Annotated in this window: 98 protein-coding genes, 1 tRNA gene and 3 pseudogenes (1 of these 102 running past the window's edge); 51 read left to right on the top strand and 51 right to left on the bottom strand. The window is 64.1% G+C overall.

The features are described 5' to 3' along the window. Window positions 1-259: hypothetical protein (locus BW994_RS19875; RefSeq protein WP_217696432.1), on the top strand; the 259-nt coding region annotated here is incomplete at its 5' end. A 40-nt stretch (window positions 260-299) separates the two neighbouring features. On the opposite strand, the gene BW994_RS04030 is transcribed toward BW994_RS19875, so the two are convergent. From BW994_RS04030 to BW994_RS04040, 3 genes are all read right to left on the bottom strand, one after another. After that, on the bottom strand, window positions 300-4,196 hold the full coding sequence (locus BW994_RS04030) for an ATP-binding protein (RefSeq protein WP_051657101.1): 3,897 nt from the start codon (window positions 4,194-4,196) through the stop codon (window positions 300-302). Between the two features lie 73 nt (window positions 4,197-4,269). Further along, complete coding sequence (locus tag BW994_RS04035; RefSeq protein WP_139333974.1) at window positions 4,270-4,722, bottom strand: response regulator; 453 nt, start codon at window positions 4,720-4,722, stop codon at window positions 4,270-4,272. A 78-nt stretch (window positions 4,723-4,800) separates the two neighbouring features. Further along, a complete protein-coding gene (locus tag BW994_RS04040) occupies window positions 4,801-5,196 on the bottom strand; it encodes a sigma factor-like helix-turn-helix DNA-binding protein (RefSeq protein WP_139333975.1) in 396 nt (131 codons plus the stop codon). A gap of 353 nt (window positions 5,197-5,549) precedes the next feature. Here BW994_RS04040 and BW994_RS19880 point away from each other — a divergent pair, with 353 nt between their 5' ends. Next, window positions 5,550-5,696, top strand: coding sequence for a hypothetical protein (locus BW994_RS19880; RefSeq protein WP_217696433.1), 147 nt, complete (start codon window positions 5,550-5,552; stop codon window positions 5,694-5,696). Window positions 5,697-5,890: 194 nt separating this feature from the next. Next, a complete protein-coding gene (locus tag BW994_RS04045; RefSeq protein WP_051657103.1) occupies window positions 5,891-6,373 on the top strand; it encodes a class I SAM-dependent methyltransferase in 483 nt (160 codons plus the stop codon). Between the two features lie 25 nt (window positions 6,374-6,398). Here the strand turns inward: BW994_RS04045 and BW994_RS04050 are convergent, their stop codons facing one another. Continuing rightward, window positions 6,399-7,712, bottom strand: coding sequence for a cytochrome P450 (locus tag BW994_RS04050; protein ID WP_051657104.1), 1,314 nt, complete (start codon window positions 7,710-7,712; stop codon window positions 6,399-6,401). A gap of 273 nt (window positions 7,713-7,985) precedes the next feature. On the opposite strand from BW994_RS04050, the gene BW994_RS04055 reads away from it, so the two are divergent. After that, window positions 7,986-11,243, top strand: coding sequence for an ATP-binding protein (locus tag BW994_RS04055; protein ID WP_029310403.1), 3,258 nt, complete (start codon window positions 7,986-7,988; stop codon window positions 11,241-11,243). Between the two features lie 9 nt (window positions 11,244-11,252). Here the strand turns inward: BW994_RS04055 and BW994_RS04060 are convergent, their stop codons facing one another. Genes BW994_RS04060 through BW994_RS04080 form a run of 5 tightly spaced genes read right to left on the bottom strand, consistent with a single transcriptional unit; the run spans window position 11,253 to window position 16,573 of the window. Further along, window positions 11,253-12,101, bottom strand: coding sequence for a sugar phosphate isomerase/epimerase family protein (locus BW994_RS04060; RefSeq protein ID WP_029310404.1), 849 nt, complete (start codon window positions 12,099-12,101; stop codon window positions 11,253-11,255). Between the two features lie 13 nt (window positions 12,102-12,114). Beyond that, window positions 12,115-13,083, bottom strand: a complete 969-nt coding sequence (locus BW994_RS04065; protein WP_029310405.1) for an ABC transporter permease — start codon at window positions 13,081-13,083, stop codon at window positions 12,115-12,117. Between the two features lie 2 nt (window positions 13,084-13,085). Further along, window positions 13,086-14,063: an ABC transporter permease gene (locus tag BW994_RS04070; protein WP_081848966.1), complete on the bottom strand. Its 978-nt coding sequence runs from the start codon at window positions 14,061-14,063 to the stop codon at window positions 13,086-13,088. Then, a complete protein-coding gene (locus tag BW994_RS04075) occupies window positions 14,060-15,574 on the bottom strand; it encodes a sugar ABC transporter ATP-binding protein (protein WP_029310407.1) in 1,515 nt (504 codons plus the stop codon). The genes BW994_RS04070 and BW994_RS04075 overlap by 4 nt, the downstream gene beginning before the upstream one ends. A gap of 12 nt (window positions 15,575-15,586) precedes the next feature. After that, complete coding sequence (locus BW994_RS04080) at window positions 15,587-16,573, bottom strand: autoinducer 2 ABC transporter substrate-binding protein (RefSeq protein WP_029310408.1); 987 nt, start codon at window positions 16,571-16,573, stop codon at window positions 15,587-15,589. Window positions 16,574-16,953: 380 nt separating this feature from the next. On the opposite strand from BW994_RS04080, the gene BW994_RS04085 reads away from it, so the two are divergent. From BW994_RS04085 to BW994_RS04120, 8 genes are all read left to right on the top strand, one after another. Then, a complete protein-coding gene (locus BW994_RS04085; RefSeq protein WP_029310409.1) occupies window positions 16,954-17,739 on the top strand; it encodes a DeoR/GlpR family DNA-binding transcription regulator in 786 nt (261 codons plus the stop codon). Continuing rightward, complete coding sequence (gene rhaI / locus BW994_RS04090) at window positions 17,739-18,917, top strand: L-rhamnose isomerase (RefSeq protein WP_029310410.1); 1,179 nt, start codon at window positions 17,739-17,741, stop codon at window positions 18,915-18,917. Before BW994_RS04085 ends, rhaI begins: the two co-directional genes overlap by 1 nt. 18 nt (window positions 18,918-18,935) lie before the next feature. After that, window positions 18,936-21,011 (top strand): bifunctional rhamnulose-1-phosphate aldolase/short-chain dehydrogenase, encoded by a 2,076-nt coding sequence (locus BW994_RS04095; RefSeq protein WP_029310411.1) that lies wholly within the window; start codon window positions 18,936-18,938, stop codon window positions 21,009-21,011. Continuing rightward, complete coding sequence (locus BW994_RS04100; RefSeq protein WP_029310412.1) at window positions 21,001-22,419, top strand: rhamnulokinase; 1,419 nt, start codon at window positions 21,001-21,003, stop codon at window positions 22,417-22,419. Before BW994_RS04095 ends, BW994_RS04100 begins: the two co-directional genes overlap by 11 nt. A gap of 107 nt (window positions 22,420-22,526) precedes the next feature. Further along, window positions 22,527-23,525 (top strand): sugar-binding transcriptional regulator, encoded by a 999-nt coding sequence (locus BW994_RS04105; RefSeq protein WP_051657105.1) that lies wholly within the window; start codon window positions 22,527-22,529, stop codon window positions 23,523-23,525. A gap of 219 nt (window positions 23,526-23,744) precedes the next feature. Further along, entirely contained in the window at window positions 23,745-25,307 is a 1,563-nt protein-coding gene (locus BW994_RS04110; protein ID WP_029310414.1) for an FGGY-family carbohydrate kinase, read from the top strand. After that, on the top strand, window positions 25,300-26,349 hold the full coding sequence (locus tag BW994_RS04115) for a 2-hydroxyacid dehydrogenase (RefSeq protein ID WP_029310415.1): 1,050 nt from the start codon (window positions 25,300-25,302) through the stop codon (window positions 26,347-26,349). Before BW994_RS04110 ends, BW994_RS04115 begins: the two co-directional genes overlap by 8 nt. Window positions 26,350-26,380: 31 nt before the next feature. After that, window positions 26,381-27,049, top strand: a complete 669-nt coding sequence (locus BW994_RS04120; protein WP_029310416.1) for a class II aldolase/adducin family protein — start codon at window positions 26,381-26,383, stop codon at window positions 27,047-27,049. Window positions 27,050-27,074: 25 nt separating this feature from the next. Here the strand turns inward: BW994_RS04120 and BW994_RS04125 are convergent, their stop codons facing one another. Both BW994_RS04125 and BW994_RS04130 read right to left on the bottom strand, forming a co-directional pair. Continuing rightward, window positions 27,075-28,202, bottom strand: coding sequence for a hypothetical protein (locus tag BW994_RS04125; RefSeq protein ID WP_139333976.1), 1,128 nt, complete (start codon window positions 28,200-28,202; stop codon window positions 27,075-27,077). Window positions 28,203-28,278: 76 nt separating this feature from the next. Continuing rightward, entirely contained in the window at window positions 28,279-31,605 is a 3,327-nt protein-coding gene (locus BW994_RS04130) for a bifunctional diguanylate cyclase/phosphodiesterase (protein WP_035227828.1), read from the bottom strand. A gap of 184 nt (window positions 31,606-31,789) precedes the next feature. Here BW994_RS04130 and ffh point away from each other — a divergent pair, with 184 nt between their 5' ends. The 8 genes from ffh (at window position 31,790) to leuB (ending at window position 38,613) form a co-directional block, all read left to right on the top strand. Then, window positions 31,790-33,163, top strand: a complete 1,374-nt coding sequence (gene ffh, locus BW994_RS04135) for a signal recognition particle protein (protein WP_029310419.1) — start codon at window positions 31,790-31,792, stop codon at window positions 33,161-33,163. 54 nt (window positions 33,164-33,217) lie between these two features. Continuing rightward, the gene (rpsP, locus tag BW994_RS04140) at window positions 33,218-33,562 is read left to right on the top strand and encodes a 30S ribosomal protein S16 (protein WP_029310420.1); all 345 of its coding nucleotides are present in this window, start codon (window positions 33,218-33,220) and stop codon (window positions 33,560-33,562) included. 3 nt (window positions 33,563-33,565) lie between these two features. Next, window positions 33,566-34,084, top strand: coding sequence for a ribosome maturation factor RimM (gene rimM / locus BW994_RS04145; protein ID WP_029310421.1), 519 nt, complete (start codon window positions 33,566-33,568; stop codon window positions 34,082-34,084). Beyond that, on the top strand, window positions 34,081-34,782 hold the full coding sequence (trmD, locus tag BW994_RS04150; protein WP_029310422.1) for a tRNA (guanosine(37)-N1)-methyltransferase TrmD: 702 nt from the start codon (window positions 34,081-34,083) through the stop codon (window positions 34,780-34,782). Before rimM ends, trmD begins: the two co-directional genes overlap by 4 nt. A 23-nt stretch (window positions 34,783-34,805) precedes the next feature. Continuing rightward, window positions 34,806-35,180, top strand: coding sequence for a 50S ribosomal protein L19 (rplS, locus tag BW994_RS04155; protein ID WP_029310423.1), 375 nt, complete (start codon window positions 34,806-34,808; stop codon window positions 35,178-35,180). Between the two features lie 234 nt (window positions 35,181-35,414). Continuing rightward, complete coding sequence (leuC, locus tag BW994_RS04160; protein WP_029310424.1) at window positions 35,415-36,815, top strand: 3-isopropylmalate dehydratase large subunit; 1,401 nt, start codon at window positions 35,415-35,417, stop codon at window positions 36,813-36,815. Continuing rightward, window positions 36,815-37,438, top strand: a complete 624-nt coding sequence (leuD, locus tag BW994_RS04165) for a 3-isopropylmalate dehydratase small subunit (protein WP_029310425.1) — start codon at window positions 36,815-36,817, stop codon at window positions 37,436-37,438. The genes leuC and leuD overlap by 1 nt, the downstream gene beginning before the upstream one ends. Window positions 37,439-37,500: 62 nt before the next feature. After that, a complete protein-coding gene (gene leuB / locus BW994_RS04170; RefSeq protein ID WP_029310426.1) occupies window positions 37,501-38,613 on the top strand; it encodes a 3-isopropylmalate dehydrogenase in 1,113 nt (370 codons plus the stop codon). 234 nt (window positions 38,614-38,847) lie between these two features. Here leuB and BW994_RS04175 read toward each other — a convergent pair whose 3' ends face one another. From BW994_RS04175 to BW994_RS04185, 3 genes are all read right to left on the bottom strand, one after another. Continuing rightward, complete coding sequence (locus BW994_RS04175) at window positions 38,848-39,192, bottom strand: helix-turn-helix domain-containing protein (protein ID WP_245594030.1); 345 nt, start codon at window positions 39,190-39,192, stop codon at window positions 38,848-38,850. A 539-nt stretch (window positions 39,193-39,731) separates the two neighbouring features. Further along, window positions 39,732-40,994 carry a transcription antitermination factor NusB gene (locus BW994_RS04180; protein ID WP_035227772.1) on the bottom strand — a complete coding sequence of 421 codons (1,263 nt, stop codon included), beginning with the start codon at window positions 40,992-40,994 and terminating at the stop codon, window positions 39,732-39,734. 25 nt (window positions 40,995-41,019) lie between these two features. Further along, window positions 41,020-41,095: transfer RNA gene (locus tag BW994_RS04185), tRNA-Ala, on the bottom strand. Window positions 41,096-41,211: 116 nt separating this feature from the next. Here BW994_RS04185 and BW994_RS04190 point away from each other — a divergent pair. Both BW994_RS04190 and folD read left to right on the top strand, forming a co-directional pair. Next, a complete protein-coding gene (locus BW994_RS04190; RefSeq protein ID WP_029310429.1) occupies window positions 41,212-41,517 on the top strand; it encodes a YggT family protein in 306 nt (101 codons plus the stop codon). A gap of 7 nt (window positions 41,518-41,524) precedes the next feature. After that, a pseudogene (folD, locus tag BW994_RS04195) lies at window positions 41,525-42,361 on the top strand (bifunctional methylenetetrahydrofolate dehydrogenase/methenyltetrahydrofolate cyclohydrolase FolD); the annotation flags it as partial. A 231-nt stretch (window positions 42,362-42,592) separates the two neighbouring features. Here the strand turns inward: folD and BW994_RS04200 are convergent. Continuing rightward, a complete protein-coding gene (locus BW994_RS04200; RefSeq protein WP_035227835.1) occupies window positions 42,593-43,876 on the bottom strand; it encodes a lytic transglycosylase domain-containing protein in 1,284 nt (427 codons plus the stop codon). Window positions 43,877-44,335: 459 nt separating this feature from the next. On the opposite strand from BW994_RS04200, the gene BW994_RS04205 reads away from it, so the two are divergent. The 4 genes from BW994_RS04205 (at window position 44,336) to BW994_RS04220 (ending at window position 47,733) form a co-directional block, all read left to right on the top strand. Beyond that, complete coding sequence (locus BW994_RS04205; RefSeq protein ID WP_051657107.1) at window positions 44,336-44,731, top strand: hypothetical protein; 396 nt, start codon at window positions 44,336-44,338, stop codon at window positions 44,729-44,731. A 73-nt stretch (window positions 44,732-44,804) separates the two neighbouring features. Continuing rightward, window positions 44,805-45,767, top strand: a complete 963-nt coding sequence (locus BW994_RS04210) for an ABC transporter permease (RefSeq protein ID WP_051657108.1) — start codon at window positions 44,805-44,807, stop codon at window positions 45,765-45,767. Between the two features lie 4 nt (window positions 45,768-45,771). Then, entirely contained in the window at window positions 45,772-46,629 is an 858-nt protein-coding gene (locus tag BW994_RS04215; RefSeq protein ID WP_076454379.1) for an ABC transporter ATP-binding protein, read from the top strand. 120 nt (window positions 46,630-46,749) lie between these two features. Then, entirely contained in the window at window positions 46,750-47,733 is a 984-nt protein-coding gene (locus tag BW994_RS04220; RefSeq protein WP_029310435.1) for an aldo/keto reductase, read from the top strand. Window positions 47,734-47,747: 14 nt separating this feature from the next. Here the strand turns inward: BW994_RS04220 and BW994_RS04225 are convergent, their stop codons facing one another. From BW994_RS04225 to BW994_RS04235, 4 genes are all read right to left on the bottom strand, one after another. After that, window positions 47,748-48,173 carry an energy transducer TonB family protein gene (locus BW994_RS04225; protein ID WP_139333977.1) on the bottom strand — a complete coding sequence of 142 codons (426 nt, stop codon included), beginning with the start codon at window positions 48,171-48,173 and terminating at the stop codon, window positions 47,748-47,750. 13 nt (window positions 48,174-48,186) lie between these two features. Further along, window positions 48,187-48,966 carry a heme-dependent oxidative N-demethylase family protein gene (locus BW994_RS04230; RefSeq protein WP_342667826.1) on the bottom strand — a complete coding sequence of 260 codons (780 nt, stop codon included), beginning with the start codon at window positions 48,964-48,966 and terminating at the stop codon, window positions 48,187-48,189. After that, complete coding sequence (locus BW994_RS20110; RefSeq protein WP_029310438.1) at window positions 48,967-49,200, bottom strand: hypothetical protein; 234 nt, start codon at window positions 49,198-49,200, stop codon at window positions 48,967-48,969. A gap of 62 nt (window positions 49,201-49,262) precedes the next feature. Further along, window positions 49,263-50,933 (bottom strand): formate--tetrahydrofolate ligase, encoded by a 1,671-nt coding sequence (locus BW994_RS04235; RefSeq protein ID WP_029310439.1) that lies wholly within the window; start codon window positions 50,931-50,933, stop codon window positions 49,263-49,265. 92 nt (window positions 50,934-51,025) lie between these two features. Between BW994_RS04235 and BW994_RS04240 the strand changes: the two genes are divergently transcribed. Beyond that, on the top strand, window positions 51,026-51,421 hold the full coding sequence (locus BW994_RS04240) for a hypothetical protein (RefSeq protein WP_029310440.1): 396 nt from the start codon (window positions 51,026-51,028) through the stop codon (window positions 51,419-51,421). Between the two features lie 128 nt (window positions 51,422-51,549). Here BW994_RS04240 and BW994_RS04245 read toward each other — a convergent pair whose 3' ends face one another. Then, window positions 51,550-52,167 (bottom strand): hypothetical protein, encoded by a 618-nt coding sequence (locus tag BW994_RS04245; protein WP_029310441.1) that lies wholly within the window; start codon window positions 52,165-52,167, stop codon window positions 51,550-51,552. A 227-nt stretch (window positions 52,168-52,394) separates the two neighbouring features. After that, complete coding sequence (locus BW994_RS04250; protein ID WP_029310442.1) at window positions 52,395-53,852, bottom strand: MDR family MFS transporter; 1,458 nt, start codon at window positions 53,850-53,852, stop codon at window positions 52,395-52,397. Window positions 53,853-54,022: 170 nt separating this feature from the next. Here BW994_RS04250 and BW994_RS04255 point away from each other — a divergent pair, with 170 nt between their 5' ends. After that, window positions 54,023-54,601, top strand: coding sequence for a DUF2889 domain-containing protein (locus BW994_RS04255; protein WP_029310443.1), 579 nt, complete (start codon window positions 54,023-54,025; stop codon window positions 54,599-54,601). A 244-nt stretch (window positions 54,602-54,845) separates the two neighbouring features. Here the strand turns inward: BW994_RS04255 and otnC are convergent, their stop codons facing one another. The 7 genes from otnC to BW994_RS04290 form a co-directional block, all read right to left on the bottom strand. Beyond that, the gene (gene otnC, locus BW994_RS04260) at window positions 54,846-55,484 is read right to left on the bottom strand and encodes a 3-oxo-tetronate 4-phosphate decarboxylase (protein WP_029310444.1); all 639 of its coding nucleotides are present in this window, start codon (window positions 55,482-55,484) and stop codon (window positions 54,846-54,848) included. Further along, window positions 55,481-56,377: an NAD(P)-dependent oxidoreductase gene (locus tag BW994_RS04265; RefSeq protein WP_029310445.1), complete on the bottom strand. Its 897-nt coding sequence runs from the start codon at window positions 56,375-56,377 to the stop codon at window positions 55,481-55,483. The genes otnC and BW994_RS04265 overlap by 4 nt, the downstream gene beginning before the upstream one ends. Window positions 56,378-56,444: 67 nt before the next feature. After that, a complete protein-coding gene (locus BW994_RS04270) occupies window positions 56,445-57,332 on the bottom strand; it encodes an NAD-dependent epimerase/dehydratase family protein (protein WP_029310446.1) in 888 nt (295 codons plus the stop codon). Between the two features lie 56 nt (window positions 57,333-57,388). Continuing rightward, the gene (locus BW994_RS04275) at window positions 57,389-58,375 is read right to left on the bottom strand and encodes a substrate-binding domain-containing protein (protein WP_029310447.1); all 987 of its coding nucleotides are present in this window, start codon (window positions 58,373-58,375) and stop codon (window positions 57,389-57,391) included. Between the two features lie 46 nt (window positions 58,376-58,421). Further along, complete coding sequence (locus BW994_RS04280; RefSeq protein ID WP_051657109.1) at window positions 58,422-59,438, bottom strand: ABC transporter permease; 1,017 nt, start codon at window positions 59,436-59,438, stop codon at window positions 58,422-58,424. Next, on the bottom strand, window positions 59,435-60,421 hold the full coding sequence (locus BW994_RS04285) for an ABC transporter permease (RefSeq protein WP_051657110.1): 987 nt from the start codon (window positions 60,419-60,421) through the stop codon (window positions 59,435-59,437). Before BW994_RS04285 ends, BW994_RS04280 begins: the two co-directional genes overlap by 4 nt. Next, window positions 60,418-61,995 carry a sugar ABC transporter ATP-binding protein gene (locus BW994_RS04290; protein ID WP_051657111.1) on the bottom strand — a complete coding sequence of 526 codons (1,578 nt, stop codon included), beginning with the start codon at window positions 61,993-61,995 and terminating at the stop codon, window positions 60,418-60,420. Before BW994_RS04290 ends, BW994_RS04285 begins: the two co-directional genes overlap by 4 nt. 193 nt (window positions 61,996-62,188) lie before the next feature. Between BW994_RS04290 and BW994_RS04295 the strand changes: the two genes are divergently transcribed. The 4 genes from BW994_RS04295 (at window position 62,189) to otnK (ending at window position 66,314) form a co-directional block, all read left to right on the top strand. After that, on the top strand, window positions 62,189-63,238 hold the full coding sequence (locus BW994_RS04295) for a LacI family DNA-binding transcriptional regulator (protein ID WP_029310451.1): 1,050 nt from the start codon (window positions 62,189-62,191) through the stop codon (window positions 63,236-63,238). Between the two features lie 79 nt (window positions 63,239-63,317). Continuing rightward, complete coding sequence (ltnD, locus tag BW994_RS04300) at window positions 63,318-64,220, top strand: L-threonate dehydrogenase (protein WP_029310452.1); 903 nt, start codon at window positions 63,318-63,320, stop codon at window positions 64,218-64,220. 58 nt (window positions 64,221-64,278) lie between these two features. Beyond that, the gene (otnI, locus tag BW994_RS04305) at window positions 64,279-65,052 is read left to right on the top strand and encodes a 2-oxo-tetronate isomerase (RefSeq protein ID WP_029310453.1); all 774 of its coding nucleotides are present in this window, start codon (window positions 64,279-64,281) and stop codon (window positions 65,050-65,052) included. Next, window positions 65,049-66,314, top strand: a complete 1,266-nt coding sequence (gene otnK, locus BW994_RS04310; RefSeq protein ID WP_029310454.1) for a 3-oxo-tetronate kinase — start codon at window positions 65,049-65,051, stop codon at window positions 66,312-66,314. The genes otnI and otnK overlap by 4 nt, the downstream gene beginning before the upstream one ends. A 145-nt stretch (window positions 66,315-66,459) precedes the next feature. On the opposite strand, the gene BW994_RS04315 is transcribed toward otnK, so the two are convergent. The 3 genes from BW994_RS04315 to BW994_RS04325 all read right to left on the bottom strand — a co-directional run bounded on the left by BW994_RS04315 (window position 66,460) and on the right by BW994_RS04325 (window position 69,166). Beyond that, window positions 66,460-66,954: a DsrE family protein gene (locus BW994_RS04315; protein ID WP_029310455.1), complete on the bottom strand. Its 495-nt coding sequence runs from the start codon at window positions 66,952-66,954 to the stop codon at window positions 66,460-66,462. A gap of 85 nt (window positions 66,955-67,039) precedes the next feature. Beyond that, on the bottom strand, window positions 67,040-67,879 hold the full coding sequence (locus BW994_RS04320; protein WP_029310456.1) for an SDR family NAD(P)-dependent oxidoreductase: 840 nt from the start codon (window positions 67,877-67,879) through the stop codon (window positions 67,040-67,042). A gap of 39 nt (window positions 67,880-67,918) precedes the next feature. Then, window positions 67,919-69,166 (bottom strand): Zn-dependent hydrolase, encoded by a 1,248-nt coding sequence (locus BW994_RS04325; RefSeq protein WP_029310457.1) that lies wholly within the window; start codon window positions 69,164-69,166, stop codon window positions 67,919-67,921. Window positions 69,167-69,297: 131 nt separating this feature from the next. Between BW994_RS04325 and BW994_RS04330 the strand changes: the two genes are divergently transcribed. The 3 genes from BW994_RS04330 to BW994_RS04340 are packed head-to-tail and all read left to right on the top strand — an operon-like array spanning window position 69,298 to window position 73,034. Beyond that, window positions 69,298-70,791, top strand: coding sequence for a CoA-acylating methylmalonate-semialdehyde dehydrogenase (locus BW994_RS04330; protein WP_029310458.1), 1,494 nt, complete (start codon window positions 69,298-69,300; stop codon window positions 70,789-70,791). 11 nt (window positions 70,792-70,802) lie between these two features. Then, window positions 70,803-71,558 (top strand): HpcH/HpaI aldolase family protein, encoded by a 756-nt coding sequence (locus BW994_RS04335; protein WP_029310459.1) that lies wholly within the window; start codon window positions 70,803-70,805, stop codon window positions 71,556-71,558. Window positions 71,559-71,564: 6 nt separating this feature from the next. Further along, window positions 71,565-73,034 (top strand): flavin-containing monooxygenase, encoded by a 1,470-nt coding sequence (locus BW994_RS04340; protein ID WP_029310460.1) that lies wholly within the window; start codon window positions 71,565-71,567, stop codon window positions 73,032-73,034. 117 nt (window positions 73,035-73,151) lie between these two features. On the opposite strand, the pseudogene BW994_RS20115 reads toward BW994_RS04340, so the two are convergent. After that, a pseudogene (locus BW994_RS20115) lies at window positions 73,152-73,370 on the bottom strand (transposase); the annotation flags it as partial. A 251-nt stretch (window positions 73,371-73,621) separates the two neighbouring features. Between BW994_RS20115 and BW994_RS04350 the strand changes: the two are divergent. Beyond that, window positions 73,622-74,302 (top strand): annotated as a pseudogene (locus BW994_RS04350) (IS256 family transposase); the annotation flags it as partial. Window positions 74,303-74,579: 277 nt separating this feature from the next. On the opposite strand, the gene BW994_RS04355 reads toward BW994_RS04350, so the two are convergent. The 6 genes from BW994_RS04355 to BW994_RS04380 all read right to left on the bottom strand — a co-directional run bounded on the left by BW994_RS04355 (window position 74,580) and on the right by BW994_RS04380 (window position 79,464). Then, the gene (locus BW994_RS04355) at window positions 74,580-75,293 is read right to left on the bottom strand and encodes a pyridoxine 5'-phosphate synthase (protein ID WP_029310462.1); all 714 of its coding nucleotides are present in this window, start codon (window positions 75,291-75,293) and stop codon (window positions 74,580-74,582) included. After that, window positions 75,290-76,273: a 4-hydroxythreonine-4-phosphate dehydrogenase PdxA gene (gene pdxA, locus BW994_RS04360; protein ID WP_281174419.1), complete on the bottom strand. Its 984-nt coding sequence runs from the start codon at window positions 76,271-76,273 to the stop codon at window positions 75,290-75,292. The genes BW994_RS04355 and pdxA overlap by 4 nt, the downstream gene beginning before the upstream one ends. After that, complete coding sequence (locus BW994_RS04365; protein ID WP_051657112.1) at window positions 76,270-78,162, bottom strand: DUF3857 domain-containing transglutaminase family protein; 1,893 nt, start codon at window positions 78,160-78,162, stop codon at window positions 76,270-76,272. Before BW994_RS04365 ends, pdxA begins: the two co-directional genes overlap by 4 nt. Window positions 78,163-78,229: 67 nt before the next feature. After that, window positions 78,230-78,424 (bottom strand): hypothetical protein, encoded by a 195-nt coding sequence (locus BW994_RS04370; RefSeq protein WP_175612084.1) that lies wholly within the window; start codon window positions 78,422-78,424, stop codon window positions 78,230-78,232. A 60-nt stretch (window positions 78,425-78,484) separates the two neighbouring features. Continuing rightward, window positions 78,485-78,709 carry a hypothetical protein gene (locus BW994_RS04375; protein ID WP_217696434.1) on the bottom strand — a complete coding sequence of 75 codons (225 nt, stop codon included), beginning with the start codon at window positions 78,707-78,709 and terminating at the stop codon, window positions 78,485-78,487. A 125-nt stretch (window positions 78,710-78,834) separates the two neighbouring features. Further along, entirely contained in the window at window positions 78,835-79,464 is a 630-nt protein-coding gene (locus tag BW994_RS04380) for a flavin reductase family protein (RefSeq protein ID WP_029310467.1), read from the bottom strand. Between the two features lie 132 nt (window positions 79,465-79,596). Between BW994_RS04380 and BW994_RS04385 the strand changes: the two genes are divergently transcribed. Beyond that, window positions 79,597-81,156 (top strand): tetratricopeptide repeat protein, encoded by a 1,560-nt coding sequence (locus tag BW994_RS04385; protein ID WP_245594033.1) that lies wholly within the window; start codon window positions 79,597-79,599, stop codon window positions 81,154-81,156. Here BW994_RS04385 and BW994_RS04390 read toward each other — a convergent pair. From BW994_RS04390 to BW994_RS04405, 4 genes are all read right to left on the bottom strand, one after another. After that, entirely contained in the window at window positions 81,146-81,703 is a 558-nt protein-coding gene (locus BW994_RS04390; RefSeq protein WP_029310469.1) for a PqiC family protein, read from the bottom strand. The genes BW994_RS04385 and BW994_RS04390 overlap by 11 nt on opposite strands. Before the next feature lie 3 nt (window positions 81,704-81,706). Further along, entirely contained in the window at window positions 81,707-83,359 is a 1,653-nt protein-coding gene (locus BW994_RS04395; protein WP_029310470.1) for a PqiB family protein, read from the bottom strand. After that, entirely contained in the window at window positions 83,349-84,623 is a 1,275-nt protein-coding gene (locus tag BW994_RS04400; RefSeq protein ID WP_029310471.1) for a paraquat-inducible protein A, read from the bottom strand. The genes BW994_RS04395 and BW994_RS04400 overlap by 11 nt, the downstream gene beginning before the upstream one ends. 95 nt (window positions 84,624-84,718) lie before the next feature. Further along, window positions 84,719-85,336, bottom strand: a complete 618-nt coding sequence (locus BW994_RS04405; protein ID WP_029310472.1) for a LysE family translocator — start codon at window positions 85,334-85,336, stop codon at window positions 84,719-84,721. 195 nt (window positions 85,337-85,531) lie between these two features. Here BW994_RS04405 and BW994_RS04410 point away from each other — a divergent pair, with 195 nt between their 5' ends. The 4 genes from BW994_RS04410 to BW994_RS04425 are packed head-to-tail and all read left to right on the top strand — an operon-like array spanning window position 85,532 to window position 90,414. Then, window positions 85,532-86,767 carry a branched-chain amino acid ABC transporter substrate-binding protein gene (locus BW994_RS04410; RefSeq protein WP_245594034.1) on the top strand — a complete coding sequence of 412 codons (1,236 nt, stop codon included), beginning with the start codon at window positions 85,532-85,534 and terminating at the stop codon, window positions 86,765-86,767. An 8-nt stretch (window positions 86,768-86,775) separates the two neighbouring features. Beyond that, window positions 86,776-87,705, top strand: a complete 930-nt coding sequence (locus tag BW994_RS04415) for a branched-chain amino acid ABC transporter permease (RefSeq protein ID WP_029310474.1) — start codon at window positions 86,776-86,778, stop codon at window positions 87,703-87,705. Continuing rightward, window positions 87,702-89,684: a branched-chain amino acid ABC transporter ATP-binding protein/permease gene (locus tag BW994_RS04420; protein WP_029310475.1), complete on the top strand. Its 1,983-nt coding sequence runs from the start codon at window positions 87,702-87,704 to the stop codon at window positions 89,682-89,684. Before BW994_RS04415 ends, BW994_RS04420 begins: the two co-directional genes overlap by 4 nt. Beyond that, complete coding sequence (locus BW994_RS04425) at window positions 89,677-90,414, top strand: ABC transporter ATP-binding protein (protein WP_029310476.1); 738 nt, start codon at window positions 89,677-89,679, stop codon at window positions 90,412-90,414. The genes BW994_RS04420 and BW994_RS04425 overlap by 8 nt, the downstream gene beginning before the upstream one ends. A gap of 10 nt (window positions 90,415-90,424) precedes the next feature. Here the strand turns inward: BW994_RS04425 and BW994_RS04430 are convergent, their stop codons facing one another. The 3 genes from BW994_RS04430 to BW994_RS04440 form a co-directional block, all read right to left on the bottom strand. Continuing rightward, entirely contained in the window at window positions 90,425-90,757 is a 333-nt protein-coding gene (locus tag BW994_RS04430) for a chaperone modulator CbpM (protein WP_029310477.1), read from the bottom strand. Then, entirely contained in the window at window positions 90,754-91,689 is a 936-nt protein-coding gene (locus BW994_RS04435) for a DnaJ C-terminal domain-containing protein (RefSeq protein WP_029310478.1), read from the bottom strand. Before BW994_RS04435 ends, BW994_RS04430 begins: the two co-directional genes overlap by 4 nt. A gap of 94 nt (window positions 91,690-91,783) precedes the next feature. Continuing rightward, window positions 91,784-93,688: a sigma-54-dependent Fis family transcriptional regulator gene (locus BW994_RS04440; RefSeq protein ID WP_029310479.1), complete on the bottom strand. Its 1,905-nt coding sequence runs from the start codon at window positions 93,686-93,688 to the stop codon at window positions 91,784-91,786. 260 nt (window positions 93,689-93,948) lie between these two features. Here BW994_RS04440 and BW994_RS04445 point away from each other — a divergent pair, with 260 nt between their 5' ends. The 9 genes from BW994_RS04445 (at window position 93,949) to BW994_RS04485 (ending at window position 104,583) form a co-directional block, all read left to right on the top strand. Further along, window positions 93,949-95,046, top strand: a complete 1,098-nt coding sequence (locus tag BW994_RS04445) for a WD40 repeat domain-containing protein (protein ID WP_035227779.1) — start codon at window positions 93,949-93,951, stop codon at window positions 95,044-95,046. Beyond that, window positions 95,043-95,240 (top strand): hypothetical protein, encoded by a 198-nt coding sequence (locus tag BW994_RS04450; protein ID WP_035227782.1) that lies wholly within the window; start codon window positions 95,043-95,045, stop codon window positions 95,238-95,240. Before BW994_RS04445 ends, BW994_RS04450 begins: the two co-directional genes overlap by 4 nt. A 239-nt stretch (window positions 95,241-95,479) precedes the next feature. Next, entirely contained in the window at window positions 95,480-97,150 is a 1,671-nt protein-coding gene (locus BW994_RS04455) for an aromatic/alkene/methane monooxygenase hydroxylase/oxygenase subunit alpha (protein WP_029310481.1), read from the top strand. A gap of 76 nt (window positions 97,151-97,226) precedes the next feature. Further along, window positions 97,227-98,264, top strand: coding sequence for an NADH:ubiquinone reductase (Na(+)-transporting) subunit F (locus BW994_RS04460; RefSeq protein ID WP_029310482.1), 1,038 nt, complete (start codon window positions 97,227-97,229; stop codon window positions 98,262-98,264). A gap of 26 nt (window positions 98,265-98,290) precedes the next feature. After that, complete coding sequence (locus tag BW994_RS04465) at window positions 98,291-99,373, top strand: aromatic/alkene monooxygenase hydroxylase subunit beta (RefSeq protein WP_029310483.1); 1,083 nt, start codon at window positions 98,291-98,293, stop codon at window positions 99,371-99,373. A gap of 24 nt (window positions 99,374-99,397) precedes the next feature. Further along, window positions 99,398-99,763: an MmoB/DmpM family protein gene (locus BW994_RS04470; RefSeq protein ID WP_029310484.1), complete on the top strand. Its 366-nt coding sequence runs from the start codon at window positions 99,398-99,400 to the stop codon at window positions 99,761-99,763. Between the two features lie 109 nt (window positions 99,764-99,872). Next, window positions 99,873-101,504 carry a molecular chaperone GroEL gene (groEL, locus tag BW994_RS04475; protein WP_029310485.1) on the top strand — a complete coding sequence of 544 codons (1,632 nt, stop codon included), beginning with the start codon at window positions 99,873-99,875 and terminating at the stop codon, window positions 101,502-101,504. A 12-nt stretch (window positions 101,505-101,516) separates the two neighbouring features. Continuing rightward, on the top strand, window positions 101,517-103,481 hold the full coding sequence (locus BW994_RS04480; RefSeq protein ID WP_211252742.1) for a sigma-54-dependent Fis family transcriptional regulator: 1,965 nt from the start codon (window positions 101,517-101,519) through the stop codon (window positions 103,479-103,481). 124 nt (window positions 103,482-103,605) lie between these two features. Next, the gene (locus BW994_RS04485) at window positions 103,606-104,583 is read left to right on the top strand and encodes a fatty acid desaturase (RefSeq protein WP_029310487.1); all 978 of its coding nucleotides are present in this window, start codon (window positions 103,606-103,608) and stop codon (window positions 104,581-104,583) included. Between the two features lie 26 nt (window positions 104,584-104,609). Here the strand turns inward: BW994_RS04485 and BW994_RS04490 are convergent, their stop codons facing one another. From BW994_RS04490 to BW994_RS19545, 6 genes are read right to left on the bottom strand one after another with little or no spacing between them, the layout of a single operon-like run. Further along, a complete protein-coding gene (locus BW994_RS04490; RefSeq protein ID WP_029310488.1) occupies window positions 104,610-107,210 on the bottom strand; it encodes a DUF4118 domain-containing protein in 2,601 nt (866 codons plus the stop codon). A gap of 9 nt (window positions 107,211-107,219) precedes the next feature. Continuing rightward, entirely contained in the window at window positions 107,220-107,819 is a 600-nt protein-coding gene (gene kdpC / locus BW994_RS04495) for a potassium-transporting ATPase subunit KdpC (RefSeq protein ID WP_029310489.1), read from the bottom strand. Window positions 107,820-107,832: 13 nt separating this feature from the next. After that, entirely contained in the window at window positions 107,833-109,869 is a 2,037-nt protein-coding gene (kdpB, locus tag BW994_RS04500; RefSeq protein ID WP_029310490.1) for a potassium-transporting ATPase subunit KdpB, read from the bottom strand. Between the two features lie 16 nt (window positions 109,870-109,885). After that, window positions 109,886-111,583 (bottom strand): potassium-transporting ATPase subunit KdpA, encoded by a 1,698-nt coding sequence (gene kdpA, locus BW994_RS04505; RefSeq protein WP_029310491.1) that lies wholly within the window; start codon window positions 111,581-111,583, stop codon window positions 109,886-109,888. A 1-nt stretch (window position 111,584) separates the two neighbouring features. Then, entirely contained in the window at window positions 111,585-111,689 is a 105-nt protein-coding gene (kdpF, locus tag BW994_RS04510; protein ID WP_211252743.1) for a K(+)-transporting ATPase subunit F, read from the bottom strand. After that, window positions 111,676-111,828 carry a hypothetical protein gene (locus BW994_RS19545; protein WP_156038069.1) on the bottom strand — a complete coding sequence of 51 codons (153 nt, stop codon included), beginning with the start codon at window positions 111,826-111,828 and terminating at the stop codon, window positions 111,676-111,678. Before BW994_RS19545 ends, kdpF begins: the two co-directional genes overlap by 14 nt. 397 nt (window positions 111,829-112,225) lie before the next feature. On the opposite strand from BW994_RS19545, the gene BW994_RS04515 reads away from it, so the two are divergent. Next, window positions 112,226-115,343, top strand: the 5' portion of a protein-coding gene (locus BW994_RS04515) for a glycosyltransferase (protein WP_051657113.1). The gene runs 905 nt beyond the window's last position; the window shows 3,118 of its 4,023 coding nt (coding positions 1-3,118); the start codon lies at window positions 112,226-112,228; its stop codon lies off the right edge, out of view.

Here is a 115,343-nt window from a genome sequence, read left to right on the forward strand (position 1 = left end):
CCACCCTGGCACCAGCCGTTCATCCCCTCCTTCAACGTCAAAAAAATGTGGCGGAAGGGGCCATGATTTCGCACGTCTATTTCGTTACGATATCGTAACTAAAAGCACAAAAAGGCAAGGGAAGTCCTTCTTTTTTGTGAACAAAAAAGAAGCAAAAAAAACTTTGTTAATTTGGGTCCGCGCCTTTGAAAACGCCCGTGCCCCAGGGTCAGAAAGTTTTTTGCTTCTTTTTTACAAAAAAGAAGCCTTCCTTCCCTAAACTCCCTCAGCCACCCAATCCCCAATCAACCGCCGCGCCATCAGCCGCAGGGTGCCGGCATATCCAGCACGTCACGAACCCGCTGCGCCAGTTGATCATACGTGAACGGCTTGGTCAGCAACTGCACCCCGGCGTCGAGCCGGCCATGATGGATAATGGCGTTGCGCGAGTAGCCGGTGGTGAACAGCACGCGCAAACCAGGCCGCAACGCCTGCGCCTCGGTCGCCAGTTCCCGCCCGGTCCGGCCCGGCAGAACAACATCAGTGAACAGCAGATCGATCCGGCCCGGGCGTTGCAAATGAACCATCGCCGCGTCGGCATCGGCGGCCTCGATCACGCTGTAGCCCAACTCGTTCAGCGTCATCACGCTATACGAACGCACGTCGTCATTGTCTTCGACGACCAGAATGATTTCATCCTTCAAACCGCCCGGCGCTGCAGCGTGATCAGCGGTATCGGTCGCCGGCAGGTCGCCGCGGTAGCGCGGAAAATACAGCCGCACCGTCGTCCCCTGGCCAGGCTCGCTGTAGATCGTGATATGACCGGCCGATTGCTTGACGAACCCATACACCATGCTCAAGCCGAGCCCGGTGCCCTTGCCGACGTCCTTGGTCGTATAAAACGGCTCGAACACCCGGCTCAGCGTTTCAGCACTCATGCCGCTGCCGGTGTCACTGATCGAGACGACGGCATATTGCCCCGGCACCACCTCGGAATCCATCGCCGCATAGGACTCATCGAGCATCGTGTTGCCGGTCTCGATCGTCAACTTGCCATTGCCGGCCATCGCGTCGCGCGCATTGACCGCCAGGTTCAAAATCGCACTTTCGAGCTGATTCTGATCGATCTCGACCGGCCAGAGCCGCGCACCCAGCACGGTCTCGAGTTCGATGGTCTCACCCAGCGTCCGGTGCAGCAATTCGGTGCTGTCGCGCACGACCAGATTAAGATCGAGCGGTTTGGGATCGAGCGGCTGGCGGCGCGAAAACGCCAGCAACCGCGCGGTCAGCGTCGCCGCCCGCTGCGCCCCCTGGGTCGCGAGGTCGAGGGCCCGCGTCACCCGCGGATTATCCTGCGGACCCCGCCGCCTGATCGTATCGAGCCCGCCCAGAATCACGGTCAGCAGATTGTTGAAATCATGCGCCACCCCGCCGGTCAACTGGCCGACCGCCTCCATTTTCTGCGCCTGACGCAGCGCCTCCTCCACCTGCAACCGTTCCGCCACGGCGGCCGCGATCCGATCCTCCAGCGTCAGGTTGAGCGCTTCGAGCGCGACGGATTGTTCGAGCAAGGCATCCTGCGCGATCTTTTCATCCGATATATCAATAATCGCCCCCACCAGCCGCCGGCCGCCGGATCGGTCGATCTGGATGGTTCCGCGCGCCGTAACCCATTTCGGCGCATCCCCGCCGGTGATCCGGTACTCGGCCTCGAACGCGCTGTTCGCCGCAATGGCGGCGGCCAGAGCATCCGTCACCCGCGCCCGATCGCCGGGGTCGATCGCCGCCAGAAACGCAGCGATCGGCAGGCCAGCGGCGGCCGCCGCTTCGGCCACGCCGAAAAACGTCACCAACGCACCGAACACCATCATGGCGCCGGTCTCGACATCCAGATCGAAAATCGCCACCCGCCCGGTCGACAGCGCGATATCCAGCCGCTCGCGCGTCATGACCAGGCGCTGCTCGCTGCGCATCACCTCACGTGCCGCCTCGCGCCGGATGCGCGCCATCTGAATATTGGTGGCCACCCGGGCCAGCAACTCGCGCGCGGCGAACGGCTTGGTCAGGTAATCATCGGCGCCGGCGTCCAGCCCTTCGATCTTGGCTTCCTCACCGGCCCGCGCCGAGAGCAACACCACCGGCGTGCCGGCCAGCGCCTTGTCGCCGCGCACCGCGCGTAGCAGGCCGAAGCCGTCCAGATGCGGCATCATCACGTCCGACAGGATCAGGTCCGGCGGGGCGGCACGCGCCGCCTCAAGCGCCGCGGCTCCATCGCCCGCCACGGTCACCGCATATCCCTGCGCCGTCAGCAGCCGACGCAGATAGTCGCGCATATCGGCATTGTCATCGGCGAGAATGATGCGCTGCCCGGCGGTGGCGCGCACGCTGGGGTCGGCCTCGATCGTGCCGGCCGCGGTCGCATCAGCCGCCGGCAGCCACCGCGTCGCCTCCTCGATGAACATCCCGGCATTGGTCAAGCCGGTGAGCGCCTCGCCAGGCATCACCCGATCGGGCGGCAAATGGGCAGACCCGAATCGCAACTGCACGGTAAAACACGTCCCCACACCGGGCGTGCTGGTCGCGCCGATGTCACCGCCGTGCTGGCGCACCAGTTCCTGCACGAGCGCGAGACCGATCCCGCTCCCCTCGATACTGCGGCCGTGTGCCCCCTCGATCCGATGAAACCGCTCGAACAGCCGAGGCACTTCGCCAGGCTCGACCCCGATGCCGGTATCGCACACGCTCACCAGCGCCCCGGTCCGATCCGCCGTCGTCATCACGCGCAGGATCACGCCGCCCTCATGGGTGAATTTGAACGCGTTGGAGAGCAGGTTGAACAGGATTTTCTCCCACATATCCCGGTCGAGATACACGGGCTCCGGCAGGGGCGCGGTTTCGGTGGTCAGCGTCAGACCGGCCCGCTCCATCGCCGCGCGAAAGCTCGAGGCAATCTCTGTACTGAACGCAGAAAGGTCGGTCGGCACGAAGCGGGCCTGCGCGCGCCCCGCCTCGATCCGCGAAAAATCCAGCAGGTTATTGACCAACCGCAACAGCCGGACACCGTTGCGGTGCGCCAGCAGCAACTGCTCATGCAGCGCCCCTTCGGTCGTCGCCAGGGCGTCTTCCAATGGTGCGAGCATCAGCGTCAGCGGCGTGCGAAACTCATGGCTCACATTGGAGAAGAACATCGTCTTCGCCCGATCCAGCGCCGCAAGAGCCGCCGCCTGCCGCCGCTCCGCCTCGAAGGCCCGGGCCGAAGCCAATCCGGCAGCGATCTGCCCGGCCAGCAGATTGATGAAACCCCGATACGCCGCGTCGAGCGCACGATACGGATTGAGCCCGATCACCATGAACCCGGCCGCGACCTGGCCCTGCGCCTGCTGCAAAATCGGCACCAGCAAGGCGCGCGCCGGCGGCCGGTCCCACGCGCCATGCGGCAAGCCGGTCAGCCGCACCGCCAGATCATCGACAACGACCGTCTCGGCCTCCGCCAGAAGGCCGGCCAGCGGCCATATCTCGCCGCTCAGCACCGCAGGATCATCGCTGACCAGGCCCGATTGCGCGACCATATGCGCGCCGGACCTGTCGTCCTCGAACAAATACGTCAAGGCAAACGGCAGATCCGCCAGGTTGCGCGATAATTCGCGATCGACCACCGCAAACAGTTCAGCCTCGGTCTTGGCCCCCGCCCCCGCGGCCAGATGCCTGAGCGTGTCGAGCCGGCGATCGTTGATGACCCGATCGGTTTCCTCGACCACCACACAGAACAGACCGCCGATCGCGCCATCATCCTCGAACAACGGGCTGTAGGAAAAGGTATGATACGTCTCTTCCGGAAACCCGCTGCGCTCGAGCAGAAGCAGCATGGCCTCCGAATAGGTCGCCTCGCCGGTGCGCATCACATGGTCGATCAAGGGGCCGACATCCGGCCAGATCTCGGCCCAGACCACACGGGCCGGTTTGCCCAGAGCCCAGTCCTGCTTGACGCCGAGCGTCGGCCGATAGGCGTCGTTGAACAAAAAGATCAGTTCGGGGCCCCAGCCCATCCACATCTGGTAGCGCGAGGTCACCATCATCCGCACGATCGCCGTGAGGCTTGCCGACCATTGGGCGCGCGGCCCCAGCGGCGTGCCGGCCCAGTCGTGCCCAAAGACGAACCGGCCGCGCTCGCTGTCTTCGGCGGCGTTCGGTGCGGACGGGCGCGACTGATTTGCCATCAGCGTCGCCTGACGCTGAAAAAAAACTGAAAACCGCCGATATCAGAAACAGCGAGCCTCGACAGCCCAGCGATCAGCACGCAACACCGAGGGCAGTGCAAATCCGCTCGATCATCGGCTCGATCGAAAACGGCTTGCCCGCCATGGGCCAATGCTCATGTCCGGCCGGCACATCGCCATCGCCGAAGCCCGACAACAACAGGAACGGAATACCGCGGCTTTCCAGAACTTGCGCGATTGGATAAATTTTCCCATCCGCGACGTTCACATCGAGCAACGCAAAATCCAGCGATTCACCGTGTGCCGCCTCGGTCGCGCTCCCGACGCCATCGAACGGACCAATAATGATACAATCTTCGTCCGACAGTGCGCTTTCCAGCAGCATCGCCACCATCGGTTCGTCATCGACAATCATAACCCGCTTACCGGGCAACCGGGGATTCATGAAACCTGTCCGGCCTCCCGCCGCGCGCAATCTGACAACAACGTCATCTGCGGCGACATGGCGCGGCCAGCGATTGGACACAAGGGGTTTTCTCAGTCCGGCGCAAATAAAACCCGCCGGAATATTCCGCCATCCAATCAACAGTCCAAAGTTCGGCTGTCAGTTCGCCGCCATACTCAAATATTCGTCAACCGTAATCCGATCGTGCCGGCCGGCGTTGCGCCGTTCCGCAATCGTCAGGCGCATCCAATCCTGCACCGCGGCAAACGCAAGTTCGTCGATCTGACGCACCTGATCCGATGCAAGTCCGTGCAGGGTGGCCAGAGCCGCCAGCGACAAAGGGTCGTCCAGCAAATGCAGCGACGTCACAATGTGGCGGGTGCGTGCGTCCAACCGGGCGAGCGCGGCGCCCATCAGCCCGCTGACCACAAGCACGGTATCGTCACTTGGCTCGGTCGGTGAACAGGGCGTCCGGCCGAGCCCCGCCACGTCTCCGCGCTCGTCCGCGCAAGCAATGTCAAGCCAGCGGAGATCAGACAGACTCGAAATCGTCATCGGCGCTGTCGCCGCCGCCGCAATCCACCTCAAGGCATGCCGGGCGATCGGTGCGCTCCGCACCGGCACTGCCGGCGCATGACCATGGCGATTCAGCCGCTTTGTGAATGGATCCGCGTGCCCGGTCTGGCGGCGCGCGAACGGCGGTGATCCGAAAGTCCGCGCCTGATTATCCATCGTGCAGCCCCCACCCTCACCGTAAATGTCCGATCGCGGAAATAGAACGGAATGCTGTCGTTTTGTCTTCACAAAACTTCGTAACGTTTCAGCAAGATCGCGCAGCCGACAGGGCAGTCTCAAAAAGGCGAAGCTTGCGGTCTGATCCTATCGTGGGGCTGGTAGCGCCGTCCAAAATGGCAAGCCAGGACGATACCGATGAACAAGCGATCCGTGAAAGCGGAATTATCCTGGCAGCCGGCCACCAAAAGCGCGAAAAAATAGACATTTATCGAATAATATCTGGATGCGATGTTATTCGATTTTGGCAATACCTCGCTTGAGTTCAACGAATTGTTATCCAGATGATATCCCCAATGAAACACGTATCGACCACAACAAATGGTAGTCCGACTGGTGTCGTTGGCAGCCACCGTGCGGCGTCGCGGCGCATCCGGTGATCCCTGATCGCCATAGCCGTGTGGCTCCCCCGATCCCCGCGGATGACCCCAATTCCGGCTCGAACACTGAGCGGACAATGCATGCCGCCAGCCTGCGCGTTCTCGATGCGCGGCACTTTCGCTCCGGGCTCGAAATAGGGTGTGGCAGCGGTCGGTTCACGCACGCACTTGCCGGTCGGTGCGATGCTCTGCTTGCGACCGAGGGCGATGCTGCGCGACTGATGGCCGCGCAGATCCATTGCGCGGCGCTCCATAACGTCCAGTTCGCTCCCGACCCGATGCCGCACCTCGCCCTTGCCGGGTCGTTCGATCTGATCGCGCTGCTGCACCGACTTAACGACCGCAGCGATCGCGAGATCCTCGCCCTCGCGCGCACGGTGCTCCGTGTCGCTGCACCGATCACCACGGTCTTGTTGGTCAATCACACCGGACGCCTCGATCGATCGAGCGGCAACGACCGCGCTGTCGGCCTGTTTATTGAAGCCACTGCCGACCGCCTGCGCCGCAGCCTGCACCGCCGTGCATCGCATTACCGAATCGACGTATTGCAATCCCGCTGACCGCTACCGCACCTTGCGCGCCGCGTCACCGCGATGTCAGCCGAAACAGCGGTGCGCGGTTCGGGTGAGTCGTCAGGACCACGACTGCGTGTACCGGATCGGAATCAACCCGGCTGATCGCAAAGCGCTGCATCAGCGTCGCCAACGCCAGCGTACTTTCGGCCAGGGCAAACTGCGCACCAACGCACACCCGTGGTCCCGCGCCGAACGGCAGATACGCGAACCGGTCGTAGGGGGCGGCACCGGGCAAAAACCGCCCGGGGTCGAAGCGTTCCGGCGCGTGCCATAACGACCGGTGCCGATGCAGCACCCAGGGCGCCACCATCACCGTGGCGCCTTTCGGTACATCGACGCCGGCGCAATCGTCGGCGATCGTCGCCCGCCGCGTGATCATCGCCGCCGGCGGATAGAGCCGCAGCGCCTCCTGCACCACGGCGCGGGTGAACACCAACCGCTCCAGCGCCGCCGCCAGCACGGCGCCGTCGCCGGCAAGATCGAGCGTTGCCGCCTCCGCCGCCAGCCTCGCCTGCGTTTGCGGATGATCGGCGACCAGCACACAGGCCCAGAACAGCGTCAGCGCCGTCGTCTCATGCCCGGCGATGATCATGGTCGCCACCTCGTCGCGCAATTGCCGTCTCCCGCCGGCGCCATCCGCAGCGCTGGCGGTGCGCAGCAGATCGAACAGATCGCGCGGCGCCCCGGTGGCCGGCGCGGCTTCGCGCGCTGCGATCATCCGGCTGATCAAGCCCATCCAGCGCCGCTGAAACCACCAGCGCCGGAGATCGCGCGGTGCCGGCACCCGTACCGGCAACACCATGTCGAGATAATCCGGTTTTGACAGGCCGATGATGGTGGCGCTGCCGATCAGCGCGCGCACGCTCTGTGCAAACGGCACCGCCGAGATCGAGAACATCGATCGCGCGGCAATCTCCAGTGCCAGGCCCTGCAACGATCGCAGCAGATCGATCGGTCCCGGCAGAGCGGCCTGCGCATCGCACCACGCATCGATCGCGGCGGCGGCGGGGACCATCAGCGTCGGGATCGCACGCGGCGCCAGGGTGGGCGCGATCACCCGCCGCTGGCGTTGCCAGAGCGCACTCTCACTCAACAGCAACCCGCGCCCGATCAGCGGCCGCAGCAAGCGAATCGCGGTCGACGTGCGGCGGTAGATGTCATTGCGGGTGATCAGCACGTGGCGGATCATCTCCGGCGCGTTCACCAGAATCAGGCTGCGCCCCAGGAATTCGCGCCGGGCCACCATCGCGTCATAGGCGGAGTCCGGCCAGAGGCCCAGCGGATTGGTGCGCATGACCCGCAGGGTCTCGTCCTGGTCCGTCATCGGTCCCAAAGCCAGGGCAAAGGGCAGAGACCGCCGCGGCCATCGGTGCTCCGGCGCGCGGAGGTGGTACATTTCTGCCACATTTGTCCAGAATATCGCAATTCGAACGCCGCATATGTGACCCAGATCACAGACAAATCGTCCGAGAATCAGTCATGAAGCGCGAGTATGGTGATAGATGGCGCGATTTGCGCACGCGCCGTTCCGCCACCGCATTATTGTAACAACCTTGCCGGCATCGTATGCACGCTCTGCGGGTAGGGCATTGACTGCATGCAGATCGACGACATTACCAACTGGCTCGAGGGCCTGGGCCTCGGTGCGTTCGCACCGGCTTTTCTTGAACAGGGGATCGATGGCGATACGCTCGCCGACCTGAGCGAGGCCGATCTCGCGGCCCTCGGACTGCCGATGGGGCCGCGCAAAAAACTCCTCCGGGCCATCAATGCACTGCATGGTGCCGCCAAGCTGCCGGGCGTCACCGCCGAGCGACGCAACCTGACCCTCTTGTTCTGCGACATGGTCGGTTCGACAACCCTTGCCACCAGGCTCGATCCCGAGGAACTGCGGCTGATCCTGCATCGCTACATGGACGCCTGCACCGAAGCGATCGACCAGCTGGGCGGCTACATCGCAAGCTACCACGGCGACGGGCTGATGGCGTTTTTTGGCTACCCCGAGGCCCGCGAAGATGCCGCGGAACGCGCCGTCAGGGCCGGGCTGCGCCTCGTCGAGGCGGTCGGGCAGGTGGCAGGTTTGCCGGGGTTTCCGCTTCAGGCCCGCATCGGCATCGCCACCGGTCTCGCCGTTGTCAGCAACGCGGCCGATCGTGAAAACGGCGTGGTCGGTCAACTCCCGGCCCTGGCCGTACGGCTGCAATCGGCCGCGCCACCGGGCGGCATTGTCATCAGCCAGACCACCGGCGATCTGCTGGGCGGGCTGTTCACGCTTGAACCGCTCGGCGCACTCGAACTCAAGGGGTTCGATCAACCGCAGCCGGCGTGGCGCGTCATCGCCGCCGCCGCATCGGAAAGCCGGTTTGCCGCCGCACACCGCAGCCGCCGCGCGCCCATGCTCGGCCGCACCGCCGAGCTTGCCACCCTGCTCGACCGATGGGATCGCGCATCCGCCGGCAACGGTCAGGTCGTGCTGCTCTCGGGCGAACCTGGCCTTGGCAAATCACGCATCATTGCCGCCTTGCGCGAAGCCCTGGCTGCAGCACCGTACGAGCTGGAACCGCATGATCTGATCATTCTGCAATGCGCGTCCTACAGCCAATCCAGCGCGCTGCGCCCGGTGATCGACTGGGTCGAACGCCGCGCCGGCTTCACGGCCGAGGCAACCCAGGCCAGCCGGCAGGCCAGGCTCGATGAATTTTTGTGCCTCAGCGGGGTTGCGCGCAGCGTGATCGCCGATCTGCTCGGTCTCGCCGATGGCGCCGATGTCATCACCGACCAGACCGCCCGGCGTGAACGCACCCTCGCGGCGCTGGTCGATCTGCTCGTCACCGGAGCACCACGCCCCCGCCTGCTGGTATTCGAAGACGCGCATTGGAGCGACACGCTCACGCTCGAACTGCTGGCCCGCATTGTCGCCCGCGTGCCGGGGCTGCCCGTGCTGGTCCTGGTCAGCGCGCGGCCCGAACTGGCGCTGCCCTGGGCGGCGGCGGGCCATCCGGCCGTCGCGACCCTGGCGCTCGACCGTCTCGAGCCCAGCGCTGCCGCCGCCATCATCGAGCGTCTCGGCGCCGGCACCCTGCCGCCCGAAATCCGCGATCGCATCGCCGAGCGCGCCGGCGGTGTGCCGCTGTTCGTCGAAGAGCTGACCCGCTCGGTGCTGGAAGGCGATACCGCGACGATGACCGTGCCGGCCACCCTGCAGGATACGCTGATGGCCAGGCTCGACCGGTTGGGTGCTGCCAAGGCGATCGCCCAGACCGGCGCCGTGCTCGGCCGCAAGTTTCCTTACAACTGGCTGGCCGCCTGCGCCGGCGTCGCCGATACCCAATTGACCCGCGGTCTCGACGAATTGATCCGATCGGGCCTGGTCACCGGGCGCGGCGCGCCGCCCGATGCCGTGTTCAGCTTCCGCCACGCGCTGATCCAGGATGCCGCCTACCATTCGATCCTGCGCACCGAACGGATGCGCCTCCACGGCAATATTGCGGCCGTGCTCGAACAGAAATTTCCCCGCATCGCGGAAGACCAGCCGGAGCTGGTGGCGCATCACTATACCGAGGCCAGCGCCGTCGAACCCGCGCTGCGCTGGTGGCAGCGCGCGACCATCCGCGCGATCGGACAGGCCGCCTGGGTCGAGGCAGTGCAGCATTTGCGCGCGGCCCTCCGCCTGCTGCTCACCTTGCCGCCGGGCCGCGCGCGCGACGACCGTGAGATTGCATTGCGTAAACTAATGATGAAACCATTGGTCAGCATCGGCGGTTATACCACTGAGGAGGCGGGCGCGAATCTTGAGCACCTCAGCCAGTTGCTTGAGCACGCGGCTCCCGGCCGCGATGGTGTCGTGCTGCTTTACAGCGAGTCGGCGCGGCTGCTGATGAGCGCCGAACTTGACCGCGCGGAGGCGCTGGCACGCCGCGCGCTGCAGATGGCACAGCGCACCGACATTCCCAATCTACAGTTCTTGCCACAGCGGGTCATTGGCTACTGCGCTTTACTGCAAGGTCATCTGCCGCAGGCCGATTATTGGTTTACGACTTCCGCGAGGGAATACGACGCCACGATCAACCGGGATATACGCCCTGACTCGCCCCTCGATCCCTACGCCAGCATGATGGCGCAGGACGTGCTCTTGCTGATCCAGCAAGGCCGGCTCGATGCCGCCACGGCCCGTGGTGACGCCGCGGTCGCGGAGGCGGCCGCACTGCAACTACCGACGACTCAGGCCTATGTGCTTTCGCATCTCGCCATCGCGTCGCTGCTGCTCGACGATATTGCGGCAGCCAGGCGGGTTGCCACGGCTCTGAACGCGGCGGTGGAACGAGGCTTGTGGCTGAAGCCGCACGCCGACTATCTGAACGCGTGGCTCGCGGCCAAATCGGGCGACCTTTCAGGCGCCATAGCGCAGATGGCGGTGGGATCTGCACTGGCCGAAAAAATCCAAAGTAAAATCTGGTCCCCGTTCTACCGGGTCGTCGAGGCTGCCATAATGTTCGACCATGGCAAAACCGACATCGCGCTTGCGAAACTCGACGAATGCAACACTGTGATCGCCCGGTCGGGTCAAGCCTATGCGCTCGCCGGAGTCCATCATCTGCGCGGCCGCATCCTGCGCGCGACCGGCGATGCTGGGGCAAAAGCCGAGTTGCAGGCGGCATTACGCATCGCCCGCCAGCAAACCGCCCGGTTCTATGAACTCCGCGCCGCGCTCAGCCTCGCCGCCGGCGCCGATCCGGACACGATCACATCCCTGCTGCTGCCCGTCGTTACCGCGTTCACCCCGGGGTCCGACCACGCGGACCTGCGCCGCGCCCGGGCGCTGCTGGAACAAGCGACCGCGCAAAAGCCGCACTGAACGCTGCGATCAGATCAACCCGTACTGCCGCGCCTTGTTGCGCAGAAACGGCAATCCCTCATCGATGATCGCCGCCCGGCTGGGTGCCACCGGCCGCCAGACCGACAGCGCCGCGGCCAGGCGCGGCGGCATATGGATGAAACTTTCAAGCGCCATGCCGCCGGTGAACCCCAGCCCGGCCAACCCGGCGAACACCTCGTCCCACGCGATCGTGCCGGTACCCGGCACCCCGCGATGACTCTCCGACAGATGGATATACGCAAGGTGTGCCCCCGCCGCGCGGATCGCGTTGGCCTGTCCGGTCGCCTCGATATTCATGTGATAGGTATCGAGATGCAGCACGATATTCGGCGCGCCGACCCGCTCGATCAGCGCGACCGCCTGTTCCGTGGTGTTGAACAGATGCGACTCGTAGCGATTAACCACCTCGATCCCGAAAATGATGCCAAAGCCGCGCGCGACCGCTGCCGCCTTGTCGAGAAACCGCGCCACCGCATCGAGCTCCGCCGCGGTCGGCGGCTGGCCGGTGCGCTCGCCGATCGAGCCATAGGTCACGCCGGTGAACAGCGAGGCGCCGATCGCGGCGGTTTTTTCCAGCGCGAGCGTTACGAACTCCAAGGCCTTGTCCGGGTTGGTGGTCGGCCGCGCTTCCTCGGGCAGACCGAGCGAGCAGCACGCGGCGAGCCCGTGCTGCTCCAGCAAGCCCCGCGTTACCTCGGTTTCGGCCCGGTCCGGCTCGATCAGCGCGATCTCGACAAAGGCGAGCCCGTGTTTCGCCGCCTCGGGAATGGCGAGCCGTGCGGCCTGCTCGGTCCAATCATGCGCCCACAGGCTGGTGTGGATGCCAAATCCCTTCATGTGCCGCCTCTCCTTATTTGAACCGCCGGGCACGCCACGCGAGCACCGGATTTTCGACCAGGATCACCCCGATCAAAATCACCCCGATCACGCCGGCCTGATAGATCGGGTTGAAATCATTATAGCTCAGCCCGTAATCGACGATCGCGATCACCACCGTCGCCAGCGCCGTGCCCACCACCGACCCTGTCCCGCCGAAAATCCCGGTGCCGCCCAGCACCACGATGGCGATGCTGATCAGATTGTCGTTCATCCCCGCATCCGGCCGCGCCGTGCCGAGCCGCGCGGCGCCGACGATGCCGGCAATCGTCGCGGTCAATCCGCACAGCACATAGGCCGCACCGCGCAGCCGGCCGACCCGCAACCCGGCCAGCGCCGCCGCCCGGTCGTTGGTGCCGGTCAGATACAGCGCCCGGCCATACCCAGTGCCGTGCTGCAAAAACGCGAACATTGCGAGCAGCGGCAGGTACAGTGCGATCAACTGAAACGGCAGGCCGAGCACACGCCCCTGGCCCAACGCCAGAAACCATGAGGATTGCTGCGTCAGATCGATATTGGTCCCGCCGCTCAGTACCAGCGCGAGGCCGGCGTACCCGAACAATGTCGCCAGCGTCGCAATGATCGGCGCAATCCGCAGCCAGGTCACCGCCAGCGCGTTGATTGCACCCAGCCCGAGCCCGGCACCCAGCGTCACCGCCACGGCGAGCGGCCATGCCACATCGGCATGCAGCAGCCGCCCCAGCACCACCTGCGCCAGACCGGCGATTGCGCCCACCGACAGATCGATCCCGGAATCGCCTCCACTGATCACCAGCGTCTGCCCCAGCGCGATCATCCCGATCTCGACGCCGAACACCGCCATGCTGTCGAAATTCGCACCGCTCAGAATATCGGGATGCCCGATGGCGAACCCGGCCAGCGCCAGCACCGCCATCGCCGCCAGCAGCAACGGCCGTGTGCGGTCGAACCCCGATGCATGCATCCTCACATCCCTCCGGCGTCACGGCGGGAACTGAGCCCGATCGCCGCGAGAATGATCACCCCCAGCGCCACGCCGTTCCAGAACGGCTGGATGTGCAGCAGCACGATCCCGTCATCGACCACCTGCACCACCAGCGTGCCCAGCAGCGTGCCCGCCATGGTGCCCCGCCCGCCGGACAGCGATGTGCCGCCCAGCACCACCGCCGCGATCACCTGCAAGACAAACCCGCTGCCGGTCGAGGTCTGCACCATCGGGCTCTGCCCCAGTGTGAGCAATGCCGCAAACCCGGTCAGCAGGCCGAGCATGACATAGGCCGCGAGCTTGATCCGCTCCGGCCGGATGCCGGCGAGCCGCGCCGCCTCCTCGTTGTTGCCGAGCGCATAAACATGCCGCCCCCAGCGGAAATACCGCAGGTACAGCGACGCCACGATCACGAAGCCCAGCGCAATCAGCGCCACCACCGGCAGCCACAGCACATGGTCGACCACGAAAACACGGGTCAGCACCGGCGGGATCTGCGTGATCCAGTTGCTGCCCAGCACGATGAACACGATCATCCGATAAATACTCAGCGTTCCCAGCGTCGCGATCACCGGCGGAATTTTCCCTTTGATGATCAGCACCGCATTCACCAGCCCCAGGCCCGCGCCGGCGAGCAGAAATACCGGCACCGTCGCGGCCAGGCTCCACCCCGCCGCGAAACAGGACCCCCCGATCGCCGCGGTCAGCCCCAGCATCGAGCCGGTCGAAACATCGATGCCACCGGTCAGGATCACCACCGTCATGCCGATCGCCGGAATCAGTGTGATCGCGCTGGACACGAACAGATTGTCGAGGTTGATCCGGCTCCAGAACGCGCCGTGCGAAAACATGCCGATGCCCGCGACCAGCACCGCCAGCGTGATCAGCAGCAGCGCCTCGCGCCCCTGCGGCAGGCGCAAGCGCGGCACCTTTGGCGCGCCCATCACCGCCGCACTCATGCGGCCCTCGCATCCGCGCCGACCGCGCTGGCGAGAATCGCCTCGGCATTCATCGCCGCGCCCTCGGCAACGCCGACCACGCTGCCGCGCCGCATCACAATGATCCGGTCGCTCACCGCCAGAACCTCCGGCAGGTCCGATGAAATCACCACCACCGCCAGTCCGCCGGCCGCCAGATCGCGGATGAAATCGTGGATCTCCGCCTTGGTGCCGATATCGATGCCGCGAGTCGGTTCATCCAGGATCAGCACTTTCAAACTCTGCCCCGCCCAGCGCGCGAACAACGCCTTTTGTTGATTGCCGCCCGAAAGCGTGCCGATGCCGATTGTTTCATCGCGCGCCTTGATCCGGTAGTACCCGATCAGCCGCAGCGCCTCGCCCCGCAAGCCCGCGAAATCGAGCCGCCCGCCGCGGGCGCGAAACCGCCCGATGGTGCCCGCCGTCAAATTCGCCTCGAGCGGCTTGGTCGCAAAAATGCCCTGTAATTTCCGGTCTTCCGGCAGATACCCGATGCCGAGCCTCATCGCCTCGGCCGGATCGCGCGGCGCGATCGGCCGGCCCTGCAGCGCGATCGTGCCGCGCTCGGGCCGCAACGCGCCGAACGCCGCCAGCGCGACCTCGCTGCGCCCCGATCCCACCAGCCCGTACACCCCGGTCACCTGGCCCGCCGGCACGTCCCAATCGACATTCTGATAGGCGCCTGCCCGGGTGAGCCCGGCCATCCGCAGCGCCGGCGTGCCGTGGGCCGGCGCGGCGCGGTCGCGCAGCGGCTTGCCGTAATCCCGGCTCGCCTTGCCCGCCATCAGCGTCAGCAACTTTGCCTCATCCAGATCACTCGTCAGCGCGGTGCCGCTCACCCGCCCATCGGTCAGCACGGTCACCCGGCTGGCGATCCGGCGAATTTCGTCCAACCGATGCGTGATGTACACGATCGCCCGGCCGTCGCGACGCAAGCGCTCGATGATCACGAACAGCCGATCGGTCTCCGCCTGCGATAAAATCGAGGTCGGCTCATCGAAAATGATCACCTGCGCATTCAGCATCAGCGCCTTGGTGATCAACACCATCTGCTGAAACCCGATGCTGAGGCTGCTCATCCGGCGTACGAGCAGGCTCGCAGGCAGATCGAGCTGTTCCAGCAGCGGCCGCACCACCGCAGCCATCGCGCCACGCCGCACGATGCCGAACCGTCCGGTCATTTCGGCGCCCGCGAATATATTCTCGAGCACCGAAAGATGCGGATAGATCATCGGCTCCTGATAGACCGCCGCAATCCCCGCCGCGCTCGCCTGCGCCGGATGGGTGAACCGGCACGGCGTGCCGCCCACCGTGATGCTGCCCTCATCCGGCACGACCGCGCCGGTCATCACCCGGATCAGGGTCGATTTGCCGGCGCCGTTCTCGCCGAGCAACGCATGGGTTTCGCCCGGCACCAAAGTCAGATCGACGCCATCGAGCGCGACCACGCCGCCGAAGCGCTTGACGATCCCTTTCAGCTCGACCAGCGCCATCCTGCGAACCGCTCAGAAATTCAGGCTGACATTGGCCTTGTCGATCACCAGTGGCTTGCCCAGCAGCAGCGTGTGCGTTGCGGCATCGTAATGCACCTTGCCCTTGAGGCCCGGCACTGCGTTCTCGGTTGCGAACGGTTTATGCGCCAACTCCTGCATGATGCCCCAGGCGGTCAGATAACCCAGCGCAATCGGGTTCCACAGCACCACGCTCTTCACCGTGCCGTTCATGATGAACGGGCGGATCGAATTCGGATCGGTAATGCCGGTCACGGCCACCTTGCCGGAGAGCCCGGCCCGCAACACCGCCTGCGCCGCGCCGGGCACCGCCGTCGAATTGACGCCGACCACGCCCTTCAGATGCGGATACGCCGAGAGCAGCTGCCCGGTCACCTGCGTCGCGTTGTTGATGTCCTCCCCGGCGTACTGGATCGAAACCACCTTGATCGCCGGATATTTCGCCGCGATCCGCTGCTTCATCAGCGCAATCCATTCGTTCAGATTGGTCGCGGTCGGACCACCGGAGACGAACGCAACGTCGCCCTTGCCGCCGATCGCCGTCGCTAATTGATCGATCACGGTATAGGCCAATGCCTTGTTGCTGGTCTGCTGCACCCGCAAATCCACGTCCGGACCATCGACCTGTGAATCCGTCGAATAGAACAGGATGCCATGGTCCTTCGCCTGCTTGGCCAGCGCCTCGAGCGCCGTTGGGCTGTTCGCGGAAACACCGACCGCGGTGACATGCTTGTTGATCAGGCTCTGCACCATCTCAGCCTGCCCAGAAACCGAAGCCGTGGTCGGTCCCTGATAAATGATGTGGGCGCCGAATTTTTTGCCCGCCTGCTCGAAACCCTGTTTCATCGCCGAAAAATACGGAATCCCGACCAGTTTCGGCACGAACGCGATGCTCGGCTCAGCGGCCAGCGCCGTGCCGCCACCAGCAACCAGCAAGGTAAGGCCGACCAGGATCGATGATGACCGAAAATGATGCTTCATGGCGCGTTTCCCTCCGATAGATTGATTATTTCGACTCTTTAGGTCCAGTTTATCCGACAAACTTAACATGAGTGAACATTGGTCTGTCAAGTGAGGCGGGCAGGGCAGGGGGGGGAGGACTTCTTTTTTTGTAAAAAAAGAAGCAAAAAAACTTTTATTCGCTGGGTTCATGCGGCTGAAATCGCTTTAGCCCAGATTAAAAAAAGTTTTTTGCTTCTTTTTTTCAAAAAAGAAGCGCTTTCTTGCTTACTTAAATACGCCGCGTAAATTCGTAATTGTGCAGCGCAATATAACGCAAATCAAAAACTCATCAGATCAGCGCTTGTGAGGCCGCGCATTGTGGCGTAAGCGACGATCGTGATGTGGAAACGCACATATAGATGTTCAAAACCGGCGTGCGGGCCATGAGCGACACGCTGCGCCAGGCGGAAATCCTCCGCCGTGCCGTCAACGCGCCGGTCTTGCGCGTCCGCGATCTCGCCGCCGAGTTCGGCGTCCATGACATGACGATCAGGCGCGATTTCGATGCGCTGGCGGAGCAGGGATTGATGGAGCGGGTGCGCGGCGGTGCCCGGCTGCGCGAGCGCATGAGCGAGGAACTCAGCCACCAGCTGCGCGCCAGCCGCCACACCGCGGCGAAATCCGCAATCGCCAGGGCCGCCCTCGGTCTGATCGCGCCAGGCGACACGATCGCTTTCGATGCCTCGACCACGGCGTTGCATCTGGTGCGCATGCTCGCGGGGCACGACGTGTCGGCCATCGTCTCCAGCCTGGATGCCGCGAATACGCTCGCCGCCGCCGGGGTCGATTTCGTGCTGGTCGGCGGTGCGTTTCACGCCCCGGCGCGCTCCTTCACCGGCGTTCTGTTCGAAGATGTCATGGCCCGCCTGCACCCCGACAAGGTGTTCTTTTCCACCAGGGGATTTCACGCCGGACTCGGCCTGACCGATTCCCATCTGCCCGAGGTCGGTGCCAAACGCGCCATGCTGCGCTCGGGCGCCACCGCGATCGCGCTAATCGACTCTTCGAAATTCGGCAGGCGGGCGCTGGCAACCATCGCGACGTTGACCGAACTCGACATCGTCATCACCGATACGATGCCGGCCGAGGCCGATCTCGCAGCCTTGGAAGCAGCCGATATCCGGCTGATCGTCGCGGAGGATTGATGGACGACGCAATTTTCATCGCGCGGCTCGATGCGCAGATCATCGAAACGCCAAGCTGGGCGTTCGGCAACACGGGCACCCGCTTCAAAACCTTCGCCGCCCCCGGTGCCGCGCGCAGCGTGTGGGAAAAGATCGAGGACGCGGCAGAGGTTCACCGCATGACCGGCATCGCCCCGCGCGTTGCTCTGCATATCCCGTGGGACAAGGTGGACGATGCCGCAACCCTCGGCCGCTTCGCTGCCGAATGCGGCATCGCGATCGGTGCCATCAACCCCAATCTGTTCCAGGACGAGGATTATCGCCTCGGCTCGCTCACCCACCCCGATGCCCGAATTCGCGACAAGGCCTTGGCCCATCTGCATGATTGCGTTGCGATCATGCAGCAAACCGGCGCCCGCGATCTCAGCCTGTGGTTCGCGGACGGCACCAATTACGCTGGTCAGGACGACATCCGCGCCCGGCGTCGGCGCCTGCGCGCCGGGCTGCAAGCCTGCGCCGACATCCTGCCGGATGATGCGCGTATGCTGATCGAATACAAATTCTTCGAGCCCGCCTTCTATTATACCGATCTGGCCGATTGGGGTGCCGCATTGCTGCATGCGCAGGCGCTCGGCCCGCAGGCGCAGGTGCTGGTCGATCTCGGTCACCACGCGCAGGGCGCCAATATCGAATCCATCGTCGCCATCCTGCTCGATGAAGGCAAGCTCGGCGGCTTTCACTTCAACGCCCGGCGCTACGCCGACGACGATCTGATTGTCGGGTCCACCAACCCGCTCGAACTCTTCCTGATCTACGCCGAACTGGTCGCGGCCGCCGACGATCCGGCAACCGAAGCCTGCGCCCGCGGTGTCAGCTACATGATCGATCAGAGCTTCAACATCGAAGCGAAAATCGAAGGCATGATCATGAGTATTCTGAATTGCCAGGAAGCCTATGCGAAGGCTCTGCTGATCGATCGCGCCGGCCTCGCCGCCGCGCAGGCAGAGGGCGATGCGTTGGGCGCGCACCGCATTTTGCTCGATGCCTTCCGCACCGATGTCCGCCCGCGTCTCGCCGCCTGGCGGCGCGGCCACAACCTGCCCGAAGACCCGTTGCGCGCCCATCGCGAGGGCGATTATCTGCGGGCGATCAAACGCGACCGCGGCGTTATCGCGACCGGCGGCGGCTATGGCGACTAACTCGATCATGAGGCTCGGATGAACGATACCGATCAACGCTGCCCCACCTGGCCAGCATCCCAACCGCCGGCCGGCGAGGGGCTGGCGGCACTCGCCCACCGTTCCCGCCTGCTCGGCGCGGATCGCCGCATTGTGAATATTTTCGGTGGCAATACCTCGGTCAAATCGATCGAGCGCGATCACCTCGGCCGCGCGACGCCGGTGCTCTGGGTCAAGGCTTCCGGCAGCGATCTCGCCTCGATCGAGCCGAAGCATTTTGCCGGCCTCCGCCTCGATGACATCGAACCGTTGTTCGCCCGCCCCACCATGTCCGATGAAGACATGACCGCCTATCTTGACCGTTGCGCCTTCGAACCGGGGCGGCCGCGCCAGAGCATCGAAACCTTGCTGCACGCCTTCACCCCGGCACCGCATGTCGATCATACCCATCCCGATGCGATCATCGCGATTGCGTGCAGCCCGAACGGCGCGGCGCTGGTCCAGCAGGTGTTCGGCAAAAGGGCGGCGTTCGTGCCTTATATCCGCCCGGGGTTCGATCTCTCGAAACAGATCGGTGCCGCCGTGCGCAACAATCCGGACCTCGAATGCGTCGTCATGGGCAAGCACGGTCTGGTCACCTGGGGTGACACCGCGGCGGCCTGCTATGCCAGCACGCTGCGCATCATCGGCGAAGCCGAAGCGTTTCTCGCGGCAAAAGCGAACCCATCGCCCTTCGGTCCTACCACGATCACGCGCGTGTCCGCCGCCGAGCGCGACACGCTGCTGACCCAGGTGCTGCCGGTGATTCGCGGCGCGATCAGCCAGGATCGGAGCATGATCCTCAGCGTCGATTCCAGCGACGATGTGCTGAATTTCACCACCAGCGCCCAATGTGCAGCGCTTGCCATGCGCGGCGCCGCCTGCCCGGACCATCTGGTCCACACCAAGCGCGTGCCGCTGTTGCTCGACTGGCAGCCCGAACACGGTGCCGACGCCCTGATCACGGCAGCCACCGCCGGGATCGCGCGTTTCGTCAGCGATTATCGGGATTATTTCCAATCCCACGCCCAACCCGGCGATACGATGGCCGCGCCCTGGCCCCGCATCATTCTCATCCCCGGAATCGGCATGGTCACCACCGGCTCCGATGCCTTCGCCGCCGAAGTCTCCCGCCAGTTGTACCGCCGCGCCATCGCGGTGATGCGCCATGCCGATGTGGTGGGCGGCTTCGAAACACTCGACGCCGCCGAGAGCTTCGCCATCGAATACTGGCCGCTCGAACTCTACAAACTCTCGCTGAAACCGCCGCCGAAGCCGCTCGATGGCCATGTTGCGCTGATCACCGGTGCGGCCAGCGGCATCGGCCGCGCCGCCGCCGCGCGCCTTGCGCGGGATGGCGCGCATGTCGTCATCGCCGATCGCAATGCCGATGGCAGCGCCGAAGTCGCCGCCGCGCTCACCGCCCGCCACGGGTTTCACCGCGCGATCGCCACGCCGATGGACGTGACCAGCGAAGCTGCGGTCGATGCCGCCTTCACCGCCGCGACGCTCGCTTACGGCGGGGTCGACATCGTGGTGAACAACGCCGGCATCAGCAAAAGCGACCCGATCGAGGCGACCAGCCTGGCTGACTGGCAATTGATGTTCGACATTCTTGCCACCGGCTATTTCCTGGTCGCCCGTGCCGCGTTTCGCGTGCTGCGCCGGCAAGCTTGCGGCGGCGCACTGGTGTTTGTCGCCAGTAAAAACGCGGTCGCCGCCGGGCGCAACGCCGGCGCCTATTCGGCCGCCAAGGCGGCGGAACTACACCTGGCCCGCTGCCTCGCCGAGGAAGGCGGCGGTGCGGGCATTCGCGTCAACACCGTGCTGCCGGATGCCGTGCTGTCCGGCTCTTCGATCTGGAACTCATCCTGGCGGGCCGACCGTGCCGCCACCTACGGCATCGCCGAGACCGAGCTTGAAGCGCATTATCGCGCGCGCACCACGCTCAAGGTCAATGTCCTGCCGGACGATGTCGCTGAAGCCATCGCCTTCTTCGCCTCCGCGGCCTCGCGCAAAACCACCGGCGGCGTGCTGACGGTCGATGGCGGCGTGCCCGCCGCCTATGTTCGGTAGTGCTGCGCGCCACATCGCGATCGACCTTGGTGCATCCGGCGGGCGGGTCGCGCTCGGTGCGGTCGAAGGCGGCCGGCTGAGTTTCGATATCCTGCACCGGTTTCCCAATCGCGCCGTGCCCCTCGGCGCCAGCCTGTATTGGAACATGCTCGAACTCTGGCGCGAAATTCGCCATGGACTTCGCATCGCGTCCGGCCAGGGGCCGGTGGCGAGCATCGGCGTGACCACCTGGGGGGTGGATTACGCGCTGTTCGATGCCGATGCGCTGACGATCGGCATGGTCCACAGCCACCGCGACCGCCGGACCGAGGGCGTGATCGACACGCTCGATGAAACCATGCCGCGCGCCGATTTATATCAGGCGACCGGCGTGCAATTTCTGCCGATCAACACGCTGCCGCAACTCCTGGCCGCAAAGCGCGCGTCGCCTGACCTGTTCAGCCGGGCGACCCGCTTCCTGATGCTGCCGGACCTGATCCATTACTGGTTGTGCGGGGTCGTGGCCTGCGAACACACCAACGCCAGCACCACCCAACTTTACGATCCGGTCCGGCGCGACTGGTCGAACACGGTGCTGACCGCGTTCGGCATCCCGCGCGCCATGTTTCCCAATCTGGTCGAGCCCGGCACCATCCTTGGCCCGCTACTGCCCGCCATCGCCGCGGACACCGGCCTCGTCGGCACCATCGTCATCGCTCCCGCCACACATGATACCGCGAGCGCGATCGCTGCAATCCCGGCCGAGGCGGGCGAGGACTGGGCCTATATTTCGAGCGGAACCTGGTGCCTTGCCGGCATCGAGCGCCCGCGCCCGCTGATCAGCGAGGCCGCCCGCCGCGCCAATATCACCAATGAACAGGGCATCGCCGGCACCACGCGGCTGCTGAAAAACACCAGCGGCCTGTTCATCCTGCAGGAATGCCTGCGCGCCTGGGGCGATCCGCCGATCGAGCCGATCCTGCAAGACGCCGCGGCGCTATGTTCGGATGTCGCGATCGACCCGACCGAACCCGAGTTCGCACATCCTGGCGTCACCATGCCGGACCGCATCCTCCGCTGGTGCGCCGCCTGCGGCGTCGTGCTCGATCCGACACCCGCTGTGATCACCCGCGCCGTGTTGCGCGGCCTCGCGGCCTCGGTGGCCGCCAGCCTCGCCGAAATCGATCAGGTGGCCGACCACCACACCAACCGCATCCACATTGTCGGCGGCGGCTCGCGGATTGACCTGCTGTGCCAGGCGATCGCCGATTGCACCAACGCCACCGTCATCGCAGGCCCGGTCGAGGCGACCACCGCCGGCAATCTGCTGGTGCAGGCCGCCAGCATCGGCGTCATCGCGCCGGGTGCGATCCGCCCCGTCATGCGGGCGACCGCGGACCTCCGCCGCTTCATTCCAACAACCCGTTAGCCCATCGGGGCCGATGACTTTGTGAATATGCGGATTTCACTTGACACTGATATCCGTGTGAATAAAACCTGCGGGACAATAAAAATTATTCAAACGGGGATGGAGCGGTGGCGTGTCGTTCAAGCAGGCGCCTTGGACATGATGATGTCGAACTCGCAACGAGAGTCGCGTGGCTCTATTACGAATCATCGCTGACCCAGGTTGAAATCGCTGCAAGGCTGGGCTTGCCGCAAACCCGCGTCCAACGCTTGATTGCCCGCGCCGTGCAGGACGGCATCGTCCGTATTTCGATCAGCGGCGCGTTGGCCAGTTGTGTCGGTCTCGAACAGCAGATCGCCAACGGTTTCGCGCTCGATGTCTGCCGCGTCGTCCCAGCACCGCCGGACGGCAAAACCCTATTCTCCTCGCTCGGCCGCGCCGGTGCGGACTACCTGACGGATGCGTTTGAACGGGGCCGCCACAGCATCATCGGCGTCGGCCATGGCCGCAGCATCGCCGCATCGATCGATCATCTGCCACCCGGGTCCTATCCCGATCTCACGGTGGTCTCGGCCCTCGGCGATGTGCCGCGCCGGGTCGGTGCCAACCCGTTCGACGTCATTCACGCGCTTGCCGACAAAACCGGCGCCGCGGCCTATCTGCCGCCGGTGCCGTTCTACGCCAACTCGATCACGGATCGCGAGATGCTGTTCCGCCAGCGCGGTGTGGTCGAGGCGTTTCGACTGGCGGCGCAGGCAAGCCTGTTCATCGTCGGCATTGGCGAGGTCAAACCCACCGCCTTCCTCGGCATGAGCGGCATGGTGCTGCCTGAGGAATTCGCAGCCGCCCGGCGCGATGGTGCCGTTGCCGAACTGCTCGGCTGCTTTTTCGATGAAGCCGGTCAGCGAGTTGAAACCGAACTGCACGACCGGGTCATCGCGCTCGATCCTGAAGTGATGCGCGGCCGCGAAGTTCTGGCCATCGCCGGTGGGCGCGACAAGGTGGCGGCAATCCACGCCGTCCTGAACGCCGGCCTCGCGACGGCGCTGATCACCGACGAAGATACGGCCACACGGCTGGTCCGGCTGAAAGCCACCCGAACGCCCAAGGTGATGACCGCCTTGTGAAATCGTGCCTATAACGCAACAAATAAACCGGAGGCAACAATGACTCGAAACATCGAAAACCCGGCCAAAGACTTCATGGCGCGCGGCCTGTCACGCCGCGATTTCGCGAAACGCGCGGGCATGCTCGGCGCATAACAGACCTGGCAATCCGGCCGGCGATCCTGACGGTGCTCTGGGCGATCACCCTCGCGCTGTCCAAACTGTTCACGGAGCCATCGCATGACCACCGAACCCCGCCTCATCGCCCTCGATGCCGGCACCTCCATGCTCAAGGCTGTCGCCTTCGATCTGGCGGGCCAGCCGGTCGCGATCGAAAGCCGGCCCAACCGCTATCGCGAAGCACCAGGCGGCCTCGCCGAGCAGGACATGGCGCAAACCTGGGAGGATGCAGCGGCCACCATCGCCGCCCTGGTCGCCCGGCTCGATGGCGCGCCCGTCGCCGGCCTCGCCATCACCGGCCAGGGCGACGGCACCTGGCTGATCGACGCCGCGGGCACCCCGGTCGGCCCCGCCCTGCTCTGGCTCGATGGCCGGGCCGGGCCGATCGTCGAGCGCATCCGCGCGAGCGATACCGGCCCCGCCATCTTCGCCGAATCCGGTACCGGCCCAGCCGCCTGCCAGCAGGCCGGCCAATTGCTGTGGCTGGCCGCCAACCGCCCTGGCCAGCTTGCCCGCGCCACCACCGCGTTCCATTGCAAGGACTGGATTTATTTCAACCTCACCGGCGTTCGTGCGACCGATCCGTCTGAGGCGTGCTTCACCTACGGGTCGTGGCGCACCCGGGCCTATTCGCCGGTCACCATCGCCGGCTATGCGCTCGAACCCTACCGCCATCTGCTGCCGCCAATTGTCGATGGCATGACGACGCAGCACGCGCTCACCCAAGCCGCCGCTGCAAGCCTCGGCCTCGCGGCGGGCACACCGGTGGTGCTCGGCTATGTCGATGTGCTGTGCAGCGCGCTGGGTGCGGGCATCTATGGCACCGGTGCCGATTGCGGCACCTCCATCATCGGCAGCACCGGCATGAACATCCGCCTCGCCGACGATGATTTCGAGCGCGAAGCCGGCGCGCCGCTCAGCGGCTATCGCATGGTGTTTCCGGTCAAGGGCAAGACCGCGCTGCTGCAATCGACCCTCGCCGCCACGCTCAACATCGACTGGCTGGTCGGCATCGCCGATCAGGCGGTCCAACTCGCCGGCCACCCGTCCGATCACGGTGCCATGCTGCGCGCCCTCGACGAACAGGTACTCGCCGCGCCGCCGGCGCGCGCCGTCTATCACCCCTATATTTCGGCGGCCGGCGAACGCGGGCCGTTCACCAATTCGAACGCCCGCGCCAGCCTCGCCGGGATCGACCGCAGCCTCGACCTGCCCGGCCTGATGCGCACGATCTACGAAGGTCTCGCCCTCGCCGCGGCCGATTGCTACGCCGCGATCGGCGGCGCACCGGACATGATCAGCATAACCGGTGGTGCGTCCCGTTCGGTCGCGATGCGCCGGATCTTTGCCGCGATGCTCAACCGCCCGGTGCGGATCATCAAGGAACACGGCAGCGGTGCGCTGGGTGCGGCCATGATCGCCGCCGTCTCGCTCGGCATCGCACCCAGCATGGATGATTGCGCCCGCGCCTGGGTCGCCCCGCTGCTCGGCGCGCCCGAACCGCCCGATCCCGCGCTCGCCGAGCATTACGCCCCGCTGCTGCCCATCTATCAGGCCGCCCGTGACGCCGCGCCGCCGTTCTGGCACCAGTTCGCCGGTTTCACGGAGACGCGGCATGGATAACCCAGCGCGCGACTGCGCGGTGATCGGCGATCATTTCATGCGCCCGGCGGCATTCGAGCAGGCCATCCGCGCCGCGTGCGGCGATGCGGTGGCGCTCCGCTCGATGACGCTGCCCTGGCCCGACCTGCCGATGGAGCATGGCTATGCCACGCCGGGCATGGACGGGTTGAAGGAATACCAGGGCGATCCCGCAATCATCGCCGGTTTTGTCGGCGATGCGGAAATCCTGGTCACCCATCTCGCTCCGGTCTCGGCGCAGATGCTCGAACGGATGCCGCGCCTGCGGTTGATTGCGGTGTCGCGCGGCGGCCCGGTCAATATCGACATGCAGGCCGCCCGGCTGCGCCAGATCCGCGTGGTCAACACCCCGGGCCGTAATGCCGGCGCAGTCGCTGAATTCACCATCGGCGCCATCCTCTCGCAAACCCGCCTGATCGGCGCCGGTCACGACAGCCTGCGCCGGCAGGACTGGCGCGGCGATCTGTACCGCGCCGATCGCACCGGCCGCGAACTGTCCGAAATGACCGTCGGCGTGATTGGCTACGGCCAGATCGGCACGCGCGTCGTGCGCCTGCTCAAGCCGTTCGGCTGCCGCATCCTGGTGCACGATCCCTACGTGCCGCTCGATCCGGCGGATATTGCCGACGGCGTCAGCCCCGCCACGCTCGAAACCCTGCTCGCCGAAGCCGATGTCGTCACGCTGCACGCCCGCGTCACCGCCGAGACCACGGGATTGATGAACGCGCAGCGCATCGGCGCGATGCGGCGGGGTGCCTATCTTATCAACACCGCGCGGGGCCCGCTGGTCGATTATCCGGCGCTCACCGCCGCGCTGCGCGACCATCACCTGGCCGGCGCCGCGCTCGATACCTTCGCGGTCGAGCCGGTCCCGCCAGACTGGCCGTTGCTGAGCCTGCCGAACGTGACCATCACGCCGCACATCGCCGGCGCGTCGGTCAAGACCGTCACCATCGCCGCCGCCGCCGCCGCCGAGGAACTCCGCCGTTTCCTCGCCGGCGAACCACCCCGCAATCCGTGTTGACGAACCGCCCCCTAACCCAAGGTGACCACACATGAACGAACGCGACCTGCGCGAATCCCTGATCCATGCCTGCCAGCAAATGAACGCGCTCGGCATCAACCAGGGCACCTCCGGCAACATCAGCATCCGCCACGGCGACACCATGCTGATCTCGCCATCCGCGACGCCCTACCACCTGATCGAGCCCGACATGGTGGCCGCCATGGCGATCGACGGTGAGTACGGCAGCTGGACCGGCTCGAAAAAACCTTCGACCGAGTGGCGCTTTCATCTCGATATCATGCGCGCCCGGCCCGATGTTCACGCCATCGTCCACAGCCACCCCACGTTCGCGACCACGCTCGCGATCGCGCGCAAACCGATCGAGGCCTGCCACTACATGGTCGCCGCCTTCGGCAGCACCGATATCCGTTGCGCGCCCTACGCGACGTTCGGCACCAAGGAACTCTCGGTGCACGCCCTCGCCGCCCTGCAGGACCGCATGGGCTGCCTGCTCGCCAACCACGGCATGATCGCTCTGGGTGAAACGCTCGACAAAGCCATGTGGCGCGCGGTCGAACTCGAAACCATCGCCCGGCAGTATTACTATGCGCTGCTGCTCGGCAAGCCGCATATCCTGTCCGCCGCCGATATCGATGCCACGCTCGATCAATTCGCCGGCTATGGCATCGAGGACGACGCCCCAGCGAGCGCCGCATGAATCCCAGGCGATGATCGCCTCGCCATCAGCCCAGCGGGCAGGGCGCCTCCAGCTGCCCGGTCATCCGCTCGGTCCAGCCGTTGGCCGCCGGAAGCGCCCGATCGAGCCCCAGCCGCCGCAGCGTCTCGCACAGGCAACCGACGCCGGGTGCGCTGCAAAAACAATGTCCAAGCGCCGGATCACCCAGACGCAGCCCGACCGACCCGCCGATCTGCGTCGCTTCGCCGCTGCCGCTGCGGTTCAGCACGATCCGCACCGGCCCCGCGATCGCATCGGCCGCATCGGGCGCGCGCACGCTGTAAATCACCACCGGCACATCGACAGAACGCCCAGAGCCGAATCGCGGCAGCCGCAGGGCGAAATCGCCCGGCCGGTCGTCGCCGGTGTGAAACACCGCGTGATCCGCGCGGTAGCGCACCGGCAGGTCGGTGAACACATCCTTGTCGAACCCCCAGGCGCGCCTGCCCGGCTCGACCGAGAATCCGTCGCTCACGATGATCCGCACATAAAACGCCCCAGGCTCCGCCGCCGATTCCCGCGGTGTCAGGCTCACGGCAAGCTGTATTTCGCGATACCGCCCGAAATCGCTGACCCTGAAATCGATTGCCAGCAGCGTCACCAGGCTCCGCCCGCCGCCGCAATCGAGCGGCTCGAACGCCGCCGCCGTCGCCGCATCGAGCAACGCGGTGATCGCTGCCCGATCGACATACCAGGCCGCCCAACCCTGCGACGCATCGATCACCCGCGCCGGCAGCGTGAACGGCACATCCCCCGCTGGCCCGACCTCGAACATCGTGCCGATCTCCTCGGGATCGGCTCCCGCGATCGGCACCTGATAATCGCTCAGCAGACCCGCCGGCGGATTGTCGAGCCGGTTCGCGATGTTCTCGATCGCGGTCGGTACCGCCGTCGCGAGGTTGGCCAGCAGATTGAAATATTCGGTTCCCAGCCCCTGCACCAGATTCGCGGCACTCCACGGGCCCAGCAACCCCTGCTCGACCAGTGCTGCCGATCGCCGCGCCGCATCGGCGGTCAACCGCCACGGCCGCCCGACCATCTCCTCGCCCGCCCGCACGTAGCTATCCATCAACCGGAACAGATCAAGCGTGGTGAACCGAGGGCGGCGCATCACAGGCGGGCGCTTGTCCGGCATCGTGGGCTCCTTGGCAGGCATCGCCGGACCATCCGTTACGGTGCCGGATGATCGTCCCTGATCCGCCAGGTCGCTGTCAACCGCTCCAACCGCGCAACCACACCGCTGCCGGTTCCGGCCGGCCAAACAGGAAGCCCTGCATCATGTCGCAGTCGCGCGCGCGCAGAAACGCCGCCTGCGCCTCGGTCTCGACCCCTTCGGCCACCGTCGTCAGGCCCAGATGCCGCGTCATCGACAGGATCGCCTCGGCCAGCGTCGAATCGCGCGGGTTGTCGGGCAGGCGCTGGATGAAGCTGCGGTCGATCTTGATCTCAGCGATGGGCAGATTCTGCAGATAACCCAGGCTCGAATAGCCGGTCCCGAAATCATCGACCGAAAACCGGATGCCGCGCGCCGCCAGCGCATTGAGCAGCGCCGTCGTTTCCTCGATGCGGTCGATCAACAGGCTTTCCGTGATCTCGATCATCAGATCGTGCGCATCCGCCCCCGCCTCGATCAGCGCCGCCTCGATATCGGTGATGAAATCCGGGTCATGGAACTGCCGTGGACTGACATTGATCGATACGCGCAGCCGCTGCCCGCACGCCGCCTGGTCCGCGATGATGCGGCAGACCGAGCGCAGCATCCAACGCCCCATCGCGAACACGATGCCGGTTTCCTCGGCAATCGGGATGAAACTGTCGGGCGGCACGATCACGCCGTCCGGCCGGCGCAACCGGATCAGCGCCTCCGCGCCCGATACCTTGCCATGCTGATCCACCTGCGATTGCAGCCAGACCTCGAACCGGTCATGGATCAACGCATCCCGCAGCGCCAGCTCGATCAGATGTCGCTCGGCCACCCGCGCCTGCATCCGCGTCTCGAAAAACACGATCGGCGTCCGATCGCCCGCCTTGGCCTGGCGCACTGCCATGTCCGCCTGACGGGCGATATCTTCGATCGTATGAACCCCGCCCGGAAACAGCGCGATGCCGATATTTGCGCTCATATGGCAATCATGGCCTGCCGCGTGGATCGGCTCGGCCAGCGCGGCCAGCACTTTCGCGGCAATCCGCTGACCGATCTCCGCCGCCCGCAGGCGCGTCTCGCCCAGCGCGGCCAGCAGGATCGCGAATTTGTCGTCGCCCACCCGCGCAACCACGTCGCCCTTGCGCAACGCCGCCGGCAATCGCCGGCCGATCTGGCGCAGCACGGCATCGCCTGTCGCATGGCCGTGCAGATCGTTGACCGCCTCGAATCCGTTCAGATCCAGGAACATCAACGTGCCGTGCATGCCGGACTGACGCGCCTGGGCCAGCGCCTGCGCCAGGTGCGACAGCAACAGCGCCTTGTTGGGCAGGTCGGTCAGCGCATCGTAATAGGCGAGCCGCTCGATCGCCGCGTCCGCCTGACGCTTCTCGGTGATGTCGACCCATGCCCCCACAATCTGCTCGTCGCCTCCGTCGGATTGACGCACGATCGAGATTTCGTCGCGCACCCACCGATAGACCCCGTCCGACCGCGCGAACCGGTACCGGCGCACGATCCGCCCCGCCGCCGGCAATTGCCGCGCCGCCTCCAGCGCGGCGTCGCGATCATCGGGATGCACATGATCGATCCACCAGTTCGGCGCCCGCACCGCCGCCGGATCATACCCGTACAACCGCTCGATATTGGCGCTGAAGTCGGTCACGCGCCACAGCGTCGGATCGACCGTGCCGTTCGGCCGCTCCAAAGCGTAGACCACGGTCTGGCTGGCTTCGAGCAGGCGCGTCAGGCGCTGCTCGCTGTCCTGCCGCCCAACGATGGCAGCATCGCGCGCGCGGCGCATCCGCAACGTGCAGAGACCATACGCCAGATCGGCCGCAAGCTGGCTCAGCAACCGGATCTCCTCGCCATCGAAGCTCTCATCCCCCGGCAGGACGGTCACGGCCCGATCCGTCGCGAGCAAGGTCAGGCAGCCGAAACTCGCCCCGGCCTCATCGCACAGCGGCAGCGCCACCGCCGAAACATGACCATCCAGATCGGCATCGTCGTGCCACACGCGCAGCGCCGCCGTGTTCATCACGTCGTTGATCACGATCGGTCGCCCCTCACGTACGGCCCTGCCGGAAGGTCCGCGACCATGAGCATCATCGCCCCAGGAAATATGGACATCGAAAATCCGGTCGATCCCGTGCCCAGCCATCGCGACCGGGCGCAGCGTGTGCCGCCCATCGGTTTCCGCCATGCCGACCCAGGCGGCACTGTAGCGCCCCAGCCGGACCGCAATATCGCAGATCGCCTGGGTCAGCGCCGCTTCATCGGTCGCGCGCGCCACAGCCTCACGGCTGGCCTGCACCGTCTGCAAGGCGTGATTGCTGCGTGAGAGCAGCGCATTGGCGCGCGCCAGCGCATCCTCGCGCAACCGACCCTGCAGCAGCGGCGTGATCCACTGTACCAGATCGGCGCAGCTCGCCCGCAACCCGGCGCTCAATTCCGGCTCGCGAAACCCGATCGTGAGGGCGAATCGCCGGTGGTCTGTCGCAATCGGCATGGTGAGCTGCCGGCGCGTACCGCGGCTCACCGCTAAGGCGAAGGCAGGGTAGTCACGGACCTGCTCAGGGGTCAAAACCGGCCCGGAGTCCACCGCAACCTGATCGCTCAGGGCCGCCGCGCACGACAATTCGGCCAGCGGTCGCCATGCGGTACGGCGCTCCTCGCCGATAATGCTAGCGATTTCCGGCAACTCGGCGTACCCCGCCAGCACCCGATACGTCATGCTCTGCGGATCGCCCTCGCTGACCGCACAATACGTCGCACCCAGCCGGCGCCCGACATGCGCCAGCAACGTATTGAGCGCATCGGTCAGGCTCGCGGCGCTCGCCGTTATCTCCGCAATCTCCTGGCGCAGCGACAATTCGGCGATCATGCTGCGCTTCTCGGTCAGCCGTCGTCGCAATTCGAGTTCAGCGACCACCGAACGCGCCAGTTCGCCCAGCATCGCCATCTCTTTTGCCCCGAAATCGGCCCGCGGAACCCTGTCGGCGAGGGCAAACGCGCCCAGCGTCAATCCATCGGTGGTCCGCAACGGCGCACCGGCATAAAACCGGATGCCGAACGTGTTGACCATTTGGCTGTCGGTGGTCAGCGGGTCGTTTACGGCGTCATGCACGACCAACGCCGCGCCACTGTTGGTCACGGCGTCACACAGTTTATTCCGGCGCGGCATCTCGACGACATCAATCCCATGGCTTGATTTGAACCGCACGAAATCCTGACCGACCAATGAAATCAACGCAATCGGCATGTCAAACAAGGTGGCGGCAAGCTTCGTGAACCGGTCGAACAGCTCATCGGGTTCGGCGTCAGCACCACCATAGCGCTGCACTTCTGCCAGCCGCCGGAGATCACTCTCGCCAAGGTTGTGGGCAATCTTACTCATCTTGCTTAACATATCTCAAATAGTGCACCATTGCAAAAATAATTATGACCGCAGAACGGTTGTATTTTGATCTCTTGTCTTTCAAACGTATCTCCGCCATAGAGGATGCTTCAATCCGTCGCGCTGCGAGTTTCGCACCGCGGCGCCTTTTTTGTTGTGCCCGCCACCGGGCCAGGAGAGACCGATGTTCGATGCCCTTTCGGGCAAGCTAGGCGATGTGTTCGACCGGTTACGCCGGCGAGGCGCCCTGTCCGAAACCGACGTGATCGAAGCGATGCGCGACATTCGCCTCGCTTTGCTCGAGGCCGACGTCGCCTTGCCGGTCGTGCGCGACTTCATCTCGAAAGTCCGCCTGCAAGCCGTGGGTACGGAGGTGTTGCGCGCCGTATCGCCCGGTCAGCAGGTCGTCAAAATCGTCAACGATGCGTTGGTCGAAGCCCTCGGCGGCGAAGGCGTGGTGCCGCTCAACCTCAACGCCGCGGCACCCATCCCGTTCCTGATGGTCGGCCTGCAAGGCTCCGGCAAGACCACCACCTCCGGCAAGATCGCCCTCTATCTGAAGGACAAGCAGCGCAAGAAAGTGCTGCTCGCGAGCCTCGATACCCAGCGCCCGGCCGCCCAGTTGCAGCTCGCCCAGTTGGCCGAGCGCGCCGGCGTCGCCTCGCTGCCGATCATCGCCGGCGAAACCCCGGTACAGATCGCCCGCCGCGCCATGGATACCGGCCGGCGCGAAGTGTTCGACGTCGTCATCCTCGATACCGCCGGCCGCCTCTCGATCGACGAAGCGCTGATGGACGAAGTCAAGGCCATCCGCGCCGCCACCGACCCCGCCGAAACCCTGCTGGTGGTCGATGCCATGACCGGGCAGGACGCCGTCGCCACCGCAACCGCCTTCAACGAGGCCGTGAGCATCACCGGCATCGTGATGACGAGGCTCGATGGCGATGCCCGCGGCGGCGCCGCCCTGTCGATGCGTGCGATCACCGGTGCGCCGATCAAATTGATGGGCATGGGCGAAAAGCTCGACGCGCTCGAGCAATTCCACCCCGAACGCATCGCCAGCCGCATCCTCGGCATGGGCGATATCGTCTCGCTGGTCGAAAAAGCCTCGGAAAACGTCGATCAGGCCAACGCCGAAAAACTCGCCAAAAAAATGGCGAAGGGCAAGTTCGACCTCGAGGATTACGGCGAACAGCTCAAGCAGATCACCAAAATGGGCTCTCTCTCCGGCATCATGGGCATGCTGCCCGGGGTCGGCAAAATCAAGCAGCAATTGGCCGATGCGGATCTGGACACCTCGATCCTGAAACGCCAGGGCGCGATCATCTCGTCCATGACCAAGGCCGAGCGCGCCAATCCCGACATCATGAAGGCAAGCCGCAAAAAACGCGTCGCCGCCGGGTCGGGCACCTCGGTGCAGGAAGTCAATCGTCTGCTCAAGCAGTTCGACATGATGAAGGACATGATGAAGCGCGCGTCGAAACTGGGCCAGAAAGGTCTGGCGCGCGGCGGTCTGGGGGCGCTGATGCCGCAAGGCGGCGGTCGGCGCCCGTTCTAGTTTGCCCCATCGTTCGGGGGTTAAGTTTTTGTTTACTTTGGAGAGTTATAGACAATGTCGTTGAAGATCAGACTTGCCCGCGCGGGCGCAAAAAAGCGCCCGTTCTACCACATCGTCGTGGCCGATGCGCGCAGCCCGCGCGATGGCAAATTCATCGAGCGTCTGGGCAGCTACAACCCGATGCTGCCGGCCGAGCATGAAGACCGCGTCCGCCTGGTCAACGAGCGCGTCACCCACTGGCTAAGCCAAGGCGCCCAGGCGACCGATCGCGTTGCCAAGTTCCTCGGCAAGGCCGGCCTCGCGCCGATGCCTGTTTACCGCGACCAGCCGATCCAGGCCACGCCGAAAAAGAAGGCCCAGGAACGTGCGGCCGAACGCGCGAAGGCCGCCGCGGCCTGATCGATGGATCGTGCGCTGATTCTGATGGGCGTCATCGGCAAGCCGCACGGGGTACGGGGGGCGGTGCATGTGCACGCCTACACCGAAAACCCCGCATCGCTGGCCGATTTCGCCCTGCGCGATCAGCGCGGCCGCACCATCGACCTCGCCTGGATCACCGAAGGCGTCGCCCGCATCACCCTGCACGAACCCACGGGCAAGCACATTGTGGCGGACCGTGATGCCGCGGCGAAGCTGGTTAACCTCCAGTTGTTCGTCGAGCGCAGCGCCCTGCCACCGGCCGACGACGACGAGTTCTACCTCGCCGACCTGATCGGCCTTGCCGCGATCGGCGCGGACGGCACCACGCACGGCACCATCACCGCCGTGCACGACTACGGCGCCGGCGCTAGCCTCGAACTTGACGACGGCTCCCTGCTGCCGTTTACCCGCGCCGTCGTGCCCGAAATCGACCTCGCGGCAAAACGCGCGATCGTCGTGCCGCCGATTGAGATCCCCGGCGAGATTGAGGTGCGGGAATGAGCTTCCGCGCCACCATCCTCACCCTGTTTCCCGAGATGTTTCCCGGTCCGCTCGGCCATTCCCTCGCCGGGCGCGCGCTCGGCGACGCCATCTGGTCGCTCGACTGCGTCAATATCCGCGATTTCGGCCAGGGTCGCCACCGCGCGGTCGACGATACCCCGTTCGGCGGCGGTGCCGGCATGGTCATGCGACCCGACGTGCTCGACGCCGCCATCGCCTCGGTCGCCGACGATCGCCCCCTGATCGCCCTGACCCCGCGCGGCAAGCCGCTCACGCAAGCCCGCGTGAAAAGCCTTGCCGCATCGCCGGGCGTCATCCTGCTCTGTGGCCGCTACGAAGGCTTCGATCAGCGCGTGCTCGATGTCCGTAACGCCGAGGAAATCAGCATCGGCGACTATGTTCTCGCCGGCGGTGAAATCGCTTCCCTCGCCCTGCTCGACGCCACCATCCGCCTGCTGCCCGGCGTCATGGGTGCGGCCGAAAGCGCCGAAGACGAAAGCTTCTCCGCCCCGCTGCTCGAATACCCGCACTATACCCGCCCGGCCGACTGGAACGGTCACGCCGTTCCGGACATCCTGCTCTCGGGCAATCACCAGAGCATCGCCGCCTGGCGCCGCGCCGGGGCGGAAACCATCACCAAAACCCGCAGACCCGATCTGTGGGCACACCATATTGCCAGCCAGCCGGCTCGGCCATAACGAGACCTCGAAAGGACCAGCCCATGAACGTCATCCAGACCATCGACGCCGAACAAATTGCCAAACTCGGCGAAACCCGCGGCGTCCCCAACTTCCAGCCAGGCGACAACCTGCGCGTCTCCGTCCGCGTCAAGGAAGGCGAACGCACCCGCATCCAGGCGTTCGAAGGCGTCTGCATCGCCCGCTCCAACCGCGGCATCAACTCCAACTTCACCGTGCGCAAAATCTCCTACGGCGAAGGCGTCGAACGCGTGTTCCCGCTCTACTCCCCCAACGTCACCGAAATCGCCGTCACCCGTCGCGGCGACGTCCGCCGTGCCAAACTCTATTACCTCCGCGGCCGCCGCGGTAAATCGGCACGCATCGCCGAAGCCGCGCGGGAAACACCGGCGGCTTGAGGTTAGGTCAGGAAGGCCAGGGGCTCTGCCCCTGGACCCCGCTGGGGCCTTAGGCCCCAGACCCCGCTAGTTTCAGATGAGAGGGGGCGGGCACCGGCTTTTGCAAGGCACCGGACGTGACGCCCCCTCTCATCTGAAACTAATGAGGTCCAGGAACTAAGTTCCTGGCGGGGGTCAAGGGGGCAGAGCCCCCTTGCCTTGCTCACCCAGCCTCAAACCACCGGAGTGACCCGCATGGCATCGACGTTGTTTGACAAAATTTGGCAGGCGCATGTGGTTGATGTGATGCCGGATGGTACGGCTGTGCTGTATATCGACCGGCATCTTGTCCATGAGGTGACGTCGCCGCAGGCGTTCGAGGGATTGCGGCTTGCCGGGCGCCGGGTGCGGCGCGTCGATGCGACGATTGCGGTGGCCGACCACAATATTCCGACCGAGAATCGTGCCGGCGGCATTGCCGAACCGGAATCGGCGTTGCAGGTCGCGACGCTGGAGCGGAATGTCGCCGAGTTCGGCGTGCCCTATATTCCGGTAGTCGATGCGCGTCAGGGCATTGTGCATATCATCGGGCCGGAGCAGGGGATTTCGCTGCCGGGCATGACGATCGTATGCGGCGATTCCCATACATCGACTCATGGGGCGATGGGTTCGCTGGCGTTCGGCATCGGCACGTCGGAGGTCGAGCACGTTTTAGCCACGCAGACGCTGTTGCAGAAACCGGCGAAGAACATGCTGGTGCGGGTCGATGGCGTATTGCCTGCCGGCTGTTCGGCCAAGGACATCATTCTCGCCGTGATCGGGCAGATCGGCACGGCCGGCGGCACCGGCCATGTCATCGAATATGCCGGCGCGGCGATTCGTGCGCTCGACATGGCGGGCCGCATGACGGTGTGCAACATGTCGATCGAGGCGGGTGCGCGCGCCGGGCTGATCGCGCCGGACGATGTCACGTTCGATTACGTGCGCGGCCGCCCGTTTGCGCCGCACGGCGAAGCGCTGGATCGCGCGACCGCGTACTGGCGCACGCTCGTCTCCGATGATGGTGCGCATTACGACAAGGTGGTCATTTTGGACGCGGGCACCCTGGTGCCGCAGGTCACCTGGGGCACCAGCCCGGAAACCGTGGTGCCGATCACCGGTCATGTGCCGGACCCGGCGGCGGAGCCCGATGAGAGCAAACGCGGCCAGATGCAACGCATGCTGGAATACATGGATCTGCGGCCGGGCCAGGCGCTCGCCGGCACCCGGATCGATGCCGTGTTCATCGGCTCCTGCACCAACGGGCGGATCGAGGATCTGCGCGCCGCCGCGGGCATCCTGCGCGGTCGCCGGGTGGCGCCGCATGTCCGCGCCATGATCGTCCCCGGCTCCGGTCTCGTCAAAGCCCAGGCCGAGGCCGAGGGTATCGCGCAGATGTTCATCGATGCCGGGTTCGAATGGCGCGAGGCCGGCTGCTCGATGTGCCTGGGCATGAATCCGGACAAGCTGAAATCCGGCGAGCGTTGCGCGAGCACAAGTAATCGTAATTTCGAGGGTCGCCAGGGTCCAGGCGGGCGCACCCATCTGGTCTCACCGGCGATGGCCGCCGCCGCCGCGGTTGCCGGCACCCTGATCGATGCGCGGGAGATGGCGTGATGGACAAGTTCGACCGCCTCGAAGCGATCGCCGCGCCGCTGCGCATGAGCAATGTCGATACCGACAAGATCATCCCCGCCCGGTTCCTGAAAACCATCAAGCGCAGCGGCCTCGGTATCCACGCCTTCGCCGGGCTGCGCTACCGTGCCGATGACAGCGAAAACCCCGATTTCGTCCTCAACAAACTGCCCTACCGCCAAGCGCACATCCTCATCGCCGGTGAAAATTTCGGTTGCGGCTCCTCGCGGGAACACGCCCCCTGGGCCTTGCTCGATTTCGGCATCCGTTGTGTCATCGCGCCGAGTTTCGCCGATATTTTTTTCAACAACTGCTTCAAGAACGGCATCCTGCCGATCGTGCTGCCCCCGGCGCAATGCGACGCGCTGATGGACGATGCCGAATCGGGTGCCAACGCCCGGATCATCGTCGATCTCGCCGCCCAGACGGTCTCTCGCCCGGATGGTGAGGCATTTCCCTTCGAGATCGACGCGTTTCGTAAGCGCTGCCTGCTGGAAGGGCTCGATGATATCGGCCTGACACTCGAAAAATCTCCTTCGATCGATGCGTTCGAGGCACGGACGGATGCCGAGCCCTGGCGACCCAAGATCGTCCTCGAAGGTTAAGGAAGTCCTGCTTTTTTTGAAAAAAGTAGCAAAAAACTTTTGATCCCGGAGCACCCCGACCCATGATCCCCAACAAAAAACTGCTGCTCCTGCCCGGCGACGGCATCGGGCCCGAGGTCATGGTGGAGGCCCATCGGGTGATCGACTGGCTCGCCCGCACTGGCCGCGCCCGGTTCGACCTCGCCGAGGATCTGGTCGGGGGCGCCTCGATCGATGTCCACGGCAAGCCGATCACCGAACGCGTGATCGAGCGCGCGCTCGAAGCCGATGCCGTGCTGTTCGGCGCCGTCGGCGGCCCGCAATGGGATAGCCAGGGCTTCGCCAACCGCCCCGAAATCGCCATCCTCGAACTCCGCAGACGCCTCGGCCTGTTCGCAAACCTGCGTCCCGCCCCGGTGTTCGATGCGCTGGTCGATGCCAGCCCCCTGAAGCCCGAAATCGTCCGCGGCCTCAACCTCATGATCGTGCGCGAAGCCACCGGCGGCATCTATTTCGGTGAGCCGCGCGGCATCGAAACCCTGCCGGACGGCAGCAAGCGCGGCGTCAACACCGAAGTCTACACCACGCCCGAAATCGTGCGCGTGGCGCGCGTCGCCTTCGAACTCGCCCGCAAGCGCGCCGGCCGCGTCATGAGCGTCGAGAAGGCCAATGTGATGGAAAGCGGCCTACTCTGGCGCCAGACCGTCGCGGCCCTCGGCAAGGCCGAATACCCGGACATCGAACTCTCCCATATGTACGCTGACAATTGCGCGATGCAACTCGCCAAGAACCCGCGCCAGTTCGACGTCATCGTGACCAGCAACCTGTTCGGCGATCTGTTGTCGGACCTCGCCTCGATGCTCACCGGTTCCCTCGGCATGCTGCCCTCGGCAACCCTTGGCGCGCCCGATGCCAGCGGCCGCCGCCACGCCCTCTATGAGCCGATCCACGGCTCCGCGCCCGATATCGCCGGCAAGGGCCAGGCCAATCCGCTCGCGCAGATCCTCAGCCTCGCCATGCTGCTGCGTTACTCGTTCGACATGCATGAAGACGGTGCGCTGATCGAACAGGCGGTCGCCGGCGTGTTGGCCAGCGGCATGCGCACCGCCGATATCCTGCAACCCGGCACCGCCAAAATCGGCACCCGCACGATGGGCGACGCCGTCATGCGCGAACTGGATAAGCTCGTCGGTTGATCGCTGAATTCACGCCAAAATTGTACGCTCGCGAAAATTACAATCTAACAGAGAGTTTGTTAGTAATTTCCGCAACCCTTACTTGTGCAGCCGGACGGCAGATTCTGGCGGTTTTGCTGGTTCAATCAACCAGCCCGCCCGTCGGCAGCCCGTCCACATTTCAGAATTGTTATAGGGGCACGGAAGCGCCAGCAAAGATCATGGCGATCTTCGGCTCGGCCCTCACCTCTACCGTCAGCTCCGCGCGAGTCGCTTCGCTGTCCGCAGCAGAATCTGCCGGTCTTCCGGCGCACAGGCCCGATAAAGCCGCATCAGCGCCAACTCATCGCCCTGCAACGATCCGGTCTCACCCGACACCAGATACGCCAGAGAGGTTCCAAGAACCTTCGATATACGCTCGAGATTCTCCCGCACCTGTCCTGCCCGGTCGGTCTCCCACTGCGCGATCGCCGAGCGCGACACCCCAAGCTGAGCGGCAAACTCATCTTGCGTGAGGTTGTTGGCAAGCCGGAGCGCACGGATTCTCTGGCCGACCGAATCTGTAGAAACTTGTTTCTTTACTGACATGAGGCTCAACATATACATATCCCCACCCCAATACCAGCGTTTGTTATCGTGTTAGGCGCCGGAATTCGTATCGAATCAAAACTTTTATACGTCGCATCGGTCTCGTATGTATCAATAATAAGCCTATTGTGGGAGTAAATCTCATCACGATATAATTTGGCATTTATCGGTAACAATCGTTAAAAATGAGCGCTTTACCGAGTGGCGTCGCGAGTGGTTGATCGGCCATATCGCCCAATCGTCAGCCGCACACCTCGCCCACCGCGCCAGATCATAAACCCGACAGCCCCACATTGCATCTTCGGTCATCTCCCTACCCATCGCGGACAGCGCCGCGGCCATGGACGGACTCCGAACCAGCTAGCAATGTCACGCACGCAAGCACAACAATGGTGCAATATACTAGTGCAGCGCGATCCTGTTCATACATTTGTATTGTAAAGTTGTAATACTGATAAATAATCTCGCCGCCACGAAACAAACGCGGTACCGCCAAATCACATCTCAATCCACCGCCATGCCGCTCGCGGGCTCACCCGTCACGTCGCCCATCACGCCGCAGCAACCGCCTTGACCAATCGCGCGGCGAAAAACCCGTCCATCCCGCCGCGATCCGCCCACATCCCGGGATGCGTCCGCAAATCCCCCAGTGGCGTAATCGCCTCAGGCAACCAGGGAACATCCTCGGCCGTAAGCGGCAGTCGCTGCAATCCCAGCCGCGCGCAGGCCGCCGCCACCCGGCCGAAGCCTTCCTCGTCCTGCAACGAACACACCGCGTAAATCAGCGTGCCCCCCGGCGCCAGCATCGCATCAGCCGCATCGAGCAACCGGTCCTGCATCGCCGCGCAATCGGCAATATCGCCCGGTCGCCGCAAATGCGGAATCTCCGGATGCCGGCGGATCGTCCCGGTCGCCGAACACGGCGCATCCAGCAAAATCGCCTCGAAAGTCTGATCCGGCCGCCAGCTCAGCGCATCCGCCGTCACCACCTCGACCGCCATGCCCATCCGCGCGCAGTTCTGCCGCAGCCGATCCAGCCGCTTGCCATCCCGATCGAGCGCGGTCACCATCGCACCCGCCGCGGCCAACTGCATGGTCTTGCCGCCCGGCGCCGCGCATAAATCGAGCACGGGCCGTCCGCGCACATCGCCGAACAACCGCACCGGCAACGCCGCCGCCGCGTCCTGCACCCACAGCGCCGCATCCGCAAAGCCTGGCAGGGCGGTCACATCGCTCCCCGCCGGCAGCCGCGCCGAACCGCCTGGCAGCAGCATCGCCCCCTCCGGCGGCATCGCCCCGGGCATCATCGAGACATCGAGCGGCGCCTCGAAATGCTGCGCCACCGCAATCGCCCGCGCGGCCTTGCCCCACGAGGCCCACAGCCACGAGGGCGTGTCCAGCCGCGGCTGATCAAGCTCCGCCAGCGCCGCCATGCCGGCCTCGGTCACCCGCCGCAGCACCGCATTCACCAGCCCGGCAAACTTGCCCACCCCCTGACCATGCGCGAGCGCAACAGATGTACTGACCGCAGCATGCGCCGGCGCGCCAAGAAACAACGCCTGCGCCGAGCCAATCCGCAGAATATGCCGCACCTTCGCCGGCGGCGCCTTGGTCAGATGCGCCTCGAGCACAGCATCGATACTACCCAGATGCCGCAATACGCTCGCGGCAATCCGATGCGCCGCCGCCTTGTCGCGCGCCTCGATGCCGGACAGCTGATCCAGCGTCTGGTCCAGCGGCCGCCGCCGATCCAGCACGCCGCTCACCAACGCAAACGCTGCGTCGCGGGTCGGGTCGCGGTCCATCGAGTTCATGATCACCTTTACAAGGGAAGTGGGATGGTGGAGCTGAGGGGAATCGAACCCCTGACCTCCTCATTGCGAACGAGGCGCTCTCCCAACTGAGCTACAGCCCCATCCCAGATGGCCGCATCGCGCGAATGGACGATGAAGTCAAGACTGCCCCCGCTTTCGCCGCCGTTGCACGATCGCGCGGTCTTCGCTAACCCGGCAGCGACCTTTGGAGGCAACAATGCTCGCAGCCGTGTTCTGGTTTCTGAACGAAGTCATCCAGATTTACATCTATATCATGATCGCCGCCGCCATCTTCAGCTGGCTGCTCGCGTTCGGCGTGCTCGATACCCGCAACCGAATCGTCTACCGGATCGAAGATTTCCTGATCCGCGCAACCGAACCCTTCCTCGCCCCGTTCCGGCGCTTCATCCCAACCATCGGCGGCATCGATATCTCGTTCATCATCGCCTTCCTGCTGCTGCGCGCCGTGCAGATCTTCCTCGCCGGCCTCTACGCCCACCTCGCCCTGAACGGATACCAGTGATTCGATCATGACGGCCCGCATCATCGACGGCAAAGCCATCGCCGCTGCCCTGCGTGAAACCATCGCGACACGCATCGCAGCACAGCCCTACCGCCCTGGCCTCGCCGTCATCCTGGTGGGTGAAGACGCCGCCAGCACCGTCTACGTCCGCAACAAAGACCGCGCCGCCAAAGCCGCCGGACTGAACGCCTCAACCATCCGCCTGCCCGCCGAAACCAGCCAGGCCAGCCTCCTCGCGACCATCCAATCTCTTAACGACGACCCGGATATCGACGGCATCCTGGTACAACTCCCCCTACCGCCCCATATCGCGACCGACGCCATCATCCGCGCGATCGATCCCGCCAAAGATGTCGATGGCTTCCACCCCGACAACGTCGCCGCCCTCGCCCTCGGCGCCCCGAGCTTGGTGCCCTGCACCCCCAGCGGCGTCATGCACCTGCTGCACGCCGCCGGCACAAACATCAGCGGCGCCCGCGCCGTGGTCCTTGGCCGCTCCAACATCGTCGGCCGTCCGATGGCCGCGCTGCTCCTCGCCGCCGACGCCACCACCACCATAGCCCATTCGCGCACCGCCAACCTGCCCGATGAATGCCGCCGGGCCGATATCCTCATCGCCGCCGTCGGCCGCGCCAACATGGTCACCGCCGATTGGATCAACCCAGGTGCGACCATCATCGACGTCGGCATCAACCGCACGCCGGACGGAACCCTGACCGGCGATGTCGATTTCGCAGCCGCCCTGCCCACCGCCGGCGCCATCACGCCCGTCCCCGGTGGCGTCGGCCCCATGACCATCGCCTGCCTGCTGGATAACACGCTGCTGGCTGCTGGGCGCCGGCGGGGAAGCAAGGCCGGGGGCTCTTCCTCCGGAGCTATTCCGGCGATGAAGAGCATCGCTGGAACCTTCGGCTCCTCCGCCCCTGAACCCCGTTAAAGGCCCCACGGGCAAGATGCCCGCTATCGTATGAAAAGGCGCGCGACGCGCGCCAGGCTTTAAAATCCATTAGTTTTAGGCAAGGGGAGGACGACCCAGGCGAGATTGACGGAAAGTCCGCGGCGGCGCCCCCTGGCCTTACTGCGCCGCCGGCGATAGCACCTCGCAGCCGGTTGGCCCGCGGTTCAATCGCTGGCATGCCGCGATGGCCTGTTCATGTGGCAGATCGACGAAGCGGGCGCGGAAGAACTGGCCATGGGCAGTCGCGATCGACTGCACGACAGGCTGGCCTTTGATGAGGGACGAGACGGCCGAGAGTTCCGCGATTCCGAGTGCGGCCTTGGCGTGGGCTGGCGTATCGTAGGCGCCGACCTGAATGCCCCAGCGCGTCGCGGTGCTGCGTGTCGCGGTCTGGCGTAGCATCGGCCGGGGCGGCGGTGCCGCGGCCTCGGCGGAGGGGATCAGCGAGAAGCCGATATTCCGATGCACCGGCGGCATCACGCGGGCCGCCGGCGGCGTGTAGCGCGCCCGTTCGACGACGGGTGGTGGCGTCATCATCGCCATCTGCACCGGTGCCTGGCGCGGCGCGGGTTGCGGCTGCGGTGCACGGGGCACGACCGGTGCCGCGGCGGCTTCGATATGCGGCGCGATCATCGCGGTTTCCACCTGCGGTGCGGCCACCGGCCTCACGACGGGCGCGGGCAGGGGGGTGTTCGCGGCGAGTTGCGAGGCGTTAAGCGATTCGGTTGATGCGTCCTGATAGCCGCCGCGAATCCCGGGGCGGATCTGGTTGGGCATGGCGTTCATCGCGACATCGACGGCGGCTGGCTGGCTGGCCGGATACACGCCCTGGATGTTTGGCGCGATCATGGCGACGTATTGGCGCGTCTGGTCCGGCAATGGCTGTTTGTAATCCAGGTAACTGTCGAGCCGGCCCGGCCCGGCGTTATAGGCCGCCAGAAACCCGGGCGAGCCGTAGATCTGGTACATCTCGTGGATATAGGCGGTCCCCGCCATGATGTTGTTGTATGGATTGTACGGGTCGTTGCCCAACCCGTAGCGCGCCGCCATCTCCCGATAGGTTTCGGGCTCCAGCTGCATCAGCCCCATCGCTCCGGCATAGGATACCGTCAGGTGCCCGTGCATATATTCGTGACCACCCGATTCCACCCGCATCACCTGGCGGATCCAGCGGGTTGGCACATCGAACCGCGCGGAGGCCTGCTCGATATAGGGTCCCCAGGGGTCGCTCGCCGGGCCGGGTGCGGTGTAGTCGCCCGGCGAATGCGCGGCATAATTGGCCGCCTGCTGGGTTGGCGGCAGACTCGACTCGTGCGATGCGCAGGCCGAAAGCAGCGCCAGCACCGCAACACCGCCCAGCCGCGCTGCCAATTTAGGCGCGCGCCGGGTTCGCTCCGCCAAGTTTCGCATCATGGCACCCCGCGGTTTTGCGGTAGGCAGAACCGTCACTGTCGAACCATGCTGCACGAGCGAAGTCTCCCTTTCGCCGCCGTGGCGGCGATTTATGCGGTGTAAAGCATCCCATGCCGCCCGAGAGCGAAACCTTGGCGCGCGGCCGGACCGGCCAGCCGGGTGCGACGCCTCGAACGGTAAATTAAGTTCACCTCATAAACCCCTAACTTAATGGTGATTTCATGGCAACCACCAAATGCATCCAAGCGGCAGAATCCGCTCATCGGTTGCGACGCCCGACCCAAGAGTCTGCCCCACCCGAGATCAAAAAGTCTTTGGCTCGTTTTTTCCAAAAAAGAAGAGCCTTCTTGCTCTACCGCCTGGAACGCCCCCCATCGATAGACATGATTTGATTTCCACCTATGTTTCAACACGAGGTTTTATCGTCCCGTCCATCACGGAGTTGCCATGTCCCATCCCCGAGCGGCGAAACGAGGTTTACGCGCCGGCGGTCTCGCTGCGCTGGCACTGCTCACCGGACTGAGCGCCTGCGCCACACGCCCCAACGCCGTGCCGATGGCGGCCGCACCGGCGACCATGCTCACCGGCACCATTTTGTCCTCCCGTCTGGTCATGCTGCAGATTGCCGGGGCCGAGGGTGGTGTGCTCGGCGCGCTTGGCGCACCGGCCAGTGCTGGTGAAACCCTGGCACCGGCTACCGAATTCATCGTGCGCGAGACCGGCGGCACCATCATTTCCGTCATGCAGCCGCAGCCGACCAGTCTGCGCCCGGGCGAGCGCGTCGAGATTCTGCGCGGCCTCACCACAAGATTGGCTCCTTTGCCGCCTAGCCCCTCGACATGAAATCGCGGCAAGCTTGCGGCCGGATGTCCGGGGTTCGGTTGAAGCGCCTGTCCGGTTCCTGTATCGCCAAACCATGAGCACGACGGCAACCAGGTCCAAACCCGAAACCGTCCCAGGCGATGCCGCGCCGGGGACGCTGCCGGTCCCCGCAGCGACGGACGCCCCCGCATCGGACGAAGGCACGGTGCTGAACCGGCGTGACGCGCACCTGGTCATCACGGCCGGCCTTGGCTGGCCCGGGCTGATTGCTCAGGCCGGCCGCGACCTCGCCGAAACCTGGACATTGCGGCGCCTGGTCTGGACGTTGGCGTTCCTCGATATCAAGCTCCGCTATCGGGGATCTCTGCTCGGCCCGTTTTGGCTCACCTTATCCACCGGCGTGATGATCGCGGCGCTCGGCTTCGTCTATTCGCATCTCTTCAAGACCGATCTGCACACTTATCTGCCGTTTTTGTCGCTGTCGCTGGTGCTGTGGAACAATTTTATCACCGCCACCGTGACGGACGGGTGCGTCGCCTACACGACCAACAACGCGACCATTCATGCCATGCGCATGCCAATGTCGATGCATGCCGCCCGCTCGGTGGTGCGCAACGTCATGGTGCTGGCGCATTCCGTTATCGTGATCGTCATCGTGTTCGCTCTGGAAGACACTTGGCCCGGCCGCACCGCCTTCATGGCGCTACCTGCGTTCGGCCTCTGGCTGATCGACGGCATGGCAGTGTCGTTGCTGCTCGGCGGCTTCTGTGCCCGTTTCCGCGACGTGCCGCCGATCGTTGCCAGCATCATGCAGATCGCCTTTTTTGTCAGCCCGATCATCTGGAGCCCCGCCATCCTCAAGGATCGCGGCATTGGCGTCATTCTGCTGAACTGGAACCCGTTCTATTCGCTGTTGCAAATCATGCGCGCGCCGCTGCTGAACGAAATGCCGAGTGTGGCGACCTGGGATTCCGCGCTCGGTTACTCGGCGGCCCTGATCTTCATTTCAGGATTGTTCTTCATCCGCGCTCGCAGCCGCATCGCCTTCTGGGTCTGACGCCATGGCCATGATCCGCGCCGAAACCCTCTCGATCGACTTCCCGCTCTATCACGGCGAGAGCCGCAGCCTGAAAAAGACCATGTTCGCCGCTGCCTCGGGCCGCGGCAGGTTGGGCGAGGATGCGCGCAAACGCGTCGTCGTGCAGGCGGTGCGCGGCGTCGATTTCGAGCTTCGCTCCGGCGATCGGCTCGGACTGATCGGCTCCAACGGCGCCGGCAAGACGACGCTGCTGCGTACGCTCGCCGGCATCTATGAACCCAGCGGCGGGCGCATCACCATCGATGGCGCGCTTTCAGCCTTGCTCGATCCCGGTCAGGGCATGAACCCCGACCTTACCGGGCGTGAGAACATCCGCCTGCGCGGCCTGTTCAGCGGCCTGCACGCCGCCGATATCGATCGCCTGCAGGAGGATGTCGCGGCGTTCGCCGAGTTGGCCCAGTTCATCGACCTGCCGGTGCGGATCTATTCGTCGGGCATGATGGTGCGCCTCGGTTTCGCGCTCGCCACCGCGATCCGGCCGCAGATTCTGCTGATGGATGAGTGGATTCTCGCCGGCGATGCCGCCTTCATGGGCCGCGCGCGCGAGCGCCTCGAATCGATGGTGCGCGGCGCGGAAATTCTTGTCCTGTCGAGCCATTCGGCGGATGTCATCATGCAGTGGTGCAACCGCGTGATCTGGATGGATCAGGGCCAGGTCCGCGCCGACGGCACGCCGGATGAGGTTCTGTCGCAATATCTGCCGCCCGACCAGTTCGCCCAGGCGCGCGCCGCCATCACCGCCCGCGCCGCGACCGCCGGCCTGGCGAAGGACGCACCGCATGCCGCCGAGGCCGCGCCGGAACAATTCCAGGTCGCCTGAGCCGGCTTGATCGCCTGCTCGCGCATTGTTTCCGGTCTCCCGCTTGCCAAGCCGCCCCGATCGGCCACATGCATGGTCTATGGAAAGACGTTGTTCGCACCGTTTCGGGAGAGATTACCGATGAACGAACGCAGGCTGGGTCGTTCGCTGGTGGTCTCCGCCATCGGCCTCGGCTGCATGGGGATGTCGGATTTCTATGCGGGACGCGATGAAGACGAGGCGATTGCCACCATCCGCCACGCCGTCGAGCGGGGTGTCACGCTGTTTGATACCGCCGATATCTATGGCATGGGGGCGAATGAAATCCTGCTCGGCCGCGCCCTGGCGCCGTTTCGTGACCAGGTGACCATCGCGACCAAATTCGGCAATGTCCGCGGGCCGGACGGCAGTTTTCGCGGTGTATGCGGCACGCCGGAGTATGTGCGGCAAAGCTGCGATGCCAGCCTGAAGCGGCTCGGCGTCGAGATCATCGATTTGTATTATCAACACCGCGTCGACCCCGCCGTGCCGATCGAGGAGACCGTGGGTGCGATGGCCGATCTCGTGAGCCAGGGTAAAATCCGGTACATCGGCCTGTCGGAGGCCGCGCCCAACACGATCCGCCGCGCCCATGCGACCCACCGGATCGCCGCGCTGCAAAGCGAATACTCGCTCTGGACGCGCGACATGGAGGCGGATGTGCTGCCGACCCTGCGCGAACTCGGCATTGGTTTCGTGCCCTATTCGCCGCTCGGGCGGGGGTTTCTGACCGGCGCGTTCAAAGCGCCGGACGATATCCCCGAGGGTGACGTCCGCCGCGCGCAACCGCGTTTCACTGGCGAGAATTTCGCCCGTAATTTCACGCTGGTGACGATTCTTGAGGAAATGGCCCAGCGGCTGAAATGCACTGCCGGTCAACTGGCGCTGGCGTTCGTGCTGGCCCAGGGCAGTGACGTGGTGCCGATCCCCGGCACCGGCAAACGCCATCACCTCGATGAAAATCTCGCAGCCCTCGATGTGCCGCTTTCGGCGGGCGACCTCGCGAAACTCGACCGCGCGATGCCCCCCGGTTCCGCCTCAGGGACCCGCTACGCCGCCGGCCAGATGGCGGCGCTCAACCGGTAGACGATCCAGCGCGATCAGCGATCAGGCGTGAAGGTTAGCGGCAAGCCGAAGACCTGAAACGGTTGTGCCATGGCCGCCGGAAATGGCGGAAAGTGCACCGCCATGGCCCAGTGCAGAATATGCGCATCGAACTGCTTGCTGCCGCTCGATCGATAGAGTGAGGTGGCGGTTACCACGCCGGATCGCTGAACCCTGAATTCGACCATGATATGCGCCGTCTGTCCGCCCAGGTCGCGGGCGAGGGCGGCGCGGTGGATATATTCGATCGCGTGGATCTGATTGCTCAACGACCCGCGCGCAGCCATTACATAGGCGCGCTCGACCCCGGTCACCGCACCGGCCACGGCGCAGGATGCCCCCGCGAGTGCAAGAGCCACGGCGATGCCGACACAAGGTAACCGGATGATCTTCATGACGCCGCCCATAGTGGTTTTTTGCACGACATCTGTCTAGTTACGCCGTCGCCTCGATCTGTCGTGCAAGAAATTCATCCAGCGCGGCCGCGAAGCGGGTAACACCCTTGTAATCCGACACATCCGGCGGAAAATTGGCGGCCGCTGCACGCAGCGCGGCTGCCGCGCCGGGTATCGCCGCGACGCGCGCGAGGCTTTGTTGATGGGTGCGGATGGTGAACAACACGGCACCGGTTGCGGGCAGCCGGCTCAGGGTCTGGCGTTCGATGCGCAAGGTCAGGCGCGTGCCGGCATCAGCCGCGGTGATCGCACCGGCGGTCTCATCGTGGTGGGCGTGCGGCTGGAACAGGGCGGGATCGTCGTGGATCGACCAGTTGAACCGCTCCACCAGTCGCCCTGACCGAAGCTTTTCGATGAATCGCTCGACCGGCGTTGCCAGGCACTCGGCATAGAGCGGTACCGGGCCATGGATGGCAGCGAGCGGCCGGCCGATTTTTTCGGCCAGCCGCCAGCGCGACGGAAAACAGAGGACGGCAGCGACCAGTGGCAGGCCTGTTTCGGGTGCCAGCAGACACAGATCCTCCTGCACCAGCCGCCCCGCCAGTTCGAGCGGATCGCACACTGGCGCATCGATGTCCCAGCGTTCATCGGTCAGCCGGTTGATCAATGTGCGGCCGCTGCGCCTGAACCAGCCGGCGCGATCCGCGAGCAGATGCGCCACCAGCACGTCGAGCGCTTCGGCGCACATCGCCGCCGCGTGTGGCAGCGCGGCGAACACCTCGTCATGCCGGGTTGCGAGCAGGTCGCGCCGCAGCGCGATCTACACCGGGTACTGCGTGTCGAATTCGGTCAGCGCCTCGAGCGGCCGTGACAACAAGCCCATGCTCGCGCGGTACGGACCGGGCTGAAACGGCAGGTACAGCGGTTGCGGGGGTAACGGCGCCATCGGGTCGGCGCCGGGATCGCGCTTGGTCATGGGCTGGCAGCCTATCATCGGTCCGGCACCGCCGCCCAGGCCGGGCTGCATGATGCGCCGATCGCGCATTGCCAGCATCCGCGATCGCCGGCGCCACAGACCTTTAGAGTGCATCGAAAACAGACGGATGGATCACGAGGCTAGAAAATCCCGAAAATCTCCCCATCCGCGTTGACACCGATACTATCGGCGGCGGGTACTCGCGGCAGGCCGGGCATGGTCAGAATATCGCCGGCCAGTGCGACGATGAAACCGGCACCGGCCGACAGCTTGATTTCCCGGATCGGCAGGGTGAAACCGCTCGGCGCACCGCGGCGGGTCGGATCGGCGGTGAAGCTGTATTGGGTTTTGGCCATGCACACCGGCAGATTGCCATAGCCGCGCGCCTCGAGCCGCGCGATTTGCCGCGCGGCTTTGGGCGCGAGGTCGATATCATCACCGCCGTAGATTTTTTGCACCAGGGTGCGCAGCTTGTCCGCGATCGGCATATCGTCGGGGTATAGCGGCGCATAGCGCGCGGATTTCGCCTCGGTCGCCGCGATTACCGCTTTGGCCAGTTCCGCCGCGCCGGCCGAACCATCGGCCCAATGGGTGCAGAACACGGCGGTAATCTCATCGGCATCGAGTGCCGTGCGCAGTGCCGCGCGTTCGGCCTCGGTATCGCCGAGGAAGCCGTTGATTGCGACGATCACCGGCAGGCCGAAGGCGCGCATCGCCGCGACGTGGCGGCGCAGGTTCGAGGCACCTTCGGCGACCGCTGCCGGGTTGGGCGTGCCGAGATCGGCCTTGGCGACGCCGGCGTGCATTTTCAGCGCGCGCATGGTGGCGACGACCACGGCGCAGGATGGTGCGAGACCGGCTTGGCGGCATTTGATGTCGAGAAATTTCTCGCCACCCAGATCGGCGCCGAAGCCGGCCTCGGTCACCACGAAATCGGCGAGTTTCAGCGCGGTGGTGGTCGCCATGACCGAGTTGCAGCCATGCGCGATATTGGCGAACGGGCCGCCATGCACCAGCGCGGGCGTGCCTTCGAGCGTTTGCACCAGATTGGGTTGCAGCGCGTCGCGCAGCAGGGCGGTCATGGCGCCGACCGCATTGATATCGGCCGGCGTGACGGGACTGCCGTCGCGCCGCTCAGCGATCACCATGCGGGCAAGGCGGGTTTGCAGGTCAGCGAGGTTTTTCGCGAGGCAGAACACGGCCATCACCTCGGACGCCACGGTGATGTCGAATTTCTGTTCGCGCGCCGCCCCGTTGGCGCCGTGACCGAGGCCGAGCACGGTTTCGCGCAGCGATCGGTCGTTCATATCGATCGCGCGTTGGACCGAGATTTTGCGCGGGTCGACCCCGAGCGCATTGCCCCAGTATAAATGGTTGTCGAGCAAGGCGGCGAGCAGGTTGTTGGCGCTGGTGATGGCGTGGAAATCGCCGGTGAAATGCAGGTTGATCTCGTCCATCGGGGCGACCTGGGCATGGCCGCCGCCGGTCGCACCACCCTTCTGGCCGAAACACGGGCCGAGGCTCGGCTCGCGCAGCGCGATCATGGTGCGTTGGCCGGCCGCGCGCAACGCATCGCCCAGGCCGATGGTGGTGGTGGTCTTGCCCTCGCCGGCCGGGGTCGGGCTGATGCCGACCACCAGCACCAGCGCGCCGTTGGGCCGGGGCTCGAGTGTCTCGATGAAGCCGAAATCGACCTTGCCCTTGTAGCGGCCGTAGGGGATCAGAGCATCGGCCGGAATGCCGGCGGTGATGGCGATATCGCCGATCGGGCGCAAGGTTGCTGCGCGCGCAATGTCGAGATCCGATGCCATGAAGCCTCCCCTGGTTTATCCCCCGTTATGTCCGCGCCGGGTGCCTTTACGCAAGGCTTGCCTGCACCACGGGCAAACCGGTAGATAGCGGCATGACCTTGCCCTTCACATTGCCGTCCTGGATGCCTGAATGGCTTGGCCTGATCCTGCTGCTGATCGGGCTGCTCTATGCGCTGGCCATGCTGGCGATGCCGTTTTCGGTGTTCGGCGTGAAATCGCGGCTCGAAGCGATCGAGGAGCGGTTGGACCAGGTGCAGGAGGAGCTGCGAATTCTGACGATGCGCCTGCCCGAGCCGTTGCGGGGCGTCGCGATGGATGAAACCCCCTACGATCCGCTGCCGCGCTCGGCCGCGGCGCATTACGAGGCGGCACGGCGCGCGCCTGCGCCGCCGCCGGAACCCTATCGGGAGCCGATCGGGCGGGGGCGGCCGGCGGCGGCCCCGCCGAGGAGCGCGCCGGTACGGCGGATCGAGCCGCGGTTGGATTGATGAAAGCAAGGCTTCTTTTTTGTAAAAAAGAAGCAAAAAACTTTTGGACTCCAGGTCTGGGACGTTGAATCGTTTGCGCGACTGGCGGAGGGGCGGGAAGTTTTTTGGAAGAAAGACCAATTTACTCCCTACCGCGTCACGGCCAGCGGATCGACCTTGATATCCCGCGCGGTCAGTCGCATCCAGAGCCCGGCGGCGAGCAGGCCGAGGCCGGCGGTCAATATGGCAATGCCGATGAACTGTCCGGGCGCGGCCAGCAGATGGTCGAGGATGACGATGGCAGGGACGGCGAGGCCGACCGCGATCAGTTCCCAGCCGACCCAGATGCCGAGGATCAGCAGGCCCAACATGATGAAAGTGATCTGAAACAGGACGGCGGCGTTCTGCTGATCAAGGCTGAGGCCGTTGAGCGGGGCGGGGATGCCGAGGCCCTGCCACAGCACGATCCAACCAAAAAACGCGACAAAGCACCAGAACAGTTTTTGTGCGTTCTCGGCATGGGCGGGCGAGCGGGCGCGGACCTGGCTGATCGACCAGGTGCCGAACAGGCCGGCAACGCCGACGGCCAGGGTGAGGATGCTGGCGCGGGGCGCGAGCAGCACCAGCGCATCGTTGACCAGGAAAATCATCCCCCAGAGCAGCAGCACATCCGCAAGCCCGGCATAGACCAGTTTGCGGGCGATGCCGCGCTTGAGGCGGGCGACTTCCTCGTCGATGTTGGTGCGGGCGCCGATCGGTAGGGTCATGGGCGCATGGATACAAGCGCGGTTTGTGGCGTCAATTGCGGTGTGTGAAGTGGGGTAGGAAGGAAGGTCTGCTTTTTTGTAAAAAAGCAGCAAAAAACTTTCATTAATCTGGTGCACAGACCCGAAACCAGCACGGACCAAATTAAAAAAGTTTTTTTTGCTTCTTTTTTGTTCACAAAAAAGAAGACTCTGCTTGCCTTGTCTTATCTTGCCCTGAGCCGAATCCCTCAGTGCGCAATCGGCTCAGGCTCGGAATCGATTGTTTCGCGCAGTGCGACGTCTTCCACTTTCAGGCCGATCAGCAGGCCGATCGCGGCGAAGCCGGCGACGGCGAGGAAGGTGATGTGGAATGCGGCGGCCAAGGCCGGGTTGAATCCGGGGGTGGTGGTGTGGTGGGCGTTGCCCAGGGCATCGATCGCGTTGCCGAGGCGCATGGTGAGGATGGTGCCGGCGAGGGTGGCGCCGAATGCGCCGCCCATGGCGCGCAGCAGCAGCAGGGTGGCGGTGGCGGCGCCGACATCGGCGCGGGGTGCGGCGTTCTGGATGGCGACCAGGGTGGAGGGCAGGATGAAGCCGAGGCCGACGCCGACCGCGAAGCAGACCGCGACGATCAGGGCGAGGGGGAGGGTGTCGGGCAGGATGCCGAGCAGGAGGAAGCCGAGTGCGGTGGCGGCGAGTCCGACGAGCATCAGGCCTCTGGTACGGCCGAGTTTGCGCGCGAGTTGGCCGGAGGTGTAGGCGCCGATGGTGCTGGCGACGAGGAAGGGCATGATTTCCCAGCCCGACTGGGCGGCGTTGGCGTGGAAGACCAGTTGGAAGAACAGCGGTAGCGAGAAAATGGCCGAGAACATGATCAGGGCGGTGAGAAAACCGATCGCGACCAGGCGGTTGAACGAGCCGTTGGCGAACAGGCGGACCGGCAGCAGCGGGGTGGAGGCGCGTTGTTCCCAGGTCCAGAGGGCGGCGATCAGGGCGAAGCCGGCGACGAAGACGCCGATGACCGGCACGGACAGCCAGGGGTAGGTGTGGCCGCCCCAGGACAGGCCGAGCAGAAAGGCGGTGACCGCGAGGGTCAGTAACCCGGCGCCGGCGAAATCGATTTTCCCGCCGCGGGTGACCTGGCGGAGCTGGCGCAGGCCGATCTGGCTGAGGATGAGGGCGGCGATGCCGAGAGGGAGGTTGAACCAGAAGATCCAGCGCCAGGTGAGATGATCGGTCACCCAGCCGCCGACCACCGGGCCGGCGGTGGAGGCCACACCCCAGGTGCCGGCGAGCCAGCCCTGGTATTTGCCGCGTTCGCGCGGCGAGACGACATCGGCGATCGCGGCCTGGGAGATGGCGAACAGGCCGCCGCCGCCGATGCCTTGCAGGGCGCGGGCGGCGACGAGTTCGGGCAGGGTTTGGGAGACCGCGCAGAGGCAGGAGGCGATGACGAACAGGATGATCGAGGGGATCAGGGTGGTTTTGCGGCCGAATTGATCGGACAGGCGGCCGTAGAGCGGGGTGGTTGCGGTCGAGGTGAGGAGGTAGGCGGTGACGACCCAGGACAGATGGGCGAAGCCGTGCAGATCGGCGCCGATGGCGGGCACGGCGGGGATCACCACGGTCTGATCGATCGCGGCGAGCAGCATGCACAGAATGATGCCGAAAATGACCTGTAGCCGCTGCTTGTGGGTGTATTCCATGAGGCCCCGTTTGAAGATTTGCATCATTGTCCCTGCGCTGGCGGGGGGCAATGGTGTTTATGCGATAAGGTGCAGCAAGGCTGACATGCATCAGCGGGCCGCGGGTTTGCATGGTGGGCGCGGCTCGCTTACCGTATGCGGCAATCACATTCAGAACGAGAGATGCCCAAATGCCATTGAGCCCAGCGGAGTCCCGCGAATTGCTGCATCTGCGCGACATCGATATCCGCGGCTATCTGCGGACCGACGGCATGCTCGATATCGAGGCGCATATGGTCGACACCAAGACGTATAGTTTCGGCAATCATGATCGCGGCCAGATCAACGCGGGTGAGGCGCTGCACGGCATGTGGCTGCGCCTGACGGTGGATACCGGGCTGACGGTGCGACGGGCGGAGGCGGCGATGGATTCGACACCGCATGCCATCTGCCCTGGGGTTGCGCCGAATTTCGCGCGGTTGGAGGGGCTGACGATCGGGCGCGGGTTTCTGAAAGGGGCGATGGAGCGCGTTGGCGGCACCCAGGGCTGCACCCATCTGCGCGAGTTGCTGCAGCAGGTGGCGACGGTGTCGATCCAGACGATGTTCAGCATCAAGGCGCACAAGGCGGCGCGCGAAGGTGGCGCGAGCGAGGACCGGTGGGAGATTCCGGCGGCGTTGCTGAACTCGTGCCACGCCTATGATGAGGAGGGTGAGTTGGTGAAAGCGGTGCGGGAGCGGGCGGCGGCGCGGGCGCTCAGCGCGGTATAAGTGGCTCTTGAGGCAAGCAAGGCCAGGGGCTCTGCCCCTGGACCCCGTTAAAGGCGGAGCCTTTAAAATCCATTAGTTTTAGGGGTAGGGAGGGCGGCAGCCGGGCTCTCCAACAGTGTGGTCTGGACGCCCTCCCTACCCCTAAAACTAGCGGGTTCTAAGGGCCTCGCCCTTAGTGGGGGTCGAGGGGGCAAAGCCCCCTGGCCTTGCTTGCCTCAAGAGCCACTTCAATCATACGCCCGTCTCAGTGCGCACCGAATTTCGTGACGAGGGCCGCGACCTGATCTGGTGTCAGCATCCGTGGATTGAGGTTGCGCAGCAGCAGGACCAGTTTGGCCGTTTCTTCGAGTTCCTCGATGGCGAAGACGGCGGCGTCGAGTTTTTTGGCGGCGACGACGGGGCCGTGATTGGCGAGCAGGACGGCGCTGTGGCGGCCGGCGAGGCCGCGGATGGCGGTGGCGACGGCGGGGTCGCCGGGCATGTGGTAGGGGATCAGGGCGAGTTTGCCGACGCGCATGACAGAGTAAGGGGTGATCGGCGGCAGGGCTTCAGTGGGGTCGAGATCGGGCAGGGTGGAGAGGGCGACGGCGTGGGTTGAGTGGAGGTGCACCACCGCGCCGGCATCGGGCCGTGTGTCGTACAGCGCATCGTGCAGCGGGATTTCCTTGGTGGGTTTATCGCCCGAGAGGAGGGTGCGGTTGCGGTCGAGCCGGGCGATGCGGGCGGGGTCGAGGAAGCCGAGCGAGGCATCGGTGGGGGTGCAGAGCCAGCCGCCGTCATCGAGGCGGACGCTGATGTTGCCCGAGGCGCCGGGGGTCAGGCCGCGCTCGAACAGAGAGCGGCCGAACCGGCAGATGGCTTCGCGGAGGGCGGATTCGCTCACGATTTGGGGGGCAGGCCGTTCAGTTCGGCGATGATGTCCGACAGCATGGGCACGTAATCGTCACCATGGCCGGTGCCGATGGCCAGCGCGTAGGAGTTGCGCACGGCGGTGGCGATCGGGTTGGCGGCGTTCTGGGCCTGGGCGAAGGCGTTGAGGTAGGAGGTGTCCTTCAGCGCGTTCGAGAGGGTGAATTTATGGGCGTTGCGATCGCGCCCGACCACGTAGTTCATGTAGGTCTGGTAGAAGCCGCAATCCATCCGCCCGCCGCTGATCACGCTGTGGAAGGTCTCGGCGCTGAGGCCGGATTTTTCCCCGAGCATCAGCGCTTCGGCGTAGAGCGCGCCGTAGCCGAGCGAGAGGAAATTGTTCAGCAGTTTCATGGTGTGGCCGGTGCCGGTGGGGCCGGTGTGGATCATGCGCTGGGAGAAGGTTTCGATGATCGGGCGGACCCGGTCGATCGTGGCCGGATCGCCGCCGACCATGACATCGAGCGTGCCCTCCCAGGCATCCTTGGGGGTGCGGCCGAGCGGGGCGTCGATCAGGGTGATGTGTTCGGCGGCGAGGCTGGCCGCGAGTTTGGTGGTGACCGAGGGATCGGAGGTCGAGCAATCGACGATGATCAGCGGTTTGCCGGCGGCGGCGAGACCGTGTTCGCCCTGGGTGACCGCCATGACCTGGTCGCTGCCGGTGACGCAGAGGAAGACGATGTCGCTTGCTTCGGCCAGGGCTTTCGGGGTCTTGGCTTCGGTGGCGCCGCGACCAATCAATTCCTCGACCGGGGTGCGGTTGCGGTGGCCCATGACCGTGAGGGGATAACCCGCCTCGATGATGTTTTTCGCCATGCCGTGGCCCATGAGGCCGACGCCGATGAAGCCGATTTTGTCTTTGGTCATGTTGGGCCTTTATAGAAAGAAGAAAGGAAGTAGTCCTTTTTTGAAAAAAAGGACCAAAAAACTTTTGTCAGTTGACGTAGTCGCGCCAGTGGTGGGCTTGTTTGAAGCCCAGGACTTCGCGGGTTTTTTTGTTTGAGAGCAGGGTTTCATATTTCGATAGTTCGCCGTGGACAGGGACGCCGGGGTAGAAGCGGCTGAGCAGTTCGGCAGTGGGCAGGTCCGACGAGGTATCGCCGCTGGCGGCGTTGAACACCTGATAGCCGAGCCCGTCCTTTTCGATCGCGAGGCGGCAAATCTCGCCGAGATCACGCGCGTCGATATAGCTCCAGGCGATGCGCTTGCGAAAACCCGGATCGGCGAAGAATTGCGGGAACTGGGCGTATTCATGCGGCTCAATCACGTTGCCGATGCGGATCGCGTAGATGTCGATGCCCGAGCGCAGGGCAAAGGCGCGGGCGGTGCGTTCGTTGCAGATTTTCGACAGCGCGTAGCTGTCCATCGGGTCGACTGGGTATTCCTCGTCGAGCGGGAAATATTCGGGGTTGCGCGGTTCGTTGGCGAACACGAGACCATAGGTGGTCTCGCTCGAGGCGATGATGACTTTTTTAATGCCGAGCTTCACCGCCGCTTCAATCACGTTGTAGGTGCCCATGGTGTTGATGCGGAACACCTCGTTGTCCGGCGTGATCATGATGCGCGGGATGGCGGCGAAATGGACCACCGCATCGATCGGTTCCGGGCGGAGCGACGGGTCGAACTCGTGTAGGCCGGTATAGCTGGACAGGGCGTTGAAGACCTGGCCGGAATCAGTGATGTCGGTGATCAGGGTGCGGACTTTGGGATTGTCGAGCGGCTTGGTGTCGAGGTTGAGCACGCGGTAGCCGTGCTCGACCAGATGGGCGACGGCGTGCTTGCCGGCTTTGCCGGTGCCGCCGGTGAAGATGATTTTTTTCATGAGGGAGACTCCGTATCGAGGGAAAGTCGCCGGCGGCTGGGCCGCCGGCGTCAGGGTCAGAAGTGGTACTGGTCGATATTGGCCGCGGTGAACACCAGCGGCTTGCTGAAGACGATGACTTTGTCCTTCACGGTGTAGGTGCCAAGCCCGGCGACGGTGAAGGTGTCGTTGGCTTTAAGCTTGTCATCGGCGGCGAGGCGGGAGACGTTCATGACCAATTCGCCTTCCTTGACTTCATCCCACAGCGGGCTTGCCTTGATGATGCCGTCCTTGACGTATTGGCGGATCGAGTCGGGGTCGCTCGCGCCGGTGACGAAAACCTTGCCGGTCCGGCCTAGTTTTTTCACCGCGGCGGCAGCACCGACTTCGGCGGCACCGTCGGGCGCGATGATCGCGGTGACATCCGGATAGGCCTGCAGGATGTTGAGCCCGGCCGAAAGCGATTTCGAGGGGCTGGATTCACCATATTGCGTGGTCACCACAGTCATTTTCGGAAAATTCGCGGTCATGTAGGTTTTGACCGCGCCGAGCCAGGCGTTCTGGATCGCGGCATCCGGGGTCGAGGACAGGATGGCGACTTTGGCGTCCGGCCCTGCATATTTTTCAACCGAGTCGACCATCGCCTTGCCCATTGCGGGGTAGGAGGTGTTCTGGATGAAGAAGTCCCGCGCATCGGGGGCGACATCGGAATCGTAGCTGACCACTTTGATGCCCTGTTTCATCGCGCGTTCGAGGGCGGGGGCCGGCTGGGTCGGGTTGTTCGAGGTGATGGTGATGACGTTGAAGCGGCGGGCGATCAGGCTGTTGATGATATCGACCTGGCCCTGTGCGGAGGCGGTGACCGGACCGGTGTAGAGGAACTGGATGTTGAGTTTTTTAGCGGCAGCGATGGCGCCTTTTTCGTTCGCCTTGAACACCGAAAGGCCGATGAGCTTGGGTACCATGGCGACCTTAATGCGCTTGCCCTGGGCGTGCGCGGGGGCGATGCCGGCGAGGCTGCAAAGGGCCGAGGCGAGAAGCAGGGTTTTGGTGATGGATTTCATGGAAAGTCTCCGCTGATGCTGTTTTTGGTTCAGATTGATGGTTTGTTCAGGTGTTCGGCGGCGCGGCCTCCTGTTTGCGGGAATTGATCAGGCGCAGCAGGAGCGCGCCGTAGCCGAAGCCGCGATCGGACAGCAGGTTTTTCGCGGCGATCGAAACCAGGAGTATGCCGCCGGTCAGCATGGTGGTGACCATGTCGGAAAACCCGGCGATCAGCATGCCCTGGCGCAGCACGCCAAGGATCAGCACGCCGAGGGCGACACCGAGAATACCGCCCTCGCCACCAAAAATGCTGACGCCACCGAGCACGACCATGGTGATGGCGGTGAGCAGCAGAATATTGCCCATGTCCGGCCGCACCGCATCGTAATAGGAAGCGAGCACAATGCCGGCGAAGGCGGCCATGAAGCCGCTGATGCCATAGACTTTGCGCAGCAGATCCGGCACTGCGACGCCGGCGTAATGCGCGGCATCGCGGTTGTAGCCGACCATGATGATGCGCCGACCAAAGCCGGTGCGGGTGATCAGGATCGAAAATCCGACGGCGATCACGATGAACATCAAAAGCTGCACCGGCAGGATGCCCTCGATGGTGCCGCTGCCGAGCACGGCGAAGGGCTTGCCGAACCCGTAGGGCGGCGAGGCGCCGGCCAGCGCGGTCGCGACGCTGGAATAGATGAAGCTGGTGGCAAGCGTTGCGATCAGCGGTTCGATCCGCAGGCGCGTGATCACGATGCCGTTGAGCCAGCCGAGACCAGCCCCGATGATCAGCGCGATCAGGCTGGCGAGCCAGATGTCGAGCCCGGCCGATTTGGTCAGGATCGCCATGATCACGGCACTCAGGCTCGCGATCGCGCCGACCGAAAGATCGATCCCGCCGGTGAGAATAACCACCGCAAGCCCGATGGCGACGAAGCCGAACGGCAGGAATTGCTCGGTGATCGCAAGGGTGCCACCGAAACCGGCGTAGAACCCGGGGATCAACGTGCAGAAGGCCAGAAGCAGGACGAGCAGGATGATGGCGAGGGTGCGGTCCCACGCTTCGCGTGGCAAAAACCGGTTCATCCTGCACCTCCGCGCCGGGCGCCGAGGGTGACGGCGGCGACGATCATCAAGCCCTCGCCTGCGGAATACCAGATGGCAGGCACGTGCAGGAACACCAGCGCGGTGATCACGACGCTGAGAAAAATACTGCCGATCACAGTGCCCGCGAGATTGCCGCGACCGCCACTGATCAGCGTGCCGCCGATCAGCGCAATCGCGATGGATTGCAACTCGACATGGTCACCGGTGCCGGTGGTGGCGGTGGCGGAGCCGGTGTAGGCGACGAAGACCAGACCCCCGAACGAGGCGAGGGCACCCGCGATCATGTAGACGAACAGCAGCGTGCGCTTGACCGGAATGCCGGCGTTATAGGCAGCGACAGCGTTGTTGCCGACCGCGAGAATGTTGCGGCCGAACACCATGTGGTTCAGCACGAACCAGGCGAACAAAGCCACGCCAGCAAGGGCGAGCACCGGCGTCGGGATCGGCAGGCCGGGGATCAGGTTGGCGTTGCCGAACGCGGCGAACTGGTTGGAAACCTGATCGACCTGGGTGCCGTTGGAGACGATGAAGGTCAGGCCGCCGAACAGGCTGTAGGTGCCGAGCGTCGCAATGATCGGCGGGATACGCACCCAGGCGACCAGCAGGCCGTTGAAACTGCCGAGTACGGCGCCCAGGATCAGGCAGAGCGGCAACGCGGCGGCGAGCGGCAGATGAATGGTGGTGGAAGCAAGGCCGAACACCACGGCGCTCAGACCCATCACGGCCGAGACCGAAAGATCGATCCCGCTGGTCATGATCACAAAGGTCTGGCCGATCGCGATCAGGCCGAGCACGACGGCGCTGAGCACCATGAACTCGAGGTTGTCGTAGCGCATGAACTGCGGTTTGATCAGCCCGACGCCGAGCACGATGGCGATGGTAACGACCAGCAGCGTAATCTCGCGCACCTCGCGCCGTGGTTTGCGCTTGCGTGGTGCGGCATCGAGCGTCGTGGTGCTCATGCCGGCGGGCTCCCCGCGCCGAGGAAAGCGGCGCCGACGCTGGCGGCGGTGATCTCGGCGCCGCGCAATTCGGCGGTGATCCGCCCGGCATAGATCGCGACGATTCGGTCGCACAAAGCGATCAACTCCTCAAGTTCCGACGAAATCACAATGATCGCCATGCCCGCATCGGACAATTCCTCGATCAGGCGATAGATGTCTTCCTTGGCGCCGACATCGACGCCGCGGGTCGGTTCATCGAGGATGGCGACCGAGGGGTTGGTGCTCATCCATTTGCCGAACACGATTTTCTGCTGATTGCCGCCGGAGAGTTCGCGCATCGGCTGTGCCGGTCCGCGCGCGCGAACCCGAAACCGCGCGATGGTCTGCTTGGCAATCTCGGCTTCGCGCACGCGGTCGAGCAGGCCGACGCCGCGCTGCAGCCTGGTGATCTGCCCGGCGGTGGCATTGTCGCGGATCGACATCGGCAGGATCGCACCGTGGCGGGCACGATCTTCGGGAACATAGACCAAGCCCGCTTCGATGATGTGCGGGATCGAGGCGGTGGTGATGTCCTGCCCGTTCAGCATGACAGTGCCTGCGGATTTTTCGCGCAGGCCGCAGATCGCCTCGGCGATTTCGGTGCGCCCGGCGCCGATCAGCCCGGCGAAGCCGACGATTTCACCGGGATGAACATCGAGGTCGATGGCGCGGAAGGCGGTGGGGTGGGTCAGGCCGCGCACGGTGAGGGCGGGGGTGCCGACGCCAGCACGGTGGATGCGCTTGCGGTCGAAGCTGAGGCTGCGGCCGACCATGGCGCTGACCAGGCGCGCGCGGTCGAAGCCGGTGCGATCGACCTCGTCGGTCACCGCACCGTCGCGCAGCACGCTAATGCGGTCGCTGATGTCCATCACCTCGTCCATCCGGTGGCTGATGAAACCGAGCGTATAACCATCGTCGCGCAGGCGGCGGATGATGCCGAACAGGAAACCAACTTCGCGTGAGGTGAGCGGCGAGGTCGGTTCGTCGAACAGAATAATGCGGCAGCCGCGCAGCAGGGCCTTGGCGCATTCGACCAGTTGCTGCTGGGCGATGCTGAGGTGGCGGGCATCGTCGCGCACATCGATATCGAGGCCGAGCGTGTGCAGCGCCGTCTGCGCGCTGGTGCGGATGCTGCGCCAGTTGATCCGGGCGGGAATACCATGGGTGGGCAGCATGCCGAGATACATGTTTTCCGCGACGCTGAGTTCCCCCATCAAGGCGGGTTCCTGCGGGACCAGGTAGATGCCCTGGGCTTGGGCGGCGTGCGGGTTGCGCAGGTCGAGCGGTGCGGCATCGAGCGTGATGGTGCCGGCGTCGGGGCGGTGGATGCCGGCGAGGACGCGGAACAAGGTGGATTTGCCGGCGCCGTTTTCGCCCATCAGCGTATGGACCTCGCCGGGTGAGAGGCTGAGGCTGACGCGCTTGAGCACGCGGTTCGCGAGGAAGCTCTTGTCGATTGCGAGGGCGCTGAGCCGACCGCTGCGCGGGGCAAACGCCTGATCGGGCGCCTGATCTTGACCGAACGCGAGCGTTGGCGGTGACGTTGCGAGCACGTTTCGTTTCCCTTTGCGCGGTGCGGTTATAATCGGCTGCCCGGCTGAGACCGATATAGGCGGGGATTTTTGGTAGCGCAACCAAAATCTGACAGCGCTACCATCTTGCGCGGCGAACAAAACTTCGCGATACTCGATGTTAATTGAAACAGCCGCGTTCAATCGCGGGACAGTTTGGAGAGACGCGCCGGTTATGGACCCATCGTCCGCCTCGTTGCGCCCGCGCGAACCGCGGCGCGGCCGCCGTACTGCCGTGACGCTGAGCGACGTGGCGGCGGCGGCCGGTGTTTCACCGATCACGGTATCCCGCGCGCTGAATACGCCTGAGACGGTTTCGGAGGTTTTGCGCGGGCGGATCAACGCGACGGTCGAGGCTTTGGGCTATGTGCCCAACCGGATGGCGGGTGCGCTGGCCTCGGCCAAGACACGGGTGATTCCGGTGATCGTGCCGTCATTGTCGAACGTCGTGTTCGTCGAGGTGATCGAAGGGATTCAGGAGACGATCGAGGCGGCAGGCTATCAGATGCTGCTGGGCAGCACCGATTATGATCTGGATCGTGAGGCGGCACTGGCTTCCACCTTGTTGGGTTGGGCGCCGCCAGGTGTTTTGCTCGCGGGATTACGGCATCTGCCGCGCACGGCGACGCTGTTAAAGAACGCCGATGTGCCGGTGGTCGAGTTCATGGAATATGGCGCGCGCTGCATCGACATGAATGTTGGCTTGTCGCACGTGCGAGCCGGCGCGGTGATGGCGGCGCATCTGCTCGAGCGCGGGTATCGGCGGATTGGGTTCGTCGGCACGCGGATGCGCGATGATTATCGGGCACGACAGCGTTATGAAGGCATGCGCCGGCATATTGCCGAGGTCGGTGGGGCAAGCGATATTTTGTTTGAGTATCCATGGGGACCAGGGCAGGAGGTTGGGTGGCATGCGCTGGCCGATGTTTTGGCGGCGGATCCGCAGGTCGATGCGCTGTTCTTTGCTAATGACGAGATGGCGGTGGGGGCGGTTTTGCGGGCGCAGCGCGATGGCATTGCGGTGCCGGGGCGGGTTGCGGTTGCGGGGTTCAATGGCTTGCCGATGAGCGCGTTGGTGACGCCGGCGCTGACCACGATTACTTCGCCGCGAAAAGAAATCGGCAAGCAGGCGGCGACCATGCTGCTATCCCGGATCAACGGCACCCCGCCCGTGCAACGCCGCATCGACGTAGGTTTCGTGCTCGAAGCCCGCAGCAGCACATGATCGAAATGAATAAAAGTTTTTTGGTTCTTTTTTTCAAAAAAGAACTGTCTTCTTTCCTTTTTGATTTGGAGTTCACCCCATGACTACGCCCCGCATCGCCGTAATCGGCCTAGGTTCGATGGGTTTCGGCATGGCGGTATCGCTGGTACGTGCGGGGTTCGATGTGGCCGGCTACGATGTGGTTGCGGCGAATGCGCAGCGCCTTGCCGACGCCGGTGGGTATGTGGCGGCAACGCCGGCGGCCGCCGCTGTGGGTGCGGATGCGGTTGTGTGCGTGGTGGTGAATGCGGCGCAGACCGAGGCGATCCTGTTTGGCGCGGATGGTTGTGCTGCCGCGATGGCGCCGGGTTCGGTGTTCATCTCCTGTGCGACGATGGCGCCGGATGTGGTGCGGGCTCTGGCGGCGCGGTTGGAAGGGCAGGGGCTGCATTATCTGGATGCGCCGATCAGTGGCGGCGCGGCGCGGGCGGCGGAAGGCAAGCTGACGGTTCTGGCCTCCGGCAGTGCGGCGGCGTTCGAGCGGGCGCGACCGGTGTTGGGGGCGCTCGCGGCGACGCTGCATGAGCTTGGCGATGCGCCGGGCATTGGCGCAGGCTTCAAGATGGTCAACCAGTTGCTGGCCGGGGTGCATATTGCGGCGGCGTGCGAGGCGGTGGCGTTCGGCGCTTCACTCGGGCTGGATTTGCGGAAACTCTATGAGGTGATCACCGGTTCGGCCGGCAATAGCTGGATGTTCGAGAACCGGGTGCCGCATATTCTGGACGCGGATTATGCGCCGCGTAGTGCGGTCAATATTTTTACCAAGGATCTGGGAATCGTGCTCGACATGGCGCGGACAGCGCCGCTTGCGGTGCCGATGGCGGGGTCGGCGTTGCAGTTGTTTCTGATGACGGCGGCGGCGGGGATGGGGCGGGATGATGATGCTTCGGTGGCGCGGTTGTTTGCGATGATTTCCGGGGTGCAGTTGCCGGAGGGGCAGTAAGTCCGTCGTTCTTTTTTGTAAAAAAGAACCAAAAAACTTCTATTATGGGATTACAGATATGGTTCGGTTTGCGGCGAATTTGACGATGATGTTTACTGAGCATGCATTTCTCGATCGGTTCGCTGCGGCGGCCGATGCGGGGTTTGATGCTGTGGAGTTCCTGTTTCCGTATGAGCACCCGCCCGAGGCGATCGGCACGCGCCTCGCGCAGCACGGGCTGACGCAGGCGCTGTTCAATCTGCCGCCGGGCAATTGGGCGTCGGGCGAGCGGGGGCTGGCATCGTTGACGGGACGTATCGATGAAATGGTCGATGGGACCGCGCGGGCGCTTGAGTATGCGGCGGCGACCGGGGTGACGCGGCTGCATCTGATGGCCGGCATCGGTGACCGGCACGATCCGGCGGCGATGGCGCGCTATCGGGATGCGGTGGTGCGGACGGCGGAGACGCTCGCCGCGCATGGAATCGATCTGTTGCTGGAGCCGATCAATGCGCGTGATATGCCCGGGTATTTTCTCAATGATATCGATGCGGCGGCGGCGATGATCGCTGAGCTTGGGATCGGCAATGTGCGTTTGCAGTTCGATATGTATCACTGCCAGATCATTCACGGCGACATCACGATGCGGTTACGCAACCATATCAAGATGATCGGCCATGTGCAGGTTGCCAGCGTGCCTTCGCGCAACGAACCGGATGGCGAGGAGGTGAATTACCCGTTCTTGTTCGATGAACTAGACCGGCTGGGCTATGCCGGCATCGTCGGTTGCGAATACCGGCCGCGTGGGGCGACGCGCGAGGGACTCGGCTGGTTCGAAAGTCTGCAGCGGTGAGCCTGAAGCTGGGTTGCATTGCCGATGATTATACCGGTGCGTCCGATCTGGCGAACACGCTGACGCGGCAGGGGCTGCGCACGATCCAGACGATCGGCGTGCCGGAGGCGGGGTTGGCGTTGGGTGAAGTCGATGCCGTGGTGGTCGCACTCAAGACGCGCTCGGTGCCGGCGGCGGATGCAGTGGCACGGTCGCTGGGAGCGCTGGCCTGGCTACGGGGCGAGGGCGCTGGGCATATCATGTTCAAGGTCTGCTCGACCTTCGATTCGACGGATGCCGGCAATATCGGGCCGGTGACCGAAGCGCTGGCGGCGGCGCTGGATGCATCGGTGGTTCCGGTGACGCCGGCGTTTCCCGAAACCGGGCGCACCGTGTTTCAGGGGCATTTGTTCGTGGGCTCGCGGCCGCTGCACGAAAGTCCGTTGAAGGATCACCCGCTGAACCCGATGCGGGATTCCGATTTGGTGCGGGTGCTGGCGCGGCAGTCGGCGCAGGCTGTCGGGTTGGTTGCGCTCGACTGCGTCGAGCGCGGCGCGGCGGCGATTACTGCGCGACTGGCGGCGTTGGGCGACATCGGCGTCCGGAGTGCAATTGTCGATGCTGTAGCGGAACGGAATCTGGTGTCTTTGGGTGAAGCGGCGTTTGCGATGAGGCTTTCGACCGGGGCGTCTGGCCTGGGATTGGGACTGGCACGGGCAGCGGTGGGTGCGGGGCAGGCGGCTGCGGTGCCGGCCTGGCCTGATGTTGACGGTCACGCCGCGATCATTGCCGGCAGTTGTTCGGCCGCGACGTTGGAACAGATCGATGCGGTGGAGGGCACTTTGCCGGTGGCACGGCTCGATATCGATCGGCTGCTGGGTGATGCGGGGTATGCGGCTGGGATGCTGGCGTGGGCCGCGGAGCGCCTGGCGGATGGGCCGGTGCTGCTTGGGAGCAGCGCGACGCCTGCTGTGGTCGGCCGGTTGCAATCGGTGCATGGCGCTGGTGCGGGCGCGCGGATTGAGGCGGCGCTGGCGGAATTGGCGGCGGGCCTGGTTGGGCTCGGGGTTCGGCGGTTGATTGTTGCGGGGGGTGAAACCTCGGGTGCGGTGATCGATCGGCTTGGAGTGACGGCGTTTGAAATCGGCGGCGAGATTGCGCCGGGGGTGCCGCTGCTGCGCAGCCTGGGCGGTGAGATGATGCTGTTCGCGCTGAAATCGGGCAATTTCGGCGGTCCTGGGTTTTTTCGTGCGGCGTTGGGGGCTATGAGAACAAGAAAGTAAGAAAAGCGCTTCTTTTTTGTTAAAAAGAAGCAAAAAACTTTTTTATTAATCCAGGCGCGAGTGTTTTCACCGATACAGACCAAATTAACAAAGTTTTTTTGATTCTTTTTTTCACAAAAAAGAAGATTCTTTTTGTACTGCCTTTTTACGGCTTGATATAGCTGAATCCATGCGACTCAAGCTGCACGATCCGCACGATTCCGGCGGGCACGATCATGGCCTGCGGCACCAGTTTGGGAACGTGGCCGAGTGCGCGGGCCATGGCTTGGAGCGTGTTGTTGCAGGCATCGAACTCGACCCCAGACTTATTGAGCGCGTTGATCCGGTCGGCGACCGGTGAGTTCGCCAGCAGCATGTGCAGACCGGGGCCGAAGGCTACCAGGACGATCTGTGTCTGGTCATTTCCCAGCAGTTTCAGCGCGTTTTCGGCGTTGTTCAGGGCGAGCGACCAGATTGCCGGATCGTTCCCGCTGATCTGGATGACCATGTGGCTGGTGGCGAAAGGGTGCGGGTGCTGGAAGATGGGGTGGTCGAACTGGAATGTTTTCAGCATCGAAGGGTTCGCGTAGGCGGCGCCGGTGATTGTGAGGCTTGTGGCCAAGGCGATGCCGGTGATGGTGCGGCTGATTGAGCTGAACATGACATCTCCGTTGCCGACCCCGCGCCTATGCGACGTCTGGCACAGTATAGGCGGGCACCTGGCGGGGGGGGAAGTGCGGCGGTTGCTACGATTTGACGAAGACCTCGAAGGCGGCTTGGTAATCCGGGTGCCAGCGCGAGAGTGCCGGGCGGTTGTGGATGATGTCGCCGGCGGCCCAGTCGATGCGCTTGTGGTCGATGGCTTGAGTTACCGCGTTGTCCGGGCAAAGGATGTAAAAATCGCCCTGCGCGAGGCGTTCGGCCATGAAGGCGACCACTTGTTCCGGTGTCCATGCGGCATCGGGTTTTTCGGCGACGCGTTTTTTGGTGAAGCCGGTGAAGGTGAAGCCGGGGATCAGGAGATGGGCGGTGACCGGTGATCCGGCTTCGCGCAGATCGTGCGCCAGGGCTTCGGTGACGGCTTTGATGCCGGCCTTGGAGACATTGTAGGCGGTATCGCCGGGCGGCATGGTGATGCCCTGTTTCGATCCCGTATTGATGATCGCGGCAGGGATGCCTTGCGCCATCAAGGTCGGCATGAAAACCTGCACGCCGTTGATGACGCCCCATAGATTGGTGTCGATGATGCTGTGCCAGCGGGCGGCATCGGCGGTGAGGCCGCCACCACCTTCGACGCCGGCATTGTTCATCAGCAGGCCGATCGGGCCGGATCGCGCGGCGATGTCGTGCAGACGCTGGACGTCGGCACGGTTTCCGACATCGGTGACGATGTTTTCGATCGTGGTGCCTGGATGGTCGGTGAGGATGGCGGCGCGGGCAGATTCGAGCGCGGTTTGGTCGATATCCGCAAGGAACAGGCTCATGCCATTTGCGGCGCAATGTTGCGCGGTGGCGAGGCCGATGCCGCTGGCGCCGCCCGTGATGATGGCGCCGCGACCGGCGGTGAATGCGGGGTGTTGGCTCATTGGGGTTCTCCGAAAGGGGCTGCGCGCTGCGCTGCCGGTTCAACCCATACGATTGGCACGCGCGAGCACCACGTCAAGCAGGATCTGGGTGCCGGCTTCCGCTTCGTCCGGCGTGATCGATTCCGCTTCGTTGTGGGAGAGACCGTCCTTGCACGGGGTGAAGATCATGGCGGTGGGGATGACGGTGGCAACGTGTACGGCATCGTGCCCGGCGCCGGAGACCATTTCGCGGGCGGGGTAGCCAAGGCGGGCGCAGGCCTGGCGGACCAGATCGATGCAGTCTGCATCGAACGGGGTGGCGGCAACGCGGAACACCGGGGTGATGCGGAGCGCGAGGCCGCGGGCGGCGGCAAGATCGGCCGCCCGCTTCGGGAAATCATCGACGATGGTGGCGATCACCGCATCGTCCGGATGGCGGAATTCGCAGCCGAAGCGGATTTCACCAGGGACGACATTGGGCGAATTGGGGTGTACGGTCAGGCGGCCGACCGTGCCGCGTCCGGCATTGCCCTGCGCGCGCATGATGCGTTCGACCAGCAGAATGATTTCGGCGGCGCCTGCGAGCGCATCGCGCCTGGCGTCGGGCGGGGTGGTGCCGGCGTGGGAATCCTGGCCGGTCAGTGTGGCGTCGAACCAGACCTGTGCTTGTGCGCCTGTGACGATGCCGATGGTTTTGGCCTCGCGCTCGAGGATGGGCCCTTGTTCTATGTGCAGTTCAAAATAGGAATCGGCCGGCGTGTGCGTGGCTGGTTCCGCGCCTTCGGCACCGATGGCGGTGAGCGCTTCGGCGACTGTGATGCCTTCGGCATCGCGCAGGGATTTGATGGTGGCTTCGGGATGGACGCCGGCCCAGACGGCGCTGCCCATCATGGCGCGGCCGAAGCGCGATCCTTCCTCGTCGGTCCAGTTGATCAGTTCGACCGGGGCTTCAGTGACGATGCCGAGATCGTCGAGCGTGCGCATCACTTCGAGCCCGGCGATGACGCCGAGCGCGCCGTCGAACTTGCCGCCTGTCGGTTGGCTGTCGAGATGGCTGCCGAATAGGACGGGCGGGCGTGAATTGTCACGCCCGGGGCGGCGGGCGAACATGTTGCCCATGCTGTCGGACCGGAGGGTGAGGCCGGCCTGTTTGCACCAAAGGGCAAACTGGGCGCGGCCGCTGCGATCGACCTCGGTGAGGGTGACGCGGTTGACGCCGCCTTTCGGCGTGGCACCGATCGTCGCCATTGCCATCAAAGTGTCCCAAAGGCGTTTGCCGTCGATCCGATAATTGCTGCTTTGCACCATGATGCCCCCGCGTGGTTCAAGTTGGGCGCAAAATCGCGCGGCGTGGCGCGCAATGCAAGCGCGCCGTGGCGGGGGTTGCCCTGGGGCGGTCGGGGCGACAATATGTGCGCAGGAAATATTGAGGGTACGCCATGAAATCGCGCGGTCATTTCATCGACAATCAACATATTGATGGCGAGGGAACACGGCACCTGCCGGTGTTCGACCCAGCCCTGGGGACGCAAACCGGCGTGGTCGCGGTGGCGACGCCTGCTGAGGTCGAGCGCGCGATTGCCGGCGCTGTCGCTGCGTTTCCGGCCTGGGCGGCTACCCCGCCGCTGCGGCGCGCGCGGGTGATGTTCAAGTTCAAGGAACTGATCGAGACGCACAAGGGCGAGTTGGCCGCGCTGATCACCAACGAGCACGGCAAGGTGCTGTCGGATGCGGCGGGCGAGGTGGTCCGCGGCATGGAGGTGGTGGAATTCGCCTGCGGCATTCCCGACGTGCTGAAGGGGGAATATTCGCGCAACGTGGGCACCAACGTCGATAGCTACACGATCCGCGCGCCGCTGGGCGTGGTGGCGGGAATTACGCCGTTCAATTTCCCGGCGATGGTGCCGCTGTGGATGTTTCCGGTCGCGATTGCGTGCGGCAATTGCTTTATTCTGAAGGTTTCTGAGAAAGTACCCTCGGCCGCGCTGCGACTGGCGGAATTGTTGAAAGAAGCCGGCTTGCCCGCGGGCGTGTTCAGCGTGGTCAATGGTGATCGTGACGTGGTGGATACGCTGCTGACCGACAAGCGGATTGCCGCGATCAGCTTTGTCGGCTCGACGCCGATCGCCGAGCATATTTTCACCACCGCTTCGGCGCATGGCAAGCGGGTGCAGGCGCTGGGTGGGGCGAAGAACCACATGGTGGTGATGCCGGACGCGGATTTGGATCAGACCGTCGATGCGCTGATGGGGGCGGCCTATGGCTCCGCCGGAGAGCGCTGCATGGCGATTTCGGTTGCCGTCGCGGTGGGTGATATTGCCGACGCGTTAGTGGACCGGCTCGCGAAAGGTGCAAGGGCACTCAAGATCGGGCCGGGGACCGATCATGAAGCGGAGATGGGGCCGTTAGTTTCTAAGGAGCATATGGCCAAGGTCCGGTCATATATCGATATCGGTATCGCGGAGGGGGCGAAACTGGTGGTCGATGGCCGCGGGTTGAAACTGCAGGGGCATGAGGACGGGTATTTCGTCGGGCCGACCCTGTTCGACCATGTGCGCCCGGGCATGCGGATTCATTCCGAGGAAATATTCGGGCCGGTGCTGTCGGTGGTGCGGGAAAAGACGTTCGATGATGCGGTTTCGATTATCAATGCGCATGAGTTCGGTAATGGCACGTCGATTTTCACGCGCGACGGCGATGCGGCGCGCAGTTTTGCCGATCAGATCGAGGTCGGCATGGTCGGGATCAACGTGCCGATTCCGGTGCCGATGGCGTTTCATTCGTTCGGCGGGTGGAAGCGGTCGAGCTTTGGCGATCACGGCATGCACGGGCGCGAGGGTGTGCATTTCTATACCAAGCTCAAAACCATGACGTCGCGCTGGCCGACCGGTATTCGCGCCGGTGCCGAGTTCGCCATGCCGACGATGCGGTAAAGGGGATTATCATGTCACTCACGAAAATCTGGGGTGAAAATCGCGCGGTGTTGAATGGCTGGCTGGCGATTCCTGATGGATTTGCCAGCGAGATCATGGCGCATCAGGGCTGGGATAGCCTGACCGTCGATTTGCAGCACGGCGTGGTCGATTACGGTGCCGCGGTGCGGATGCTGACGGCGATCAGCACGACGGATGTTGTGCCGATCGTGCGGGTGCCTTGGGTCGATCCCGGGATCATCATGAAATCGCTCGATGCCGGCGCACTCGGCGTGATCTGCCCGATGATCAACTCGGTCGAGGACGCAAAGGTGTTTGCCAACGCGATGCGCTATGCTCCGCAGGGCGGGCGGAGCTATGGGCCGATTCGTGCCGGTTTCGTATACGGTGCCGATTACGCCAAACGGGCGAACGATCTGGTCACCGGGTTTGCGATGATCGAGACCAAACGGGCGGTCGGCGTGCTCGATGATATTCTGGCGGTGCCCGGGATCGATGCGGTGTATATCGGGCCAAACGATCTGGCGCTGACACTCGGTATGGCACCGCAGTTCGACCCGACGCATCCCACCATGATGGAGGCGATCGAACATATCCTGGCGCGCGCGAAACATCACAACAAGCGGGCCGCGATTCACACCGGATCGGCGGGGTACGCGAAAATGATGGTGGGCAAAGGCTTCGATCTGGTCACGGTCGGGTCGGACTCGCGGTTCATTGCGCAGGGTGCGGCAGAAGCGGTCGCAGCGTTTCGCGCGACGACCTGACCGCATATGGCAGGCGGTGCGCATTTCGATGTTGTCGTGGTGGGTGGCGGCCTGTCCGGTATTGGCGCGGCCTGCCATCTGACGCGCGAGACGCCGGAGCGCAGCTACGTCGTGCTGGAGGGGCGCGATGCGATCGGCGGGACGTGGGATTTGTTCCGCTATCCCGGAATTCGATCTGATTCGGATATGTATACGCTGGGGTACTCGTTTCGTCCCTGGACCGACTCCAAAGCGATCGCGCCAGGCCCCGCGATCCTGAACTACGTGCGCGAGACGGCGCGGGAATTCGGCGTCGATCGGCACATCCGGTTCGGGCACCATGTCAAAAGCGCTGCGTGGGACAGTGCACGCGCGCTGTGGACTGTGACCGCAACCACTGAGGCTGATGGCAAGACGGTCGAATTTACCTGCAATTTTCTGTTTATGTGCAGCGGCTATTACGATTATGACGGCGGTCATTTGCCTGCGTTTCCGGATGCCGCTTCGTTTGGCGGCCGCATCGTTCATCCACAGTCCTGGCCGGCTGATCTTGATTATGTCGGCAAGCGCATCGTGGTGATCGGCAGCGGCGCCACCGCCGTGACGCTGGTGCCGGAACTTGCGAAAACCGCAGCACATGTGACGATGCTGCAACGCTCGCCGACGTATATCGTTTCTCGCCCGTCCGAAGATGCGTTCGCCAACCGGATGCGCCGGCGCCTGCCCGCCCAGCTTGCCTATGGTGTCACGCGCTGGCGGAACGTGCTGCTTGGGATGTTTTTCTACAACCTCGCCCGCCGCAAGCCCGAACGCGTCAAAGCCGGGATCATCGGCCTCGCGCGCCAGGCGCTTGGGCCGGATTACGACGTCGCGACCCATTTTACGCCACGCTACAAGCCCTGGGATCAGCGCCTCTGTCTGGTGCCCGACGGTGATTTGTTCACCGCTTTGAAATCGGGCGCTGCAAGCATCGTCACCGATCAGATCGAGCGGTTCACCAGCACCGGTATCGCTCTCCGCTCCGGCGCAACACTCGCCGCTGATATTATCGTCGCTGCCACCGGCTTGAAACTGAAACTTCTCGGCGGACTCGACGTCATGGTTGATGGCAAGACAGTCGATTTTGCAAAAACGCTGAGCTACAAAGGTATGATGATCAGCAACGTACCGAACTTCGCGGTCTCGTTCGGCTATACCAACGCCTCCTGGACCCTGAAATCGGACCTGACCGCAGCCTACGTCTGCCGCCTGCTCAATCACATGAAGCGCCATAACTACACAAAATGCACGCCGCTCCGTAACGATCCATCAGTCACCGAAGAACCATTCCTCGACTTCACCTCGGGCTACGTGCAACGCGCCATTGCACTGTTCCCCCGCCAAGGTTCGAAAAAACCCTGGCGCCTCTACCAGAATTACGTCCGCGACCTGCTCATGATGCGCTGGGGTAAACTCGCCGACGGCACCATGGCATTCACCCGCCATCCGCGGGGGTGATGTTGCGATCGCAACCAAAGCGGGAGACTTTCCCTCCAGAGCCATTCCAGCGATGAAGAGCATCGCTGGAACCTTCGGCTCCTCCGCCCCCTCGACCCCCTTTAGGGTCTGATGACATTAAGTTGACGTATACTGTGCATTGGCCAGGTAATTTTTGCACTCGTGCGGCGTAAACGCATCCAGGAGCGACCCAATACGCTGCCAGGTTGCCTCCTTGGTGCGCTCTGCGGCTTTCCCGAGCAAGTGTTTGAGTTTGGCGAAGACTTGCTCGATGGGATTGAGGTCGGGGCTGTAGGGCGGCAAGAATAGCAGCCCGGCACCTTGGGCGCGAATGGCGGGAGTCGATGGGGTAACGATATCGGATTACGAGCAGAACCTGGATCTCCGGGACGTCTGCTCACGCGTCCATAGCTAGTGTCCGCGCTCGTGGTGGAAATTGTTTGAATGATGCGGGTGGGGTTGGGCCAGGAAGTCGGCGTAGCCGGCCGGAAGGGCCAACCCCACCCGCAGACCGGGTTGAGGTGGCCATCGGATCGTTCGGCTAAGGTGGAGTTGCGAAGCTTCAACCCGAACCGAATGAGGACCCGATGACCGACGACAGATTACCCCTGGCCGAGCTTCTTTCCAAAGCCGGCGATGGCGATTTCCTGCGCGGTGTGGCGGAGGCGGTGGTGCAACTATTGATGGCGACCGATGTGGAAGGTGTGATCGGCGCCGGGCGGCATGAACGCTCCGGTGAGCGCACCACCTATCGCAATGGCTATCGCGACCGTACCCTCGATACCCGCCTCGGCAGCCTGCAACTCCGCATCCCAAAGCTTCGGCAAGGCAGCTACTTTCCGCCGTTCCTCGAACCCCGCAAAACTTCCGAGAAAGCGCTCGTTGCGGTGATCCAAGAAGCCTGGGTGAGCGGCGTGTCCACCCGGCGCGTCGATGATCTGGTGCAAGCCATGGGGCTCACTGGGATCAGCAAGAGCACCGTCAGCAAGCTCTGCAAAGATATCGACGACCGCGTCAACGCCTTCCTCGACCGCCCCCTTATCGGCGACTGGCCCTATCTCTGGCTCGATGCCACCTATCTCAAGCAACGCGAAGGGAGTCGCATCGTCTCAGTCGCGGCAATAATCGCTGTGGCCGCCAATACCGATGGCAAGCGCGAGATCGTCGGCCTGCACATCGGACCGTCCGAAGCCGAAACCTTCTGGGCAACCTTCCTCAAGAGCCTGGTGCGCCGCGGCCTGCACGGCACCAAGCTCGTCATCTCCGAGTTGGCCAAAATCGGTTGCACGACACTCCAAATCGTCAAACGCCCCCAAGCCAAGGTCGGCGTCTCGGTCTTGCCAAAAGGTTAGATCGTCGCGTAAACCTTCGCCTGGGTCAGCGACTGCAGACGCCTCGCCAAGGACTACGAACGCCATACCAGCAGCGTCCTCCCTTACCTAAAACTACGGATTTTAAATGCTCCGCCTTTAAACGGGGCTAGCGGCAGAGCCCCTGGTCTTGCTCATCCTTAGCGCCCCCACCCTAGCCCTACAGTTCCCCCGATCAGCGCCGGGCGGCTTCCATGATAGCGCGCATGCGGCGGACGGTTTCGGTGAGCCCGATGAAGACGGCTTCGCCGACGATGAAGTGGCCGATGTTGAGTTCGCGTATCTGGGGAATGGCGGCGACTTGGGCGACGTTGGTGAAGGTCAGGCCGTGGCCGGCGTGGACTTCGAGACCGAGGGACGTGGCGATTTTGGCGGCTTCGATCAGGCGGTCGAGTTCGCCGGGTTTGCCGTCGGCGTAGGCTCCGGTGTGGAGCTCGACGACGGGCGCGCCGAGCGATGCTGCGGCTTGGAGTTGGCGTTCATCGGGGTCGATGAACAGGGAGACGCGGATACCGGCGTCGCGCAGGTGGGCGATGCGGGGTGCGAGGGAGCCGTTGTTGCCAGCGACATCGAGCCCGCCTTCGGTGGTGATTTCGGCGCGGCGTTCCGGGACGAGACATGCGGCGTGTGGGCGTTCGCGGCAGGCGATGGCGACCATTTCATCAGTCGCGGCCATTTCCATGTTGAGCGGTACTGGCAAGCTGCGGGCGCGGGTGATGTCGGCGTCGCGGATATGGCGGCGGTCTTCGCGAAGGTGCAGCGTGATACCATCGGCGCCGGCTTCGATGGCGAGGTGGGCGGCGCGGATCGGGTCGGGGTAATCGACGCCGCGGGCGTTGCGCAGGGTGGCGACGTGATCGAGGTTGACGCCGAGTCGTTGGCGGGTCATGCGCGTTGCCCGGCCATGATCGAGGCCATGCGGAGGGCGGCGATCAGGCTGGCGGGGCGGGCGAGGCCTTTGCCAGCGATATCGAAAGCGGTGCCGTGGTCGGGCGAGGTGCGGATGATGGGCAAGCCGAGCGTGATGTTCACGCTGTTCTCCATGTCGATGGTTTTGAGCGGAATGAGAGCTTGGTCATGATACATACAAATCGCCGCATCGTAACCCTGCAGCGCGATCGGGGTGAACATGGTGTCGGGCGGCAGGGGGCCGAACGCGTCGATTTCGGCGGCGCGCAGGCCAGCGATGGCGGGGGCGATGATGCGGGTTTCGTCGTCGCCCATGGCGCCGGATTCGCCGGCGTGGGGGTTGAGCCCGGCGATGGCGAGGCGGGGGGTTGGGATGGCGAAATCGCGGATCAAGGCAGCGTGGGTGATGGTCGCGGCGGTGATGATCGCTTCGGTGGTGAGGGTTTCGATCGCGCGGCGGAGCGAGACATGCACGGTGACCGGCACGACGCGCAGGGCGGGGCCGGCGAGCATCATGATCGGGGTAGGGGTGTTGGTGAGGGCGCCGATGAATTCGGTATGGCCGGGGTGTTTGAAGCCGGCGGCGTAGAGCACGGATTTGGCGATCGGGTTGGTGACCATGGCGCTCGTGGTACCGGACATGGCGAGGCTGGTGGCGCGTTCGATCGCGCCGATGATGGCGGCGGCGTTGGCGGGGTCAGGCTGGCCCGGGATTGCGGGGGTGGCGAGCGGGTGTGCGAGCACCGGCAGAGCGCGGGCGAAGGCGGTGGCGGCGGCGGCGGGATCGTCGATGACTTCGATCGGGATGCCGAAGCCGCCGGCCCAGCGGACATCGCCGATCAGACAGAACGGGTGGATGCCGAGCCCCGGGTTCTGCCGTGACGCGAGCCAGGCGCCGGCTGCGATTTCCCCGCCGATGCCGGCGGGGTCGCCCATGGTGAGGGCGAGCGGGGCGGTCACGCCTGCGGTTTCGGGTTGGTGCGTTCCAGCACCAGTTGCTGGCGATCGAGGCGGTAGGCTTTGTTGAACAGGGTTTTCAGCGCGGCGCGGTCTTTGACCGGATACCAGATGCGGTCGAGCGACAGGGTCTGGTCGAGCTGCAGGGTGGTGCCGTGCAGTGTGGCGGTCTGGATGAAGCTGCCGGCATCGGTCTTGATCGTGCCGCTTTCCGGGGTGGCGAGCACTTTATAGCCTTTCGGCAGGGTCAGGCTGGTGGTGAAATGCAGTGTGCCGAGTTCGCGTTTCACCGGGTAGAGATGGCTCGGTGAGGCGTTGGTGGCGAGGTAGTGGCCGAGGTCGGTGAAGGCGAAGCCTTTGTGGACTCGTAGCACCACGATATGGCCGGGATCGTAATAGCCTGGCGCAGTCCAGTGATCGGTCACGGTGAAGGGCTTGGTGAGGTCATCGGCGTGGTCGGCGGTGAAGTGGCCGGTGCCGACCAGGCCTTCGTTCGAGAGCACTTGTTCGACCACGTGCGGGTAGGCGGCTTTCGGCAATTGGTCGAGAATGTCGCGCATCATCCAGTCGGTGTAGCCGGTGGCGTGGATGGTGCCGCTGCCTTGCAGGGCGCCGTCCGGCCCGATGGTTTCGGCGGTGTTTTGCACGTAGGACGCCGGGCCGGCGGGCGTGCGGGCGAGGGTCGAATGGGTCGAGGCCAGGATCACCGGCTTGTCGGCATCGCCGGCCGGCAGTTCGCCCGGGGTGGCGAAGCCGGAGGTCGGGTCGAGGAACAGTTTGTATTGCGGCACGTAGACGATGACGTGATCGATGATGCCGAGGTTGACCAGATGGGTGAATTGGTAATCGGCGCTGCCGCCATCGATCAGGGCGGGTTCGGCATCGATGCCTTTGGCCTTGAGCAGCGCGACCAGCAGGGTTTCCGAGGCTTTGCAATCGCCGTAGCGCCGGGTGACGGTGTGGTCGGCGGCGGCGGGAATCCAGCCCGACAGGCCGGGTTCGATGCCGACCCAGCGGATATGGGTGGTCGCCCAGTCGTAAAGCGCGTCCATCGCGGCGCGGCCGGTTTTGGTACCGGCGATCTGATCGGCGAGGGTTTTGATGTCGGGGGTGACGGTGGTTTTCGCCGCCGCGCGGCGCCAATAGGCATCGCCCAGCGCCTGCCAGTTGGGGAAGGTGGTGGCGACGAACATCGGTTCGAACTGGGTGGCATCGACCGCATCGCCGGGTACCGCGTGGTAGGGCGGGTTTTCGAGCGTGGCGGTGATGATCTGGGTATCGCCCTCGACTTTTCTGGTCATGGTGTAGCCGCCGCGCACCGAGGTGAGCAGGTGCAGGCTGGCGGGGGCGCGCACTTGGACCTGTTCGTGCCCGGTGAACTGGTTGGGCGGTACGGCATCGATGCCGGAGAATTCGTTGGGGAAATAGGGTTCGAACCGGTGCATGGTGTAGGTGATGTCGAGTTTGCTGTCGCGTTCGACGTGCGGGAACTCGACGCTGACAATTTTGGCGTCGCTGAAGCTGGGGGCATCGACCGCGGAGGGGGCGGTCTGGATATGCACGTCCTTGGCGGTGACGGGGTAGATTTTGCCATCGGGGGCGATGGTCTTGGCTGAGACGAGGTGGAAATGCTCCATCGCAGTGGCGACGAGTTCCTGGATCTGGCCATTGCTCTGCACGCCGTTTTTGGTCAGCGGTTCGATGATCTTGTGGACCGTGCGGGTGTAGGTGCCGTTGGCGGCGAGGTCGAAGGTGTCGCTGTAGGAGAGCATTTTGAACGGCGCGCCGGCGGCGTTCGGGGTGGGCGGCGGGTTTGCGGCGGCGGCCGCGATAATGCTCATGCCTGCCATCAACGCGGCCAGTGCTGCGCCGGTTCGGAGCTTCGGAATCATGTGGGGAGCCCTTTCAGATCATCGAGCGACCAGGTTACGTGCTCATCCAGCGGAACAGGTAGAGGCGTCAGTGCGGGTTCCGCAGGAAGGCCATGTTATAAAGGCCCAATGTGGCCATCAGTGCGGAACCGGCAATCACGACGGCATGGACGATCACCGAAAGATGATCGCCGGACGTGGGGGATCGAGCCGCCCAGTGCCATTGCAGCCACGCTTGCTCACCGCAGAAGAGCGTGTAGCAGAACAGGAACGTCTGCCGCATTTTTGTCAGTAGAGGGCTCGGTGCGTCCGCTTGGGGGACGTGCTTAGCTTGTGCCATCGGTTAGTCCAGCATCCAGCGGAGTTCGGGAAACCGATCCAAGGCTGCGGGGTTGAACAGGGCGCAGAGGCATTGCACCGCGGTGAACACGCTGGGCACCAGCAGCATGCCATCAAGGAACAGCCAGACACCGTGGGGGCGTGCTGCGGGTTCGAACAGCATCACGGCGAGGCCGACTAGAAAGACCAACGCCAACATCAGCCGGCCGATGATAAAGTAGCGACGCATGCGCGGTAGCAACATGAGACCTTCCGTCGATCCAACGTGATTGAACGTAACGGATTCGCGGCGGAGGTTCAATCGCCGTTGGGGCTCGTGATTGATGCCCCACGCCTCAAGATCGCGCGAGCGGCCTAGCCGGTCTGCCAATCTTCGACCGGGATGCGCGGCATGTCGAACCGGTCGTTCGTGCTGGAATACCACCCGCCGCCATGCATGCGCCCGATCAGGTCGAGTTTGGGCGTGTCGATGTGGCAGCGTTTCGCGTCCAGCACGGCGTCGTCGCGCACGTGCATGGCGAGGACTTCGCCGATCACCATGGCGCGGTCGGGGCCGAATTCGACGATGGAGTGCAGTTTGCATTCCAGCGCGACCGGGCTTTCCGCAATCCGCGGGGGCTTGATTTTCAGCGAGGGCATGGTGGTCAGCCCGGCTTGGGCGAGTTCGTCGATCTCCGGGCCGAATTCGATGGCGGTGATATTCATGGCCTGCGCGTTGGCGAGGGCGACGAGGTTGACCACGAATTCACCCGTGCTGCGGATGTTCTCGCCGGTATCCTTCAGATCGCCTGGTTTGCGGGCACCGATGCCGATGCACAGGACCGGCGGGCCGGCGCCGAACACGTTGAAGAAGGAAAACGGCGCGGCGTTCAGCCGGCCATCGGGGCTCATGGTGACGACCCAGGCGATCGGCCGGGGAACCACGGTCGAGGCGAGGAGTTTGTATTGGTTGAGCGGCGGCAACGCTGTCAGGTCGAAGATCATGTCGCATCATCGCTGGTCGGCCGTGCACTGTCTATGGTGCCATCCGCCCGGCAGGTTGCGAAATCGTCCTGAAACGAGTGTTAGGCTGGTGGTGTTAACCGTCTGTTCATTTTGAGCGGCTAGTTTGTACGGATGAACCAGAGCTTGCGCGTCGCGATGCCAGTGCCTGAAAATCAGCCGGCCGATCCGGTGCGGAACTATCGGGCCTTGCTGGCGGCCGAGGGTGATTCAGCGGTGGTCCAGGCACTGCTGGCGCAGGCGCTCTACGACACGGGGGATTACACCGGTGCGGTTGCCGCGGCCGATGCCGCCTTGCGCGGGCATCCGACGGATGGCGTTGCGCGCATCACGCGGGCGTCGGCGTTGAACGCGCTCTGCCGGTTCGAGGCGGCGGCGGCCGATTTCGCTGTGCTGGCGCAGGCGCATCCGGGCCGGGCGGCGATCCTGATCGGGCTGGGGACGGCCTATGCCGAGGCCGGCCAACCCCGCGAGGCGATTGCGGCGCTGATGCAGGCGATTGCGGCTGAGCCAGGCAATGCGGAGGCGGCAGCGGCGCTGGGTGCGGTCTGCGCGCGGACCGGCAATGCGGCGGCGGCGATCACCGCCTGTCGCTATGCGCTGACGCTCGATCCAGATCAGGTGATCGCGCATCAGAATCTGGCGGCGCTGCTGGCGGCGGATGATCCGGCGGTGGCGGTGCATCGGGATGCCGCGTATCGGCGAAAGCAGATCGTCACGATTGCCGGGCCACCCGCCGCACCGGCGGTGCTCGTGCTGACTTGCGCGGCGGCGGCCAATATTCCACTGGACCATCTGCTGCCTCGGAGGCGCTTTACCCAGATCCGTTGGTTCATCGATTATGCCTGTCCCGATCAGGATCGTGAATTGCCGCCGCATGATTTGGTGTTCAACGCGATTGGTGATCCCGACCTGATGCCGGATTTGAGGGCGCCGGTCGAGCGGATGTTGCGGGAGACCGACCGGCCGGTGCTCAACCATCCCGCGCGGATCCGTGACATTCATCGCGCCGCGCTGCCCGAGCTGCTGGGTGGGTTGCCCGATGTCGTGGTGCCGCCGGTCACCCGGGTTGCACGTGATCGGCACGACGAAAATTTGTGGCTTGTGGCGCATTGTTTGCCGGTGATCGTGCGGCCGGCCGGGTCGCACGGCGGTGAAAATCTGGTCTGCGCCGCGACCGAGGCGGAGGCGACGGCAGCGATCGCCCGCGCTCCGCATAGCTATGTGACTGATTTTTATGATTATCGTGCGGCCGCCGATGGGTTGCATCGGAAATATCGGGTTATCTTCGTCGATCGCGTGGCTTATCCGTATCATCTCGCCATCGGACCCGACTGGCTCGTGCATTACTGGACCGCGGGCATGGCGGAGGCGCCGGCACGCCGCGCGGAGGAAGCGCGGTTTCTGCGCGATCCGGCCCGCGCGATCGGCGCGCGTGCGATGGCGGCGCTGGGGGCGATCGCGGCGCGGCTTGATCTCGATTACGCCGGCATTGATTTTTCGGTCCTACCGGATGGGCGTGTGCTGGTGTTCGAGGCCAATGCGACGATGTTGGTGCATCCGGAGACCGATGCGATGTTCGCTTACAAGAACGAGGCGGTGGCGGTGATCCTGGCCGCGGTCGATCGGATGATCGCGCAGCGCAGCGGGCGTATCGGATCGGTCAGTGGTTGAGTCGGGCGACCATGTGATCGGCGAGGTGGCTCAGAGCCGCGCTCATGGCGCTCGCGCGGGCGGCTGGTGTGTCGGCCGACGGGATGACGATATGGTCCCGTCCTGCGGCGATGGTTCGATGATGGTGGCGCGCCGCGATCCGCCAATCCGCGTTCAGGACGACCTGGCTGTGTTCGGGCAAAAACCGGGTCACGTTGACCGAAACCAGGCGCGTGCCGCGCGGCGGTGTAGCGTCGCCGGGGTGAAGCACGGTGGTGTCGGGCAGGCGTTGCGCCAGATCATCGGCGAGGGTGTTCTGCGCCTCGCCATCAAGCGGTGCGGCCCAGCGGGCGTGATCGGCGACGTGCAGCGTGGTCTGCCCGGTCGCGCTGGTCAGGTAGAGCCGGTCGATTGCCGCGGGCATCATGACTTTGGCGATGGCGAGCGGGGGCGAAGCGATCGGCTTGGTGGGACCCGGCATCGGCGCCAGGGTGAGATAGGTGGTCGGTGTGGGGGCGCACCCGGTCAGTACCAGCGCAACGCCAAAAAGGCAGAGCCATCGGTTCATCGTTCAGCGTCCTTTGCCGAGAATGATCGAATTCGGATGACCCGACAGATAATCGGTCAGTTCGCGCAGCGATTGCGCGGCGCGGGTGAGCTCATAAAGCGCGTGCGGCAGGGATTCGGACTCTGGCGCGTTGGCCGCAGTGCCGTGCTGCGCCAGCAAGCCCCGGGCAGTGCGCAGTGAGGCATCGGCGGCCTGGGTGGTCCGGCGCAGCGCGGCCAGCAACTGCGGCAATCGCGCATCGGTGGTGCGGGTGATCGCATCGATATGCGTGATCGTTCGGTCGAGCCGTTCGAGTGTACGGCGGGTGCGCGGCGAGCGGCTGACGGCGGCGATCCGGCTGGTTGCGTCATGAACATTGGCGAGAATTCCGCTCACCTGATCCATGATCTGATCGATCGAGGTGGCGCTGGTGGAGGGGATCGTCGGCGGTTCGCCCGGCACGCCGGCGAGGCTCAGGACGGCTTTCGGTGCCGCCTTGACGATGTCGAGCGCGATGGTCTGCGTGCCGATCACCGGCGTGGATTGCACGCGGTGGGCACGCAGACCGTGTCCGATCAGGGACGACAGCATGGCGTTCATTTGCGGTGCGGGATTGGCCAGATTCCATCGGTCGGGCGGGTCGAGCGGAATGTCGCGCGGTTCGAGCACCAGTTGCACCGTGGTGGTGAGCGCGCCCGCGTTGGCATCGTAGCCAAGAGCGATGTTTGTCACCACGCCGGCATCGGCACCTTCGAGCGTCACCTTGGCATGTCTGGCCAGACCGTGCGGGCCGCCGGCGAGTACGATCCGGTACGGCACGGCGTGCGGGCCGGGCGCCGCACGGGCGGCGGACGCCGTTCCGTAGAGATGAAACGTCGTACCATTGTCGATCGGATGGCCGCCGCCGGGCGTTGCTACGCCGATCGCGCCGGAGACGAGGGCCGGGATCGATTGCAGCATCAGCCTAGGCCCATTGCCGTTGCTGCTGACCGAAACGCCGCCAGCGTTCCAGAATCGGCTTGCCGAGGTTATCAGATTTTCACGCTTCTGTTCGATGAAGGCGGTGATCACGAATTCCTTGCCGTCCCGCTGCATAACCAGGCTCAGAACCTTTCCGATCTTGAAATGGTTGAAATAGATCGCGGCACCACGGGACAGGTTGCCGGGATGCGCTGTGGTGAGAGCAATGGTTTCACCTTGGTCGCCGCTCTCGATCACCGGTGCCTGGGTCAGGCCAGTGAAATGATCCGCCACCGGGCCGGGGTGCGGTGCGATGCCGATGTAGGGGCCGGCGATCACGGATTTGATCGATGCAAGATTGCTGAAACTGACGCTGCGGCCGGCGATCCAGAAGCGCGTGCCCTTGCCGAGATGGTGCTGCATCTCGCCGGTGAACTGCATCGAGACTTTCATGGTGTTGAGGGTTTTGTCCAGCCGGACGGCTTCGACATGGCCGACTGTGACACCGCGATATTTCACGGTCGTCGATCCGGCCTTGATGCCGCCCGCCGTTGGAAACGAGACAGTCACCTCGGGGCCGCGCTTGGCGATCGCTTCCAGCCCGAGCCAGATCACGATGCCGGCCGCCGCGACCGGCACCGCCCAGATCAACCCCGGCCAACGGGTGCTGCGAAACCTGGCGTTGGGCGGTTCTGGCTTATCAGGTTTATCGATCATGGGCGTATTTCGGGGCTTCGTGCGCCGCGATCCAGATATGTCGCGGGTCGAGCACGCGTGCCGCCATCATCGTCAGCACGACGACTCCAAGAAATGCCGGCATGCCGTCAGCAACATCGACGCTGAGCAGGCCGGGCAGGCGCATCAGCGGCAGGAACACCGCGACGGTATACACATCGATATGCGACCATCGCCCGGCCGCAACGATGGCCCGGTAGAGTTTGCCCTTCAGGCGCAGCCGGCTCGTCGAATGTTGATAGGATGACAGGATGATCCACGAGATGCCAAACAGCTTGAACAGTGGAATGCCGACGCTGGCGGTAAAAATGACCAGGGCCAACGGCCAGAGTCCGGCCTGCAGCAACTGAAAAATGCCGCTGACAATCGAATGGGCGTGGGCCTTGCCTGCTTCCACGTCGATTTCCATCGGAAACAGATAGGCGATCGGGTAGAAGATGAATCCGGCCAGCGTGAAGGCGAGTGCACGCATTGTCGCGTTCGGTCGCTGGCGCCAGAGATGCGTGTTGCAGCGCGGACAATGTTCACCTTCCGCGCTCGCCGGCGCGATGTGGTCGCACGCACCGCAGGCGATCGCATGGGCGGAATTCTCGCTCGCATCCGGCCCGATCATACGCCAGATCGCGCGGCGCTCGAGCGTGGCACGGGTGATCATGGTCATGAAGGCGGCGGCAAGAACGCACCAGCCGCCCGGACCGATATGGACCGGCAGGAACGGTTCGACCCGCGAATAGCCTATGACGCAGCCGACCAGAAACACATCGAGCGTCGCCCATTCGTCGAGCCGTTCGGTGATCCGGAATGCGCTCCCCAACCAATGCGGCCGCCACCCCAGGCGGAGGACCATCAAGACGATCGTGAGCAAACCGAAGCGGATCAGTGGCACGGCGATCAATTCGGCTCCCACGACCAGGGCCATGATCGGCCAGCCTTGCTGCCAGATACCTGCAACGCCGGAGCCCACAGTGCTCTGGTTGATGGCGCCGAGAATCGAAACCTGCATCAGCGGCATGACGATCGCGGGGATGAGCAGGACCATCATGGTGATCGAGCAGGCCAGTGCCGCATCGATACTTCGGCCCGCGGTACGTTCGAGCGGCGCATCGCAGCGCCGGCAATGGATGACACCGCGCCCGGTGATTGCCGGGAGGCGCTGTACCAGCCCACACCAAGAGCAGCCGATGATGCCGTGCGGCGGATCGATTTCGGCATCCGGCGTACCGGAAATCAGCGCGGTCAGCTTCATGGGCTGGCGTTTCATCATCCAGACGGAGATAGGCGCTGCGCCCTTGTGTCGACATAAAAATCACGTAACCGTGATAACGACGATGCCGAAACCGATCACGATTTCGCCCCGCGCGCGAGGGCCAGACCGAGGCCGGCGCCGATCAGCACGGAGCCGCCGACCCGGTTTGCGAGACGGCCGCCCAGATGGCCGCGAATTTTGCCAGCGAGCAGGCACCAGCCAGTATCGACAATTAAGGCGATGACTACGCAGGTGATCGCTAGAGCCGCCATCTGGTGAGCGAAACTTCCTGCCGGGCTGATGAACTGCGGCAGCAAAGCGCCGTAGAAAAAGAGCGTTTTCGGGTTGGTCAAGGATACGAGGAATGCCCTTACCACCAACCCCCGGCGCGAGGCGGGCCGAACGCTCGTGCCCATTGCGGCCGCCGGCGGGGCGCGCCACGATTTGATGCCCAGATAGATCAAATACAAAACGCCGATCCACCGGATCCAGCCGAACCAGATGCCGGCATGACCGAGCAGGGAGGCAAGACCGAGCGATGTCAACCCGAGTTGCACCGCCATGGCGGTGCTGGTGCCGGCAATTGTGAGCAGACCATAGCTGGTGCCGTGGCGCACGGTGTTGCCCACGATCAACCCGACGTTGGGACCCGGTAGCAGCATCAACAGAGTCACCGTTACGACGAACAACGAGAACAAATGTAATTCAGGCATTCCACTCACTCCCGGAGCCGGCGTGACAGGGTCGCGAAAAGACGTCAGCATACGTAAAATTGCGTATTATATTCAACGGACAAGTCATAGTCAGGCCGTTCGCGGTGTGGCGATAAAATTTTCTTGCGTTCCGCTGTGGCCCCGCTAGTCTGCTCACGGTTTCGTAACACAAAAACAAGATGAATGGGGCTTCTGATGATTTCTCGACGCCATGCGTTGTGCGGTACGGCCGCGACTGCTGCTCTTCTTACCGCTGGAGCGACTTCAGCTTTTGCAGCCGACAAGGTTTATCGCATCGGGATTACGTTGCCGCTAACCGGTGCCGATGCCGAGGCGGCGCATCTGATTTTGAACGGTGCCCTGCTCGCCATCAAGCTTGCCAATTCCAGCGGCGAGTTGAAAGGGATCACGCTCGAGCCGATGGTGCTGAACAATGCAACGGCCACGGCCGGTCAGTATGATCCGGCGCAGGCAGCGACCAACGCGCGCAAACTGGTGGGCGACAAGAAGGTTCTGGCCAACGTCGGCCCGGAAATGAGCGGCTCGGGCAAGGCGATGGCGCCGATTTTGTCGATGGCTGATCTGGCGACGATTACGCCGAGTTCCACTGCTCCGGCCCTGACCGATCCGCAGTTCGCAGGCGAATTCGTACCGGGCGGCAAGCCGATTTATTTCCGGACGGTGACGACGGATGCCTATCAAGGGCCCAATATGGCGAATTTCTATGCCGAGACCCTGAAGGTGCCGAGCGTTTATGTGCTCGACGACAGCGGCGCCTATGGCGTTGGTCTGGCGGATGCGTTCGCGGCGCAGGCGAAGGTCAAGGGCATCAAGGTGCTTGGCCGCGACCGGCTCGACCCGAAAGCCGCTGACTATTCCGCGGTTCTGACCAAAATCAAGGCGACCAACGCAGCATCGCTTTACTATGGCGGCACCATGCAGGCCGCGGTCAAGCTCGTTAAACAATCCTACCAGATCGTGCCCGATATCAAAAAGGGCGGCGGCGATGGGATTTTGAGCCCGGAGATGATGACGGCAGCGGGCTTCCCGGCCGCCGAGGGCTGGTATGCCACCAATGCGTCGCCGCATGTCGTCGATGATCCGAAGCTTGCAAGCTGGGTGGCACTCTATTCCAAAACCTACGGCGTGCAGCCGGATGATTACGCCATCACATCGTACGACGCGGCATTGGTGGCGATCGCCGCGATCAAGGCGGTGATCAAAAGCGGCAAGCCGTTGACGGCCTCAAATGTACGCAACGCGGTGCAGACGGTGAAGATCAATGGGCTGCAAGGTCCGATTTCGTTCGACAAATATGGCGATCTGAGCACGCGTGTGGTTGCGGTGTTTCAGTTCAAGCAGAACAAGGCGGCACCTTTGGCGGATATGGACAAACAAAGCATCTATATCGGGGTGGCACCGCAGAGCTAGGGCGCCCTATGACCGGCTCTGCGATTTTTCTGCAGCAAATCATCAATGGTGTCAGTCTCGGGGCGGTCTATGCGTTGCTCGCCCTGGGCTTCACCCTGGTCTATGGCATTCTGGAACTGATCAACTTCGCGCATTTCAGCGTGTTCATGGTCGGTGCGTTCGTGGCGCTGGTCGTGTTGGAGGCGTTTGGATTGCAGGGGCAGTCGGTGGTCATGCACGGTGCGCCGCTGGTGCTGGTTTTGCTGGTGGCGCTGGTGGTGACCATGGTTGCCTCGGGCGCGCTGGGCGTGGCGATCGAGCGTTATACCCTGAGGCCGATGCGCAATGTCAAAGGACCGATGGCGATGATTACGACCATCGGCGTCTCGTATATTTTGTTCAATCTGGTGTTGCTGGCCACCAACGCGCAGGCGATCAATTTTCCTGACCCGATGCCGCAGGCAAGCTATCATGTCGGCGGCGTGGTGATCCGGCTGAAGGAAATCCTGATCTGGATCGTCTCGGCGGTGCTGATGATCGGGCTCAACCTGTTCGTCAAACGGACCAAACTGGGCAAGGCGATGCGGGCAGTGGCTCAGGATGCCGAGGCGGCGCGGATGATGGGTGTCGATGTCGATAATGTGGTGATGATCGCGTTTTTTGCCGGCTCCGCGCTGGCAGGCGCGGCGGGTATGATCTTCGGTCTGTACTATAATTTCGCGCAATACAGCATCGGTTACACGGCGGGTCTGCGCGCCTTTACCGCCGCCGTGCTCGGCGGCATCGGCAACGTGCCGGGCGCCATGTTGGGCGGCATCGTGATCGGGCTGATCGAAACCCTCGGCAGCCAGTATATTGCGGCGCGCTGGGCGGATGTGATCATTTTTTCCATCCTGATCGGTACCTTGGTGTTTCGCCCAGCCGGGTTGCTCGGCATGCTGGCACCGAACCGGTCATGAAGCGTCTCGCGAATCTGCCGCCGCGCACCAAACGGATACTTTTTTCAGTCCTGTTGGCGTTTTTGCTGGTGTTTCCGTTTCTCGATACCGGCCAGGCGAATATCGATATCGCGGCGAACTGCGCCGCTTATGCCGCTCTGGCGCTTGGGCTGAACATCGTGGTCGGCTTCACCGGGTTGCTCGATCTGGGTTATGCGGCGTTTTTCGCGATTGGCGCCTATGCTTACGGCATCCTGAATTCGTATCAGCTGCACCCGGCATGGAGCAACGGCTGGGCGCCGCTGGCCGCGATCGGGTTTGTTGCGAAACTTGGCGCCGGGGCTGCCGCGACGGTGCATTTCACCTTTCCGTTCTGGGTGATGCTGCCGGTCTCGGCCGTCATCGCGGCCGGGTTCGGTGTGGCGTTCGGTGCGCCGACGTTGCGGCTGAAGGGTGATTATCTCGCCATCGTCACGCTCGGCTTTGGTGAGATCGTGCCGATCGTGGTGCGCAACTGGTCATCGCTCACCAACGGCGCCGAGGGATTGAACGGCGTGGCGCCCCCTTCGGTATTCGGTCACAGTTTCGGGATCGATTCGACGCCGTATTATTATGTCGGGCTCGGCATCGTGCTCCTCTTGCTGTTCATCAGCCAGCGTCTGAAGCCATCGCGCATCGGCCGCGCCTGGATGGCAATCCGCGAGGATGAAATTGCGGCGGGTGCGATGGGCATTCATACGACGCGGCTGAAACTTCTGGCGTTTGCCATGGGGGCCGGTTTCGCGGGGCTGACGGGTACGTTTTATATCGCGAAGCTGCAGACCGCGACGCCCGATATGTTCGACCTGCCGGTGTCGATCATGGTGTTGGTGATGATCGTGCTCGGCGGTCTCGGCAGCGTGTGGGGTGCGATTATCGGGGCCGTGCTGCTGCAATTGCTGCAGGCGTGGTTTCTACCGGAACTCAGCGCGATGGTGCAGGCGCTCGGCAATGCGGTGCATTCGCCGTTTCTGTCGAACCTGGAACTCACATCGGCGTCCGAGCTGATTTTCGGCATCATTCTGGTGACCATGATGCTGTACCGGCGTGACGGCATCGTCCCCGCCAGTCGAAACGAGGTGCGGTTGAGTTTCGCCCAGCAGGATGCCGCAGTGTCGCGCGGGTCGTTGCCGGCGGTCGAGCGGTTGAGCCGCGCTTCCGCGCAGGCCGCGGCCGCCGGGGCACCAGCGGCGTTGGCGGTGCGGGATCTGACCGTGAAATTCGGTGGTTTGACCGCGTTGAAATCCGTCTCGCTCGATGTGCCGGCGGGTGGCATCGTCGCGGTGATCGGGCCGAATGGCAGCGGCAAATCGACGCTGTTTAACAGTATTACCGGGCTGGTGACACCCTCGGGCGGGTCGATCGACTTTGCCGGGCATGAGCTGATCGGCCAGCGACCCGACCAGATACTGCGGTACGGTGTGGCCCGGACGTTTCAGAACATCCGGTTGTTCCCCAATCTGACCGTGATGGAGAACGTGCTGATCGGGCAGCATACCCATCTGAAGGCGGGGCCGGCGGGCATCGTGCTCGGGCTGGGCGGTGTGCGGGCGGAAGAGCGCGAGGCGCGGGAGTTCGTGCTGGAACTGCTCGCGATGTTCGGCAACCGGTTGATCCCGCGGATCGATCAGGGGGTGGCGCAATTATCATACGCCAATCGCCGGCGCGTCGAGATTGCGCGCGCCTTGGCGACCAGACCGCGCCTGCTAATGCTCGATGAACCGACCGCGGGGATGAATCCGGCCGAGAGCCTCGAACTCGCCGAGCAGATCGCCGGGTTTCGCGATCTGGGCCTGACCGTATTGCTGGTGGAGCACAAGCTCGATGTGGTCACGCGGCTCGCCGACAACGTGATCGTGCTCGATTACGGCGAGAAACTCGCCGAAGGGCCGGCCGATGTGGTGCGGCGCGATGAAGCGGTGATCGAGGCCTATATCGGGCGGGGTGCGGTCAATGCGTGAGGACGCCCCGTTGCTCGAATTCGATGCGGTTCACACGCATTACGGCGATCTGCACGTGCTCAAAGGCGTCGATTACACCATGAGCAGTACCGATATCATCGTGCTGCTCGGAGGCAACGCCAGCGGCAAATCGACCACGATGAAGACCATCATGGGGACGGTGACGCCGACCGCCGGCGAAGTGCGCTATCGCGGCGACATCATCAACCGGTTGAGCACCGCCGAGCGGGTCAAGCGCGGAATCGCGCCCGTGCTGGAGGCGCGGCGGCTGTTTCCGCGCATGACGGTGTTCGAAAATCTGGAAATGGGGGCTTACACGCAAAAGCGCGGCGCCGAGTTCGACGCCGATCTGGAGCGGGTTTATGAATTGTTCCCGCGCGTCAAGGAGCGGCGGACTCAGCTGGCCGGCACGCTGTCGGGCGGTGAGCAGCAGATGGTCGCGATCGGCCGCGCGCTGATGGCAAGGCCTCGGCTGATCTGTATGGATGAGCCATCGATGGGCCTGTCGCCGCGCTTCGTCGAGATCGTGTTCGGTATCATTCAGACAATCAACCGCCAGGGTGTGGCGATTTTCATGGTCGAACAGAACGCCAATATGGCGTTGCAGATCGCCGATCGGGGGTATGTGCTGCAAACCGGGCAGGTGGTGTTGTCCGGACCGGCGGCAGCGCTTGCCGCCAATCCCGCGATTCGCGAGGCCTATCTGGGTGAACTGCAAGTCGAGGCGTGAGGCGGTTTGATCAGCCGATCAGCCGGGCAATCATGTCGGCGCGGATGTTCGGCGGTGCCGTCTGGTCGATCGCCGCGCCGACCTGGCGTAGGCGTCGACGCAGGTCGTAGATCTGGTCGAGCAGGCAGAGCACGATCGGCATGGTGTCATCATTGACCTGCAGATCGTTCATCAACTCATGGATCAGACGGACCCGTGCCATGTCGATTTCGGTAAAGACGTAGCCGGTCGGCGCGGCATCCGGGCGGACCCATTGGTTTTCGATCCACCGGTCGAGATCGGGCCGTTTGATGCCGTCGATGTCGCGGATGACGATATCGATGGTGACGGTGCGGGTCGTCATGGGTTGGTTTCCATGGTCTGGCGCGGGTCGGCCGCGGTAGAGGGTTTCCAGTTCCGCAGGAATGCTTCGAGTGCTTCATCCGGCGTGCCGATGGTGACGCGCAGGGTCGCGTACAGATCGCCGGCCGGCGTGGTGCCGTTGCCCGGCACGCCGCGGCCGCGCAGGCGCAGGATGGTGCCGTTGTCGGAATGCGGCGGCACGCGCATGCGCACCGCACCGCCTGGGGTCGGCACCTCGATCGGGCCGCCGAGCACGGCCTCCGGCAGGGTGATCGGCAGATCGAGCCGGATGTCCTGACCATCGCGGGCAAAATATTTATGCGGTGCGACGGTGATGGCGATCAGCGCGTCGCCCGCGGGTCCGCCGTTGCGGCCCGGGTTGCCCTTGCCGCGCAGGCGCAGGATGTGGCCATCTTCCGTTGCGGGGGGAATTTTGACGTCGAGCGTGCTGCCGTCGGGCAGGGTCAGACGGGTCGTGGTGCCATTGACGGCATCGAGAAAGCTGGTGGTGAGGCTGTAATGTGCGTCGGGCCCGCGCGCCGGGCCTTGGTTGCGCGGGCGGTTCGCTTCGTTGAACATCGACCCGAAGATCGATTCGAGATCTTCGGGGTCCCAGTTGCCGGCCTGGCCGCCCGCCGCTCCGCCGCTGTAGCGCTGCCCGGCGGCGGCTTCGGCGTATTCGCGATAACTGGGGCGGCGTGGCGCCGCCTCATGCCCTTCCGCATCGATCTCGCCGCGATCGAATTTGCCGCGTTTTTCGGGATCGGAGAGCAGGGCGTGCGCCGAGGCGATGTCCTTGAACCGGGCTTCGGCGGCGGCGTTGCCTGGGTTGAGATCGGGATGATGGGTCTTCGCGAGCTTACGATAGGCGCGCCGGATGGTATCGGCGCTCGCATCGCGCGCGACGCCGAGTGTTTCATAGGGGTTTGGCACGGTCGGTATCCTTGGCAGCGACAGGCATAGCCTAGATCAAAGCACGCGGCGACGTGGCTTGATAGCCCTGCGGGCCGGCGCCTGGTCTAGGACATCAGTGTTCCCTGTTGACCGCGACGCCGTCGAGGCCACGATAGACCGTGTTGCGCGAGACGCCGAGGCTGCGGGCGGTGGCGCTGATGTTGCCGCCGTTCTCGCGAAAGGTGGCGCGAATCCGCGCGCGAACGATATCGCGTAGGTCGTGCGGGTCGTCGGACTCCGCGCGCTGCATGGCACGCTGGCCGACGAAGGTTTCCGCAGCCATTTGGTCGATCACCCCGCCCTCCTGCTGCAATGCGAGGCGAAGCAGGGCGCTCTTCAACTCGCGAATATTGCCGCACCAGGCATGACCGGCGAGCACGCGCGCCCCATCATCGGTGATCGTGGTATCCGGCGCGAAACGGGCGAGCAGGTGGCGCGCAATCGTTGCGAAGTCCGCCCGATCGTTCAGTGCGGGCAACCGCACTTCGGCGGTGTTGAGGCGGTAGAGCAGATCGGCACGGAAGTGCCCGGCAGCGACCGCCGCATCGAGGTCGGCATTGGTGGCCGCGATCAGACGAACATCGACCGTCCGGTTGCGGGTGCTGCCGACTGGACGGATCGTCCAATCGTCGAGGAGGCGGAGCAGCACGGCCTGCAACGGGCGTTTCATGTCACCGATTTCATCGAGGAACAGCGTGCCGCCATCGGCTTCGGCGACCAGGCCCGGCGCGCCGCCGCGCCTCGCGCCAGTGTAGGCGCCATCGGCATAGCCGAACAACTCCGCCTCGATCAGGGTCTCCGCCAGGGCCGCGCAATTGACGGGTACGAAAGCACCACGCCGTCCGCTGGCCGCATGGGCGTAGCGGGCAAGCAATTCCTTCCCCGTGCCGGTCGCGCCACGGATCAGGAGGGGCAGGTTGCGTGCGGCGGCCGAGGCGGCGAGGCGGAGACCGGCGGCGACCGCAGGATCGTCGGCCACGAAATCTGGTTTGACGACGTCTGGTTTCGCCTGCGGGCCGGCAATCGCCGGGCGGGCCGCGACCGCGACCGCGACCGCGACGCCGCGGGCGGCTTTCGGTGTTTCCAGCGTCGCGACATAGATGCTACCGACCCGGTCTTCCAACGTGCCGATGTCGCCGCGCGCGCAGGCGTCATGGAACACGCCGAAGCCCGTTCGGAAAATCGCATCGAAACTGCGCCCCATCACGACCGGCAGTCCGGCGAGCAGGAATCGCGCCTGGCGGTTGGCGGCGAGTACGCGCCCGCTCTCGGAAAACACCAGTATGCCGGCGCTGAGCGTTGAAAGATATTCGGGCCGGCTGTGGAACGCGATGATCCGGTGGCGCGCGTGGGTTTCGCGCAGCAGGAGGTTCTCGATCTGTACCGCGGCCATGCCGACCAGGGCGCGGGTGTGGCTCTGGCGCGATCCGCAGTCCGACGAGGCATCAAGCACGCAGGCGAGCGCACCATCCGGCCCGAATACCGGTGCCGCGATGCAGGTGATGGCATTATGGCGGCGAAAGAAATGCTCGCCACCATGAATGCTCTGCGCCGTCCCGGTCGCGATGGTGGTGCCGAGCGCGTTAGTGCCGCAATGGATTTCATCCCAGATGGTGCCGGGTTCGATCGAGGCAGCCTGCGCTTCACGCGCGAAACTGGGGTCTGCGATGGCATCGAGCAGCAGCCCATCGGGTGCTGCGAGGGCAACCATGAAGTTGCTGCCGGCGATCTGCTGGTACAATGCCCGCAACTCCGCCGAGGCAAGGCGGTGGACCATCGCGCGCTGATCGCGGGCGCGGCGGAGATGATCGGCCCCGACATTTTCAATGCGCGGCGCGGCCGTGGGATCGAGCCCGGATGACAGGCATCGCTGCCAGCTATCGCGGATATCGGCGGACAGCAGGTCGGCGACGACCAGACCGTTCGATTCGAGCGCGGCCCGCGCGTGACCCACCCGGTCTTCGGCATGCAGCAACATGGGTTCCTCCATTCAGCTTCGTTGGTCCGAGCTGTTTTGGCAGGGGCTCAGCACCCCGGATGTTGATCGTAGTGCATGGGAGTTCAAAACCCTAGCAAAATCCGCTGTCGAAGCTGGCATTGTTCAGAAACGGAGCGGTCCCTCCATCCTCTGTTCATGCCGACAACAACGGACATGTCGTTTTGCATTGCAGCAACCGACATAAAGACTTGATATTCACTGCCTCCAAACCGTGGCACGGCAATTGCTATTTGGGTTTCATGGATGTCGCAGCCGCTCAAGCCCCGCCGCCCCTGCACGATCTGCTCGGGGTCAGCTTTGTCTTCAACACCACCGTCAACGCGCTCGTCTGGGATGGTGATGTGGCGTGTTTCGGCCTTGCCGACGGGGCAGTCGCGCGGCTGACCTCGCAATGGCCGGGCGCACCGCGCCTGGTACCGCGGCCGGGTGGGGGTATCGAAATCATCGCCTCCGCCGCGCCGCCGCCGCCGCCGGTGATCATCGGCGCCCATCGCACCCCGACATTATCGCTCGCTGCGGATCCGCTCGGCGGGGTTGTGTCTGGTGGTGCCGATGGCAGGTTTCTGCGCCTCGCCGATGGCAGTGTGATGCAGCTTGCTGAGCGGGCGCGCCGGCGGATCAACGCGGTTGCTGCCGGACGCGGCGGGCGGCGGGCATTCGCCGGTGGCCGGCAGGTCGACCAGCTCGGGCCGGATCAGAAGCGCCTGACCATGCCGGGTCCGGTCGCCTCGCTGTGTTACGATCCATCCGGTCTGCATCTCGCGATCGGTTACGATGGTGGCGTGTCGCTCGAAGCGTGCGCGATCCGCCAGGCGCCGCGATTCGAGGCGCCGGGGCCGTTCCGCCTGATCTGTTGGGATGCGGATGGCGCGCGCGTGGCGGCCGCCGCGCCGGGCGGGTGTGTGGCCGTGCGTAGCCGGGCGGAGGATGTGTGGCGCACCATCGATGTGCCGATCCGCGCCACGGCGATGGGTTTCACCAGCGATGGTGTTCTGGTGATCGCTGGCGCCGAGGGTGTTTACCTGTGGGATGCCCCCGGCGGCGCGCGCCCGTTCGCGATCGGGTTCGATGGTCGCCAGGCGGTCGGGCCGATTGCGTGCCATCCACGGCTAGGCCTGGTGGCCTGCGCCGATCGTGCGGGTGGCGTCGTGCTCGGGCGGCCCGGGCTGCGCGACGTCATGCTGATCCGCGACGCCGGCAGTGCCCCGGTTGCGCTGGCTTTCGCGCGGAACGGCGAGGCACTGGCATTTGCGACCATGGATGGCGAGGCTGGCACGGTGCTGTTGCCCGATCTGTTGTTCCGCCCCGCCCAGGGCGGCCGAGGAGACATGAAATGACCGACCCGATGACCGATGAAGAAGCTTCGAAAGATCGGTTTTTCAAGGAACTGGGCATGATCGCCGAACGCATGATTGCAGCGCACGGCAAGGATTTTGCCATGGGCGTGCTGGTGCTGGCGGCCCGCTGGATCGCCGAAGGCAAGAGCTTTGCCGAACATCGTGGTGCATCCGATGACAGGGCCGCGTCGTGACCGTCTGTCGCAATCTGCCACAGCATTCACGGTGGTGTGGCGCGGTCTGGAACAGTCTCGCGCTGCTATCGTACGGGAACCGGCTGATTTCAATGGATGCAGATCCTGGCACCGAACTTGCAATTCCATCCCTTGCGATCTCTGGCTGCCGGACATCCTATGACGTGAACCGGCACAACAGACGACCGCTCGATGCGTGACGATACTTTGAGATCAACATCATTCGGGAGAAAACCAAGATGCCTGATAGCTTAACGCTCAACAAAATTACCGCCCAGAAGGGGATGAGCATCAGTGATGCGACCCGTCGGGTCGCGGATCTCGGCTGGACGCCGAGCTATGTTCAGGAAGCGATGACCTTCCCGACCGACTACAAGATCAAGAAGACCCCACGCGATCCGATGAAGCAGGTGCTTCGCTCCTACTTCCCGATGCAGGAAGAAAAGGACAACCGGGTCTATGGCGCGCTCGATGCGGCGCTGCGCGGCGACATGTTCCGCAATGTCCAGCCGCGCTGGGTCGAGTGGATGAAACTGTTTCTCGCGATCATTCCGTTCCCGGAAATCTCGGCCGCGCGCTCGATGGCGATGGTCGGGCGCCTGGCGCCGGGCGAGGAATTGCGCACCGGCTTTGCGATGCAGATGGTCGATGAATTCCGCCACTCCACGATTCAGATGAACCTGAAGAAATGGTACATGGAAAACTACATCGATCCGGCGGGCTTTGACATCACTGAAGCGGCGTTCGGCAAATGCTATGCCTCGACGATCGGGCGGCAGTTCGCCGAGGGCTTCGTGACGGGCGATGCGATCACCTCGGCCAACATCTATCTGACCGTGGTCGCGGAAACCGCTTTCACCAACACCCTGTTCGTTGCCATGCCATCGGAAGCGGCGCGCAACGGCGACTATGCGCTGCCGACCGTGTTCCTGTCGGTGCAGTCCGACGAGAGCCGCCATATCGGCAACGGCCATTCGCTGCTGATGTCGCTGATCAACGACCCGGACAACCACCTGCTGCTCGAGCGCGACATCAAATACGCGTTCTGGCAGAATCACGCGATCGTCGATGCCGCGATCGGCACATTTGTCGAATACGGCACGACCGATCGCAACAAGAACAAGGAGAGCTATGCCGAATTGTGGCATCGCTGGATCTATGAGGATTACTACCGCACGTACATGCTGCCGCTCGAGAAATACGGCATCAAGATCCATCATGATGATGTCGCGGCGGCCTGGGACCGGATCGTCAAGAAGAATTACGTGCACAAGACGGCGCAGTTCTTCTCGGTTGGCTGGTCGGTCAATTTCTGGCGCATCGAGGCGCAGACCGAGAGAGACTTCGAGTGGTTCGAGCACAAATATCCAGGCTGGTACGCCGAGTTCGGCAATTACTGGAAATGGTATGAGAAGCTCAGCCACAAGGGCGAGACGCAGGTGCTGTTCAACGCCGACGTGGGGTATGTGTATCCGCATCGTTGCTGGTCCTGCATGGTGCCTTGCCTGATCCGCGAAGATTTCACCTATGATGAAGTGGACGGGCAGACCTACACCTACTGCTCGGAAACCTGCCGCTGGACCCACAAGGTCGCGTTCGCCGCTGAATATGAAGGGCGCCCGACGCCGGCGATGGGCCGCTTCAGCGGTCGTCGCGAGTGGGAGACCTGCTACGATGGTTGGGACATCGCCGATGCGATCACCGACCTCGGCTTCGTTCGCAACGACGGCAAGACGCTGGTGCCGCAACCGCATCTGCATTTCGACGACAGCAAGATGTGGACGCTCGACGACGTGCGCGGCCATCAGCTGGGCAGCCCGCTGCTCAATTTCCGCAGCCTTTCGGCGGAAGGCAAGGCGGCGGCGGCGGCGGAATACCGCAAGGGTTTCGTGATCAATCCGCTGAACTGACCTGTTTCGTTCCGCCGGGCACGATTGCTGTGCCCGGCGGCTTTTTTCCGAACGATAAAAACCAACGGGAAACGTCATGACTGTGATTACGACGCATAAGGTCCGGTTCGAACCTGTCGGCATCGAAATGGAGGTCGAGGAAGGCGAGACCGTTCTGGATGCCGCGTTCCGACAGGGTATTTCCGTGATGCACGGGTGCAAGGAAGGCCAGTGCAGCTCCTGTAAATCGAAGCTGATCGACGGCGACATCGAACTGCTCAAATATTCGACCTTCGCATTGCCCGATTACGAGCGTGATACCGGGCATATTCTTCTGTGCAAGACGCACGCTTACAGCGATCTCGAGATCGAACTGTTGAACTATGACGAGGATCTGCTGCGCCGCTCGATTCCGGTGCGCGCTTACGACGCGGTTCTTACCGGCATCGAACATCTGACGCACGACATCCGCCGCATGACCGTGGCGCTTGGCGCACCCATGAAGTTCTGGGCCGGCCAGTATGTCGACATCACGTTGGCGGATGGTGTGACGCGGGCCTATTCGATGGGCAGCCCGCCGGGCGAGCCGGACCGGCTTGCCTTCATCATCAAGAAATACCCCGATGGCGCGTTTTCAGCTTCGCTCGATACCGTTCTGCAGCCGGGCGATCGGCTGAGCATCAAGGGCCCGTACGGCACGTGTTTCCGGCGCGAGGACCGGCCGGGGCCGATGCTGCTGATCGGGGGCGGGTCGGGCATGTCGCCCTTGTGGTCCATCCTGCAGGATCATGTGGCGTCGGGCGAGCATCGGGCGGTGCGGTTTTTCTATGGGGCGCGCACCAGGGCCGATCTGTTCTATCTCGATGAATTCGCGCGGCTGGAAGCGGCATTGCCGGATTTCCGGTTCATTCCGGCCCTGTCGCACGCCGAGGATGGCGATAGCTGGACCGGCGAGCGCGGTTTCATTCACGAGGTGCTGGCACGACGATTGCGCGCCGAAGGGCTCGAAGGCGAGATGGACGCCTATTCCTGCGGACCGCCACCGATGATCGATGCCGTTCTGCCGGTTCTGCAGATGGCCGGGGTCGAGCCGGATCATATCTATTTCGACAAATTCACCACCGCCGTTCGCTGAGATCAACGATAATCAGGAGAGACACGATGAGCGTCACCGAGACACCGTCACCCCAGAAATCCGGCGCCGCCGGGTCCGCCACCTTCGCCGGTTCGGACAGCCGCAAATACAATTATTTCGAGCCGAAGGGCCGCAAGGCGAGCCATTACGAGGATATGACGGTCGATGTGCAGCCCGATCCGGAGCGTTATCTGCTGCAGGACTGGATCATCAGCTTCGCCGATGGCACGCCGACCTATGACAAGACCTGGACGGCGCTGAAATCGTCCAACTGGCATCAGTTCCGCGCGGTCGATCAGGAGTGGGAACGCACCCATTACCAGCGCCAGTCCACCATTGTCGGCATGATCAGCAACCTGATCGAAAACGGCCGTCGCTCCGGTGCGCCGAAGCGGTTCGACCGGGCCTGGGTCAAGGTGCTGTCCGATCATCTCGGCGCGTACAAACATGCCGAATTCGGCCTGGGCACGGCGACGATGCAGGCGCAGCGCTACGGCTATACGCAGATGATCAATAACGCGATCCTGACGAATTCCTCGTACAAACTGCGGTTCTCGCAGGATCTGACGCTGTATCTGGGCGAACTCGCGCTCGATATCGAGGGCATCGATCTTGATGCGGGCAAGCAGCATTGGCTCGAAGACCCGATCTGGCAGGGGACGCGCCACGCGACCGAGGCGGTGATGGGGGCGACCGACTATCTGGAGCAGTATTTCGCCACCAACATCGTGTTCGAGCCCCTGGTCGGTGAATTGTTCCGCAGCGGCTTCGTCATGCAGATGGCGGCGGCGCAGAACGATTTCATGACACCGGCGGTGGTGGCGGCGGCCGAGGGTGATTACGAGCGCAACCTCGCCAATGCGGTCGAGCTGTTTCACATCCTGGTGCTCGACCCGGACCATGGCGACAGTAACCGGGCCATCCTGGTGCAATGGATGCACAAGCACGGCTCGCTCGCGCTCGATGCGGCGCATCATCTGCAGCCGATCTGGTCGCAACCGCGGGTCAAGGTCGCTCAGTTCGCCGATGCGCTCGATCTCGCGAAAAACCGGGTGCGCGCGATCGCGGCTGAGATCGGCTTCGATGTTCGTGCCACGCTGGATCAGTAATCGTTATAATAAAGGATAGACCCCATGGCTCAAGCTCATACCGCGACGATCTTCAAATCGATGAAGGACATGCAGTTCGAGGGCACGATTTCGCACCAGTGCGGCGTGACCATGAACGACAGTGTCGAAGCCCGCGCGATTGCCGATGTGATGGCTGAAAAGCCGGGCATTTCGGTGACCTACCAGCCGGCGCTCATCCGCATCGATGGCGAAGGCAAGATGACGTTCAAGATGGACGAGATTTCCGAAGCACTCGGCCGTGTCATGACGCCTTATCTGTTCGAGATTTCCACCTCGACCCATTATGGCCGCATGGTGATGGTCGATGACAACACCGTTGTGTTGTTCGGCGACATGGACGAGGCGATGGAATACATCAAATACGACTGATCCCCGGCCCGGTGCCGTTTTCAACGACGGCACCGGATTGATCTAAAAAATTTTTGCTTCTTTTTTACAAAAAAGAAGTGCTTTCCACCAATAATAAAAAGGGAAACGCATGGCCAAGATGATGCTCCACGACGATGAAGCTCGCGCCGCGCTGGGGCGTGGCGTCGCGCAACTGGCCCGGGCCGTGCGCGGCACCATGGGGCCGCGCGGCATGAACGCCATCATCGACCGGCCAATCGGCACGCCGATGGTCTCGCGTGATGGCGTGTCGATCGCCGCCGAGGTTGAACTGGCATGCCGGTTCGAGAATATGGGTGCGCAGATCCTGCGTGAGGTTTCCGCCCAGACCAATCTGGAGGCGGGCGATGGCACCACGACCGCGACGGTCCTGGCCGATGCGCTGGTGCAGAAAGGGCTGGCGCGGATGGCGGCGGGCGATAATGCCGTGGAACTCGTCGCCGGGATCGAGGCGGCGGCCGATGAGGTGATCGCCGCCTTGCGCGCCCGTGCCCGGCCGCTGCGCGATGCGGCGGAAATGCGCGCGGTTGCGACGATCGCCGCGAACGATGCCGCGACAGGCGCACTGGTGGCCGAGGCGATCGAGCGGGCCGGGCCGCAGGGTATCGTCACCGTCGAGAATAGCGCCACGGTAGAGACCATGCTCGACGTGATAGACGGCATGGGCTTCGACCGCGGCTATATTTCGCATCACATGGTCACCGATGTGGAGCGCATGCAGGCGGTGCTCGATAATCCGCTGATCCTGATGACCGATCTGAAAATCACCACCGCCGCCGAGATCGAACAGATCCGCGCACTGGTGGGTGCAAGCAACCAGCCGCTGCTGGTGATCGCCGAGGAGGTGGCGCCGGCCGCGGTAATGGCGCTGCTGGCGGACCGTGCGGGTGGCGTGCCGGTCGCTGCGATTCATCCGCCTGAATATGGGCATTGGCGCAAGGCGATGCTTGAGGATATCGCGATCATCACCGGTGGGCGCGTCATTGCGCGCGAATTGGGCGGCACGATCGCCAATGCCACCCGCGCCGATCTGGGCAGTGCGCGCCAGGTGCGCGTCGGCTCGGGCATGACCGTGATTTCCGGCGGCGGCGGCGACCTTGCCGCGATCGCCGCGCGGCGCGAGCAGGTGCGCCGCCAGGTCGATCTGGCACCCAACGATATCGATCGCGATAAGCTCGAACAGCGCCTTGCCAAGCTGTCGGGCGGCACCGCGACGATCATGGCCGGCGGTGCGACGCCGGTGGCGCAGAAGCGCCATGCCCAGCTGATCGAGGATTCATTGGCGGCCGCGCGCGCCGCGATTGCCGAAGGCGTGGTGGCCGGTGGCGGCACGGCGTTGGCGCAGATCGCGCCGAGCCTGAACACCAACGCGAAGCTGTTGAACGGTGCGCGGGCCGGCGCGCTGCTGCTGCGCGATGCGCTGACCGCGCCGCTGGCCGCGATTGCGACCAACAGCGGCTTCAACCCCGAGGAAATGGTGGCGCAGGTGATGGCCGCGATCCAGGGCACCGGACTCGATGCGCGGACCGGCAAAATGGTCGCCATGGAGGCGGCCGGCATCATCGATCCGGTGCGGGTCAGCATCAGCGCGCTGCGCAATGCGGTTTCGGTGGCGTCCTTGATCCTGACCACGCATACTCTGATCGCGGATAAACCCGACTACGACGACCCGACCGCCGGCCCGGCCCTGGGCGGCGGTGCCGAGTTGCTCGGGAGGGCATAACCGGAGGCCGGATTGTCGAAGCGGCGGATCAACGGGCCGATCGACCATGACCGGGCACGCCCGCGCACCGAGCTGGTGACGCGCACCGAAGCGCTGCCGGACCAGGAGGCGATGTGGGCGTGGGAGCGGTTTCTGACCGGCGAACCTGAAGCCGCGATTCCGCTCGGCAATGTCGTGGTGTCGTCCTGGCAGCGCAGCCTTGCCCTCGGCGTCAATCCGACCGGCCGGGCCGCACCGATCGCCGCACAGGGCGACTCGATCCTGACCCTGCGCCATCGCAACCGCGACCTGATCGCGGCCTCGCGCGATCTGTTTCAGCGCATCGCCGATGTGTTCGCCGGTTCGAACTGCATGATGCTGCTGACCGACCCGGATGGCGTGGTGCTCGAAGCGGTGGGCGACCACCGCACGCTGGGGCAGGGCGAACGCATTCATCTGGTCGCAGGCGGTCATTGGCGTGAAGACGTGATCGGCACCAACGGCATCGGCACCGCCCTCGCCACCGGTCAGCCGGCACAGGTGCATGCCACGGAACATTTCTGCGAAGGCATCAAAAGCTGGACCTGTGCGGCCGCCCCGGTGCGCGAACCGGGAACCGGGCGCATTCTCGGCGTGGTCGATATTTCGGGCCCGCCATCGACTTACCAACGCGGCAATCTCTCGCTCGCGGTCGCGACGGCCCGCCAGATCGAGACCGCGCTGGCGGAACGCACCGGGCGCGAGCGGGTGCGCCTGCTGGAACGCTGCCTGCAACGCATGCCGACGATCGGTAACTCCGAACTGCTCGCGATCGATCGCGCCGGCCGGATCGTCTATTCCAACGGCAAAGGCGCGCTGCCGGGTCTTGGTGAAACCCTTGCCGGTTTCGATCCCGATCAGCCGGTGGAGCGGTGGTTCGACCGGATGCCCGAGCCGCTGCGCGCGGACGGCGCGTTCGACCCGGTATTGCTCGATGATCGTACCGTGGGGGCGATGATCGTGGTACCGGCCCGCAACCGACCCGCCAAACGAGATGCACCGCCCGCCGGGTCCGAAGCGGATGCCAGCCGCAATGCGTTTCATCACATCATCGGGGCCAGCGCCGCCATGCTGCAGGCCACCAAACGCGCCGAGCAGCTCGCGCGGCACCGCGTGCCGGTGTTGATCCATGGCGAGACCGGCGTCGGCAAGGAATTGCTCGCCCGGGCCATGCACGGCAGTCTTGATTTTTCGGCGCCGTTCGTCGTGTTCAACTGCGGTGCTGCCTCGAAAGACCTGATCGGTGCCGAATTGTTCGGCCATGTCAAAGGCGCTTTTACCGGTGCGACGGCCGATGGCCGGCCAGGCCGGTTCGAACTCGCCGATGGCGGCACTTTGTGCCTCGATGAAATCGGCGAACTGCCGCTCGATTTGCAACCACTGCTGCTGCGCGCCCTCGAGGAAGGCGTGATCTATCGGCTCGGCGATACCACGCCGCGCAAGGTCGCCGTCCGGCTGGTCGCCATGACCAACCGGGACCTGCGCGATGAGGTGGCGGCGGGGCGGTTTCGGCGGGATCTGTTCTATCGGATCAACGTGACCGCAATCACCGTGCCGCCCTTGCGCGCGCGGAACGGCGATGTCGATCTGCTGATCGCGCATTTCAATACCAGCGTGGCCGCGCGCCACGGCGTGCCGCCGCGCCGGTTCGGCGCCGATCTGCTGGCGGTGCTGCGGGCGTATCATTGGCCGGGCAACGTGCGTGAACTGCGCAATCTGGTCGAATCGTTACTGCTGGCGGGGGAATCCGAGAATGTCATGATCGATGAAATTCCGCTCGACATGCGCGGTGCCCCTGCCGCCGATGCGCCACCCTCGGGTCGGCTGGTCGATATCGAGGCCGAGGCGATGCATCGCGCGATCGAGGCCGCCGGCGGCAACATCTCCGAGGCCGCGCGCCTGCTTGGCGTGTCGCGCAGCACGCTGCACCGCAGGCTGGGGCGGGCAGGTTCACGCTGATCGACAAGCGGGGGTGACCTGCATTATAATGGGGACGCTCAACAACCCAAGACTAGGCAAAAACGGTCGCCGTCCACCCGATTGAATGCCTCCCCCCTCTTCACCCTCATGTATCGAACAGCCCATGTCATCAGATGTCTCCTGGCGCGCGATGATCGCGCCATACCTGAAACCGGATACACGTCTCGCGTTGCTTCAACTGGCGACCACCCTGATCCCGTTCATCGCGGTGATGGGGCTGATGCTGGTGGCGCTGGATCATGGGTACTGGGCGGGTATGCTGCTGTTTCCGATCGGCGGCGTCTTGCTGGTGCGTCTGTTCATGTTCCAGCATGACTGCGGCCATGGCTCGTTCTTTTCGCGTCGCTGGGCCAATGATGCGGTCGGCCTGCTGCTCGGGGTGCTGACGCTGACGCCCTATACCGCGTGGCGCGCATCGCACGCAGTTCACCATGCCCATACCGGCAATCTGGACCGTCGCGGCGTTGGTGATGTCACGACCCTGACAATTGCGGAATATCGGGCGCTGCCGCGCTGGCGACGGCTGCAATACCGGCTGTATCGCCATCCGGCCGTGCTGTTCGGCCTTGGGCCGGTGTGGCTGTTTCTGATCAGTAACCGCATCCCCACCGGCAATCCGCGCCGCCGCTGGCGCGACTGGCTGAGCGTCCTTGGTACCAACGCAGCCCTCGCGGCCATGCTGGTCACCCTGATCGTAACATTGGGTCCCATCGCCGTGCTGTGCGGGTGGCTGCCGGTCACGTTGCTGGCCGCGACCATCGGGGTCTGGCTGTTCTATATCCAGCATCAGTTCGAAGACACGTATTGGGAGTCCCGGCCGCAATGGGATTTTCAAACTGCGGCGCTGGCGGGCGCCTCGTTTTACGATCTACCCCGCGTGCTGCACTGGATGACCGGCAATATCGGGTTTCACCACATCCATCATTTGTCGAGCCGCATTCCCAACTACCGGCTGCGCGCCTGTCACGAGGCGAACCCGGCGTTTCAGCAAGCGCCACGGCTGACCTTCTGGGCCAGCCTGAAATGCGCGCGCCTCGCGCTCTGGGATACCGAACGGCGCAAGCTGGTGCCGTTCGGGTAACCAGTTGGTCGCTCCGGGTGCTCGCGCTACAGCGCGGATAGGCGAAGCGTCACCACCGTACCCGGCAGGCCATCGCGCGGCAGGTCGGGACGAGGCGATGTTGCGATGATCGTGCCGCCCATGGCTTCCACGAAGGCGCGCGCGATTGCGAGGCCGAGTCCGGTACCCGGTGCGATGCGGTCGCCGCGAGCGGCGCGGAAAAAACTGTCGAACACGTGTGGCAGGTCGGCGGCATCGATGCCGATCCCTTCATCGGCGACCCATATGGCGATCATGCTGGAGTCGCGCTGGCTGCGGATGGTGATGGCCGAGCCGTCCGGCGCGTATTTGATCGCGTTTTCGAGCAGGTTGACCAACACTTGTTCGAGCAGCGCGGGGTCGGCGAGAACCGATCGCGCATTGCCCGGCAGATTGACCGCGGCGTGGAACGCCTCCGGCACGCGTGACACCGCAGCTTCGATCAACGCCATGAGGTCGATGGTTTCGCGCCGCGCGATGATCTCGCCGGTCTCGATCCGTGCCATGCCGGTGATGTTGGCGAGGAAGCGGGTCATCCGGCCGACGTCCTGCACGATGCTGGCGAGCAGGTCGGCGCGCACCGCCTCGGTCAGGCTGGTGCCCGAAGCCGCAAGCGTTTCCGCGGCCCCCCGGATGCCGGTGAGCGGCGTGCGCAGATCGTGCGACAGCGACGACAGCAGCGCTGTGCGCAGCTTCTGGGTGGATTCCTGAGCGTTGGCTTCGGCGGCGCGGGCGGCGAGGCGCAGCCGTTCGGTCGCCATGGCGGATTGGTCGGCCAAGGCGCCGAGCGCCTGGACCAGTGGTTCGGTGATCGGCGACTTCGGTTGTACGCCGAGCACGCCGATCACGCCCGCTTCGGTCGCAAGCGGCAGAAAGCGCCACGGCACGGAGGGCAGGGTGATGGTGCCGGCACCGGTGGCGACGCGGTTGACATAGGCGAATTCGGCGGCGGCCTGCGCCGGTTCATCGAGTTGCGGTGCCACGGCAAGCGTATTGCGCACGGCCATCAGCACGACGGCGCGGTCGGCCAGGGCGGCAGCTTCGGTTTCGATCGCGGCGCGCAGGCTGGTTTCATCGATTGCCTGGGCCAGGGTGCGGCCGAACAGCGCGACGCGGCGGAGCGCATCGATCCGGCTACGCGCCGCTTCCGCCTCGATCCGCACGCGTCCGGCGAGCGTGCCGGTCAGCAGGCCGACCGCGAGGAACACGACGAGTGCCACCACGTCGCGCGGGTCGCCGACCGACAGGGTAAATACCGGCGGCAGGAAGAAGAAATTCCACAGCAGGAAGCTCGCAACGGCGGCAAACAGGCCGAGGCGCCGGCCATATCGGCTCGCGACGCCGACCACGATGCCGGTGAATACGAAGCCCATTGCGTCATGCGGCACATAGTCGCGCAGCAGAAATCCGAGCAGTGTGGCGAGCCCCATCCCGCCGAGGCTGATCGCGTAGGGTGCCAGACTCTCGCGCGGCCGTTCCAGCTTCGGTGCGGCCGGCCGGGCTGCGGGATCGGGCACGACATAGACGGAATAGGCGCGCGCCCGGCGGCCGAGCCGGGCGGCTAGGGGGCGTGGCCGCCAGAAGCCGACGGGCCCGCGCGCCACCACGATATGCGCGACGTTCTGGCGCGCGGCGACATCCAGCGCGGCGGTTGCTGCGTCGGCGTTGGTGCTGGTTTCAACCGTGCCGCCGAGCTGGATCGTGAGGTCGAGAGCGGATTGGACGCCGCCGCCGGCTTGGGTTTCCGCGTGAAACGCAAGCAGCGGGGCGCGCAGCGCATCGGCCAGGCGGGCGGCGTAGCGCACGACCTGCTCGGCGGCCGGGCCGGTTTCGACCACCGCCATCACGCGCTCGGCGGCAGGCCACGGGCCGGCGATGGCGCGGGAGCGCATGTAGCTGGCGATGTCGCGATCGACGTGCTGGGCCACCCGCCGTAGCGCCATTTCGCGCAGCGACGCAAGGTTGCCCGGGCGGAAGAATCCATCGAGGGCGCGGCGGGCAAGATCCGGCCGGTAGATGCGGCCCTGTTCGAGGCGGACGCGCAACTCCGCCGGCGGCAAATCGATCAGTTCGATTTCGGACGCGAGGCCGAGCACCGTATCCGGCAGCGTTTCTGCCACGCGCACGCCGGTGATGCGGGCGACCTGATCGTTCAGGCTTTCCAGATGCTGGACGTTCAGCGTGGTCCAGACATCGATGCCGGCTTCCAGCACGTCGGCAACATCCTGCCAGCGTTTGGTGTGGCGCAAGCCCGGCGCGTTGGTGTGGGCAAGTTCATCGACCAGCAGCAGACCCGGGCGCCGCGCGATCGCTGCTTCAAGGTCGAATTCCGCGAGCACATGCCCCCGATAGGGCACCTGCCGGCGCGGCAACACCGGCAGATCGCCCAGTTGCGCGGCGGTTTCGGCGCGCCCATGGGTTTCAATCAGCCCGGCCAGCACATCGACGCCTTCATGGCGTTTCTGCCGGGCGGCGGCGAGCATCTCCCACGTCTTGCCGACGCCGGGGGCGGCACCGAGAAAGATTTTCAGCCTGCCGTGATGTTCGCTGGCGGCGGCCGCCAGCAGCGCATCAGGATCGGGCCGGTGCTCGGTATCCGGGGATGCCATGGGACCCGATCATGGCGCGCTCATGCGACTCAAGGCAAGGTTGAGCTTCAGGACGTTGACATGATCGGTGCCGATCACGCCGAGCAGGCGGTGCGCCGCAAGGCGATTGACCAGCGCGGTCACTGTGGCCGGGGGCAGTTTGCGCGCTATGGCGATTGCCGGGGCTTGCCGCAGAGCGTTTTCGAGCGAGATGTCGGGATCGAGGCCGGAACCGCTGGTGGTCACCGCGTCATCGGGCACCGGGCCGGGGCCGTAGGCCTTCAGATAGGCGGCGATGCGGGATTTGACGTTGCCGAACATGCCGGCGTTGGTCGGGCCGGAGGATGAGCCCCCGGATTCCGACGCGTCGTATGGGGTGGCAATGGTTTTGCCCTTGGCATCGGTGCCGCTCAGTGCCGAGGGGCGCGGGGTGAACCAGGTCGGACCGGCAAAATTCTGGCCGATCAGCGCGGAGCCGATGATCTGGCCGTTGCGTTCGAGCAGGCTGCCGTTGGCCTGGAATGGAAACACCGCCTGGGCGAGACCGGTGAAGGCGGCGGGCAGCGCGACGCCGAGGATGAGGGTGAACAACAGGACGAGCGAAAGCGCGGGGCGAATTTCACGTAACATGGCGATGGTCCGATCAGGTAAAGATATGAAATGCAGTGAGGATCATGTCGATCGCCTTGATCCCGACGAAGGGCGCGACGATGCCGCCCAGCCCGTAGACCAGCAGGTTGCGCCGCAGCAGCGCGGCCGCGCCCACCGCGCGGAACTTCACGCCGCGCAACGCGAGCGGTACCAGCACCACGATGATCAGCGCGTTGAAGATCACCGCCGATAAAATGGCGCTCCGCGGCGAGGTCAGGCCCATGACGTTGAGCGCCTGCAGACCCGGATAGGTGGCGACAAAAATTGCCGGCAGGATGGCGAAGTATTTCGAGATGTCGTTCGCGATCGAAAACGTCGTGAGCGCACCGCGGGTGATGAGCAATTGCTTGCCGATTTCGACGATTTCGATCAGCTTGGTCGGATCGCTATCAAGGTCGACCATGTTGCCGGCCTCGCGCGCGGCCTGGGTGCCGGTCTGCATCGCGACGCCGACATCTGCTTGTGCCAGGGCCGGCGCATCGTTGGTGCCGTCGCCGCACATGGCGACCAGGCGGCCTTCCTCCTGCGCCTTGCGGATGTAGCCGAGCTTGTCCTGCGGCGTCGCTTCGGCGATCACGTCGTCCACCCCCGCTTCGGCGGCGATGGCGGCGGCGGTGATGCGGTTGTCGCCGGTGACCATGATGGTGCGAATGCCCATGCGGCGCAGATCGGCGAAGCGCTCCTTGATGCCGGGTTTGACGATGTCCTTCAGTTCAATCGCGCCGAGCAACTGGCCGTCCACCGCCAGGGCCAGCGGGGTCGAACCGGCGCGGGCGATGCGCGAGACCGCTTCGGTGAATGCCGCGGGCGGTATGCCGCCGGCGAGTTTCAGCACTGAGTCGACCGCACCCTTGCGCCAGGATCTGCCGCCGGAATCGATGCCGGAGACCCGCGTGTTGGCACTGAACGGCACCAGTGTTGCATTCGTCGGCAGTTTTGTTTCGATCTGGTAGCGGTCGCGCATCAGTGTCACGATCGAGCGGCCTTCCGGCGTTTCGTCACCCAGCGATGCGAAAGCCGCCGCTTCCGCCAGCAACCGCTCATCGACGCCCGGCACCGGATAGATCGCTGAGGCCATGCGGTTGCCGAAGGTGATCGTGCCGGTCTTGTCGAGCAGCAGAGCATCGACATCGCCGGCAGCTTCGACGGCGCGGCCCGATGTGGCGACCACGTTGAAGCGGATCAGACGATCCATCCCCGCGATGCCGATGGCGGAGAGCAGACCGCCGATCGTGGTCGGGATCAGGCAGACGAACAGCGCGGCGAGCACCGCGATCGACAGATGGGTGTGCGAATAGGCGGCGAACCCCGGCAGCGTCGCCACCGCGATCACGAAAATCAACGTGAGGCCGGCGAGCAGGATATCGAGCGCGATCTCGTTCGGCGTCTTGCGCCGCTCCGCCCCTTCGACCAGGGCGATCATCCGATCGAGGAAGGTCGAACCCGGTTCGGCGGTGATGCGGATGACCAGAAAATCCGACACCACCTGCGTGCCCCCCGTGACGGCCGAGCGATCGCCGCCGGCCTCGCGGATCACCGGGGCGGATTCGCCGGTGATGGCACTTTCGTTCACGCTCGCGATCCCTTCGATGATCTCGCCATCCGAGGGGATGATGTCGCCGGTCTCGACCAGGACGAGATCATCCTTGTGCAGCTCCGGCGCCGGGGTCGGCTTGAACAGGGTGCGGTCGCGCGGATCGAGGATAAGCTTGGCCATGGTGTCGGACCGGGCGCGCCGCAGCGCATCGGCCCGCACCCGCCCGCGGCCTTCGGCCACGGCTTCGGCGAAAGTTGCGAACAGCACGGTGATCCATAGCCAGATCGCGATGACGAGCGAGAAGGCGGCGGCCTGGCCGATGACCACCTCATGCACACCGACCACCGTCACCAGCAGCGCGATGATTTCGGTCGTGAAGATCACCGGATTACGGATCAATTGGCGCGGGTTGAGTTTCAGCACCGCATCGCCGGTGGCGCGGATCAGAATGGCGCGATCGAACAGGCCGATCGTATCGGCTTGATTGGACATGGTTTTGCTCTCTATCTCAGAAGGTCTTGCCGGCGAGCATCAGGTAATGCTCGGCGAGCGGACCCAGCGTGTCGGCCGGCATGAACTGCAAGCCACCCAGAATGATGATCACGCCGATCAGCAGGCCGACGAACAGCGGCCCATCGGTCGGGAAGGTGCCGGTCGATTGCGGCAGTTTCGGCTTCAGCGCGAGCGAACCCGCGATCGCCAGCACCGGGATCAACACCGCGAATCTGCCGAACAGCATGGCCAGACCGAGCCCGTAATCGAGTAGCGGTGTATTGGCCGACAGGCCGGCGAAGGCGGAGCCGTTGTTTTCGGTGGCCGAGGTCCAGCCATAGAGCATCTCGGTCAGGCCATGCGGCCCGGCGTTGTCGAGCGAGCCGAGCCCGGATTTGGTCAACAGCGAAAATCCGGCACCGGCGAGGATGAACATCGTCTGGATCAGGACCGCCAGCATGGCGAGCTTGATCTCCCTGGATTGTACCTTCTTGCCGAGATATTCCGGCGTTCGCCCGACCATCAGCCCGGCGACGAACACCGCGAGCAGCGCGAACAGGACCATACCGTACAGACCCGAGCCGACGCCGCCTGGTGCGACTTCATCGAGTTGCATCAGAAACATCGGGATCAGGCCGCCGAGCGGCGTGTAGCTGTCGGTCACGGAGTTGACCGCGCCGGTCGAGGTGCCGGTGGCGGCGGTGTTGAACGTGGTGGATTGCGCGATGCCGAAGCGCATCTCCTTGCCAACCATGTTACCCGGTTTGGCCATGACGCCGGCGTGGACCAGGATGGGGTTGTTGGCGGCTTCGGCGGCATAATCACCGACCATCGCGAGACCGAGGATAAGCGCCATGGCCGCGAACAGCGCGATGCCCTCGCGTTTGCGGCCAACCATATGGCCGAAGGCGATCGGCAGGGCGAAGCCGATCACCAGCAGCAGCCAGATTTCGAACAGGTTGGTAAGGGCGTTCGGATTTTCGAACGGATGGGACGAGTTGGCGTTAAAGAACCCGCCGCCATTGGTACCCAGTTCCTTGATCGCCTCCTGCAAAGCGAGGGGGCCGCGCCCAATGGTCTGCGTGCCGCCCGCCAAAGTGTGAACCGTGGGGAAGGCATCGAATGTCATCGGGATGCCGGCAATCAGCAGCACGACCGCGGCAACCAGCGCGACGGGTAGCAGAAGATACAGGGTGATCCGCACAATATCGACATAGACGTTGCCGAGTGTCTTGAGGCCGCCGCTGACGAAGGCGCGCATCAGCGCGGCCGCGACCGCAATGCCGGCGGCAGCGCTGATGAACATATGCACAACCAGGCCGAACATCTGCGCCCCGTTCGAGATCATGCTCTCTGGCGCATAGGCCTGCCAGTTGGTGTTCGTCGTGAAGCTGGCAGCCGTATTGAAGGCGAGCATCGGCGCCATGCCGGCGATGTGCTGCGGGTTGAACGGCAAATAATATTGCAGGCGCAGGATCGCATAGAGCAGCCCAAAATGAACAACGCTCAGCATCAGCAGCGCAATGGCATAGCTCGCCCAGCCCATCTGACGCGCAGGATCGATGCCGCAGATCCGATAAATGCCGGTCTCGACCGGCGCGAGCAGCCGGATTTTGCCCTCGAATAGCCGGGCCATGTAGGCGCCCAGCGGAAACGCCGAGCCCAGCACGAGGATCAGCGCGAGGCCGATATAGAGGATACCGTATGTGGTCATGTCAAAAATCCTCCGGCCGGACGAGCGCCCAGACCAGATAGATCAGCAGGCCAATCGCCACGGCGCCGGCCAGCACCAGATCGAACATGCAATCAGACTTTCGCACAGATCGGAACGTAGACGAAGAGCAGCGCAAAGACGGCTGCAGCAATCAACATTGAAAGAATATCGGGCACGCTAGCCTCCGGGTTTTCATGCGATAGCCAGGGCGCGTGCGGCCACGATTTACGGGCGACAACGCTCATGGCCAGAGCATCCGTTATCGGCGGTGGCGCATAAAACCGAGACGGAGATTTTCGGCCCGGCGCATAAAAATCTCATAAAATTTGGGATTATTGCGCTCTGGGACGTGCGCGTGCACCACACAATCGACAGAAATGGACTATTTTTAGGGATTATATTAAAAAGTTGAGGTGATAAAATTTTTGTTGAACAAAATGTTCTTTTTGGTACAACCTAGAGCGGCACATCCTTGAAGTGTGCCTCTGGCGTAGGCTCCCCTGGCATAGAAAGGTTTCCATCCTGATGGCGCTTGCTGATCAAAGATCCGTGCCACCAACCGACCGTAACACTGTCAAAGGAACTTCCACCAAGGCAACGGACAGGCGATCGCTCGCCTTAGCTTGCGAAACGGCGTCGGACTTGAATGTCGCCGAACTGCCGGTTCGTTTCTCACCAGCGGCACCGCATGTGGCGGCGAATAAAATCCCCGAATTCGTGTTTCGTCGTCACTATTACGTCAATAAATACCCTGATATCAAAGACATCGTAAAATCGAATCCGCTGTTCGATGTCGAACGTCATTTCTGGGATTTTGGCGCGGCAGAAGGGCGGCTACCCTCGCTCGACTTCGACCTGCACTACGTGCGGCATCGCCTCGCCCGCTCATTTTCGGTCCAGGTTATCGGCGAAGCAGCGGTGCAAGCCTACTTCGATCTGCCCGACGGCGAACGCTTCGTCCCGAACACATGGTTTAATCAGTGGGCGTTCGTCAAACTCTACAAATCCCGCTTTCCACATATAATCAATCTAAGCGCCTATGATCTGTTCGTCTTCTACCTCGAGATCGTTAATACCGAGCAGGTTTCACCCAATGGCGTGTTCTCCGAAGCGGATTACTGCGCCGCCAACCCCGACGTTGCCTCGGCGGTCGCGGCGGGTCGGATCGCTTCAGGGTTCGCCCACTTCGCCGAGACCGACGAAACCGTACGCCCGGGGACGCTACCTGATTTCGACGTTGCGAATCCGAACCTAGAGGAAGCCTATCGGGCTGAGCGGAGTTTCGTCCTAGCGGGTAATCAGGCGATTGGCGATCGGCTGTGGTGGTTCGACGAACATTTTTATCTGACGGTCTACCCCGATGTTCACGCCTTGAAACGTCATGGGGTCATTAGGTCCGGCCTGGAGCATTTCCTCGTCGTCGGAGATGCGGAAGGTCGCCTGCCTCATCCGTCTCTCGCCGATATGGCAACCCGCCCGCGCGACGTCTCCCTGCGAATCGCTCTGGCGGGCCGGCCACGTGCAGCGCGGCAGGTCAGCTTGGCGATTGCGGCACAGACCGCATCGCTGCTTTATCAGCAGGCGGACGCTGCGGGCCGCCCGATCATCGATGAAGCCCTGTGGCGGGTTACGGCTCAGGCGAAGGTCAATGCGCAGTTCGATGCCGAAGGCTATCGTCGCGCCAATCCTGATCTGCACGGCTATCAAACCGATGCAGCCCTGGAGGGGCATTGGCGCGACCACGGCCTGCGGGAACAACGTTTGGCACCGGGCACCAATTTATTTGCAGCACGGCCGCTGCATCTGGAGGATCTGGGACGGTTTGCGGTCGGTGGGGTCAATTTGTTCGGTGCCCTTTCGGCACCGAGCGGCCTTGGCGCTGCCGCACGCGGTTATCGCGACGCCATGCGCGCTGCGGGCATCACGGTCGATGAATACGATGTCACCGGGGCGACGCGGCCAGGCGGTGCATTCGATCTGTTCGACCCCGAGAAATTGCGATTCGGTCATAATTTCATCTGTCTGAATCCGGATCATATCGCAACGCTGCTCGACAGCTACGGCAGCGCGCTGTTCGATCACAAGGTCAATATTGGCGCTTGGGTGTGGGAAATGCCGGTCGCCCGTCCCGAGTGGAATGCCGTGTTGGGCGCGTTCGACCTGATCGTAACCCCTAGTGCGTTCTGCAAGGACGCCTTCGCGGCTGTCACGGCGCGGAGCATCGAGATCGTTCCCTACGTGGTTGATCGTTCCGCGTTGCTGGCCGAACTCGGTCGAGCTGAACCCTCGCATTGGTTGAAGACAATTGAAAGCGCCAAAAAACCCCGGCGCCAGTCCGACCGCGCACGGACGGTCGTCTTGTTCGTCATGGACGCGTCTTCCTACACCGCGCGCAAGGGCATCGATGTCTTTCGTGAAGTCGTCCAGCGTGTCACGGCCCAGGCGCCTGGCTCATTTCTGTTTGTGTTGAAAACCCATTCACGTGATACCGGCGGCACCGGACTCGATGATATGCCCGCGGATACCATGGTGATCGATGCCGTGCTCGACACACCCAATCTCCTGATGCTTAAATCGGCAGCAGACCTTTATATCTCCCCCCACCGCAGCGAGGGCTTCGGTCTTAATATATTTGAGTCTCTCGTACTTGGGGTGCCAGCATTGGTCTCGGATTATGCCGGCGCCACGGAGTTGCTCGGCACGGACTATCCGCTGCTCATTCCGGGAAGAAAGGCTGAAGTTGGTACCGAACGTGGACCATACCGGTCTCACGCGATTTGGTTCGAGCCGGATGTCGATGCGATTGTCTCGACATTGCTGAAATTTCCGAAACGAGACGCTCAAGCACGCGCTGCCCTCGCTGAAACCTGCCGAAATGTCGCCGAGACATTATCGGCACAGACGGTTGGCAAAGCATTGCGCGATCTGCTGGAACAGCGCTGTGCTTTCGGCCTCGACGTCAGTCGTTTCCTGCCGGTCATTACTTCGCCGCGCGACGAAACCGTTGCATTGCCTCACATCATGCCCGGTCGCACCTCGCCGCGCAACGTTGCCGAAGACCTGGTACGTCCACAATTTTCAGTCATCACGCCCACTTACAACACCAACCCGCTCTGGCTTGAAGACCTTTACGCCGATCTTTGCGCTCAGACGGTCACAAATTGGGAATGGTGCATCACCGACGATAATTCGACCGACCCGAAAACCCTCGCCATCCTGCATGCTCTCCGCCGTCGCGATACGCGCATCAGAGTGCTCTTCGCCGAGCACAACACGGGCATATCGGCGGCGACCAATCAGGCTGTCATGCTATCATCCGCGCCATACATCGTGATGGTCGATCACGACGACCGCATCGCCCCACGTCTGCTGGAGTTTTATGCTGCCCATATCGCGGCACCGACGCCGCCGGACATACTTTATTGCGACGAAGATAAGATTCTGCCGGATGGCCGGTGCGGCGACCATTATTACAAACCCGATTATGCACCCGAGCATCTGATGAGCGTGATGTACGTGCTTCATTGCTTGTGCGTACGCAAATCGCGATTCCTGGAGCTCGGCGGCTACCGCAGCGCCTTCGACGGTGCACAGGACCATGATTTTGCCTTGCGCGCCGCTAGCGCGGGGGCACAATTCGCTCATGTTCCGGCACCATTGTATCACTGGCGTGTAGTGGAGGGTTCCACCTCAGCAACGTCCGCGGCCAAACCGCAGGCTGAATCCGCGGGGCGTCGGGCGGTTGCGGAACATCTTGAAC

It is taken from the genome of Acidiphilium rubrum, from assembly GCF_900156265.1.
Lineage (GTDB): Bacteria > Pseudomonadota > Alphaproteobacteria > Acetobacterales > Acetobacteraceae > Acidiphilium > Acidiphilium rubrum.

Excerpts from the sequence above, each read along its gene's own strand:
- BW994_RS04030 (WP_051657101.1), bottom strand. The coding sequence starts at position 4,196 with ATGGCAAATCAGTCGCGCCCGTCCGCACCGAACGCCGCCGAAGACAGC.
- BW994_RS04040 (WP_139333975.1), bottom strand. The coding sequence starts at position 5,196 with ATGACGATTTCGAGTCTGTCTGATCTCCGCTGGCTTGACATTGCTTGC.
- BW994_RS19880 (WP_217696433.1), top strand. The coding sequence starts at position 5,550 with ATGGCAAGCCAGGACGATACCGATGAACAAGCGATCCGTGAAAGCGGA.
- BW994_RS04045 (WP_051657103.1), top strand. The coding sequence starts at position 5,891 with ATGCATGCCGCCAGCCTGCGCGTTCTCGATGCGCGGCACTTTCGCTCC.
- BW994_RS04050 (WP_051657104.1), bottom strand. The coding sequence starts at position 7,712 with ATGACGGACCAGGACGAGACCCTGCGGGTCATGCGCACCAATCCGCTG.
- BW994_RS04055 (WP_029310403.1), top strand. The coding sequence starts at position 7,986 with ATGCAGATCGACGACATTACCAACTGGCTCGAGGGCCTGGGCCTCGGT.
- BW994_RS04060 (WP_029310404.1), bottom strand. The coding sequence starts at position 12,101 with ATGAAGGGATTTGGCATCCACACCAGCCTGTGGGCGCATGATTGGACC.
- BW994_RS04065 (WP_029310405.1), bottom strand. The coding sequence starts at position 13,083 with ATGCATGCATCGGGGTTCGACCGCACACGGCCGTTGCTGCTGGCGGCG.
- BW994_RS04070 (WP_081848966.1), bottom strand. The coding sequence starts at position 14,063 with ATGAGTGCGGCGGTGATGGGCGCGCCAAAGGTGCCGCGCTTGCGCCTG.
- BW994_RS04075 (WP_029310407.1), bottom strand. The coding sequence starts at position 15,574 with ATGGCGCTGGTCGAGCTGAAAGGGATCGTCAAGCGCTTCGGCGGCGTG.
- BW994_RS04080 (WP_029310408.1), bottom strand. The coding sequence starts at position 16,573 with ATGAAGCATCATTTTCGGTCATCATCGATCCTGGTCGGCCTTACCTTG.
- BW994_RS04085 (WP_029310409.1), top strand. The coding sequence starts at position 16,954 with ATGTTCAAAACCGGCGTGCGGGCCATGAGCGACACGCTGCGCCAGGCG.
- rhaI (WP_029310410.1), top strand. The coding sequence starts at position 17,739 with ATGGACGACGCAATTTTCATCGCGCGGCTCGATGCGCAGATCATCGAA.
- BW994_RS04095 (WP_029310411.1), top strand. The coding sequence starts at position 18,936 with ATGAACGATACCGATCAACGCTGCCCCACCTGGCCAGCATCCCAACCG.
- BW994_RS04100 (WP_029310412.1), top strand. The coding sequence starts at position 21,001 with ATGTTCGGTAGTGCTGCGCGCCACATCGCGATCGACCTTGGTGCATCC.
- BW994_RS04110 (WP_029310414.1), top strand. The coding sequence starts at position 23,745 with ATGACCACCGAACCCCGCCTCATCGCCCTCGATGCCGGCACCTCCATG.
- BW994_RS04115 (WP_029310415.1), top strand. The coding sequence starts at position 25,300 with ATGGATAACCCAGCGCGCGACTGCGCGGTGATCGGCGATCATTTCATG.
- BW994_RS04120 (WP_029310416.1), top strand. The coding sequence starts at position 26,381 with ATGAACGAACGCGACCTGCGCGAATCCCTGATCCATGCCTGCCAGCAA.
- BW994_RS04125 (WP_139333976.1), bottom strand. The coding sequence starts at position 28,202 with ATGCCGGACAAGCGCCCGCCTGTGATGCGCCGCCCTCGGTTCACCACG.
- BW994_RS04130 (WP_035227828.1), bottom strand. The coding sequence starts at position 31,605 with ATGAGTAAGATTGCCCACAACCTTGGCGAGAGTGATCTCCGGCGGCTG.
- ffh (WP_029310419.1), top strand. The coding sequence starts at position 31,790 with ATGTTCGATGCCCTTTCGGGCAAGCTAGGCGATGTGTTCGACCGGTTA.
- rpsP (WP_029310420.1), top strand. The coding sequence starts at position 33,218 with ATGTCGTTGAAGATCAGACTTGCCCGCGCGGGCGCAAAAAAGCGCCCG.
- rimM (WP_029310421.1), top strand. The coding sequence starts at position 33,566 with ATGGATCGTGCGCTGATTCTGATGGGCGTCATCGGCAAGCCGCACGGG.
- trmD (WP_029310422.1), top strand. The coding sequence starts at position 34,081 with ATGAGCTTCCGCGCCACCATCCTCACCCTGTTTCCCGAGATGTTTCCC.
- rplS (WP_029310423.1), top strand. The coding sequence starts at position 34,806 with ATGAACGTCATCCAGACCATCGACGCCGAACAAATTGCCAAACTCGGC.
- leuC (WP_029310424.1), top strand. The coding sequence starts at position 35,415 with ATGGCATCGACGTTGTTTGACAAAATTTGGCAGGCGCATGTGGTTGAT.
- leuD (WP_029310425.1), top strand. The coding sequence starts at position 36,815 with ATGGACAAGTTCGACCGCCTCGAAGCGATCGCCGCGCCGCTGCGCATG.
- leuB (WP_029310426.1), top strand. The coding sequence starts at position 37,501 with ATGATCCCCAACAAAAAACTGCTGCTCCTGCCCGGCGACGGCATCGGG.
- BW994_RS04175 (WP_245594030.1), bottom strand. The coding sequence starts at position 39,192 with ATGTTGAGCCTCATGTCAGTAAAGAAACAAGTTTCTACAGATTCGGTC.
- BW994_RS04180 (WP_035227772.1), bottom strand. The coding sequence starts at position 40,994 with ATGAACTCGATGGACCGCGACCCGACCCGCGACGCAGCGTTTGCGTTG.
- BW994_RS04190 (WP_029310429.1), top strand. The coding sequence starts at position 41,212 with ATGCTCGCAGCCGTGTTCTGGTTTCTGAACGAAGTCATCCAGATTTAC.
- BW994_RS04205 (WP_051657107.1), top strand. The coding sequence starts at position 44,336 with ATGTCCCATCCCCGAGCGGCGAAACGAGGTTTACGCGCCGGCGGTCTC.
- BW994_RS04210 (WP_051657108.1), top strand. The coding sequence starts at position 44,805 with ATGAGCACGACGGCAACCAGGTCCAAACCCGAAACCGTCCCAGGCGAT.
- BW994_RS04215 (WP_076454379.1), top strand. The coding sequence starts at position 45,772 with ATGGCCATGATCCGCGCCGAAACCCTCTCGATCGACTTCCCGCTCTAT.
- BW994_RS04220 (WP_029310435.1), top strand. The coding sequence starts at position 46,750 with ATGAACGAACGCAGGCTGGGTCGTTCGCTGGTGGTCTCCGCCATCGGC.
- BW994_RS20110 (WP_029310438.1), bottom strand. The coding sequence starts at position 49,200 with ATGCTGGCAATGCGCGATCGGCGCATCATGCAGCCCGGCCTGGGCGGC.
- BW994_RS04235 (WP_029310439.1), bottom strand. The coding sequence starts at position 50,933 with ATGGCATCGGATCTCGACATTGCGCGCGCAGCAACCTTGCGCCCGATC.
- BW994_RS04240 (WP_029310440.1), top strand. The coding sequence starts at position 51,026 with ATGACCTTGCCCTTCACATTGCCGTCCTGGATGCCTGAATGGCTTGGC.
- BW994_RS04245 (WP_029310441.1), bottom strand. The coding sequence starts at position 52,167 with ATGACCCTACCGATCGGCGCCCGCACCAACATCGACGAGGAAGTCGCC.
- BW994_RS04250 (WP_029310442.1), bottom strand. The coding sequence starts at position 53,852 with ATGGAATACACCCACAAGCAGCGGCTACAGGTCATTTTCGGCATCATT.
- BW994_RS04255 (WP_029310443.1), top strand. The coding sequence starts at position 54,023 with ATGCCATTGAGCCCAGCGGAGTCCCGCGAATTGCTGCATCTGCGCGAC.
- BW994_RS04265 (WP_029310445.1), bottom strand. The coding sequence starts at position 56,377 with ATGACCAAAGACAAAATCGGCTTCATCGGCGTCGGCCTCATGGGCCAC.
- BW994_RS04270 (WP_029310446.1), bottom strand. The coding sequence starts at position 57,332 with ATGAAAAAAATCATCTTCACCGGCGGCACCGGCAAAGCCGGCAAGCAC.
- BW994_RS04275 (WP_029310447.1), bottom strand. The coding sequence starts at position 58,375 with ATGAAATCCATCACCAAAACCCTGCTTCTCGCCTCGGCCCTTTGCAGC.
- BW994_RS04280 (WP_051657109.1), bottom strand. The coding sequence starts at position 59,438 with ATGAACCGGTTTTTGCCACGCGAAGCGTGGGACCGCACCCTCGCCATC.
- BW994_RS04285 (WP_051657110.1), bottom strand. The coding sequence starts at position 60,421 with ATGAGCACCACGACGCTCGATGCCGCACCACGCAAGCGCAAACCACGG.
- BW994_RS04295 (WP_029310451.1), top strand. The coding sequence starts at position 62,189 with ATGGACCCATCGTCCGCCTCGTTGCGCCCGCGCGAACCGCGGCGCGGC.
- ltnD (WP_029310452.1), top strand. The coding sequence starts at position 63,318 with ATGACTACGCCCCGCATCGCCGTAATCGGCCTAGGTTCGATGGGTTTC.
- otnI (WP_029310453.1), top strand. The coding sequence starts at position 64,279 with ATGGTTCGGTTTGCGGCGAATTTGACGATGATGTTTACTGAGCATGCA.
- BW994_RS04315 (WP_029310455.1), bottom strand. The coding sequence starts at position 66,954 with ATGTTCAGCTCAATCAGCCGCACCATCACCGGCATCGCCTTGGCCACA.
- BW994_RS04320 (WP_029310456.1), bottom strand. The coding sequence starts at position 67,879 with ATGAGCCAACACCCCGCATTCACCGCCGGTCGCGGCGCCATCATCACG.
- BW994_RS04325 (WP_029310457.1), bottom strand. The coding sequence starts at position 69,166 with ATGGTGCAAAGCAGCAATTATCGGATCGACGGCAAACGCCTTTGGGAC.
- BW994_RS04330 (WP_029310458.1), top strand. The coding sequence starts at position 69,298 with ATGAAATCGCGCGGTCATTTCATCGACAATCAACATATTGATGGCGAG.
- BW994_RS04335 (WP_029310459.1), top strand. The coding sequence starts at position 70,803 with ATGTCACTCACGAAAATCTGGGGTGAAAATCGCGCGGTGTTGAATGGC.
- BW994_RS04340 (WP_029310460.1), top strand. The coding sequence starts at position 71,565 with ATGGCAGGCGGTGCGCATTTCGATGTTGTCGTGGTGGGTGGCGGCCTG.
- BW994_RS04355 (WP_029310462.1), bottom strand. The coding sequence starts at position 75,293 with ATGACCCGCCAACGACTCGGCGTCAACCTCGATCACGTCGCCACCCTG.
- BW994_RS04365 (WP_051657112.1), bottom strand. The coding sequence starts at position 78,162 with ATGATTCCGAAGCTCCGAACCGGCGCAGCACTGGCCGCGTTGATGGCA.
- BW994_RS04370 (WP_175612084.1), bottom strand. The coding sequence starts at position 78,424 with ATGCGGCAGACGTTCCTGTTCTGCTACACGCTCTTCTGCGGTGAGCAA.
- BW994_RS04375 (WP_217696434.1), bottom strand. The coding sequence starts at position 78,709 with ATGCGTCGCTACTTTATCATCGGCCGGCTGATGTTGGCGTTGGTCTTT.
- BW994_RS04380 (WP_029310467.1), bottom strand. The coding sequence starts at position 79,464 with ATGATCTTCGACCTGACAGCGTTGCCGCCGCTCAACCAATACAAACTC.
- BW994_RS04385 (WP_245594033.1), top strand. The coding sequence starts at position 79,597 with ATGAACCAGAGCTTGCGCGTCGCGATGCCAGTGCCTGAAAATCAGCCG.
- BW994_RS04390 (WP_029310469.1), bottom strand. The coding sequence starts at position 81,703 with ATGAACCGATGGCTCTGCCTTTTTGGCGTTGCGCTGGTACTGACCGGG.
- BW994_RS04395 (WP_029310470.1), bottom strand. The coding sequence starts at position 83,359 with ATGATCGATAAACCTGATAAGCCAGAACCGCCCAACGCCAGGTTTCGC.
- BW994_RS04400 (WP_029310471.1), bottom strand. The coding sequence starts at position 84,623 with ATGAAGCTGACCGCGCTGATTTCCGGTACGCCGGATGCCGAAATCGAT.
- BW994_RS04405 (WP_029310472.1), bottom strand. The coding sequence starts at position 85,336 with ATGCCTGAATTACATTTGTTCTCGTTGTTCGTCGTAACGGTGACTCTG.
- BW994_RS04410 (WP_245594034.1), top strand. The coding sequence starts at position 85,532 with ATGATTTCTCGACGCCATGCGTTGTGCGGTACGGCCGCGACTGCTGCT.
- BW994_RS04415 (WP_029310474.1), top strand. The coding sequence starts at position 86,776 with ATGACCGGCTCTGCGATTTTTCTGCAGCAAATCATCAATGGTGTCAGT.
- BW994_RS04420 (WP_029310475.1), top strand. The coding sequence starts at position 87,702 with ATGAAGCGTCTCGCGAATCTGCCGCCGCGCACCAAACGGATACTTTTT.
- BW994_RS04425 (WP_029310476.1), top strand. The coding sequence starts at position 89,677 with ATGCGTGAGGACGCCCCGTTGCTCGAATTCGATGCGGTTCACACGCAT.
- BW994_RS04430 (WP_029310477.1), bottom strand. The coding sequence starts at position 90,757 with ATGACGACCCGCACCGTCACCATCGATATCGTCATCCGCGACATCGAC.
- BW994_RS04440 (WP_029310479.1), bottom strand. The coding sequence starts at position 93,688 with ATGTTGCTGCATGCCGAAGACCGGGTGGGTCACGCGCGGGCCGCGCTC.
- BW994_RS04445 (WP_035227779.1), top strand. The coding sequence starts at position 93,949 with ATGGATGTCGCAGCCGCTCAAGCCCCGCCGCCCCTGCACGATCTGCTC.
- BW994_RS04450 (WP_035227782.1), top strand. The coding sequence starts at position 95,043 with ATGACCGACCCGATGACCGATGAAGAAGCTTCGAAAGATCGGTTTTTC.
- BW994_RS04455 (WP_029310481.1), top strand. The coding sequence starts at position 95,480 with ATGCCTGATAGCTTAACGCTCAACAAAATTACCGCCCAGAAGGGGATG.
- BW994_RS04460 (WP_029310482.1), top strand. The coding sequence starts at position 97,227 with ATGACTGTGATTACGACGCATAAGGTCCGGTTCGAACCTGTCGGCATC.
- BW994_RS04465 (WP_029310483.1), top strand. The coding sequence starts at position 98,291 with ATGAGCGTCACCGAGACACCGTCACCCCAGAAATCCGGCGCCGCCGGG.
- BW994_RS04470 (WP_029310484.1), top strand. The coding sequence starts at position 99,398 with ATGGCTCAAGCTCATACCGCGACGATCTTCAAATCGATGAAGGACATG.
- groEL (WP_029310485.1), top strand. The coding sequence starts at position 99,873 with ATGGCCAAGATGATGCTCCACGACGATGAAGCTCGCGCCGCGCTGGGG.
- BW994_RS04485 (WP_029310487.1), top strand. The coding sequence starts at position 103,606 with ATGTCATCAGATGTCTCCTGGCGCGCGATGATCGCGCCATACCTGAAA.
- BW994_RS04490 (WP_029310488.1), bottom strand. The coding sequence starts at position 107,210 with ATGGCATCCCCGGATACCGAGCACCGGCCCGATCCTGATGCGCTGCTG.
- kdpC (WP_029310489.1), bottom strand. The coding sequence starts at position 107,819 with ATGTTACGTGAAATTCGCCCCGCGCTTTCGCTCGTCCTGTTGTTCACC.
- kdpB (WP_029310490.1), bottom strand. The coding sequence starts at position 109,869 with ATGTCCAATCAAGCCGATACGATCGGCCTGTTCGATCGCGCCATTCTG.
- kdpA (WP_029310491.1), bottom strand. The coding sequence starts at position 111,583 with ATGACCACATACGGTATCCTCTATATCGGCCTCGCGCTGATCCTCGTG.
- BW994_RS19545 (WP_156038069.1), bottom strand. The coding sequence starts at position 111,828 with ATGAGCGTTGTCGCCCGTAAATCGTGGCCGCACGCGCCCTGGCTATCG.